Origin of the sequence: Pseudomonas sp. R25(2017) (assembly GCF_002112565.1) — a bacterium.
GTDB lineage: Bacteria > Pseudomonadota > Gammaproteobacteria > Pseudomonadales > Pseudomonadaceae > Aquipseudomonas > Aquipseudomonas ekonensis.
The window spans coordinates 1-112842 of sequence record NZ_NEHZ01000017.1 but is presented as its reverse complement, the minus strand read 5'-3'; the positions used below and the strand labels follow the sequence as shown (position 1 = coordinate 112842).

The 112842-nt window shown below is 64.9% G+C and carries 103 protein-coding genes, 2 tRNA genes, 1 rRNA gene, 1 other RNA gene, 3 pseudogenes and 1 riboswitch (1 of these 111 only partly in view); of the genes and pseudogenes, 53 read left to right on the top strand and 57 right to left on the bottom strand.

Translation table 11 applies throughout. From position 1 onward, the window contains the following. From murF to rsmI, 8 genes are all read right to left on the bottom strand, one after another. Positions 1–804, bottom strand: partial view of a UDP-N-acetylmuramoyl-tripeptide--D-alanyl-D-alanine ligase gene (gene murF, locus CAG31_RS21300; protein ID WP_085584843.1) — the 5' portion only. The gene continues 564 nt to the left of window position 1, outside the view; 804 of the gene's 1368 nt are visible here — the first part of the coding sequence; its start codon is at positions 802–804; the stop codon falls past the left edge of the window. Then, on the bottom strand, positions 797–2260 hold the full coding sequence (locus CAG31_RS21295) for a UDP-N-acetylmuramoyl-L-alanyl-D-glutamate--2,6-diaminopimelate ligase (protein ID WP_085584841.1): 1464 nt from the start codon (positions 2258–2260) through the stop codon (positions 797–799). Before CAG31_RS21295 ends, murF begins: the two co-directional genes overlap by 8 nt. Beyond that, positions 2260–3999: a penicillin-binding protein 2 gene (locus CAG31_RS21290; RefSeq protein ID WP_170929944.1), complete on the bottom strand. Its 1740-nt coding sequence runs from the start codon at positions 3997–3999 to the stop codon at positions 2260–2262. The genes CAG31_RS21295 and CAG31_RS21290 overlap by 1 nt, the downstream gene beginning before the upstream one ends. Beyond that, positions 3999–4292: a cell division protein FtsL gene (ftsL, locus tag CAG31_RS21285; protein WP_007956777.1), complete on the bottom strand. Its 294-nt coding sequence runs from the start codon at positions 4290–4292 to the stop codon at positions 3999–4001. Before ftsL ends, CAG31_RS21290 begins: the two co-directional genes overlap by 1 nt. Beyond that, positions 4289–5236 (bottom strand): 16S rRNA (cytosine(1402)-N(4))-methyltransferase RsmH, encoded by a 948-nt coding sequence (gene rsmH, locus CAG31_RS21280; RefSeq protein WP_085584837.1) that lies wholly within the window; start codon positions 5234–5236, stop codon positions 4289–4291. The genes ftsL and rsmH overlap by 4 nt, the downstream gene beginning before the upstream one ends. After that, positions 5233–5688, bottom strand: a complete 456-nt coding sequence (mraZ, locus tag CAG31_RS21275) for a division/cell wall cluster transcriptional repressor MraZ (protein ID WP_003205355.1) — start codon at positions 5686–5688, stop codon at positions 5233–5235. The genes rsmH and mraZ overlap by 4 nt, the downstream gene beginning before the upstream one ends. Before the next feature lie 403 nt (positions 5689–6091). Then, positions 6092–6445, bottom strand: an RNA gene (gene rnpB, locus CAG31_RS21270) — RNase P RNA component class A. Between the two features lie 73 nt (positions 6446–6518). After that, complete coding sequence (gene rsmI, locus CAG31_RS21265; protein ID WP_085584835.1) at positions 6519–7424, bottom strand: 16S rRNA (cytidine(1402)-2'-O)-methyltransferase; 906 nt, start codon at positions 7422–7424, stop codon at positions 6519–6521. Positions 7425–7602: 178 nt separating this feature from the next. Here rsmI and CAG31_RS21260 point away from each other — a divergent pair, with 178 nt between their 5' ends. The 4 genes from CAG31_RS21260 (at position 7603) to CAG31_RS21245 (ending at position 11049) form a co-directional block, all read left to right on the top strand. Then, positions 7603–9414: a penicillin-binding protein activator gene (locus CAG31_RS21260; RefSeq protein ID WP_085584833.1), complete on the top strand. Its 1812-nt coding sequence runs from the start codon at positions 7603–7605 to the stop codon at positions 9412–9414. Continuing rightward, complete coding sequence (locus CAG31_RS21255) at positions 9414–9776, top strand: YraN family protein (protein WP_085584830.1); 363 nt, start codon at positions 9414–9416, stop codon at positions 9774–9776. The genes CAG31_RS21260 and CAG31_RS21255 overlap by 1 nt, the downstream gene beginning before the upstream one ends. A gap of 104 nt (positions 9777–9880) precedes the next feature. Continuing rightward, complete coding sequence (locus tag CAG31_RS21250) at positions 9881–10474, top strand: phosphoheptose isomerase (protein ID WP_007928463.1); 594 nt, start codon at positions 9881–9883, stop codon at positions 10472–10474. Next, entirely contained in the window at positions 10471–11049 is a 579-nt protein-coding gene (locus CAG31_RS21245) for a BON domain-containing protein (RefSeq protein ID WP_085584828.1), read from the top strand. The genes CAG31_RS21250 and CAG31_RS21245 overlap by 4 nt, the downstream gene beginning before the upstream one ends. 80 nt (positions 11050–11129) lie before the next feature. Here CAG31_RS21245 and CAG31_RS21240 read toward each other — a convergent pair whose 3' ends face one another. From CAG31_RS21240 to rplM, 7 genes are all read right to left on the bottom strand, one after another. Then, entirely contained in the window at positions 11130–11543 is a 414-nt protein-coding gene (locus tag CAG31_RS21240) for a ClpXP protease specificity-enhancing factor (RefSeq protein ID WP_085584826.1), read from the bottom strand. Positions 11544–11559: 16 nt separating this feature from the next. Then, positions 11560–12177 (bottom strand): glutathione S-transferase N-terminal domain-containing protein, encoded by a 618-nt coding sequence (locus CAG31_RS21235; RefSeq protein WP_085584824.1) that lies wholly within the window; start codon positions 12175–12177, stop codon positions 11560–11562. Between the two features lie 148 nt (positions 12178–12325). Beyond that, on the bottom strand, positions 12326–13108 hold the full coding sequence (locus CAG31_RS21230) for a cytochrome c1 (protein WP_085584822.1): 783 nt from the start codon (positions 13106–13108) through the stop codon (positions 12326–12328). Next, a complete protein-coding gene (locus CAG31_RS21225) occupies positions 13108–14319 on the bottom strand; it encodes a cytochrome bc complex cytochrome b subunit (protein ID WP_085584820.1) in 1212 nt (403 codons plus the stop codon). Before CAG31_RS21225 ends, CAG31_RS21230 begins: the two co-directional genes overlap by 1 nt. Next, a complete protein-coding gene (gene petA, locus CAG31_RS21220; protein ID WP_085584818.1) occupies positions 14319–14912 on the bottom strand; it encodes a ubiquinol-cytochrome c reductase iron-sulfur subunit in 594 nt (197 codons plus the stop codon). Before petA ends, CAG31_RS21225 begins: the two co-directional genes overlap by 1 nt. A gap of 267 nt (positions 14913–15179) precedes the next feature. Then, entirely contained in the window at positions 15180–15572 is a 393-nt protein-coding gene (rpsI, locus tag CAG31_RS21215) for a 30S ribosomal protein S9 (RefSeq protein ID WP_085584816.1), read from the bottom strand. Between the two features lie 14 nt (positions 15573–15586). Continuing rightward, entirely contained in the window at positions 15587–16015 is a 429-nt protein-coding gene (rplM, locus tag CAG31_RS21210) for a 50S ribosomal protein L13 (protein ID WP_013789889.1), read from the bottom strand. A 244-nt stretch (positions 16016–16259) separates the two neighbouring features. Here rplM and CAG31_RS21205 point away from each other — a divergent pair, with 244 nt between their 5' ends. Continuing rightward, complete coding sequence (locus CAG31_RS21205) at positions 16260–17300, top strand: NADP(H)-dependent aldo-keto reductase (protein WP_085584814.1); 1041 nt, start codon at positions 16260–16262, stop codon at positions 17298–17300. Between the two features lie 186 nt (positions 17301–17486). Here the strand turns inward: CAG31_RS21205 and CAG31_RS21200 are convergent, their stop codons facing one another. After that, on the bottom strand, positions 17487–18623 hold the full coding sequence (locus CAG31_RS21200; protein ID WP_085584812.1) for an acyl-CoA dehydrogenase family protein: 1137 nt from the start codon (positions 18621–18623) through the stop codon (positions 17487–17489). Positions 18624–18870: 247 nt separating this feature from the next. On the opposite strand from CAG31_RS21200, the gene CAG31_RS21195 reads away from it, so the two are divergent. Then, positions 18871–19767: a GlxA family transcriptional regulator gene (locus CAG31_RS21195; protein ID WP_170929945.1), complete on the top strand. Its 897-nt coding sequence runs from the start codon at positions 18871–18873 to the stop codon at positions 19765–19767. Positions 19768–19945: 178 nt separating this feature from the next. Here CAG31_RS21195 and zapE read toward each other — a convergent pair whose 3' ends face one another. The 3 genes from zapE to CAG31_RS21180 form a co-directional block, all read right to left on the bottom strand. Then, a complete protein-coding gene (gene zapE / locus CAG31_RS21190) occupies positions 19946–21040 on the bottom strand; it encodes a cell division protein ZapE (RefSeq protein ID WP_085584808.1) in 1095 nt (364 codons plus the stop codon). A 90-nt stretch (positions 21041–21130) separates the two neighbouring features. Beyond that, positions 21131–22486, bottom strand: a complete 1356-nt coding sequence (locus tag CAG31_RS21185; RefSeq protein WP_085584806.1) for a tryptophan--tRNA ligase — start codon at positions 22484–22486, stop codon at positions 21131–21133. Positions 22487–22510: 24 nt separating this feature from the next. Further along, entirely contained in the window at positions 22511–23140 is a 630-nt protein-coding gene (locus tag CAG31_RS21180) for an alpha/beta hydrolase (RefSeq protein ID WP_085584938.1), read from the bottom strand. A 144-nt stretch (positions 23141–23284) separates the two neighbouring features. Here CAG31_RS21180 and CAG31_RS21175 point away from each other — a divergent pair, with 144 nt between their 5' ends. Further along, the gene (locus CAG31_RS21175) at positions 23285–23719 is read left to right on the top strand and encodes a YhcB family protein (RefSeq protein ID WP_085584803.1); all 435 of its coding nucleotides are present in this window, start codon (positions 23285–23287) and stop codon (positions 23717–23719) included. 248 nt (positions 23720–23967) lie between these two features. Here CAG31_RS21175 and CAG31_RS21170 read toward each other — a convergent pair whose 3' ends face one another. Both CAG31_RS21170 and CAG31_RS21165 read right to left on the bottom strand, forming a co-directional pair. Further along, positions 23968–24699, bottom strand: coding sequence for an OmpA family protein (locus CAG31_RS21170; protein ID WP_085584801.1), 732 nt, complete (start codon positions 24697–24699; stop codon positions 23968–23970). A gap of 113 nt (positions 24700–24812) precedes the next feature. After that, the gene (locus CAG31_RS21165) at positions 24813–25457 is read right to left on the bottom strand and encodes an MBL fold metallo-hydrolase (RefSeq protein ID WP_085584799.1); all 645 of its coding nucleotides are present in this window, start codon (positions 25455–25457) and stop codon (positions 24813–24815) included. Positions 25458–25681: 224 nt separating this feature from the next. Here CAG31_RS21165 and CAG31_RS21160 point away from each other — a divergent pair, with 224 nt between their 5' ends. Next, the gene (locus CAG31_RS21160) at positions 25682–29299 is read left to right on the top strand and encodes a M10 family metallopeptidase C-terminal domain-containing protein (RefSeq protein WP_085584797.1); all 3618 of its coding nucleotides are present in this window, start codon (positions 25682–25684) and stop codon (positions 29297–29299) included. An 80-nt stretch (positions 29300–29379) separates the two neighbouring features. On the opposite strand, the gene CAG31_RS21155 is transcribed toward CAG31_RS21160, so the two are convergent. From CAG31_RS21155 to CAG31_RS21135, 5 genes are all read right to left on the bottom strand, one after another. Then, a complete protein-coding gene (locus tag CAG31_RS21155; RefSeq protein ID WP_085584795.1) occupies positions 29380–32106 on the bottom strand; it encodes a LuxR C-terminal-related transcriptional regulator in 2727 nt (908 codons plus the stop codon). A gap of 188 nt (positions 32107–32294) precedes the next feature. Continuing rightward, complete coding sequence (locus CAG31_RS21150; protein ID WP_085584793.1) at positions 32295–33659, bottom strand: DUF1329 domain-containing protein; 1365 nt, start codon at positions 33657–33659, stop codon at positions 32295–32297. Between the two features lie 28 nt (positions 33660–33687). Next, a complete protein-coding gene (locus CAG31_RS21145) occupies positions 33688–35574 on the bottom strand; it encodes a DUF1302 domain-containing protein (protein ID WP_085584791.1) in 1887 nt (628 codons plus the stop codon). 339 nt (positions 35575–35913) lie between these two features. Further along, on the bottom strand, positions 35914–37596 hold the full coding sequence (locus CAG31_RS21140; protein WP_085584789.1) for a fatty acid--CoA ligase: 1683 nt from the start codon (positions 37594–37596) through the stop codon (positions 35914–35916). A gap of 145 nt (positions 37597–37741) precedes the next feature. After that, the gene (locus CAG31_RS21135; protein ID WP_085584787.1) at positions 37742–38926 is read right to left on the bottom strand and encodes an MFS transporter; all 1185 of its coding nucleotides are present in this window, start codon (positions 38924–38926) and stop codon (positions 37742–37744) included. Positions 38927–39010: 84 nt separating this feature from the next. Here CAG31_RS21135 and CAG31_RS21130 point away from each other — a divergent pair, with 84 nt between their 5' ends. Then, positions 39011–39784 (top strand): helix-turn-helix domain-containing protein, encoded by a 774-nt coding sequence (locus CAG31_RS21130; RefSeq protein WP_085584785.1) that lies wholly within the window; start codon positions 39011–39013, stop codon positions 39782–39784. Here CAG31_RS21130 and CAG31_RS21125 read toward each other — a convergent pair. After that, positions 39768–40397, bottom strand: coding sequence for a LysE family translocator (locus CAG31_RS21125; RefSeq protein ID WP_085584783.1), 630 nt, complete (start codon positions 40395–40397; stop codon positions 39768–39770). The two genes, CAG31_RS21130 and CAG31_RS21125, sit on opposite strands and share 17 nt — an antisense overlap. A gap of 142 nt (positions 40398–40539) precedes the next feature. Here CAG31_RS21125 and CAG31_RS21120 point away from each other — a divergent pair, with 142 nt between their 5' ends. From CAG31_RS21120 to CAG31_RS21110, 3 genes are all read left to right on the top strand, one after another. Continuing rightward, entirely contained in the window at positions 40540–41505 is a 966-nt protein-coding gene (locus CAG31_RS21120) for a 2-hydroxyacid dehydrogenase (protein ID WP_085584781.1), read from the top strand. Positions 41506–41538: 33 nt separating this feature from the next. After that, positions 41539–42537 carry a class I SAM-dependent methyltransferase gene (locus CAG31_RS21115; protein ID WP_085584779.1) on the top strand — a complete coding sequence of 333 codons (999 nt, stop codon included), beginning with the start codon at positions 41539–41541 and terminating at the stop codon, positions 42535–42537. Between the two features lie 40 nt (positions 42538–42577). Beyond that, positions 42578–42700, top strand: a riboswitch (yybP-ykoY riboswitch). Between the two features lie 88 nt (positions 42701–42788). Next, the gene (locus tag CAG31_RS21110; protein WP_085584777.1) at positions 42789–43373 is read left to right on the top strand and encodes a TMEM165/GDT1 family protein; all 585 of its coding nucleotides are present in this window, start codon (positions 42789–42791) and stop codon (positions 43371–43373) included. Between the two features lie 247 nt (positions 43374–43620). On the opposite strand, the gene CAG31_RS21105 is transcribed toward CAG31_RS21110, so the two are convergent. Then, on the bottom strand, positions 43621–44439 hold the full coding sequence (locus tag CAG31_RS21105) for a M48 family metallopeptidase (RefSeq protein ID WP_085584775.1): 819 nt from the start codon (positions 44437–44439) through the stop codon (positions 43621–43623). Between the two features lie 201 nt (positions 44440–44640). On the opposite strand from CAG31_RS21105, the pseudogene CAG31_RS29055 reads away from it, so the two are divergent. After that, positions 44641–45987 (top strand): annotated as a pseudogene (locus tag CAG31_RS29055) (HAMP domain-containing protein); the annotation flags it as partial. A 12-nt stretch (positions 45988–45999) separates the two neighbouring features. After that, positions 46000–46842, top strand: a complete 843-nt coding sequence (locus CAG31_RS29050; RefSeq protein WP_371856116.1) for a methyl-accepting chemotaxis protein — start codon at positions 46000–46002, stop codon at positions 46840–46842. Positions 46843–47186: 344 nt separating this feature from the next. Here CAG31_RS29050 and CAG31_RS21095 read toward each other — a convergent pair whose 3' ends face one another. The 3 genes from CAG31_RS21095 to CAG31_RS21085 are packed head-to-tail and all read right to left on the bottom strand — an operon-like array spanning position 47187 to position 48299. Then, positions 47187–47810 carry an SOS response-associated peptidase gene (locus CAG31_RS21095; protein ID WP_085584771.1) on the bottom strand — a complete coding sequence of 208 codons (624 nt, stop codon included), beginning with the start codon at positions 47808–47810 and terminating at the stop codon, positions 47187–47189. Positions 47811–47846: 36 nt separating this feature from the next. Next, entirely contained in the window at positions 47847–48107 is a 261-nt protein-coding gene (locus CAG31_RS21090) for a putative signal transducing protein (RefSeq protein WP_085584769.1), read from the bottom strand. Between the two features lie 9 nt (positions 48108–48116). After that, positions 48117–48299 carry a CPXCG motif-containing cysteine-rich protein gene (locus tag CAG31_RS21085; RefSeq protein WP_085584767.1) on the bottom strand — a complete coding sequence of 61 codons (183 nt, stop codon included), beginning with the start codon at positions 48297–48299 and terminating at the stop codon, positions 48117–48119. Positions 48300–48438: 139 nt separating this feature from the next. On the opposite strand from CAG31_RS21085, the gene CAG31_RS21080 reads away from it, so the two are divergent. Next, positions 48439–49605 (top strand): 1-acyl-sn-glycerol-3-phosphate acyltransferase, encoded by a 1167-nt coding sequence (locus tag CAG31_RS21080; protein ID WP_085584765.1) that lies wholly within the window; start codon positions 48439–48441, stop codon positions 49603–49605. A gap of 76 nt (positions 49606–49681) precedes the next feature. On the opposite strand, the gene CAG31_RS21075 is transcribed toward CAG31_RS21080, so the two are convergent. Next, positions 49682–49960 carry a hypothetical protein gene (locus tag CAG31_RS21075; RefSeq protein ID WP_085584763.1) on the bottom strand — a complete coding sequence of 93 codons (279 nt, stop codon included), beginning with the start codon at positions 49958–49960 and terminating at the stop codon, positions 49682–49684. Positions 49961–50154: 194 nt separating this feature from the next. Here CAG31_RS21075 and CAG31_RS21070 point away from each other — a divergent pair, with 194 nt between their 5' ends. Further along, entirely contained in the window at positions 50155–50361 is a 207-nt protein-coding gene (locus CAG31_RS21070; RefSeq protein ID WP_085584935.1) for a hypothetical protein, read from the top strand. Positions 50362–50613: 252 nt separating this feature from the next. On the opposite strand, the gene CAG31_RS21065 is transcribed toward CAG31_RS21070, so the two are convergent. Continuing rightward, entirely contained in the window at positions 50614–51198 is a 585-nt protein-coding gene (locus tag CAG31_RS21065) for a YajG family lipoprotein (RefSeq protein WP_085584761.1), read from the bottom strand. A 190-nt stretch (positions 51199–51388) separates the two neighbouring features. Here CAG31_RS21065 and CAG31_RS21060 point away from each other — a divergent pair, with 190 nt between their 5' ends. Together CAG31_RS21060 and mqo are read left to right on the top strand one after the other, a co-directional pair. Continuing rightward, positions 51389–51622: a hypothetical protein gene (locus CAG31_RS21060; protein ID WP_085584759.1), complete on the top strand. Its 234-nt coding sequence runs from the start codon at positions 51389–51391 to the stop codon at positions 51620–51622. 738 nt (positions 51623–52360) lie between these two features. Then, positions 52361–53869, top strand: coding sequence for a malate dehydrogenase (quinone) (gene mqo / locus CAG31_RS21055; protein WP_085584757.1), 1509 nt, complete (start codon positions 52361–52363; stop codon positions 53867–53869). Positions 53870–53938: 69 nt separating this feature from the next. On the opposite strand, the gene CAG31_RS21050 is transcribed toward mqo, so the two are convergent. The 3 genes from CAG31_RS21050 to CAG31_RS21040 all read right to left on the bottom strand — a co-directional run bounded on the left by CAG31_RS21050 (position 53939) and on the right by CAG31_RS21040 (position 55477). Continuing rightward, complete coding sequence (locus tag CAG31_RS21050; RefSeq protein WP_085584755.1) at positions 53939–54226, bottom strand: PA4642 family protein; 288 nt, start codon at positions 54224–54226, stop codon at positions 53939–53941. Positions 54227–54289: 63 nt separating this feature from the next. Next, positions 54290–54769: a hypothetical protein gene (locus tag CAG31_RS21045; protein WP_085584753.1), complete on the bottom strand. Its 480-nt coding sequence runs from the start codon at positions 54767–54769 to the stop codon at positions 54290–54292. Between the two features lie 150 nt (positions 54770–54919). Further along, the gene (locus CAG31_RS21040; protein WP_085584751.1) at positions 54920–55477 is read right to left on the bottom strand and encodes a hypoxanthine-guanine phosphoribosyltransferase; all 558 of its coding nucleotides are present in this window, start codon (positions 55475–55477) and stop codon (positions 54920–54922) included. 176 nt (positions 55478–55653) lie between these two features. Here CAG31_RS21040 and upp point away from each other — a divergent pair, with 176 nt between their 5' ends. Together upp and CAG31_RS21030 are read left to right on the top strand one after the other, a co-directional pair. After that, positions 55654–56292, top strand: a complete 639-nt coding sequence (gene upp / locus CAG31_RS21035) for a uracil phosphoribosyltransferase (RefSeq protein WP_085584749.1) — start codon at positions 55654–55656, stop codon at positions 56290–56292. A gap of 2 nt (positions 56293–56294) precedes the next feature. After that, positions 56295–57569 (top strand): uracil-xanthine permease family protein, encoded by a 1275-nt coding sequence (locus CAG31_RS21030; RefSeq protein ID WP_085584747.1) that lies wholly within the window; start codon positions 56295–56297, stop codon positions 57567–57569. A gap of 95 nt (positions 57570–57664) precedes the next feature. Here CAG31_RS21030 and hemH read toward each other — a convergent pair whose 3' ends face one another. Continuing rightward, positions 57665–58687, bottom strand: coding sequence for a ferrochelatase (gene hemH, locus CAG31_RS21025; RefSeq protein ID WP_085584745.1), 1023 nt, complete (start codon positions 58685–58687; stop codon positions 57665–57667). Between the two features lie 13 nt (positions 58688–58700). Further along, positions 58701–59603 (bottom strand): TIGR01777 family oxidoreductase, encoded by a 903-nt coding sequence (locus tag CAG31_RS21020; protein ID WP_085584743.1) that lies wholly within the window; start codon positions 59601–59603, stop codon positions 58701–58703. 197 nt (positions 59604–59800) lie between these two features. Between CAG31_RS21020 and CAG31_RS21015 the strand changes: the two genes are divergently transcribed. The 10 genes from CAG31_RS21015 to CAG31_RS20970 all read left to right on the top strand — a co-directional run bounded on the left by CAG31_RS21015 (position 59801) and on the right by CAG31_RS20970 (position 69320). Continuing rightward, positions 59801–60787 carry an NAD(P)/FAD-dependent oxidoreductase gene (locus CAG31_RS21015; protein WP_085584741.1) on the top strand — a complete coding sequence of 329 codons (987 nt, stop codon included), beginning with the start codon at positions 59801–59803 and terminating at the stop codon, positions 60785–60787. Between the two features lie 162 nt (positions 60788–60949). Continuing rightward, positions 60950–61909 (top strand): DUF523 and DUF1722 domain-containing protein, encoded by a 960-nt coding sequence (locus tag CAG31_RS21010; protein WP_085584739.1) that lies wholly within the window; start codon positions 60950–60952, stop codon positions 61907–61909. Next, the gene (locus CAG31_RS21005) at positions 61909–62850 is read left to right on the top strand and encodes a MerR family transcriptional regulator (RefSeq protein ID WP_085584737.1); all 942 of its coding nucleotides are present in this window, start codon (positions 61909–61911) and stop codon (positions 62848–62850) included. The genes CAG31_RS21010 and CAG31_RS21005 overlap by 1 nt, the downstream gene beginning before the upstream one ends. Positions 62851–62870: 20 nt before the next feature. Beyond that, complete coding sequence (gene phrB / locus CAG31_RS21000) at positions 62871–64316, top strand: deoxyribodipyrimidine photo-lyase (protein ID WP_085584933.1); 1446 nt, start codon at positions 62871–62873, stop codon at positions 64314–64316. Then, positions 64309–64731 (top strand): nuclear transport factor 2 family protein, encoded by a 423-nt coding sequence (locus CAG31_RS20995; RefSeq protein ID WP_085584735.1) that lies wholly within the window; start codon positions 64309–64311, stop codon positions 64729–64731. Before phrB ends, CAG31_RS20995 begins: the two co-directional genes overlap by 8 nt. Then, a complete protein-coding gene (locus CAG31_RS20990; protein ID WP_085584733.1) occupies positions 64728–65513 on the top strand; it encodes an SDR family oxidoreductase in 786 nt (261 codons plus the stop codon). Before CAG31_RS20995 ends, CAG31_RS20990 begins: the two co-directional genes overlap by 4 nt. Continuing rightward, the gene (locus CAG31_RS20985; RefSeq protein WP_085584731.1) at positions 65510–66757 is read left to right on the top strand and encodes an NAD(P)/FAD-dependent oxidoreductase; all 1248 of its coding nucleotides are present in this window, start codon (positions 65510–65512) and stop codon (positions 66755–66757) included. Before CAG31_RS20990 ends, CAG31_RS20985 begins: the two co-directional genes overlap by 4 nt. Then, positions 66754–67566, top strand: coding sequence for a DUF1365 domain-containing protein (locus CAG31_RS20980; RefSeq protein ID WP_085584729.1), 813 nt, complete (start codon positions 66754–66756; stop codon positions 67564–67566). The genes CAG31_RS20985 and CAG31_RS20980 overlap by 4 nt, the downstream gene beginning before the upstream one ends. Then, positions 67553–68824, top strand: a complete 1272-nt coding sequence (locus tag CAG31_RS20975) for a cyclopropane-fatty-acyl-phospholipid synthase family protein (RefSeq protein WP_085584727.1) — start codon at positions 67553–67555, stop codon at positions 68822–68824. The genes CAG31_RS20980 and CAG31_RS20975 overlap by 14 nt, the downstream gene beginning before the upstream one ends. Then, the gene (locus CAG31_RS20970) at positions 68817–69320 is read left to right on the top strand and encodes a DUF2878 domain-containing protein (protein ID WP_085584725.1); all 504 of its coding nucleotides are present in this window, start codon (positions 68817–68819) and stop codon (positions 69318–69320) included. The genes CAG31_RS20975 and CAG31_RS20970 overlap by 8 nt, the downstream gene beginning before the upstream one ends. A 21-nt stretch (positions 69321–69341) precedes the next feature. On the opposite strand, the gene CAG31_RS20965 is transcribed toward CAG31_RS20970, so the two are convergent. From CAG31_RS20965 to hemA, 6 genes are all read right to left on the bottom strand, one after another. Beyond that, a complete protein-coding gene (locus tag CAG31_RS20965; protein WP_085584723.1) occupies positions 69342–69860 on the bottom strand; it encodes an acyloxyacyl hydrolase in 519 nt (172 codons plus the stop codon). Between the two features lie 109 nt (positions 69861–69969). Further along, entirely contained in the window at positions 69970–70761 is a 792-nt protein-coding gene (gene murI, locus CAG31_RS20960; protein ID WP_085584721.1) for a glutamate racemase, read from the bottom strand. Then, positions 70754–71509, bottom strand: coding sequence for a molybdopterin-synthase adenylyltransferase MoeB (locus CAG31_RS20955; protein ID WP_085584719.1), 756 nt, complete (start codon positions 71507–71509; stop codon positions 70754–70756). Before CAG31_RS20955 ends, murI begins: the two co-directional genes overlap by 8 nt. Next, entirely contained in the window at positions 71503–72333 is an 831-nt protein-coding gene (gene prmC, locus CAG31_RS20950; protein WP_085584717.1) for a peptide chain release factor N(5)-glutamine methyltransferase, read from the bottom strand. Before prmC ends, CAG31_RS20955 begins: the two co-directional genes overlap by 7 nt. Then, positions 72334–73416, bottom strand: coding sequence for a peptide chain release factor 1 (prfA, locus tag CAG31_RS20945; RefSeq protein WP_085584715.1), 1083 nt, complete (start codon positions 73414–73416; stop codon positions 72334–72336). Beyond that, positions 73413–74699: a glutamyl-tRNA reductase gene (gene hemA, locus CAG31_RS20940; protein ID WP_085584713.1), complete on the bottom strand. Its 1287-nt coding sequence runs from the start codon at positions 74697–74699 to the stop codon at positions 73413–73415. The genes prfA and hemA overlap by 4 nt, the downstream gene beginning before the upstream one ends. 183 nt (positions 74700–74882) lie before the next feature. Here hemA and CAG31_RS20935 point away from each other — a divergent pair, with 183 nt between their 5' ends. The 8 genes from CAG31_RS20935 (at position 74883) to ychF (ending at position 81798) form a co-directional block, all read left to right on the top strand. Continuing rightward, the gene (locus tag CAG31_RS20935; protein WP_085584711.1) at positions 74883–76607 is read left to right on the top strand and encodes a tetratricopeptide repeat protein; all 1725 of its coding nucleotides are present in this window, start codon (positions 74883–74885) and stop codon (positions 76605–76607) included. Positions 76608–76610: 3 nt separating this feature from the next. After that, on the top strand, positions 76611–77228 hold the full coding sequence (lolB, locus tag CAG31_RS20930) for a lipoprotein insertase outer membrane protein LolB (RefSeq protein WP_085584709.1): 618 nt from the start codon (positions 76611–76613) through the stop codon (positions 77226–77228). A gap of 2 nt (positions 77229–77230) precedes the next feature. Next, positions 77231–78082 (top strand): 4-(cytidine 5'-diphospho)-2-C-methyl-D-erythritol kinase, encoded by an 852-nt coding sequence (ispE, locus tag CAG31_RS20925; protein ID WP_085584707.1) that lies wholly within the window; start codon positions 77231–77233, stop codon positions 78080–78082. A gap of 36 nt (positions 78083–78118) precedes the next feature. Next, positions 78119–78193 (top strand) — tRNA-Gln (locus CAG31_RS20920). Positions 78194–78240: 47 nt separating this feature from the next. Beyond that, complete coding sequence (locus CAG31_RS20915) at positions 78241–79182, top strand: ribose-phosphate pyrophosphokinase (RefSeq protein ID WP_003171603.1); 942 nt, start codon at positions 78241–78243, stop codon at positions 79180–79182. 142 nt (positions 79183–79324) lie between these two features. Then, the gene (locus CAG31_RS20910; RefSeq protein ID WP_085584705.1) at positions 79325–79921 is read left to right on the top strand and encodes a 50S ribosomal protein L25/general stress protein Ctc; all 597 of its coding nucleotides are present in this window, start codon (positions 79325–79327) and stop codon (positions 79919–79921) included. A 169-nt stretch (positions 79922–80090) separates the two neighbouring features. Beyond that, on the top strand, positions 80091–80675 hold the full coding sequence (gene pth, locus CAG31_RS20905) for an aminoacyl-tRNA hydrolase (RefSeq protein WP_085584703.1): 585 nt from the start codon (positions 80091–80093) through the stop codon (positions 80673–80675). A 22-nt stretch (positions 80676–80697) separates the two neighbouring features. Beyond that, positions 80698–81798, top strand: coding sequence for a redox-regulated ATPase YchF (ychF, locus tag CAG31_RS20900; RefSeq protein WP_085584701.1), 1101 nt, complete (start codon positions 80698–80700; stop codon positions 81796–81798). Positions 81799–82013: 215 nt separating this feature from the next. Here the strand turns inward: ychF and CAG31_RS20895 are convergent, their stop codons facing one another. Next, on the bottom strand, positions 82014–83228 hold the full coding sequence (locus CAG31_RS20895) for an MFS transporter (protein ID WP_085584699.1): 1215 nt from the start codon (positions 83226–83228) through the stop codon (positions 82014–82016). A gap of 332 nt (positions 83229–83560) precedes the next feature. Between CAG31_RS20895 and CAG31_RS20890 the strand changes: the two genes are divergently transcribed. The 4 genes from CAG31_RS20890 (at position 83561) to CAG31_RS20875 (ending at position 87534) form a co-directional block, all read left to right on the top strand. Next, positions 83561–85618, top strand: coding sequence for a methyl-accepting chemotaxis protein (locus tag CAG31_RS20890; RefSeq protein WP_085584697.1), 2058 nt, complete (start codon positions 83561–83563; stop codon positions 85616–85618). A gap of 114 nt (positions 85619–85732) precedes the next feature. Next, a tRNA-Met gene (locus CAG31_RS20885) sits at positions 85733–85809 on the top strand. 215 nt (positions 85810–86024) lie between these two features. Then, positions 86025–87275, top strand: coding sequence for an S-type pyocin domain-containing protein (locus tag CAG31_RS20880; protein WP_085584695.1), 1251 nt, complete (start codon positions 86025–86027; stop codon positions 87273–87275). Positions 87276–87282: 7 nt separating this feature from the next. After that, positions 87283–87534 carry a bacteriocin immunity protein gene (locus tag CAG31_RS20875; protein ID WP_085584693.1) on the top strand — a complete coding sequence of 84 codons (252 nt, stop codon included), beginning with the start codon at positions 87283–87285 and terminating at the stop codon, positions 87532–87534. Positions 87535–87638: 104 nt separating this feature from the next. Here the strand turns inward: CAG31_RS20875 and CAG31_RS20870 are convergent, their stop codons facing one another. Next, positions 87639–88739 (bottom strand): DUF2817 domain-containing protein, encoded by a 1101-nt coding sequence (locus CAG31_RS20870; protein WP_085584691.1) that lies wholly within the window; start codon positions 88737–88739, stop codon positions 87639–87641. A gap of 155 nt (positions 88740–88894) precedes the next feature. Between CAG31_RS20870 and ggt the strand changes: the two genes are divergently transcribed. From ggt to CAG31_RS20855, 3 genes are all read left to right on the top strand, one after another. Beyond that, the gene (ggt, locus tag CAG31_RS20865) at positions 88895–90727 is read left to right on the top strand and encodes a gamma-glutamyltransferase (RefSeq protein WP_085584689.1); all 1833 of its coding nucleotides are present in this window, start codon (positions 88895–88897) and stop codon (positions 90725–90727) included. Between the two features lie 57 nt (positions 90728–90784). Next, positions 90785–91597 carry a MerR family transcriptional regulator gene (locus tag CAG31_RS20860; RefSeq protein ID WP_085584687.1) on the top strand — a complete coding sequence of 271 codons (813 nt, stop codon included), beginning with the start codon at positions 90785–90787 and terminating at the stop codon, positions 91595–91597. Between the two features lie 229 nt (positions 91598–91826). Continuing rightward, entirely contained in the window at positions 91827–92351 is a 525-nt protein-coding gene (locus tag CAG31_RS20855; RefSeq protein ID WP_085584685.1) for a hypothetical protein, read from the top strand. Here CAG31_RS20855 and CAG31_RS20850 read toward each other — a convergent pair. The 4 genes and pseudogenes from CAG31_RS20850 to CAG31_RS20840 all read right to left on the bottom strand — a co-directional run bounded on the left by CAG31_RS20850 (position 92348) and on the right by CAG31_RS20840 (position 95844). Next, a complete protein-coding gene (locus CAG31_RS20850; RefSeq protein WP_085584683.1) occupies positions 92348–92947 on the bottom strand; it encodes a flavin reductase family protein in 600 nt (199 codons plus the stop codon). The genes CAG31_RS20855 and CAG31_RS20850 overlap by 4 nt on opposite strands. Positions 92948–93101: 154 nt before the next feature. Next, positions 93102–93533: pseudogene (locus CAG31_RS29045) on the bottom strand (methyl-accepting chemotaxis protein); the annotation flags it as partial. Positions 93534–93689: 156 nt separating this feature from the next. Next, a pseudogene (locus CAG31_RS29040) lies at positions 93690–94328 on the bottom strand (PAS domain-containing protein); the annotation flags it as partial. A 202-nt stretch (positions 94329–94530) separates the two neighbouring features. Continuing rightward, on the bottom strand, positions 94531–95844 hold the full coding sequence (locus CAG31_RS20840; protein ID WP_085584679.1) for an MFS transporter: 1314 nt from the start codon (positions 95842–95844) through the stop codon (positions 94531–94533). A gap of 311 nt (positions 95845–96155) precedes the next feature. Here CAG31_RS20840 and CAG31_RS20835 point away from each other — a divergent pair, with 311 nt between their 5' ends. The 4 genes from CAG31_RS20835 to CAG31_RS20820 all read left to right on the top strand — a co-directional run bounded on the left by CAG31_RS20835 (position 96156) and on the right by CAG31_RS20820 (position 101417). After that, positions 96156–97574: a short-chain fatty acid transporter gene (locus tag CAG31_RS20835; protein ID WP_085584677.1), complete on the top strand. Its 1419-nt coding sequence runs from the start codon at positions 96156–96158 to the stop codon at positions 97572–97574. A 157-nt stretch (positions 97575–97731) separates the two neighbouring features. Further along, positions 97732–99432, top strand: coding sequence for an acid phosphatase (acpA, locus tag CAG31_RS20830; protein ID WP_085584675.1), 1701 nt, complete (start codon positions 97732–97734; stop codon positions 99430–99432). Positions 99433–99548: 116 nt separating this feature from the next. Beyond that, the gene (locus CAG31_RS20825; protein WP_085584673.1) at positions 99549–100721 is read left to right on the top strand and encodes a hypothetical protein; all 1173 of its coding nucleotides are present in this window, start codon (positions 99549–99551) and stop codon (positions 100719–100721) included. 177 nt (positions 100722–100898) lie between these two features. Next, positions 100899–101417 carry an SET domain-containing protein gene (locus CAG31_RS20820; RefSeq protein WP_085584671.1) on the top strand — a complete coding sequence of 173 codons (519 nt, stop codon included), beginning with the start codon at positions 100899–100901 and terminating at the stop codon, positions 101415–101417. A gap of 8 nt (positions 101418–101425) precedes the next feature. Here CAG31_RS20820 and can read toward each other — a convergent pair whose 3' ends face one another. After that, positions 101426–102070 carry a carbonate dehydratase gene (gene can, locus CAG31_RS20815; protein ID WP_085584669.1) on the bottom strand — a complete coding sequence of 215 codons (645 nt, stop codon included), beginning with the start codon at positions 102068–102070 and terminating at the stop codon, positions 101426–101428. A gap of 147 nt (positions 102071–102217) precedes the next feature. On the opposite strand from can, the gene CAG31_RS20810 reads away from it, so the two are divergent. Then, positions 102218–102622, top strand: a complete 405-nt coding sequence (locus CAG31_RS20810; protein ID WP_085584667.1) for a serine kinase/phosphatase — start codon at positions 102218–102220, stop codon at positions 102620–102622. 31 nt (positions 102623–102653) lie between these two features. On the opposite strand, the gene rimI is transcribed toward CAG31_RS20810, so the two are convergent. Beyond that, positions 102654–103106 (bottom strand): ribosomal protein S18-alanine N-acetyltransferase, encoded by a 453-nt coding sequence (gene rimI / locus CAG31_RS20805; RefSeq protein WP_085584665.1) that lies wholly within the window; start codon positions 103104–103106, stop codon positions 102654–102656. After that, a complete protein-coding gene (locus CAG31_RS20800; protein ID WP_085584663.1) occupies positions 103099–103845 on the bottom strand; it encodes an energy transducer TonB in 747 nt (248 codons plus the stop codon). The genes rimI and CAG31_RS20800 overlap by 8 nt, the downstream gene beginning before the upstream one ends. A gap of 232 nt (positions 103846–104077) precedes the next feature. On the opposite strand from CAG31_RS20800, the gene mksB reads away from it, so the two are divergent. From mksB to mksF, 3 genes are read left to right on the top strand one after another with little or no spacing between them, the layout of a single operon-like run. Then, positions 104078–105373, top strand: coding sequence for an Mks condensin complex protein MksB (gene mksB, locus CAG31_RS20795; RefSeq protein WP_170930077.1), 1296 nt, complete (start codon positions 104078–104080; stop codon positions 105371–105373). Further along, positions 105363–106064: an Mks condensin complex protein MksE gene (mksE, locus tag CAG31_RS20790; protein WP_085584659.1), complete on the top strand. Its 702-nt coding sequence runs from the start codon at positions 105363–105365 to the stop codon at positions 106062–106064. Before mksB ends, mksE begins: the two co-directional genes overlap by 11 nt. Beyond that, on the top strand, positions 106061–108901 hold the full coding sequence (gene mksF / locus CAG31_RS20785; RefSeq protein WP_085584657.1) for an Mks condensin complex protein MksF: 2841 nt from the start codon (positions 106061–106063) through the stop codon (positions 108899–108901). The genes mksE and mksF overlap by 4 nt, the downstream gene beginning before the upstream one ends. Positions 108902–108998: 97 nt before the next feature. Here mksF and CAG31_RS20780 read toward each other — a convergent pair whose 3' ends face one another. The 4 genes from CAG31_RS20780 to rrf all read right to left on the bottom strand — a co-directional run bounded on the left by CAG31_RS20780 (position 108999) and on the right by rrf (position 112828). Continuing rightward, positions 108999–111302, bottom strand: a complete 2304-nt coding sequence (locus CAG31_RS20780; protein WP_085584655.1) for an intermembrane transport protein PqiB — start codon at positions 111300–111302, stop codon at positions 108999–109001. Further along, positions 111295–111918, bottom strand: a complete 624-nt coding sequence (locus CAG31_RS20775) for a paraquat-inducible protein A (RefSeq protein WP_085584653.1) — start codon at positions 111916–111918, stop codon at positions 111295–111297. The genes CAG31_RS20780 and CAG31_RS20775 overlap by 8 nt, the downstream gene beginning before the upstream one ends. Next, positions 111905–112564 carry a paraquat-inducible protein A gene (locus CAG31_RS20770; RefSeq protein ID WP_085584651.1) on the bottom strand — a complete coding sequence of 220 codons (660 nt, stop codon included), beginning with the start codon at positions 112562–112564 and terminating at the stop codon, positions 111905–111907. Before CAG31_RS20770 ends, CAG31_RS20775 begins: the two co-directional genes overlap by 14 nt. A 148-nt stretch (positions 112565–112712) precedes the next feature. Then, a 5S ribosomal RNA gene (rrf, locus tag CAG31_RS20765) occupies positions 112713–112828 on the bottom strand. Positions 112829–112842: the final 14 nt, after the last annotated feature.

Sequence of the window (112842 nt, the reverse complement as noted above, 5' to 3'; positions counted from 1 at the left end):
GTGCAGGGTGAACGCCGGGCAGCCGCGCGCGTCGGTGGCCAGGTCGCTGGCACGGAAATCCGCCTGCGGGTTGTTCAGGGCGAAGGTCAGCACCTTGCGCCCGCCCGCCCGGGCCTTCCAGATGCCGAAAGCCTTGTCGTCGAGGTTCAGCACCGCGGTGCCGTCGGCGGCCAGCCCTTCGATGATTTCGCCCTTGGCCTCGACGATCTTCTCCGGCCCGCCGAACTCGCCGACGTGGGCGGTGCCTGCGTTGTTGAGGATCGCCACATGGGGTTTGGTCAGGCCGACGGTATAGGCGATCTCACCCAGGCGCGATGCCCCCAGCTCGATCACCGCCGCGCTGTGTTCCGGCGCGAGTTCGAGCAGGGTCAGCGGGACGCCGAGGTCGTTGTTCAGGTTGCCGCGGGTCGCGTGCACCGAGCCACGGGTGCGCAGGATGCCCGCAAGCATCTCCTTGACCGTGGTCTTGCCGCTGGAGCCGGTCACGGCCGCCACCGGGTGGGTGAACGCGGCACGGTTGAGCGCACCCAACTGGCCCAGGGCCTGGCGGGTGTCCTTGACCAGCAGTTGCGGCAGCGTGCTGTCGGCGATCTCGCGCTCGACCAGCGCCGCGACCGCGCCTTTGGCGGCGACGTCGTTGAGGTAGTCGTGACCGTCGAAACGCGGGCCGGTCAGGGCGATGAACAGCTGGCCGGGCTTGATCGCGCGGCTGTCGATGCTGACGCCGTCGAAGCTCGCGTCGCCGGCGATCAGCCGTGCGTCGAGGGCGTTGGTCAGTTCGCTGAGTTTCAGGGCCTTAAGCATGGGCCACCTCCCACGCGGTCAGGGCATGATCGGCTTCCACCAGATCGGAAAAGGCATGCCGTTGGCCGTTGATTTCCTGATAGTCCTCATGGCCCTTGCCGGCCAGGACGATCACGTCGTCGGCCGAAGCGCCGGCGATCAATTGAGCGATGGCCTGGCCGCGGCCGGCCACGAAGGTGACGTTATCCACAGCCGCGAAACCGGCGCGGATGTCGTCGAAGATCTGCGCCGGGTCTTCCGTGCGCGGGTTGTCGTCGGTGACCAGCACGCGGTCGGCCAGACGCTCCACCACTTCGGCCATCAGCGGACGCTTGCCGCGGTCACGGTCGCCGCCGCAGCCGAACAGGCACAGCAGTTGGCCTTTGACGTGCGGGCGCAACGCGGTCAGAACCTTTTCCAGCGCATCCGGCGTGTGGGCGTAGTCGACCACCACCAGGGGCTGGTTGCCGCCGCCTAGGCGCTGCATGCGTCCGGCCGGGCCTTCAAGCTTCGGCAGCACCTTGAGGATTTCGTCCAGCGGGTAGTCGAGGCCGAGCAACGCGCCGACCGCCGCCAGCACGTTGCTCAGGTTGAAGCGGCCCAGCAGCGTGCTGCGCAGGTGATGTTCGCCCTGGGGCGTGACCAGCGTGGCGCGCACGCCGTGGTCGTCGAACTGCGCTTCGCGGCAATAGAGGTAGGCGCCGCTGTCGAGCAGGCTGTAGGTGATCAGCCGCGACTCGCGCTGTTCGGCGGCCAGTTGCCGGCCGAAGTCGTCGTCGAGGTTGACCACCCGGCATTTCAGGTCGTTCCAGGCGAACAGCCTGGCCTTGGCCGCCGCGTAGGCTTCCATGGTGCCGTGATAGTCGAGATGGTCGCGGGACAGGTTGGTCATCACCGCCACATCGAAGGCCAGCGCCGTGACCCGGCCCTGATCCAGGCCGTGGGACGACACTTCCATGGCCACGGCCTTGGCGCCGGCCTTTTTCAGGTCGCCCAGGGTCGCCTGCATGGCGATCGGGTTCGGCGTGGTGTGCAGGCCGCTCTGCAGCGCGCCGTAGAAACCGGAACCGAGGGTGCCGACGATGCCGCAGTGCTGGCCGAGCAGGTCCAGGGCCTGGGCCACCAGTTGGGTCACGCTGGTCTTGCCGTTGGTGCCGGTCACGCCGATCAGGTTCAGGTGATGGCTGGGCTCGCCGTAGAAGCGCCCGGCGATGTCCGACAGCTGCGCCGCCAGGCCCTTGACCGGAATCAGCGGCACATCGGTGATCGGCAGCACGGTGGCGCCCTGCACTTCATAGGCCACGGCGGCCGCGCCGCGCTCCAGCGCGTCGGCGATGTGGGCACGGCCGTCGAACTTGCCGCCCGGCACCGCGAGGAACAGGTCGCCGGCGCGCACGTTGCGGCTGTCCAGCGCCAGTTCACGGATCAGCAGATCGTGGCCGGCGTGGGGGAATATCTTGTTCAGACTCAGAGACATCAGCCGCGCCCTCCATTGGCTTTCAGCGGAACGGCCGGGGTGGCGTTGGCCTGTTGTGTGGTCGGCAGGTTGTCCGGGGTGACGTTCATCAGGCGCAGGGTGCCGGACATCACGCGGCTGAACACCGGCGCCGACACCAGACCGCCGAAGTAGCCGGCCTTGGTCGGTTCATCGATCACCACGACGATGGCGTAACGCGGATCGCTCATCGGGCCGAAGCCGGCGAACAACGAACGGTAGGAGTTTTCGGCGTAGCCCTTGGTGCCCACCGACGTCTTGCGCGCCGTACCGGACTTGCCGCCCACGTGGTACGCCGGCACCTGAGCACGGAACACGCCGCGCGGGGCCTCGATCACCTGCTGCAGCATGCCTTGCATGGTTTTCGCCACGGCCTCCGGCAGCACCTGGGTAGTCTGCGGGGCCTTGTCGGTCTTGATCAGGGTCAGCGGCGCGAGGCGGCCGTTGTTGGCCAGCGCCGAGAACGCGTGCACCAACTGGATCGCGGTGACGGACACGCCGTAGCCGTAGGACAGCGTCGCCGTTTCGGCCTTGCGCCAGTCCCGGTAGTTCGGCAGGTTGCCGACGCGCTCGCCGGGGAAGCCCAGGCCGGTGTCCTGGCCGAGGCCCAGCTTCTGCGCGAGGCGGAAAATGGTCTCGCCGCCGATGTCGAACGCGACCTTGCTCATGCCGACGTTACTGGAGTTGATCAGGATGCCGGTCATGTCCAGCACCGGGCCTTCGGTCTTGGACACGTCCTTGATGGTGTACTTGCCGATCTGCAGGCTGCCCGGATACACCTCGACGGTGTCGCTCGGTTTCCAGCGCCCGCTCTCGATGGCGGCGCTCATGGAGATGGCCTTCATGGTCGAACCCGGCTCGAACACGTCAATCATCGCCCGGTTGCGCATCATCGCCGGCTGCAGGTAGCGGCGGTTGTTCGGGTTGTAGGTCGGCTGGTTGACCATGGCCAGGATCTCGCCGGTCTTCACGTCCATGATCACCAGGCTGCCGGCCTTGGCACCGTTCTCGATGATCGCGTTGCGCAGTTCGCGGTTGGCCAGGTACTGCAGGCGCAGGTCAATCGACAACGCCAAGGGCTTGCCGGCCTTGGCGTTCTTGGTGACCTGGACATCCTTGATCAGCCGACCGCGCCGATCCTTGATGACCTGTCGTTTGCCCGGCACCCCGGCGAGCCATTCGTCGTAGGCGAGCTCGACGCCTTCGCGGCCGTGGTCGTCGATGTCGGTGAAGCCGACCATGTGCGCGGTGACTTCGCCGGCCGGGTAGAACCGGCGGAACTCTTCGATGCCGTAGACGCCCGGCACTTTCAGGTCGAGCACGGCCTGGCCCTGCTCGGGGGTCAGCCCGCGCACCAGATAGATGAATTCTTTGTTCGCCTGCGCCTCGAGGCGTTCGGCCAGGGCTTTGGGATCCTGGCCCAGCGCAGCCGCCAATGCCGGCCACTTCTCTTTGGCCAGTTGCATTTCCTTGGCGTTGGCCCACAGGGTGGTCACCGGCGTGCTCACGGCGAGCGGTTCGCCGTTGCGGTCGGTGATCAGGCCACGGTGCGCCGGAATCGGAATGTGACGCACGCTGCGCGCATCGCCCTGACCTTTGAGGAAGTCACGGTCGACCACCTGCAGGTCGATGATGCGCCAGCAGATCGCCGCGACCATGATGCCGAGCAGCCCCACCACCAGGCGGAACCGCCATGGGAAGAGTGCGCCTTCGAGCTTCATCATGGCGCCACCATCTTCACGTCAGCCGCGCCGGGGATGTGCATCTTCAGTTGTTCGGTGGCCAGCACTTCGATGCGGCTGTGGGCGGTCCAGGTGCTTTGTTCCAGGATCAGCCGACCCCACTCGGCCTGCGCCTTGTCGCGCACGCTCAGCTCGTTGTACAGGGTGTTGAGCAGCTGCCGGTTCCAGTGGGCGCTGTAGGACACGCCGATGGCCGACACGAGCACGCCGATGAACAGCAGCAGCATGAAGAAGCTGCCGCCCGGCAGGGGCTTGGCGAATAGCTTGCTCACCGCAGCTTCTCCGCCACACGCATGACCGCGCTGCGCGAGCGCGGGTTGGCCTTGAGCTCGGCGTCGGAGGCTGTCTGCGCCTTGCCATGGACCTTGATCTTGGGTTCGAACGCCACGTGCCGGACCGGCAGGTTGCGCGGCAGGTTGTCGGCCTCGCCCTTCACCAGCTTGCGCATGAACAGCTTGACGATGCGGTCTTCCAGCGAATGGAAACTGATGACCACCAGACGGCCGCCGACCTCCAGGCACTCGAGCGCGGCTTCAAGGCCTGCCTCCAGGTCGCCCAGTTCGTTGTTGACGTGGATGCGCAGGCCCTGGAACGCGCGGGTCGCCGGGTTCTTGCCCTTTTCCCAGGCCGGGTTGGCGACCTTGAGGACTTCGGCCAGATCGCCGGTGCGTTCGAACGGCGTGACATCGCGGCGCTCGACCACGGCACGGGCCATGCGACCGGAGAAACGCTCCTCGCCGTATTCCTTGAACACCCGGGCGATCTCTTCGACCGGTGCGGTGTTGACGAACTCCGCCGCACTGATGCCGCGGGACGGATCCATGCGCATGTCCAGCGGACCGTCGTTGAGGAAACTGAACCCGCGCTCCGGGTCGTCTAGCTGCGGCGAAGACACGCCCAGGTCGAGCAGGATGCCGCTGACCTTGCCGGACAGACCGCGCTCGGCCACTTCCGCGCCGAGCTCGGCAAAGCTGCGCTGCACAACGACAAAGCGGCCGTCTTCGGCCGCTAGCGTTTGCCCGGTGGCAATCGCCTGAGGATCCTTGTCGAATCCGAGGAGCCGCCCGTCAGGGCCCAGCTTGCTGAGGATCAGCCGGCTGTGCCCGCCGCGCCCGAACGTGCCATCCAGATAGCAGCCATCAGGACGTACGGCGAGAGCCTCGACGGCTTCGTCAAGCAGTACGGTGATGTGGTTGAAGCCGCTATCAATAGTCACAGGATCAGATCACGCAGTTCGTCGGGCATGGCGCCCGGTTGTTGTATGGCAGCGAGGTCGGCGGCGGAAACCGCGTTCCAGGCATCTTCGTCCCACAGTTGGAACTTGTTCAGTTGGCCCACCAGCATGGCGCGCTTGTCGAGCTTCGCGTATTCGCGCAGACGCGGCGGAACCAGGAAACGGCCGCTGCCGTCGAGTTCGAGGTCGACGGCGTTGCCGATCAGCAAACGTTGCAGGCGACGGTTCTCTTCGCGGAGCGAAGGAAGCGCGCGCAACTTGGTTTCAATAATTTCCCACTCATCGAGCGGGTAGACACACAGACACGGATCAACGGCGTCGATCGTGACGATCAACTGCCCGGAACTACGCGAAACGAGCTCGTCACGGTACCGACTCGGCATGGCGAGACGGCCCTTTGCATCGAGACTGATAGCGTTGGCTCCGCGAAACACGGCTGCGTTTCTCCAATTTTTAGCGTTTTGAGCTCAGAAAACCCACTTCATGCCACTTTCCGCCACTTGCGCACACTATAGGAATGCGCCCACCACACCGTCAAGGCGCGGATTAAAGGAAAACCCTTACAGAACGGAGATTTAGGAGCATAAAAGGAGGCACAACGAGAATCCGGCGGACACCTGCGACCAATAACCTGAAGCAGCACTGAAAGCTGCGCTCGAAAGTTAAAGTGATTTGTTAAGAGTAAGATCTTTTCGGTATTACAAAAGCGCTTCTGCTGTTGATTGAAGCAAGGTGGGAAATGGCTACTACGGCATCGGCCGCTGCCGGATCTCCGGCGCAGGCCTGCTGCTAATAAACAGCCCCGTCGCCTTTAATTCAAGCAGGGAAAGAAAAAAGGTGGAGAGTCGATCTGTAAGCCGGGTTCTGTCTTGAACAGTCATTCGTCTACGATGGCCATCACTGGACACCTTTAGCAACCTACCCGGTCCCAGCGCGGGCCACGCCTTGGGACCCTATTTGGTCTTGCTCCAAGTGGGGTTTACCTAGCCACGTACTGTTGCCAGTCGTGCGGTGCGCTCTTACCGCACCTTTTCACCCTTACCGGCGCCGAAGCGCTTAGGCGGTTGTTTTCTGTGGCACTTTCCGTAGGCTCGCGCCTCCCAGGCGTTACCTGGCACTTCGCCCTATGGAGCCCGGACTTTCCTCCCCCCCCTAATTCTCATAGGGGGCAGCGACTGTCCGATCGACTCTCCGCCGCGCAGGTTAACGGCAGAGCGCCCGAAGAACAAGCGCTAATGGCCATCAGAGCCGTCCGGGCGACAGGTTACGCGCCTTTTTGCCGATCCAGCGCCACCTGGTACAGCACGTTCTTGCGCTCGCCGGTGATTTGCGCCGCCAGGGCCGCCGCACGCTTGAGCGGCATTTCCTCAAGCAGCAGATCGAGGATGCGCAGGGCTTCGGCGCTGACCGCATCGTCCGACTCCGGCGCCGTCCAGCCGGCGACCACCACCACGCACTCGCCGCGCTGCTGGTTGCTGTCCGCCTCGACGAACGCGCGCAGCTCGGCCAGCGGCAAACCCTTGAGTGTCTCGAAGGTCTTGGTCAGCTCACGGGCCAGCAACGCCGGACGCTCGGCGCCGAACACCGCTTCCATGTCCTGCAGGCATTCGAGGATGCGGTGCGGCGCCTCATAGAAGATCAGCGTGCGGGGTTCTTCCTTGATGGCCTCCAGGCGCGCCTTGCGCCCCACCGCCTTGGCCGGCAGGAAGCCTTCGAAGATGAAGCGGTCGGACGGCAGGCCCGCCGCCGAGAGCGCGGCGATCAGCGCACAGGCGCCCGGCACCGGCACCACATTGATCCCGGCGGCCCGGGCCTGGCGCACCAGGTGATAGCCCGGGTCGGAGATCAGAGGCGTCCCGGCATCCGAGATCAGCGCCACGTTGTCGCCCGCCAGCAGGCGGGTGATGAAGCGGCTGCCTTCGTCGCGCTCGTTGTGCTCGTGGCAGGCCGCCAGCGGCGTGTTGATGCCGAAGTGCTGCATCAGACGCTGGGAGTGCCGGGTGTCCTCGGCGGCGATCAGCGCCACTTCGCGCAGGATCTTCAGCGCACGGGCACTGATGTCGTCCAGGTTGCCGATGGGCGTCGCCACCACATAAAGCGAGCCGGCAGCGGAATTCAAAGCACCTGGAGCAGTCAAAGCGCGCACCTCAAGATCGGTAAAAGCCGGCATTGTAGCGCGTCAGGCGACGGGCGACGTGCTTTGGATCGACAGGGCCCGTCGCCGGCCGGCGTGACGCCGCAACATTTGCTGCGGATAAATTAACGGTTTCGTACCGGCGACATCGCGCCCCGGCCAGCGCTTGGGTACAATTCCACGCTAATTTGATCGAGTATTCAGGAACACTTACATGATCGCTTGTCTGCGGCTGCTCACTGCCCTCTGCCTCGCTGCCTTGCTGGCGGCCTGCGCCAGCTCCCCTTCCTCCAGCCTTGGCGAACTTCCACGGACTCCGGACGCCAGCATCGAGCAACTGCTCGAACAGGCCGCCCAGAGCAAATCCCCGGACAAGGCCGCCCTGCTGCGCCTGAGCGCCGCGGACCTGGCCTATCGCCAAGGCAATGCCGGGCAGTCCGCGCAGATCCTGCAGCAAGTGCCGATGGAGCAGCTCAAGCCCGGCCAGCAGGTCTTCGCCGCCACCCTATCGGCGGAGCTGGCCATGACCCGCAACCAGCCGAAGGCCGCGCTGACCGCCCTGAGCCATCCGAGCCTGCAACGCCTGGGTGAACTTTCCGAGGCGCAGCAAGTGCGCACCGGCACCGTTCACGCCCGCGCCCTGGAGGCCGACGGCCAGACCCTGGCCGCCGCACGCGAGCGCATCTTCATCGCGCCGATGCTCGAAGGCGAAGCCGCCGCCAAGAACCACGAAGCGATCTGGACACTGGTCGCCTCGCTGCCGACCGACCAACTGCAGGCCAACGCCACCGACGACCTCGGCGGCTGGATGAGCCTGGCCCTGGCCGTCAAGACCGCCGGCACCCTGGAACAGCAACAGGCCGCCATCGACGCCTGGCGCTCGCAGCATCCCAAGCACCCGGCTGCCATCACCCTGCCGCTGCCGCTGACCAAGCTCAAGGAACTGGCCAGCCAGCCCCTGAGCAAGATCGCCCTGCTGCTGCCCCAGGACGGCCCGCTGGCCTCGGTCGGCAAAGCGCTGCGCGACGGCTTCATGGCCGCCCACTACCAGGCCCAGCAGGCCGGCCAGAAGCCGCCGACCATCGAGTTCTACGACAGCTCGCGCCTGACCAATCTCGATGAGTTCTACCGCAAGGCCCAGGCCGACGGCGTGCAACTGGTCGTCGGCCCGCTGGAGAAGCCGCTGGTCAAACAACTGAGCACCCGTCCGCAACTGCCGATCACCACCCTGGCCCTGAACTACAGCGAAGGCGACCAAGGCCCGGCGCAACTGTTCCAGTTCGGCCTGGCCGCTGAAGACGAAGCCCGCGAAGTGTCCCGCCGCGCCCGCGCCGACGGCCTGCACCGCGCAGCGATCATGGTGCCGCGCGGCGAATGGGGCGACCGCGTCCTGCGCGCGTTCAGCCAGGACTGGCAAGCCAACGGCGGCAGCATCGTCGCCACCGAGCGCGTCGACCAGCCGGTGCAACTGGCCCAGCAGATCGCCGACATGTTCCAGCTGCGCCAGAGCGAGGCCCGCGCCAAGAGCCTGCAGAACGCCGCCGGCACCAACGTCGCCGCGCAGCCGTCGCGCCGCCAGGACATCGAGTTCATCTTCCTGGCCGCCACCCCGCAGCAGGCCCAGCAGATCAAGCCGACCCTGAACTTCCAGTACGCCGGCGACGTGCCGGTCTACGCCACCTCCCACGTGTTCAGCGCCAGCGGCGACGTGAACCAGTACAACGACATGAACGGCATTCGCTTCTGCGAAACCCCATGGCTGCTGGACGCCAACGACCCGCTGCGCAAGCAGGTGACCGCGCAGTGGCCGCAGGCCGCCGGCAGCCTCGGCCGCCTGTATGCCATGGGCGTCGACGCCTACCGCCTGGCGCCGCGCCTGGGCCAGCTCAAGGCCATGCCGGACAGCCGCATCGAAGGCCAGTCGGGCAGCCTGGGCATGACCCAGAGCCAGCGCGTCGTGCGTCAGCTGCCATGGGCCGAGTTCGTCAGCGGCCAGGTCCAGCGCCTGCCGGACACCCCGCGCTGATGCCCGACAGGTCACGCCAGCAAAGCGGCAAGGATGCCGAGCGCCAAGCGCTCGATCATCTGCAGCACCAGGGTCTGCGCCTGCTGGCGCAGAACTGGATGTGCAAACGCGGCGAGCTTGATCTGGTCATGCTCGATGGCGATACAGTAGTATTCGTCGAAGTCCGCTACCGGAAGAACACCCAATGGGGCGGCGCACTCGACAGCGTCGATGAGCGCAAACGGCAAAAACTGATTTTCGCCGCGCAGTATTTTCTTCAGCGCGAACCGCGCTGGGCCAATTCTCCCTGCCGCTTCGACGTGGTGGCCATCGACAACCGTCCCGATCAACTGAACTGGCTGCAGAATGCGTTCGACAGTTGACCGCCGGCGGCGCCCCGGACATCGTCACCCAACTCTTTTTTGCTCTTTGCTTTGCGGGCAGCACATTCACGTGCCGGACAGCCGCGCCAATTAAGGTCACACAGATGGACATGCAATCCCGAATTCGCCAGCTCTTTCAAGCCAGCATCGACACCAAGCAACAGGCGATGGACGTACTTGCACCGCACATCGAGCAAGCCAGCCAGGTGATGGTCAACGCCCTGCTCAACGAAGGCAAAATGCTGTCTTGCGGCAACGGCGGCTCGGCCGGCGACGCCCAGCACTTCTCTTCGGAACTGCTCAACCGCTTCGAACGCGAGCGCCCGAGCCTGCCGGCCATCGCCCTGACCACCGACAGCTCGACGATCACCTCGATCGCCAACGACTACAGCTACAACGAGGTGTTCTCCAAGCAGATCCGCGCCCTCGGCCAGCCGGGCGACGTGCTGCTGGCGATTTCGACCAGCGGCAACTCGGCGAACATCATTCAGGCGATCCAGGCCGCACATGACCGCGAAATGATTGTCGTAGCATTGACCGGACGCGACGGCGGCGGCATGGCTTCCCTGCTGCTGCCCGAAGACGTCGAGATCCGCGTTCCGGCCAACGTCACCGCACGTATTCAAGAAGTCCACTTGCTGGCGATCCATTGCCTTTGCGATCTGATCGACAGCCAACTGTTCGGGAGTGAAGAATGACCCCTAATCGCCTCGGCCTCCTGGCCCTGACCCTGTGCCTCGGCATCAGCGGCTGCACCTCGGTGGTGAACGCCAGCCGTGAAGCCCCCATCGACGATGACCGCGGCACCCGCACCTTCGGCAGCAAGATCGACGATTCGCTGATCGAGACCAAGGTCGGCGTCAACGTGGCCAAGGCCGACGTCGGCCTGGACAAGGATTCGCACATCGTCGTCACCAGCTTCAACGGCGTGGTGCTGTTGGCCGGCCAGACGCCGCGCGCAGACCTCAAGGCCAAGGCCGAACAGGCAGCCGCCAACGTGCAGCGCGTGAAGACCGTGCACAACGAGCTGCAGGTGATCCAGCCCTCTTCCCTGCTCGCCCGCCAGAACGACGCCTGGCTGACCACCAAGATCAAGACCCAGATGCTCACCGACGCCAACATTCCGGGCTCGCGCATCAAGGTCGTGACCGAGAACGGCATCGTCTATCTGCTGGGGCTGCTGACCAAGCAGGAAGCCGCCCAGGCCACCAACCTGGTTCAGGGTGTTTCCGGCGTGCAGAAGATCGTGAAGCTGTTCGAGTACATCGACTGACGACCGTCAGGCACCAAAGCTCAAAGCCCCCGCTTCTGCGGGGCACAAAAAAAGGCGATCCGGTTGGATCGCCTTTTTTGTCACTTCACCACTTTCAGGCTTGGCCGGCCGCTCGGGCGCGGCGGTTCGCTGTCCGGCGGCGGCACATCGTCATCCGGCTCGATGTCCTCTTCGTCATCCATCGGCGACTCGAGGTCGAACACCATGCCCTGGCCGTTTTCCCGGGCATAGATGCCGAGGATCGCGCCGATCGGCACGTACAGGCTGTGCGGGACGCCACCGAAGCGGCCTTCGAAGGTCACGACGTCGTTGTCCATGTGCAGATGGCGAACGGCATTGGGCGAAATGTTCAGCACGATCTGCCCGTCGCTGGCGAAGCCCTGCGGCACCTGCACCGCCGGGTATTCGGCATTGACCAGCATGTGCGGGGTGCAGTCGTTGTCCACAATCCACTCGTAGAGCGCGCGGACCAGATAAGGTCGACTGGAATTCATAGCGGCTCCTTAAGCCTTAGCGCATGTCGCGTTCGACGCCAGACAGACTCGCCTGGAAAGCCTCACGCGCAAACTGGCGCTCCATGTAATCAAGCAACGGCTTGGCCGGCCGCGGCAGTTCGATGCCCATGACCGGCAAACGCCAGAGTATGGGCAATAGGCAGCAGTCCACCAGACTTTGTTCCTCACTGAGGAAGAACGGCTTGTCGGCGAACAGCGGCGACACGCCTGTCAGGCTTTCGCGCAGCTCCTTGCGCGCCACCACGCGGGCCGCCTCCTTGGAGCGCGGATCCAGGATCAGATCCACCTGACCGCACCAGTCGCGCTGGATGCGGTGCATCAGCAGACGGCTGTTGGCACGCGCCACCGGATAGACCGGCATCAACGGCGGGTGCGGGTAACGCTCATCCAGGTACTCCATCACCACAGTCGACTCCCACAACGCCAGGTCGCGGTCGACCAAGGTGGGCAGGCTGCCGTAAGGGTTTACCTCAATCAGTTTAGGCGGCTGGCGGCCAGCCTCCACGTAAATGATTTCGGCGCTGACACCCTTCTCGGCAAGCACGATGCGCACTCGGTGGGAATAGTGGTCGGCGGGGTCGGAGTAACAGGCCAACCGATTGGTCACGCCCATGGCGATCCTCCTCGCTTGTTGAATTGATCGGAACCGGAAAAGCACGCGCGCCCAGAGGGCGCCTCCCGCAAAGCCTGGCCAACCAGACCTTGCGTCACCGGAGGCGCCCCTGGGCGCGCGCGATCGACAGCAATGGTTTGAAGCGTTATCAGTGCACGTCTTTCCAGTATTCACGCTTGAGCAGGTAGGCGAACACAAAGAAGAACGCCAGGTACAGCAAGACGTAGGTACCGATGCGCTGATGCTGCAGCTTGACCGGGTTAGCCGAGTAAGCCAGGAAGGTTACCAGATTCTTCACCTTCTCATCGAACTGCTCTTCGTTCAGCGTGCCGGTCTTCGGCACGATGGTCAGCTGGTCGCAGGCTTCGTGGGTCAGCGGCGTGCCGGTCAACGGGTCGTATTGCTTCTTGCCGTCGTCGACGATCTGCACCTGTTTGCAGCCCACGACCTGGCGACCTTGCAGGCCGACCAGCACGTTAGGCATGCCGACGTTCGGGAAGACCTTGTTGTTCACGCCCCATGGACGCGCCGGGTCTTCGTAGAACGACTTCAGGTAACCGTAGAGCCAGTCGGTGCCGCGGACACGGGCCACCAGGGTCAGGTCCGGCGGCGCTGCGCCGAACCAGGTCTTGGCGTCGGCCGGCTGCATGCCGATGCTCATGTGGTCGCCGATCTTGGCGCCGGTGAACACCAGCTTCTCCAGCATCAGTTCGTGAGGGATGCCCAAGTCATCCGCCACACGCTCGTAACGCTGGAACTTGGCGCTGTGGCAGCCCATGCAATAGTTGGCGAAGGTGCGCGCGCCGTCCTGAAGGGCCGCTTTGTCGGAGACGTCGATGTCGACCTTTTCCAGCTCGGGGCCACCGTGTTCGGCCGCGAAGGACAGCACAGGCAATGCAGCAAGAATCAGAGCAACAAATAACTTTTTCATCAGCCAGTCACCCTTTCCGGAACCGGTTTGGTCTTCTCGAGCCTGGTGTAGAACGGCATCAGAATGAAGTAGGCGAAATACAGGAAGGTGCAGACCTGCGACAGCAACGTGCGGCCCGGCGTCGGCGCCAGAACCCCCAGGATGCCGAGGATCACGAAGGCGATGCAGAACACCACCAGCCAGATCTTGCTCAGCCAGCCTTTATAGCGCATCGACTTGACCGGGCTGCGGTCGAGCCACGGCAGGACGAACAGCACCGCGATGGCCGCGCCCATGGCGATGACGCCGAAGAGCTTGTCGGGAACCGCCCGCAGGATCGCGTAGAACGGCGTGAAGTACCAGACCGGGGCGATGTGCTCAGGCGTCTTGAACGGGTTGGCCTGCTCGAAGTTCGGTTTTTCGAGGAAGTAGCCGCCCATTTCCGGGAAGAAGAACACGATGAAGCAGAAGATGAACAGGAACACGACCACACCGACGATGTCCTTCACGGTGTAGTACGGGTGGAAGGCGATGCCGTCCAGCGGTACGCCGTTCTCGTCCTTGTGCTTCTTGATGTCCACGCCGTCCGGGTTGTTCGAGCCGACTTCGTGCAGCGCCAGGATGTGCAGCACCACCAGACCGAGGATGACGATCGGCAGGGCCACCACGTGCAGCGCGAAGAAGCGGTTCAGGGTGATGCCGGAGATCAGGTAGTCACCGCGGATCCATTGGGTCAGGTCGTTGCCGATGACCGGAATCGCACCGAACAGCGAGATGATCACCTGGGCGCCCCAGTAGGACATCTGGCCCCACGGCAACAGGTAGCCCATGAAGGCCTCGGCCATCAGCGCCAGATAGATCAGCATGCCGAACACCCACACCAGTTCGCGCGGCTTCTGGTACGAACCGTAGAGCAGGCCACGGAACATGTGCAGATAGACCACGATGAAGAACGCCGAAGCGCCGGTGGAGTGGAGCAGACGCAGGATCGAGCCGTACTCGACGTCGCGCATGATGTATTCGACGGAGGCGAACGCCTCTTCCGCCGACGGGGTGTAGCTCATGGTCAGCCAGACGCCGGTGACGATCTGGTTGACCAGCACGAGCAGCGCCAGGGAGCCGAAGAAGTAGAAGAAGTTGAAGTTTTTCGGAGCGTAATACTTGCTGAGATGGTCTTCCCACATCTTGGTGGCGGGGAAGCGCGCATCCACCCAATCCATGAACTTGCTCATCACGCGTTCTCCTTGTCGACGCCGATGACGATGACGTCGTCAGACTCATAGGAATGCGGGGGCACTGGCAGGTTCAAAGGCGCAGGTTGCGACTTGTAGACGCGGCCAGCCAGATCGTAGTGGGAACCGTGGCAAGGGCAGAAATAGCCGCCTACCCAGTCTTTGCCCAGATCCGCGGGCGCCACTTCGGGACGGAAGGTCGGGGAGCAACCCAAGTGCGTGCAGATACCGATCAGCAGCAGGATTTCCGGCTTGATCGACCGCACTTCCGGGTCGACATAAGTGGGTTGCGTGGAGTTTTTGGAGGTCGGATCGGAGAGCTGGCCCTCGATCTTCTTGAGATTCCCCAGGATTTCCTCGGTACGGCGGACAATGAACACCGGCTGGCCGCGCCACTCAGCAATCATCTGCTGGCCTGGCTCGATCTTGCTGACATTCACTTTCACCGGTGCACCGGCAGCTTTCGCTTTGGCACTGGGAAACCATGACCCCACGAACGGGACCGCAGCCCCCACCGCCCCTGCAGCACCCACCACGGATGTGGCTGCAACCAGGAAGCGACGCCGGCCTGCATTCACGCCGTCATTGCTCATTCAGTCCTCTCCCATCAGCTTTGTGGCCTGTTAAATCAGGCATCTACTAAATAAAACTATGTACTTATAAAAATTTTGCCGAATGGTAATGAAAACCCCCAATTCTGACAAGGTAATTACCCGGAGGGCTGGCCCTCAAGCCTTGTAGTATAGGGGGTCTACGGATGTGGCAAGTTGTCACAGCGCAATTCTTCAACAAATCGCAGGCATAAAAAAACGCCCGGTTCCATGAGGAAGCGGGCGTTCTTTTTGAACGTGGAAGCGGAATTAACGCTTCGAGTACTGCGGACGCTTACGCGCTTTACGCAGACCGACTTTCTTACGTTCAACTTCACGGGCGTCACGAGTGACGTAACCGGCTTTGCGCAGGGCGCTGCGCAGAGACTCGTCGTAGTCCATCAGGGCGCGGGTGATGCCGTGGCGGATTGCGCCAGCTTGACCACTCACACCACCGCCGATCACGGTGACGTACACGTCGAACTTCTCGACGGTTTCGGTCAGCTCCAGCGGCTGACGAACTACCATGCGGGCAGTTTCGCGGCCGAAGAAGGTGTCCAGCGAACGGTTGTTGATGGAGATGTTACCAGTGCCCGGACGCAGGAAAACGCGTGCGGTTGCGGTCTTGCGACGGCCAGTGCCGTAGTTTTGAGTCGCCGACATAATGAACTATTCCGTTAAATCTTCAGTTCTTGGGGCTGCTGAGCAGTATGAGGGTGAGCAGCGCCCGCATAGACTTTCAGCTTACGGTACATGTCGCGACCCAGCGGGTTCTTAGGCAGCATGCCTTTTACCGCGGTCTCGATCACGCGCTCAGGGGCCTTGGCGATCAGCTTTTCAAAGTTGATCGACTTGATGCCGCCCGGGAAACCGGAGTGGGAGTAGTACATTTTGTCGCTGGTTTTGGCGCCAGTCACACGAACCTGCTCGGCGTTGATCACGACGATGTAGTCGCCGGTGTCAACGTGAGGGGTGTACTCAGGCTTGTGCTTGCCACGCAGGCGGCTCGCGATTTCGGTGGCCAGACGACCCAGGGTCTGACCAGCAGCGTCGACGACAAACCAGTCGCGCTTTACTGTTTCCGGTTTAGCAGTAAAAGTTTTCATTCTTTATAGCCTCAGGGGCCGCCCGTAAATAAGACGGCGGATCTTACTGAATAGTGCGTACTTTGACAAGTCAAAGGCAGCCGGATACAGACGCTTTCGGGGGCTCGGGTCGGCGCGTCCGTTCAACGGCAAGATTCTTCGGCGGCGGCGCATCACTTCCACTGCAGAAAGAGGTCGGCAATTATCCAGATTGCGAAAAAAAATTCAACCTGCTTTTATGGCTCCTTTGCCCAAGGAGCACCCGATGGACTATCGCCAGCTAGGCCGCACCGACCTGAACGTGAGCGCAATCTGCCTCGGCACCATGACCTGGGGCGAGCAGAACACCGAAGCCGAAGCCTTCGCCCAGATCGAACGGGCCAAGTGCGCCGGGATCAATTTCATCGACACCGCCGAGATGTACCCGGTGCCGCCCAAGGCCGACACCTACGCCACCACCGAGTGCTACATCGGCAATTACTTCAAGACGCGCGGCGACCGCGCCGACTGGATCCTGGCGAGCAAGATCGCCGGCCCCGGCAACACCATCGACTACATCCGCGACAAGAACCTGCGCCACAACCGCCGGCACATCACCGAGGCGGTGAACGCCAGCCTCGAACGCCTGCAGACCGACTACATCGACCTCTACCAGCTGCACTGGCCGGAGCGCAGCACCAACTTCTTCGGCCAGCTCGGCTACAAGCACAAGACCGAAGCCAACCTCACGCCGCTGGAAGACACCCTGGAGGCGCTCGACGAACAGGTGCGCGCCGGCAAGATCCGCCACATCGGCCTGTCCAACGAAACCCCGTGGGGCACCATGCGTTTCCTGGCCCTGGCCGAAGCCCGGGGCTGGCCGCGCGCCGTGTCGATCCAGAACCCCTACAACCTGCTCAACCGCAGCTTCGAGGTGGGCCTGGCGGAAATCGCCATCCGCGAACAGTGCGGCCTGCTGGCCTATTCGCCGCTGGCGTTCGGCTTCCTGTCGGGCAAGTACGAAGGCGGCGCACGCCCGCCGAAGGGCCGCCTGAGCCTCTACAGCCGCTTCAGCCGCTATTTCAACCCGCAATCGGAAGCGGCCTGCAGCCGCTACGTGGCCCTGGCCCGCGAGCACGGGCTGGATCCGGCGCAGATGGCCCTTGCCTTCGTCAATCAGCAGCCGTTCGTCACCAGCAACATCATCGGCGCCACGACGCTGGAGCAACTGGACAGCAACATCGCCAGCTTCGACCTGAAGCTGTCCGACGAAGTGCTGGAAGGGATCGAGGCAATCCACAAGGACCATCCGAACCCGGCGCCTTGACCGGCAGATGAACCGCCATCGCGGGCAAACCCGCTCCCACAGGGAACTGCATTCCAATGCGGGAGCAACTGCCTTGTCCTGAACTGGCGCCATCGCCAGCAGGCTGGCTCCCACAGTGTTGCGGGCAACACCGACCACTGTGGGAGCGGGCTTGCCCGCGATGACGATCCGGCAGTCGCCTTACATTCAAAGCGAACGCGCAATGATCTCCTTCATGATTTCGTTGGTGCCGGCATAGATCCGCTGCACCCGCGCGTCCGCCCATGCCCGGGCCACCGGGTATTCCCACATGAAGCCGTAACCGCCATGCAGCTGCACGCACTCGTCGAGCACCTTGCATTGCAGGTCCGTGCCCCAGTACTTGGCCATCGCCGCCGTCGGCACGTCGAGCTTGCCCTGCAGGTGCAGTTCCAGGCAGCGGTCGACGAACACCCGGCCGATCTGGATCTCGGTGGCCATCTCGGCCAGCTTGAAGCGGGTGTTCTGAAAGTCGGCGATCGACTTGCCGAACGCCTTGCGGTCACGGGTGTAGTCCAGCGTCCATTGCAGCGCCGCCTCGGCCGACGCCAGCCCGCCGATGGCCACCGTCAGGCGTTCCTGCGGCAACTCCTGCATCAGGTAGGCGAACCCGGCGCCCGCCTGCCCCAGCAGGTTTTCCTTCGGCACGCGCACGTCCTGGAAGAACAGTTCGGAGGTGTCCTGGGCCTTCATGCCGACCTTCTCCAGGCGCTTGCCCTTGTCGAAGCCCGGCGTGCCGGCCTCCACCAGAAACAGGCTGGTGCCCTTGGCCCCGGCCTTCGGGTCGGTCTTGGCGACGACGATCACCAGATCCGCGAGATAGCCGTTGGTGATGAAGGTCTTCGAGCCGTTGATCACGTACTCGTCGCCGTCCAGCACCGCGGTGGTCTTGACCCCTTGCAGGTCGGAACCCGCCCCCGGCTCGGTCATGGCGATGGCGCTGACCATTTCGCCGGAGACCAGCTTCGGCAGGTATTTCTGCTTCAGCGCCTCGCTGCCGTAATGCAGGATGTAGGGCGCGACGATGTCCGAATGCAACGAGAACCCGATGCCGGTCAGCCCCAGCCGACCGACCTCTTCGATCACCACCGCACTGTAGAGGAAGTCCGCCCCCAGCCCGCCGTACGCCTCCGGCAGGTGCGAGCACAGCATCCCCGCCTCCCCCGCCTTGTTCCACAGATTGCGGTCGATGTAGCCTTGCTTCTCCCACTGTCCATGGAACGGCACGGCCTCTTTCTGGAGGAACGTACGCACGCTGTCGCGGAACAGTTCGTGCTCGGGACTGAACAGGGTTCTGGGGATCATGCGGCACCTTTTTCTTTATTGTTGAAAGGATCGAGCCTTCAGAGACTAAGCCCCGCTCCCGATACAGGACACTGGACACATCCGACAAAAAATAAGACGATCCAGCCGTCTGATGACCACTTTCCCTTATAAAAACAAAAGTTGAATTATGTCTAAGCAAGTCTCCACGCCCTTGCGGCGCGTCAGCATCCTGGCGATCGACCGGGTTTTCGCCTCCACCCTCATGCAAGCCAAGGACTTCTTCCACCTGGCCAGCCTGCGCTACGGCAAACAACTGGGCCACGGCCTGACGCCGGCGTTCGAAACCCGCCTGGTCAGCCCCGACGGCAAACCGGTGAACAGCTTCAGCGACGTGATCATGCCGGTGGACGGCGGCCTGGAGAACACCGACGTCATCATCCTCCCGGCGTTCTGGGACGACTTCGAGACCCTGTGCAAACGCTACCCGCAGGTGCTGCCGTGGCTGCGCGAACAGCACGCCCGCGGCGCGGTGCTCTGCGGCGAGGCGACCGGGGTGTTCTGGCTGGCGGAGGCCGGTTTGCTCAACGGCAAGGAAGCGACCACCTACTGGCGTTTCTTCAACGCGTTCGCCGAGCGGTTCCCGCAGGTCTACCTCAACCAGGACAAGCACCTGACCGACGCCGACAACCTGTACTGCGCCGGCGGCACCACCTCGGCCTGCGACCTCTACATCTACCTGATCGAGCGCTTCTGCGGCGCCAACGTGGCGCAGGCCGTGGCCCGGGACATCCTCTATGAAGTGCAGCGCAGCTACTCGCCGGGCCGCATCGGCTTCGGCGGCCAGAAGCTGCACCAGGACGTGATCATCCTGCAGATCCAGCACTGGCTCGAAGAGCATTTCGCCGACAAGTTCCGCTTCGAGGACGTGGCCCGCGAGCATGGCATGAGCATCCGCAACTTCATGCGCCGCTTTCAGACCGCCACCGGCGACAAGCCCCTGCATTACCTGCAGCGGCTGCGCATCGAGACCGCCAAGGGGCTGCTGTCCGGCAGCCGCAAGAGCATCAAGACCATCAGCTACGAAGTCGGCTACGACGACGCGAGTTTCTTCGCAAGGTTGTTCCGCCAGCACACCGAGCTGTCGCCGAACCAATACCGGCAGCAGTTCCAGCAGGCGGCCTGACCTCGCAGGTCAGCACAACATGTGGGAGCGGGCTTGCCCGCGAAGAGGGAGTGTCAGCGAAGAAACCATCGACTGACACGACGCCTTCGCGGGCAAGCCCGCTCCCACAGGGTACGCGGTGACTTCGAATACAAAAAAGGGCCTGCGATTGCAGGCCCTTTTCATGTTCCGGATCGCGTTACGGCTTGTGCGCCCGCGCGAGGAATTCGTGCGACTGCATCTCCAGCAGACGGCTCAGCGTGCGCTGGAACTCGAACGTCAGGCGCCCGCCGGTGTACAGGTCCTTCAGCTCCACCTCGGCGGAGATGATGAGCTTGACGTTGCGGTCGTAGAACTCGTCGACCATGTTGATGAAGCGGCGGGCGATGTCGTCGGTGGTGACGCTCATCTGCTCCACGCCGCTGAGCAGCACGGCATGGAAGATCTTGCCCAGTTCGATGTAGTCGTTCTGGCTGCGCGGGCCGTCGCACAGTTCGCGAAAGTCGAACCAGGCCACGTCGTCGCAGGTGCGCAGCGCACGGATTTCGCGGTTTTCGATGATCAGCACATCGTTTTCCACCGCGGCGGTGCATTCCGGGGTCAGCGCACGGAAGCTCTTGCGCAGGCTTTCGTGGGCGGCCTCGTCCAGCGGGTAGTGGAACAGTTCCGCCTGTTCGAGGTGGCGCAGGCGGTAGTCGACGCCGCTGTCGACGTTGACGATCTCGGTGTTCTGCTTGATCAGCGCGATGGCCGGCAGGAAGCGCGCGCGCTGCAGGCCGTCCTTGTACAGGCCGTCCGGCACGATGTTCGAGGTGGCGACCAGGGACACGCCGTTCTTGAACAGCTCTTCCATCAGGGTGCCGAGGATCATGGCGTCGGTGATGTCGGAGACGAAGAACTCATCGAAGCAGATCACTCGCGATTCGGCGGCGAAGCGCTTGGCGATGATGGTCAGCGGGTTCTTCTCGCCGCCCAGGGTCTTCATCTCTTCGTGCACGCGCTTCATGAAGCGGTGGAAGTGGGTGCGGGTCTTTTCCTTGAACGGCAGCGCCTCGAAGAAGGTGTCCACCAGGTACGTCTTGCCGCGGCCCACGCCGCCCCAGAAGTACAGCCCCTTGACCGGTGCCTGATCCTTCTTGCCGAACAGTTTGCCCAGCAGGCCCGGCTTGTTCTGCTCGGCGGCGATCAGATCGTCGTACAGCCGCTGCAGATGACGCACGGCGGTTTCCTGGGCGGCGTCATGGAAAAAGTCCGGACGTTTCAGATCAGCTTGATATCGTTCTAGGGGCGTCATAATTCGTTAGCAAGGCAACAAAAACGGGCCGACACTGTAGCGACGGCCCCGGGGAATGGCAATCGGCCCTTGGTCGGGCCGAACCGTTGTTTATTCCTGAACCGGCGTCAGCGCGATCCGCAGCGCCTCGACCGCCGCATCCCGCGCAGCGGCGTCGGCGAACGCCGGGCTGTCGCCGACGCACTCACCTTCCAGCCACACGCTGAACGCCAGGCCTTCGCTGCGCACATCCAGCGCCTGACCCGATTGCAGTTGCTTGGTCACCTGGCCCGCCGCCTTGCCGTCGGCGAAATTGCGCGACAGCAGCAGTTGCTCGCCGTCCGCTGCCAGCAGACGGAAGCGGAAGCTGCCGTCGTCCTCGCGAAAACTGACGAACCGTGCGGCTTTGGCGGCTTTCTTCTTGGTGGTCGCGGCCGCTTGCGCCTGATTGACGAACGAACGCAGGCCGACGGCCTCGCGCAGTTCGTTGAGGAACGGCGTGGCCACCGCACGGGCCTTTTTCGCGCCGTGCTGCAGGATGTCTTCCAGATCCGCCGGACGCTCGATCAACTGGTGATAGCGCTCGCGGGACTCGCCCAACTGGCCGTCGAGCAACTGGAACAGGCGGCTCTTCGCCTCACCCCAGCCCAACCCCTGCAGCAGGTCGCTGCGGAACTCGTCGGCCTGCGCCGGGGTGGCGAACGCCTGGAACAGGGTGAACAGGTGCGAGTTGTCCGGATCCTTCGCCTCGCCCGGCGCCCGGGAGTCGGTGACGATCCGCGAGATCGCATCCTTCATGTCCTTGGCGCTGGAGAACAGCGGGATGGTGTTGTCGTAGCTCTTGGACATCTTGCGGCCGTCGAGGCCCGGCAGCGTGGCGACACTTTCCTCGATCTGCGCCTCGGGCAGGGTGAAGAACTCCTTGCCCTGGCCGAACAGGTGGTTGAAGCGCTGGCCGATGTCACGGGCCATTTCGACGTGCTGGATCTGGTCGCGTCCGACCGGCACCTTGTGCGCGTTGAACATCAGGATGTCGGCGGCCATCAGCACCGGATAGCTGTACAGCCCCATGGTGACGCCGGCGTCCGGGTCTTCGCCGGCCTCGACGTTCTTGTCCACCGACGCCTTGTAGGCATGGGCGCGGTTGAGCAGGCCCTTGGCGGCGACGCAGGTCAGCAGCCAGGTCAGCTCGGGGATTTCCGGGATGTCGGACTGGCGATAGAACGTCACGCGGTCCACATCCAGGCCGCCGGCCAGCCAGGTCGCGGCGATCTCCAGGCGCGAACGCTGGATGCGCAGCGGGTCGTCGCACTTGATCAGGGCGTGATAGTCGGCCAGGAAGTAGAACGAATCGGCGTTCGTGTCACGGCTGGCGACGATCGCCGGGCGGATGGCGCCGGCATAGTTGCCCAGGTGCGGCGTGCCGGTGGTGGTGATGCCGGTGAGGATGCGGGTACGGTTCGTCATGGGTAATCGCTTGTCAGACTGCAATCAATTCGAGAGACGCGGCAGGATCAGATCCTTGAGATCGGTCAGCTTGCCATGAAAAAAGTGTCCGCATTCTGCCACTTTCAGCAGCTCATGGGGGCGCTGGAGTTTGCCGGACCATTCGTAGACCAGCTGCGGATCGATCACTTCGTCGGTTTCCGGCTGAATCACCGTCAGTTCGCCTTGATGCGGCAGCAGATCCTGCTCGCCCAGGCGCATCACCGCCGGCGCGACCATGAACAAGTGCTTGAGCGTCACGCCCTGGGCCTCAAGGCGCCCGCCGAGGCTGGCCGCCACGAACCCGCCGAAGGAAAAGCCGAACAGGGTCAGCGGCAGCTCCGGGTGCTTTTCCCGCAGCCAGGCGGCAGCGGCCCAGGCGTCGTCGACCTCGCCGCTGCCCATGTCGTGGCTGCCTTCGCTGGCGCCGACGCCACGGTAGTTGAAGCGCAGGGTGATCAGGCCGGCGTCGCGCGCGGTGCGCTGCAGGGTCGAGACGACCTTGTTGAGCATCGTGCCGCCCTGCACCGGGTTCGGGTGGCAGATCAGCGCGATGCCGCGCGGCTGTTCGTTGTCCAGGTACAGGGCTTCAAGTTGACCGACAGGGCCGGCAATCGCTACAGGGGTTTCACGCATCAGCAAGGAAGGAACTCCGTGACCTCGGATCGGGTCGACTCGTCTAGCAAATTGTCTGTGCCGATCTATTGCGAGTGAATCGCGGTATACAGCGCAGGTTCGAGCCGTTAACGTAAAGCAAAGCCGTTTATAGAGGAAGGACTCGTGGAACACTCGCTCTTAGTTTGGTTGTTGCCGACTCTTGCCCTGGTTGTGGGTGTAGCCATCGGTTTCCTGATCGCTCGCGTTGCGCCGAACGCCGCGCCGAGCCGCACGCAGCGTCAGCTGGATGACATCCAGGAACGTTTCGACAGTTATCAGAACGAAGTGGTGACCCACTTCAACAGCACCGCGAACCTGGTCAAGAAGCTGACCCAAAGCTACCAGGAAGTGCAGGATCACCTGGCCGAAGGCGCCAACCGCCTGGCCCTGGACGAACAGACCCGCCAACGCCTGCTGGCTTCGCTGCACGCCGAAGCGAGCCAGGCGCCACGGGAACGCCTGACCCCGCCACGGGACCAGGAGCCGCCGCGGGACTACGCGCCGAAGGCGCCGAACTCGCCGGGCATGCTCGACGAGCATTACGGTCTGAAGAAGTAAGCGGCCTCCGCTCCAAGCGAAAAGCCCCCGGACATGCGAGTGTCCGGGGGCTTTTTTGTGTCTGGCGTCTTCGGTGTCGGTCACGACCCCATCGCCAGCAGGCTGGCTCCCGCCGATGCAGCGCATACCTGTCGGACCGGCAACCGCACTCCCCTGAGGGAACCAGCCTGCTGGCGATGAGGCCATGGCCGGCCACACAAAAAAATGCCCGATCACCAGGATCGGGCATTTTTCATTCGGCCGTCGGGTTACGGATACTGCTGAACCGTGCCCGGCTGCTGCTGACCCCCGTACTGCTGACCCGGAATCGCCTTCAGGTTGACCTCGACCCGGCGGTTCTGCGCCCGGCCGTTGACGTCGCCATTGCTGGCGATCGGGTTGTCCGGGCCGGCGCCCCGGGCCGACAGGTTGGCGCCGCTGACGCCTTGCGACGTCAGGTAGGTCGCCACGCTCTGCGCACGGCGCTGGGACAGGTCCATGTTGTGCTGGCGGCTGCCGGTGCTGTCGGTGTAGCCGACGATCTCGATCTGGTTCTGGTTGAACTCCTTCAGGGAGCTGGCCAGGTTGTTGAGCGGCTGATAGAAGCTGGAGGCGATGTTCGCCGAATCGGTGGCGAAGGTGATGTTGCCCGGCATGATCAGCTTGATCTGATCGCCCTGGCGCTGCACCTCGACGCCGGTGTTGGCCATGCTGGCGCGCAGTTTCTTCTCTTGCTGGTCGGCGTAGTAGCCGTAACCGGCCGCCGAGGCGCCGACCACGGCGGCGCCGATCAGGGCACCCTTGCCGCGGTTGTTGTGGTCGATCGCCGCACCGGCCAGGGCGCCGGCCAGGGCACCGAGGCCGCCGTACTTGGCGGTCTTGCTCATGCCCTGGGAGCCGCCGTCGGCCTGGCCCTGGTTGTCGTACGGGTTGGGCGAGGCGCAGCCGGACAAAACGGCCACGGCGGTGGCGACAATGATCAAACGACGGGTGGTGAACATGGAGTGCTCCTACATTTGCATTCTGTTGTGCAGCGGCCATTGGCAAAAGACCCGTGCGGGCGTTGGATCATGGCAATGGGCAAAAATTCCGCCGTGCACTCATGACAAAATGTTTAGGCGCGCACGAAGGGGTTTTCACGCATCTCGTCGCCCAGCCGGGTGTCCGGGCCATGTCCCGCCACCACGGTGGCGTCTTCGTCCAGGGTGTACAGCCGCTGCTTGATCGATCGCACGATGGTCGCCTGATCGCCGCCCCACAAGTCCGTGCGTCCCACTCCGCGACGGAACAGCGTGTCGCCGGCAATCAACAGCTTAGCCTCGGAAAACCAGAAGCTCATGGAACCTGGCGTATGCCCCGGCGTGTGCAGCGCGACGCCGCAGCCGCAGGCCAGCTCTTCGTCGTCCTCGAGCCAGCGGTCCGGCGACGGCACCGGGGTGTACGGCACGCCGAACATCTGGCATTGCATCTCCAGGTTGTCCCACAGGAACTGGTCGTCCTTGTGCAGGTGCAGGGTGGCGCCGGTCTTTTCCTTCATCTGGCCGGACGCCAGGAAGTGATCGAGATGGGCATGGGTGTGGATGATGCTGACCACCTTCAGCCCCAAGGCGTCGAGGCGCGCCATGATCCGGTCCGGATTGCCGCCGGGGTCGACGACGATGGCCTTTTTCGTGATCGGATCGCCGATGATCGTGCAGTTGCATTGCAGCGGGCCGACAGGAAAGGTTTCGCGGATGAGTTGGGGCTTGATGGCGGTCATGGGAAGTCCTGTGTGTTCGTGGGCCTGCCGGGCGCGACGCACGGTCGGCAATGGCGCTCAGGATTCTACGCCACCGGCCGATAGAGAACCTCCGGTCAGATTTTTGGCGCCATGAATAAAAAAATAGTGGCCAATTGATGCCAGTCGCCCGGTTTCTAATGCAAAATTGCACTTTGTAGCGGCCACATTTTCAGGAAGGGCCGCAGCCTACTCAGGAAATCCGCATGCCCCGCCCTACTGGTTACACCGATGCTACGTTCGCCTCGCTGACTGGCGTCAAACCCGTCGACAGTCTCATTTCCGGCTACAAATGGGAAAGCACCAAGTGGTGGTCGCCAACAGCCGTAACCAGTCTGACGTACAGTTTCATTGTGCCGGGCACTTCCGTCTTCGCCCCCAACTACAGCCCCGACAACGAGCCCAAGGCCGCCTATGCGCTGACCGACGCGCAAAAGACGGCGGTGACCGCAGCGCTGGGCGCCTGGTCCGCCGTGGCCAACATCACGTTCCAATTGACGGGCGAATCGTCGACAAGCGTGGGCGACCTGCGCTTCGGCGGCTACACGCTGCTGGACAGCGGCTCCGCAGCTTGGGCCTACACGCCGTACGAAACCCCCAACGCCGGCGACGTCTGGATCGGCCCGAACACCAATGAGCCATCGCCCGACAAAGGCACCTACGATTTCATGACGTTCGTCCATGAGATCGGCCATGCGATCGGCCTCAAGCATTCGTTCGCCCCGTCGGTTTACAACAGCATCACGCTTGATCCGCAGCTCGATGACGCGGGCTTCACGATCATGAGCTACAACAACAACTATTCCTATCTGCCGACCACCCCCATGGTGCTCGACATTCTGGCGATCCAGAGCCTGTACGGCGCCAATACCCAATGGGCGACCGGCAACAACGTCTACTCCTGGGCACCGACGCAGTCCGTGTTCGAAACCATCTGGGACGCCGGCGGCATCGACACGATCGATGCCAGCAACCAATTGGCGGCCGTCAGCATCAACCTCAACGAAGGCCAGTACAGCAAGATCGGCAAGGCCTTCACCGATCAGGCGGGCAACACCTTCAACCAAGGGCTGGCCATTGCCTTCGGCGCGAAGATCGAAAACGCCACCGGCTCGGCATTCAACGACACCCTGACCGGCAATGCCCTGGACAACACCCTCAACGGCGGCGCCGGCGCGGACATCATGGAAGGCGGCGCCGGCAACGACAGCTATGTCGTCGACAACATCGGCGATGTGGTCATCGAGCAGGGCCCTTCGGCCAGCGACGTCGATTCGGTGTACTCCTACATCGACTACACCCTGGGCGCCAACCTTGAGAACCTCAACCTGGTCGGCAGCGCCCTCAACGCCACCGGCAACTCGCTGAACAACATCCTCCGGGGCACCGGCGGCAACAACGTGCTGGACGGCGGCGCCGGCGCCGACCTGATGATCGGCGGCCTGGGCAACGACATTTACATCGTCGACAACGTCGGCGACGTGGTCAGCGAGACCAGCACCCTGGCCAGCGAGATCGACACCGTCCGCGCCTCCGTGAACTACACCCTCAGCGCCAACGTCGAGAACCTCACCCTGACCGGCACCGGCAACATCTACGGCATCGGCAACGCGCTGAACAACGTCATCATCGGCAACGACGGCGACAACCAACTGGTCGGCGGCGCGGGCCTGGACACCCTGATCGGCGGCAAGGGCAACGACGCCTACGGTATCGACCAGGTCGGCGAGCTCGCCCTGGTCCAGGAACTGGCCAACGAAGGCACCGACCGCCTGGAGATCTCGTTCAACGCAAGCGCCCAGAGCACCATCGACCTGGGCCTGGCCAACCTGCAGAACGTCGAGAACGTCGCCCTCGTCGGCGCCGGCGACTTCTCCGTCTTCGGCAACGCCCAGAACAACACCCTGATCGGCAATACCGGCAACAACACCCTCAACGGCGGCGCCGGCGCGGACACCCTGATCGGCGGCGCCGGCAGCGACAGCTACGTCATCGACAACGTCGGCGACGTGATCATCGAGCAAGGTCCGTCGGCCACCGACGTCGATTCGGTGTACTCCTACATCGACTACACCCTGGGCGCCAACCTCGAGAACCTCAACCTGGTCGGCGGCGCCCTCAACGCCACCGGCAACGCCCTGAACAACGTCCTGCGGGGCAACGACAACGACAACCGCCTGATCGGCGGCGCCGGCCTGGACATCATGATCGGCGGCAAGGGCAACGACACCTACGGCCTCGACCAGGCCGGCGAGCTCGCCCTCGTCCAGGAACTGGCCAACGAAGGCACCGACCGCCTGGAGATCTCGTACAGCGCGACCGCCCAGAGCAGCACCGTCGACCTGGGCCTGGCCAACCTGCAGAACGTCGAGGACGTCACCCTCCTCGGCGCCGGCGACTTCACCGTCTACGGCAACGCCCTGAGCAACACCCTGATCGGCAACAGCGGCAACAACACCCTCAACGGCGGCGCCGGCGCGGACACCCTGATCGGCGGCGCCGGCAGCGACAGCTACGTCATCGACAACGTCGGCGACGTGATCATCGAGCAGGGCCCGTCGGCCAGCGACGTCGATTCGGTGTACTCCTACATCGACTACACCCTGGGCGCCAACCTCGAGAACCTCAACCTGGTCGGCAGCGCCCTCAACGCCACCGGCAACTCGCTGAACAACACCCTCAGGGGCACCGACGGCAACAACGTGCTGGACGGCGGCGCCGGCGCCGACATCATGATCGGCGGACTGGGCAACGACACCTACATCGTCGACAACGTCGGCGACGTGGTCAGCGAGACCAGCACCCTGGCCAGCGAGATCGACACCGTCCGCGCCTCCGTGAACTACACCCTCAGCGCCAACGTCGAGAACCTCACCCTGACCGGCACCGGCAACATCTACGGCATCGGCAACGAGCTGAACAACGTCATCATCGGCAACGACGGCGACAACCAGCTGGTCGGCGGCGCGGGCGTGGACACCCTGATCGGCGGCAAGGGCAACGACGCCTACGGTATCGACCAGGTCGGCGAGCTCGCCCTGGTCCAGGAACTGGCCAACGAAGGCACCGACCGCCTGGAGATCTCGTTCAACGCGACCGCCCAGAGCACCATCGACCTGAACCAGAGCAACCTGCAGAATTTCGAAGACGTCGCCATCATCGGCGCCGGCGACTTCTCCCTCTTCGGCAACGCCCAGAACAACACCCTGATCGGCAACGCCGGCAACAACACCCTCAACGGCGGCGCCGGCGCGGACACCCTGATCGGCGGCGCCGGCAGCGACAGCTACGTCATCGACAATGTCGGCGACGTGATCATCGAGCAGGGCCCCTCGACCACCGACGTCGATTCGGTGTACTCCTACATCGACTACACCCTGGGCGCCAACCTGGAGAACCTCAACCTGGTCGGCGCCGCCGTCAAGGCCACCGGCAACTCGCTGAACAACGTTCTGCGGGGCAACGCGGGCAACAACGTGCTGGACGGCGGTGCAGGCGCAGACACCCTGTTCGGCGATGCCGGGGCGGACACGTTCGTGTTCCGTGCCGTCAATGAAATGGGGATCGGCGCCAACCGAGACGTGATCAGCGACTTCAGCAGCCTGCAAGGCGACAAGATCGACCTGACCCAGTTCGATGCCAACCTGCTGCAGAGCGGCATGAACGGCTTCACGTTCATCGGCGCCAACGCCTTCACCGGCGCCGGTCAACTGCGCTTCGTCGATCACGTGCTGTCGGGCAACGTCAGCGGCAACGCCGGCGCCGATTTCGAGATCATGCTGGTCGGCGTCAACAGCTTCAGCGCCAACGATCTGGTGTCCTGATCGCCTCGCGGCTGTGACTGAACGAAAAACGCCCCGACCGGTTCGGGGCGTTTTTCATTGGGGGGACTGCGCTGGACCGCTCAGGCCAGCACACCCAACGCCTTGGCCCGCGCCACGGCCTGGGTGCGCCGCTCCACGCCCAGCTTGCTGTTGATGTGGCTGGCATGGGTCTTGACCGTGTGCAGCGAAATGAACAGCTGTTCGCTGATTTCCTGGTTCGAGCAACCTTGGGCGATCAGCCGCAGCACCGCCAACTCGCGGGAACTCAACAGCTCGGCCGCCGGAGCCTCCAACGCCGCACGCGCAGGGGCCGGCGGGAACAGCTCCAGCAATTGCCGGCCCAGCGGGCTTCCGGTCAGTTGGCTGCGCAACCAGTCCGGGTGCTCGTCGAACAGTTGTCCGAACGGCTGCAGCACACCGCCGGCGGCCGCTTCGAGGGCCTGGCTCAAGGCCTTGCGCGCTTCAGGCTCCCGCCCGCCGCCCAGCAGCACGGCGACCTTCTGCGTCAACGCCATCACGCTGAGCAGCTGCCGCCCGGTTTGCTGGCCGTTTTCCAGCAACACGTTCAGCCGGCCTTCGGCGAGCATCGGCTGCCCTTGAATCACATCCAGCAAGGCCTGCTGCAATTCGACATGCAACGGCAACTGCGGATGGAACTCCGGCGGCGCCGCGGCGCGTTCGCCTGTGTAGGTCTGCCCCAGGCGCGCCAGCCAGGCCTCGGCCAGGTCGGTGCGCCCCTGCGCCAGCCACAGTTCGCATTTGACCAGGGTGATCATCGCCAGGTAATAGATCGGCGGAACGTCCCAGATGTGCATCAGCCGCTCGGCTTCGGCCAACTCGGCGAAGGCCTTGGCGAATTCGCCGCCGCTGCCCTCCAGCCGGGCGATCACACAGTGGCCGATCAGCACGCTGATGTCGCGGCAGGCCCGCGCCTCGCTCAGGCCGGCCTGCAGCCGTGCCCGCGCCGCCCGGGGTTGCAGGCGCATGGCCAACAGAAAACCTTCGTACAGCGTCAGCCGGGCCCGCACGGCGTACAGGCGCTGCGTCGACAGCCCGCGCAGGCGCTCAAGCCCCTGGTGCACTTCATCGAGCGCCCGCAGGATTTCCCCCCGGGCCTGCAGCACCCGCGCCCGGTCATAGTGGGTCAGGGCCTCGAACAACGGATTGCCGACCCGCTGCGCCAGCTCCAGGGACTCGCGGTTCAGGCGCCGGGCCTGCCAGAGGTCGCCGTCGGCGATCGCCAGGTTGGACAGGGTCGAGAGGCACATCAGCCGTTGCCCGTAGCGCTTTTCAGGAAGGCTCTCCAACGCTTCGCTGCAGTATTGGCGTGTCAGCTCGCGCCGGCCGCGGCCCCGGGCGATGATCCCGCTCAACGCCAGCCATTGCGCCAGCATGGATTTCTGGGCGGTGGCCGACGGTGCCGGCAGGAAGCGGCTGAGGTGGCTGGCCAGTTCCTCGGCGGCATCGAGCTGGCAAGCCAGGCCCAAGGCCCAGCTGTACAGCACGATCAACCGCGGCGTGCTGATCAGCAGGCTGTCGGGCAGGTCCATCTTCCAGCGCAGCAGCATGCCGACGTTCTGCTCGGCCAGCAGTTGCTCCTCGGACAGGTTCTGCACCAGGTTCGCCGCCACGTCCAGGTGCCCGGCGCGCAGGGCCTGCTCCACCGCCTCGTCCAAGAGGCCCTGGGCGTTGAACCAGCGGCAGGCGCGCAGGTGCAAGGTGGCCGGCGGCACCATGGCATGGGCGGCAGGCCGGCTGCGCAACAGGTCGGAAAACAGGTGATGGTAACGGTACCAGTGGCCGTGCTCATCCAGCGGCACCAGGAACACCTGATGCGCCAGCAGGTAGCGCAGGATCTCGGCGCTGTCATGGGCTTCGCGCACGGCATCGCACAGCTCGCTGCAGAAGCGCTCCTGCGGCGCGGTGTCGAAGAGGAAAGCCTGCACGTCCGCCGGCAGGCAGTCGATCACCTCCTCCAGCAGGTAGTCGCGGATCAGCCCTTCCCCGCCGTTCAAGGCCTGCGGCAGCGCCGCTTCGTTGCCGGCCCCGGCCGCCGCCAGCAGCCAGAAACGCAAGCCGGCGACCCACCCTTCGCTGCGCTGGATCAGGTTCTCCACCGCCTCGCCGCGCAAGGCGCTGCTGTGGCGGTCGAGCAAGGCCAGCGCCTCGTCGCGGGTCAGGCGCAGATCCTGTTCGTTGAGTTCCAGCAGTTGCCGCGACAGGCGCAGGCGCGCCAGGTGCCAGTCCGGCCGCTGGCGGCTGGTGACCATGACCAGCAGGCCGTCGGGCAAATGGTTGAGGAAAAATTGCAGGCAACGGTCGAGCACCGGCCCCTGGGCAAGGTGGTAATCGTCGAGCACCAGCAGCAGCGGCGCCGAAGGATCGAGCTGCAGCGCCAGTTCGTCGAGCAGGCCGTCCAGCCACTCTTCGAAGGCGAACGGCTGATGACGCTGACGCATTTTCAGCAGCCCCAGCGCCCGGCTGCCCAACTGCGGGAAAAAGTCCTGCAGGCCTTCAAGCAGGCGTTCGAGGAAACGCCCCGGATCGCTGTCCCGCGGGCTCAGGCCCAGCCACAGGCTCTGCCAGTGCGCCGGCAGGCTCTGGCAGAACTCCACCGCCAGCGAACTCTTGCCGAAACCGGCCGGGGCGCTGACCAGCAACAGCCGCCCGCCGAGGCCGGCGCGCAGGCGCTCGCACAGGCGCGGGCGCAACACATGGCCGTCAGGCAGCGGCGGACGGAAGAAACGGCCGTCCAGTGCCGCGACGGCAACGCTTGCAGGACCCGGTAGCGGGGACAGATCAGTCATGGCCGGCTCTTGTTCGAATGGCTGTTGGCGGCGTGGCAGATGTCCGCAGACTAGCCGTAAACGAAGAGGGATTGAAGGCGGTTGCTACAAATGGCTACAAAAAGGCTACGGAAAAAGCCACAGGCAAAAAAAAACGCCCCGAACCGGTCGGGGCGTTTCCACGAGGATGCGGCCTCGTTTGCAGCGGTTTAGCGGATGCCGTCCTGACGCAGCGCGTTCGGCGTGAAGTCGGCGGTGGTGGCGGTGAAGCCGAAGTCATACGCCGACTTCTCTTCGTTCTTCATGCCCAGCGCCAGGTAGCGGCCGGACTGCAGGTCGTAGAGGGTCTCCAGGGTGTACCACGGCACCTGGACGTTGTAGTAGTTCTGCGAATGGGCCTCGGCCACGCGCCACAGCTGGTTGCGGCCGTCGTAGTGGTCGATCACCGCCGCCTGCCAGGTGTCTTCGTCGATGAAGAAGTCACGTTTGGCGTAGATGTGGCGCTGGCCTTCCTTCAGGGTCGCGACCACATGCCAGACGCGGCGCAGCTCGTAGCGGGCCAGATCCTGGTTGATGTGGCCGGCCTTGATGATGTCGGCGTACTTGAGCTTCGGATCGTCGAGCTTGTAGCTGTCGGAGGCGATGTACATCTCTTTCTTGCCTTCGAGCTTCCAGTCGTAGCGGTCCGGCGCACCGTTGTACATGTCCAGGTTGTCGGAGGTGCGCAGACCGTCCGCCGCGGTGCCCGGGCCGTCATAGGACACCTGCGGCGCCCGGCGCACGCGGCGCTGGCCGGCGTTGTAGACCCACGCCGAACGTGGTTCCTTCACCTGGTCGAGGGTCTCGTGCACCAGCAGCACGCCACCGGCCAGACGCGCCGGCGCGGTCACTTTCTGCTTGAAGTAGAACAGGATGTTGCCCGGGTTGGCCGGATCGTAGTCCTTCATCTTGTCGCGGAACACGAACTGGTCCTGGAAGTACACCAGGCTGAACGAGCCGTTGGCCTGCGGCGTGGCCTGGGTCACCAGACGGGTCACGCTGCCGCCGCGGTAGCGGGTGATGTGGTTCCAGATGACTTCCACGCCGCTCTTCGGAATCGGGAACGGCACGGCGGTGTCGAAGTTCTCCAGGCCGTTGCCGCCGGACACCAGGTTGGTGCTGGTGGCGTTCTTCTTGATCGCGGCGAACACGGCGTCCGGCACGGTGGCGCCGCGGTGGGACGGGTAGACCGGCATCTTGAAGGTGTCCGGGTAGCGCTTGAACATCGCGTACTGGCCCGGCGCGAGCTTGTCCTTGTACTGCTCGACGTTCTGCGCGGTGATGGTGAACAGCGGCTTCTCGCTGGCGTACGGGTCGGACAGGAACCCCTTGCTGTCGACGGTGCCGGCGTTCTTCGGCATCGGCTTCCAGGCCGGGATCGAACCGTCGGCGTTGCCGGCCATTTCGGCGCCCATCGGGGTCAGGCTCTTGCCCAGCTTGTCCGCTTCGGCGGCGGGCACCGCCGCCATGACGCCGGTCGCCAGCAGCGACAGGCCCAGAACACCGGCGTGGAACAGACTCTTTGTTATTTTCATAAATTCGTTCGTCCTGAAGATGCAGTGCTTAGAAGTTCACGCCGAAGCTGAGGGCCACGAAGTCGCGGTCATCCACGGTGGTGTACTTGCCGTCGAAGAAGTTGGTGTAGGCCAGGCTCGCGGTGTAGGTGTTCTGGTACTCGGCGTCGAGGCCCAGGCTGATGGCCTTGCGGCCTTCCTCGAAGTTGCCGCCAGGGCCTGGCGAGTAGCCGCTCACGTCGTGGGACCAGGCCACGTTCGGCTTGAGGTTCACGCCGGCGAACACGTCGTTGTATTCCCAGATCGCCCGGCCGCGGTAGCCCCACGAGGTCGAGGTGGTGAAGCCCTCGTTGGTGCAGTTGCGGCTGCGGTTGTTGGTCGGGGTGCCGGGGCCTGCGCCGTTGATGGTGCTGGTGTTGAGCGCCACGCAGGTGTCCACCGGACCGGTGAACGGCAGTTCGCCCGGGCCGTAGACCGGATCGCGGCCGTAGCGCACGTCCGAGGTGCTTTCCAGGCCGCCGACGTGGGTCACGCCCACTTCGCCCACCAGGGTCAGGCGGCTGGCGCCCATCACCTGATCGAAGAAGTGCGTCAGGGTGGTCTGGAACTGGGTGATTTCCTTGCGGCGGTAGCCGTGCAGGTCCTGGCCCGGAACGCCGTTGAGCAGCGAAGCGTTGGTCAGGGCGCCGCCCAGCGGCCGCACGCCGGCGAACAGGATGTCGGTGGAGTTCAGCTGCACCGGCGCGTTCGGCCGGTAGCTGATCTCGCCGCTCCACGCCGTGCCGGTGGGCAGGGTGGTGGAGAAGCTCAGCCCGTAGAGGCGGATGTCCTCAGGGTATTCGACGAAGTACTGCGAGTTGCCCGCCACCAGCAGCGGCCCGAGCGCGGCGAACGGCCCCGGCAGCCCGCGCGCGGTGTTGTACACCGACTGCGGCGCGCCGGTGGCGCTGAAGATCGGCGCACGGCTGTGGTAGTTCATGAAGTAGGCGCCGAATTCGGTGTCCAGCGGCTCGAACATGTACTTCAGGGACGCGCCCCACTGGCCGCCGTCACGGGCGTCCCGGTCGCCGCCGCGGCGCACCAGCACGCCTTCCTCGTTGACGTCGACGCCGTTGGCCGCCAATGGCCCCAGGGCGATGGCCGGGATCTGCGAACGCTTGTTCAGCACGCGCAGGTTGTTGTCGCAGCCGTCGGCGATGATGTCCGGCTGGGAGAAGAAGGTGCCGCAGTTGTCGACGACGGTCTGGTCCCATTCGATCTGGTAGAAGGCATCGGCCGACAGGTTGTCGGTCAGACTCTGGGACACGTAGAACATGTTGACCGGGATCAGGCCTTCCTTGATCTCGGCGCCCGGACGGCGGAACGCGGAGACGTCGATCGGGTTGATCGAGTTGATGCCGCCGCCGATGAAGGTGCTTTCGCCCCAGCTCACCACCTGCTTGCCCAGGCGCACGGAGCCCGGCTGATCGGCGATCGAGTAGTTGTGGTAGACGAAGGCGTCGAGGATCTGGCCGCCGGCGGACTTGGCGCCTTCCTTGCGGTTGTTGTCGCTGATGTCCTTGAACTCGCGGCTTTCGTCCTTGAGCTCGAAGTCGTACCAGTACTTGCCCCGGACGAACACGCCGGTGTCGCCGTATTTCAGTTCCAGGTCATGGATGCCCTTGAAGATCTTGGAGAAGGTCTCGCCGCTCTTGAAGTTGGCGTGGCCGTCGTCGGAGGTCTGGGAGAGGCCGTGGCCGCCGTTGTTGACGCCGATGAGGTTCTTGTTCGGCTGCTGGGTCGACCAGCTGGCCCCGATCGACAGGGAGGAGTCGAACTGGCCTTCGATTTCACCGACGTTGAAGCTGACGCCGAATGCAGGCCCGGCGAGCGTGGAGGCGAGACTGACGGCCAGAGGCAGTTTAGCCCGGCGCCAGAACTGGTTAGCTGAATTCATCGACGCTACTCCATGTGCATTATTGTTATGGCAGTGAGTACTTTTAAAAACGCCTGAAGGACCGGACGCCAGGGCTGCCCGAATTCGCTTCAAATTGCATCGCCCCAAATGTGTGCGCGTGTGCCCCGTTCTTAAAAATCCTTGAGCGGACTATAGCCAGCAGGGGGTATCGCTTGATCCCTCTAAAGTGTGATTTGCAGCTGCCGGCCACTCTGGAACAGTCCTTTCGCCAGGCCGACCCATGTCGGCACGGCAAGGATGGCTGAAAATTCGGATTTCACAAGCCAAGCGCTTGCTTGGGGGTGTCTGGCGCGCCGTTTGCGGCGCGCCAGGGGACGCTCAGAGCGTGGAGAGGAAGGCGCTGTTGTTGGTCTGCCACTCGGTGATGTCGAGGCGGATGCGCTTCTTGTCGAGCTTGCCGACGCTGGTCTTGGGAATTTCGGTAACAAGGGCGATCTGGCTCGGGATCGCCCATTTGCTCAGGTGCCCCAGCTCGACGAACGGCTTGAGGTGCTCCTTGAGCTCCCGCGCCCCGATCTCATGCCCCTCGCGGACCACCAGCAGGGCAAACGGCCGCTCGCCCCACTGCGGATCGGGAATGCCCACCACCGCTACTTCGCGTACCGCGACGTGACGGCTGATCAGGTCTTCGAGGTCCAGCGAGGAGATCCATTCGCCGCCGGTCTTGATCACGTCCTTGATGCGGTCGCGGATGTCGATCACGCCCATGCCGTCCAGCGTGGCGACGTCACCGGTGTGCAGCCAGCCGCCGGCCCACAGCTCGGCGCCCTTCTGCGGCTCGTTGAAGTAGCCCTCGGTCAGCCACGGCGCACGCAGCACCAGCTCGCCCTGGGTCTCGCCGTCCGCCGGGAGGAAGTTGCCTTCGGCGTCGACGATGGCCGCCTCCACCAGGGGTCCCGGCACCCCGGCCTTGATCCGGTAGGTGGTGCGCTCGTCTTCGCTGCCGGCCATCAGTTCGTCGTTCAGGTGCGCGCAGGACACCAGCGGCCCGGTCTCCGACATGCCGTAGGCGGCGGTCAGCTGAATGCCGCGGGCCTTGGCGGTCTCATACAGGGAACGGTTGAGCGCGCTGCCGCCGATGACGATTTTCCAGCCGCCGAAATCGGTGCCCTGGGCGCCCTTGGCGTTGAGCACCATCTGCAGGATGGTCGGCACGCAGTGGGAGAAGGTGACCTTTTCCTTGCGCCACAGCTCGACCAGGAACTCCGGATCGTAGCGCCCCGGATAGACCTGCTTGAGCCCGAGCATGGTCGCCACGTACGGCAGGCCCCAGGCATGCACGTGGAACATCGGCGTGATCGGCATGTACACGTCGTTGGTGCCCAGCAGCCGCACGCTGTCGATGGCGCCCATGATGGTCGACACGCCCATGGTGTGCAGCACCAGTTGCCGGTGGGTGAAGTACACGCCCTTCGGGTTGCCGGTGGTGCCGGTGGTGTAGAAGGTGGTGGCCACCGAGTTCTCGTCGAAATCCTGGAAGTCGTAGCGCGGGCTGGCGGCGGCCAGCAGTTGCTCGTACTCGCCGACAAGGTTGGGCAGGTCGGCGGTCTTCTCCGGCAGATCCGTCAGCAGCAGGGTCTTCTCCACCGTGGTCAGGTGCGGCGCGATGGCCCGGTACAGGCCGGTGAACTCACTGTTGACCAGCACGAAGCGGTCCTCGGCGTGGTTCATCGTGTAGAGGATCTGCTCCGGCGACAGGCGCACGTTGATGGTGTGGATCACCGCGCCGATCATCGGGATGGCGAACATGCATTCCAGGTAGCGATGGCTGTCCCAGTCCATCACCGCCACGGTGTCGCCGGCCTTCACGCCCGCCGCCGTCAGCACGTTGGCCAGCCGCGCGACCCGTTCGATCAGGGTCGGGTAGCTGTAGCGCAGCTGGTCGCGGTAGACAATCTCGCGGGTCTTCTCGTAACGGGCGCCGGACATCAGCAGCCGTTTGATCAGCAGCGGGTACTGGTACGCCCCTTCGGCGGGCGGGATGACGCGGGTCTGCAACATAGGAATCCCTTTTCTGACGGCACGGTGTTGGCATTAGAGCTCTACTCTAGAACCGTTGCGTGACAGTCAAATCAGCCAAAGGAATGATTTGCAGAGCGGCGCAAATGCTAGCTTTGCGCCAGCATTTGCGATGGTTCGAACCGGCTCAAGCCATTTGTCCGACAGCCTCTTCCGAAGGCGTGCGTGGGAAAACCGCTGCGGCAAGGAAGGTCAAGGCGCCAAAACCGGCGAGAATCAAGTAAAGGCCCGCGAAGCCATGGCGCGGTTCGACATAGGCGATCAGCGGGATCGCCGTCGCGCTGGCGCCGAACGACAGGCAGTAGCGCAGGGCGAACACCCGGGCCTGCCAGTGCGGCGCGACGAAGTTGGCCACCATCGAATCGTTCACCGTGACCTGACCGAACACCACGAACATGAACGCCGCACCGACGGCGATCACCGCCCAGCCATCGACCCAGGCCAAGGCCAGCAACAACGGTGCCTGGCACAGGGTCAACACCACGAACGGCCATTTCAGGCTGATCCGGTGCAGCACCCGGCCGATGCTCAACTGCGCCACCGCGCCGAAGGCGTAGGCCAGGCTGACCACCACCCCGAGGGTCTGCGGCGAGGCGGCCCATTCATGCAAGCGCTCCTGGAACAGCTTCGGGTAGGTCATGGTGGTGGCGTTGAACACCACTCCGCCGGTGGCCGTGGCCAGCGCCAGCACGCCGAACACCATCGCCATGGAGATGCGCTGGCCCGCGGCGCCCTTGAGCGCAGCGTGGGCACGCACCGGAATCGGTTCGTCACGCACATGGAGGGCAAACCCGATGCCCAGGGCGATGGCCACCGCACCTGGCACCAGGAACGCCGCACGCCAGCCGAACTGCGCCACCAGCAACCCGGTGACCAGCGCCGAGAACGCCACCCCCAGGTTGCCCCACATGCCGTTGATGCCGATCTCGCGACCGCGGTTCTGCGCATAGGCCACCAGCATCGCCGTGCCCACCGGGTGGTAGATCGCGGCGAAGACACCGGTCAGGGTCAGGCCTGCCACCAGCATCGCGGGGCTTGCGCTCAGGCCGGTGAACATCGCCGAGGCGCCGATGCCGAAAAAGAACACCAGCATCATGTGGCGCCGGCTCCAGCGGTCACCGAGCCACCCGGCCGGCAGCGAGCAGGCGCCGAAGGCGATGAAGCCGCCCAGCGACAGGCCGATCAGCGCGGCGTAGTCGAGCCCGAAGGCTTGGGTCATGCCGAGCACGGCGGCGGGGAAGATCAGCATGAACATGTGATCGATCACATGGGCTGCGTTGATGTAGCGGATGACGGTGGCGGATCGGTTCATGGCGGCACGCTTGATGTTGTTGTGAGCGGCTATGCTAAGTTGGCGAAAAAGCGCAGACCTGCCAATCAAGTCATCGAACCAGACATGTTGATCAGCCATTTCGAACACGGCCCGGTGAGCGCCTACCCCCGGGACTACCTGGACGGCGCCCACCAGCCCTTGCACCTGCACCGCGAGGCGCAGCTGCTGTATGCGGTGCGCGGGGTGATGCGGGTGGTCACGGCCCAAGGCGCCTGGGTGCTGCCGCCGACCCGTGCGGTGTGGATCCCGCCCGAGGTCGCGCACGAGATCTTCATGTCCGGCGACGTGCAGATGCGTTCGCTGTTCATCGCCCCGGAGCTGTCGCCGGCCAGCCTCCAGCAGTGCTGTGTGCTGGCGGTCACGCCGTTGCTGCGCGAACTGATCCTGCGCGCCGTGCAGGGCCCGCCCCACGCGGACAATCCGCTGATCCAGCAACTGATGCTGCAGGAGCTCGCCGGCCTGGAGAACCTGCCGCTGCACATTCCGATGCCCTCCGACCGGCGCCTGCAAGGCATCTGCCTGGCGCTGCTGCAGACCCCCGACCACCCCAACACCCTGGAGGACTGGGCGCAGCAGGCCGGGGCCAGTTCACGGACGCTGGCGCGCCTGTTCCAGCAGCAGCTGAAGATGAGTTTCAACGCCTGGCGCCAGCAACTGCGCCTGATGGAAGCCCTGCCCCGCCTGCTCGCCGGGGACAGCGTGCAGCGCGTGGCGCAGGATCTGGGTTACGGCAGCGCGCGGGCGTTCAGCGCGATGTTCCGCCGTTTGCTCGGGGACAATCCCCGGGAGTACCTCAACGCCCTCAACCAGCTCGGGTCGATCAGTGCATCTCGGTGAAGGCCAGCTTCACGCCGATGGCGATCAGCACCGCGCCCATGGTGCGGTCGAACCAGTGGCCCATGCGGGCGAAACCGGCGCGCACGCGCTGCTGGCTGAACAGCAGCGCCACCAGGCAGAACCAGGTCGCGGTGGCCGCCGCCAAGTAAATGCCGTAACCGGCCTGCACCGCCAGCGGCGTGTGCGGGTTGATCACCACGGTGAACAGCGACAGGAAAAACAGCGTGGCCTTGGGGTTCAGCCCGTTGGTCACGAAGCCTGAGGTGAACGCGCCGCGGGCGGTGCGCTCGCCGGCCTCCTTGTGCAGATCATCGGTGACGGCCGGCGCCGGCTGCGCGCGCAAGGCCTTGTAGCCGATGTACAGCAGGTACGCGGCGGCGGCCCACTTCAGGGCGTTGAACAGCACGATCGACTGCGACACGATCAGGCCGATGCCCAGCAGCGAGTAGCCCACGTGCAGGAAAATCGCCGTGCCCACGCCCAGCGCCGTCCAGGTGCCGGCGCGCCGGCCGTGGGTCACGCTCTCGCGCACCACCACGGCGAAATCCGGGCCGGGGCTGGCCACGGCCAGCAGGTGGATCAGTGCAACGGTCAAGAACTCGGTCCAGTACATGGGGACTCCTTTGGGTCGAATCGGGCGGATCCGCAGAGCAGAGCCCCCAGCGGGGCGGGCTTCAGCCGTTGCGTATCAATTTGTTTCATCTGGTAGGCTCGGCAGATTACGCCTTCCGTTCACCGCACAAAAGGTACAGTTGATGACGAACGCCCGCCGCGCCGTATTCCTCGATCACCCTTCCCTGGATCTGGGCGATCTCGACCTGAACCCTTTGCGCGAGTGCTTCAGCGACCTGCAACTGTTCGCCCAGACCCTGCCGGAGCAGATCGCCGAACGCCTGCACGGCGCCACCGTGGCGATCACCAACAAGATCGTCATCGACGCGGCCGCCATGGCGGCCAACCCCGACCTGAAGCTGATCCTGATCACCGCCACCGGCACCAACAACGTCGACCTGGCCGCCGCAAAGGCCCGCGGCATCACCGTGTGCAACTGCCAGGCCTACGGCACGCCGTCGGTGGCGCAGCACACGATCATGCTGCTGCTCAACCTCGCCACCCGTTTGGGTGACTACCGAAAAGCCGTCGGCGAAGGCCGCTGGCAACAGGCCAAACAGTTCTGCCTGCTGGACTACCCGATCGTCGAGCTGGAAGGCAAGACCCTGGGCCTGCTCGGGCACGGCGAACTGGGCGGCGCGGTGGCCCGCCTGGCCGAAGCGTTCGGCATGCGCGTGCTGTCGGGGCAGATTCCGGGACGGCCGCCGCGGCCGGACCGCGTGCCGCTGGCTGAACTGCTGCCCCAGGTCGACGCCCTCACCCTGCACTGCCCGCTCAACGAACACACCCGCCACTTCATCGGTGCCCGGGAACTGGCGTCGATGAAACCCGGCGCGTTCGTGGTCAACACCGCCCGCGGCGGCCTGATCGACGAGCAGGCGCTGGCCGACGCCCTGCGCAGCGGCCACCTCGGCGGCGCCGCCACCGACGTGCTGAGCACCGAGCCGCCGGTCAACGGCAACCCGCTGCTGGCCGCCGACATTCCGCGCCTGATCGTCACCCCGCACAACGCCTGGGGCAGCCGCGAGGCGCGGCAGCGCATCGTCGGGCAACTGACCGAAAACGCCCACGCGTTCTTCAGCGGTGAGGCGCTGCGGGTCGTCAATTGATAGACTGCGGCACTTTTTTACCAAGGAGCAGTTATGGATCCGCGCAGTGAAGTACTGCTTCGTCAGGCCGAGTTATTCCAAGGGTCGGTGCTGCTGGCCGGGTTGCCCGCCGACGATCTGCTCGGGCGCCTGCCCGACGCGTTCGGCTGGTGCTGGCATGCCGGCGATCAGGCCATGCTGGAGGCGCGCTTCGCCGGGCGCAGCCACTTCGGCGTGAACGTCCCCGAGCGCGGGTTCGACAGCGCGGTGGTGTTCCTGCCCAAGGCCAAGGACCTGACCGACTACCTGCTCAACGCCGTGGCCGCGCGCCTGGCCGGGCGCGAGGTGTACCTGGTGGGGGAGAAACGCGGCGGCATCGAAGGCGCAGCCAAGCAGCTCAATCCGTTCGGCAAGCCGCGCAAGCTCGACAGCGCCCGCCATTGCCAGCTCTGGCAGGTGACGGTGGCCGACGCGCCGGCGGCCAAACCGCTGGAAAGCCTGGCCCAGACCTATGAACTGCCGCTGGCCGAAGGGCCGCTCAAGGTGATCAGCCTGCCGGGCGTGTTCAGCCACGGCCGGCTGGACCGCGGCAGCGCCCTGCTGCTGGAGCACCTGGACAAACTGCCCAGCGGCCATCTGCTGGACTTCGGCTGCGGTGCCGGCGTGCTGGGGGCTGCGGTCAAGCGTCGCTACCCGGACACCCAGGTGACCTTGCTGGACGTCGACGCCTTCGCCGCCGCCAGCAGCCGTCTGACCTTGGCGGCCAACAGTCTGGAAGGCGACGTGCTGACCGGCGACGGCATCGATGCCGCCCCGCTGGGCCTGAACGCGATCCTGACCAATCCGCCGTTCCACACCGGGGTGCACACCGACTACCAGGCAACGGAAAACCTGCTGCGAAAAGCAGCCCAACATCTGAAAAATGGTGGCGAACTGCGGTTGGTGGCCAATAGTTTCCTCAAGTACCAACCGTTGATCGAGGAGCATCTGGGCGCCTGTTCGGTGAGGGCCGAAGGCCAGGGGTTCCGGATCTACAGCGCCAAGCGCGGCTGAAAATTTGTACTTGCCCAATCGGATTTGCCTAGGCAGAATCCGCTCCGTCCTAGGGGAGTAGTCTCCCACGAGCGCCTAGCTCGTCCGGCATACGTCAACACACTTGATCCGCAGATCATGGCGTATGCGACCCCAGCGTCCGCACCAGACGGACCGCAGGGTTTGACAAGACCTATGACACGCACACCTTACCCGGGGCGGGAAGGCTGTACGTGTCATAGCCGTGTCGACCCGCCCCTTAGGAAATCCTGATGCTGGACTCGCTGCTCGTTCCCACCGCCATCGTTGCCCTCGCCGAAATCGGCGACAAGACGCAACTGCTCGCGCTCATTCTCGCCGCACGCTTTCGCAAACCCTGGCCGATCATCGCCGGCATCGTCGCCGCGACCCTGGCCAACCATGCGGCCGCCGGTGCGGTCGGCGCCTGGTTCGGCAGTTTCTTCTCCGACTCCGTCCTGCACTGGATCCTCGCGGCCAGCTTCGCCGCCACGGCCCTGTGGACCTTGGTGCCGGACAAGATGGACGACGACGAGGCCAGCACGGCCCGCAAGTTCGGGCCGTTCCTGACCACGCTGATCGCGTTCTTCCTGGCTGAAATCGGTGACAAGACCCAGATCGCCACGGTGATGCTGGCGGCGCAGTACCCGGAGCTGTGGCTGGTGATCATCGGCACCACCGCAGGCATGCTGATCGCCAACGTGCCGGTGGTGCTGGCGGGGAACTTCGCGGCGGAGAAACTGCCGCTGACGCTGATCCGTCGCCTGGCGGCTTCGGCCTTCATGATTCTGGCGATCGTCGCGGTGTACAAGGCGATGCAGAGCAGCGGCTGGGTCTGACGCGGCAAGCCTGCGATGTCGCGTTATCGTTCATCGCGGGCAAGCCCGCTCCCACAGGATTCTGCGGTGACCACAGCCCCAGCATTCACCCGAGATCCCTTGTGGGAGCCAGCCTGCTGGCGATGGCGTCAGTCCGGGCACCACAGGCCCAAGACAAGACAGGTGCCCCCCACGGGAATCTGCGCTGAACCGTCCTTGTGGGAGCGGGCTTGCCCGCGAAGGGGCCACCAGCCGCGCAGGGTGTCCATCAGGACTTCGGCGCTTTCTCGTACAACGGCATCACCTTCGGAATCGCCGCCTGCAACGAGGCGATCCGGCTGGACGAGGCCGGGTGCGTGCTCATGAACTCCGGCGGTGCGCCTTCCGAGGCCTTGCTCATCTTGTTCCACAGGGTGATCGCGGCGTTCGGGTTGTAGCCGGCCCGGGCGGCGAGTTCGAGGCCGATCAGGTCGGCTTCGTTTTCGTTGGCGCGGCTGTTGGGCAGGGTCATGCCGTAGTTGGCCACCGTGTCGGCGAGGGCCAGGCTGTCCTGACCCAGGCCGAGCAGCGCACCGGCCCCCTGCTTGGCCATTTCGATGCCGTAGGCCTTGGACATCGCCTCACGGCCGTGCTCGCGCAAGGCGTGTGCGATCTCATGACCCATGACCGCGGCGATCTCGTCGTCGGTCAGCTTCAGGCTGTCGATCAGCCCGGTGTAGAAAATGATCTTGCCGCCGGGGCCGCAGTTGGCGTTGAGCTCATCGCTCTTGATCAGGTTGACCTCCCACTTCCACTGCGCAGCGTCCGGACGGAAGTTCGGCGCCTGCGCAATCAGCCGGTTCGCGATGGCCTGAACGCGTTTCGCGTCGTTGCTGGTCTTGTCCAGCACGCCCTTGCCGGACGCCTCGCCCACCGTCTTCTGATAGGACTGGGCATACATCTGGTCGACTTCCTGCGAGGACAGCATGCTGAACATGTACTGCTTGCGTTCCACACCCACGGCGCCGCCGCTGGTGGTGTTGACCGACTGGCAACCGGCCAGCGACAGCGCTGCGCCCAGCGCACCTGCAACCCAAATCTTGTTCATTCAAAAGCTCCCTGGAAACCTGCGCGTATCCTAGGCGGGTAACGGTAGCCGCGCCAGATCCAACAGACGTGTTGCACGTACTTTCAGAAAGCCTCCGCGCCCCTGTAGGAAAAAATTCATACCCGCCGCAATGCCTTCCGCCACTGCGTCGCGCACCGATCCATTTGCGACATCCTTCCTTTATTCCGGCGCAATCCGCTCATGGCTCCGTGCCCGCTGCCGATACATCAGCGCAGACGTCTTCCTGCGTGCGGAGCTCCCATGAAATTCAAGTCGATCCAGTTTTCCGTGGCGGCCCTGGCCGGCGCCATCGTTCTCAGCGTGGTGGCCGCGCTGGTGCTGTATGCGCTGTTCTCCGGCGCCCGGACGCAAGACATGGTGCAGGAACGCACCCAGGCCCAGTTCGAGCAGGTCATTGAACAGCGTCTGACGTCCCTGGCGCAGACCCAGGTCAGCCAGATCCAGCGCGAGCTCGAAGCGCCGCTGCTGATCGCCGGCGGGCTGGTGCGGGTCAACGCCCTGCTCGGCACGCCGGGCGCCGACGGCCAGCCCCGGCTGACCGTCAGCCGCGAGCAGCTGATCAGCCTGATCAAGGAAAACGTCGAGAAGAACCCGAAAATCCTCGGCACCTACATCGGCTGGGAAAAGAACGCCCTGGACCACAACGACGCCGCCTACGTCGGCACCCAGGTGGTGGGCATCGACGCCACCAACGGGCGCTTCCTGCCGTGGTGGTTCCGCAATGACGACGGCACCCTGGGCCTGGACAAACTGGTGGATGTGGACGACCAGAAAGTCCTGTCCACCGGCGTGCGCGCCAGCGAGTACTACCTGTGCTCGAAGGAAACCAAGAAGTCCTGCGTGATCGACCCGGCGCCGTACAAGGTCGGCGACAAGGTCGTGATGCTCGCCTCGTTCATCGAGCCGATCATGCTCAACGGCGCGTTCCAGGGCATCGTCGGCGCCGACCTGTCGGTGAACTTCATCCAGGAGATGCTCCTGGCCGCCAACCAGAAACTGTACGCCGGCGCCGGGCAGATGGCCCTGATCGGCGGCAATGGCCGGATCGTGGCGTACACCAAGGACCCGAGCAAGTTCGGCGAGAAGGTCAGCGACATCCTCGACAGCCAGCAGATCGCCAACATGGCCAATCTCAAGCGCGGCGAAGTCACCTACACCGTCAGCAAGGAACAAGGCCGGATCGAGCTGTACCTGCCGTTCGGCATCGGCCAGACCGACGCGCGCTGGACCTTGATGCTGCAATTGCCGCTGAACGCGGTGATGGCCGACCTGCAGAAACTCCAGGGCGACCTCGACGCCCAGCGCAAGTCCGACACTTTCGGCATGGCCATGGTCGGACTGATCATCGCCGGCCTCGGCCTGCTGGTGATCTGGCTGGTGGGCCACGGCATCGCCCGTCCGCTCAAGCAGATGGTGACCATGCTCGACGACATCGCCCAGGGCGAAGGCGACCTGACCCGCCGCCTGAGCAGCGACCGCAGCGATGAGCTCGGCTCGATCGCCAAAGGCTTCAACACGTTCCTGGCCAAGTTGCAGGCGATGATCACCCAAGTGGTGACGTCGGTGCAGAGCGTCAGCGATTCGTCCGAGCACACCGCCGACATCGCCATCCGCACCAACATCGGCGTGCAGAAGCAGATGGCCGAGATCGACCAGGTGGCCACCGCCGTGCAGGAGATGACCGCCACCGCCCAGGACGTGGCGCGCAACGCGACCCAGGCCGCGCAGGCGGCCAGCCATGCCGACCAGGCCGCGAGCCAAGGCATGCAGATCGTCAGCGACACGTCGAAGTCGATCGGCGTGCTGGCCGTGGAGATCGGCAAGGCCGTGGAAGTGGTGCAGGCACTGGCCAAGGACAGCGAGAACATCAACGCGATCCTCATCGCCATCCGCGCCATCGCCGAGCAGACCAACCTGCTGGCCCTGAACGCGGCCATCGAAGCGGCCCGCGCCGGCGAGCAGGGCCGCGGTTTCGCGGTGGTGGCCGACGAGGTGCGCAACCTGGCGCAGAAGACCCAGCAGGCCACCGAAGAAATCCAGAGCATGATCCAGCAGTTGCAGCAGGGCACCCGCGAAGTGGTGCGGGTCATGGAGGACAGCCAGAGCCGCACCGACGAAAGCGTGCAGCACGCGGCCAAGGCCGCCGAAGCGCTGGAGACCATCACCCAGGCGGTGTCGGTGATCAACGACATGAACACCCAGATCGCCAGCGCCGCCGAGGAACAGAGCGCGGTGGCCGACGACATCAACCGCAACGTGATCAACATCGGCCAGGTGGCCAACGAAGTCGCGGGCGGCGCCGACGAATCGAGTTCGGCCAGCGCCGACCTGACCAAACTTGCGGAGCAGCAGCGCCGGCTGATCAATCAGTTCAAGGTCTGACCGGCGGGAAGGCCCTGCGGGCCTTATCGCGAGCAGGCTCGCTCCCACAGGGGGACGGTGGTGAAAAACTGTGGGAGGCAGCCTGACGCATAGATGCCGAATGGGCCGGCCTCATCGCGGGCAAGCCCGCTCCCACAGGGTTTTGCAGTGACCGCAGTTCTGCCTGCCCACCAGATCCTTGCTGGCGATGGCGGTGGATCAGGCACAGGTGATGTCGAGTGAGCCGACCTCATCGCTTGCAGGCTCGCTCCCGCAGGGTTCGGTGAGAACCACAGATTCCGCAGGCACCCGCGATCCCCTGTGGGAGCCAGCCTGCTGGCGATGGTGGAGGTTCGGGTTCCGCGTCAGGCCGGGGTCAGGCACTCCGGGCCGTTGAGTTTGGGATCGTTGACCAGGTTGGCCAGCACCCGCTCGCGCAGCGCCACGGGCTCGCCGGCCAGCAGCGCGTGCAAGGCATGCAGCGGCGTTTGCGGATCCAGCCATGCCGCCTGCCCCGCTTCATCCAGGATCAGCGGCCGGCGCTGGCTCATGGCCGGCTGGGTGATGACCGCCGTGCTCAGCCACACCTGCTCCTGCACCGGGTAGGCTTCCCAGATCGCCGCGAAGAACAGCGAAGCGCCCTCCCCCGGCGTCAGCCAGTACGGCCGCTTGCGCGCGCTGCCGCGCCATTCGTAGAAACCGTTGGCCGGCAGCAGGCAACGGCGCTGGCGCAGGGCCTCGCGGAACATCGGTTGCTCGGCGACGGTCTCGGCCCGGGCATGGGCCGGGGTGCGGGACAGGTCGGTCAGCCACGGCGGCGTCAGGCCCCAGCGGGCACGGGCCAGCGTGCGCTGACCGTCGGCTTCGGCGCGCAGCATCAGCACCGAATCGTTGGGGGAAATGTTCCACTGCGCCTGCTGATCGGCCGGGAAACCGGGCAGGGCCGCAAAATCACGGTTCCAGCGGAACAGGGCATAACGTCCACACATGGGGCAACACGGCTCGCAAATAAATCGAACGCCAGCCTAACAGACCAGCGTACCGGGGTAGCTGTCCGGTTCATCGCCGGGCAGCGGCAGCGCGGCATTGTACGCCCGGATCAGTTCGCTGGCGTACTCGGCCTGATCATTGTCGACCGACAGCCCGAGCAGGCCGAAGACCGGCAGCTCGCCCGCCCCGCCGAGCAGGTCGCGGCCCACCAGGTGCGCCTCGATGCCCTCGCTTTCGAGCATGCCCTTGAGCATCTCGCCTTCCATCAGGTTTTCCGGCTCGTAGATCCGCTGCATGCGCGCCCCTCAGTCGTTTTCGCCGTACACGTCGAGCAACCACTCCTCGCCGTGCACCTGCAACACGAACCGGATCGGCTTGCAGCACACCTGGCAGTCTTCGATGTATTCCTGGTCGCCGCCGGACAGGTCCACGGTGGTCTCGACCTCTTCCCCGCAGTACGGGCAATCATAACTTGCGGCTTCCAGCATCGCGGTCTCCCGAGTGACTTGTGCGTATAATCGCCGGTCTGTTTGCAGGGCCTTTTTTGTCTGGCTACCTTTTCAGACCGTGCCCCGTTGGTTTTCGATCAACACCTTTACTTACCCTAGCCGTTTCCAACAAGAGAGCATGATGGGCGAATTCGATGCCATCCGACCTTACGACGACAGCGAAGTACCTGCGGTACTGGCGCGGCTGCTCGGCGACAAGGCGTTTCTAGATATCCTCACCCACTTCCGCTTCCCGCGTTTCGCCGGTGCCTTGGGCTGGATGCTCAAGCCCCTCATCGCCCATCGGCTGCGCCGTGAGTTCGCCGGCGTGACCTCGGTGGCCACCCTGCAGGACAAGGTCGAGTTCTACGTCGACCACACCATCGAGCGGGCCACCGACGGCGTGACCTACACCGGCGTCGAGCAGTTCAAGTCCGGCAGCGCCTACCTGTTCATCGCCAACCACCGCGACATCGTGATGGACCCGGCCTTCGTCAACTACGCCGTGTACCACGCCGGCCTGCCGACCCCGCGCATCGCGATCGGCGACAACCTGCTGCAAAAGCCCTTCGTCAGCGACCTGATGCGCCTGAACAAGAGCTTCATCGTGCACCGTTCGATCACCGGGCGCCGGGAAAAGATGGCGGCGTACCAGCTGCTGTCGGCGTACATCAACCATTCGATCCGCAACGATTGCGCCTCGATCTGGATCGCCCAGGCCGAGGGCCGGGCCAAGGACGGCGACGACCGCACCGAGTCGGCCATCCTCAAGATGTTCCACATGAGCCGCAAGGACGAGCCGTTCGGCGAGGTCATCCAGTCGCTGAACCTGACCCCGGTGTCGATCAGCTACGAATACGACCCGTGCGACCAGGCCAAGGCCCGCGAGCTGTACATCCGCGCCACCACCGGCACCTACAGCAAGGCGCCGGGCGAAGACGACGTGAGCATCGCCAAGGGCATCACCGGCTACAAGGGCCGGGTGCACGTGAACTTCGCCGCGCCGATCACGGCGTTCTACGAAGACACCAAGCAGCTGGCGGTGGAGATGGACCGGCAGATCCTCGGCGGCTACCGCCTGTTCCCGGTGCATTACCTGGCGTACGCGCAGTGGGCGGACGCCGATCCGCAGCTGCAGGTGCCCAAGGCCGCCGACGTGTTCGGCGTCGATGAGCTGGCCAAGGCGCGGGAAGAGTGGCAGCGCCGGCTGGACGCCTGCCCCGAGGAGCACCGTCCGTACCTGGTGCTGCAATATGCGACGCCGGTGCGCAATCAGTACCGGGTCAAGGCGGGGTTGCCGCTGTAGGCAGACACAGCAACGGCGCCCTCGGGCGCCGTTCTTCGTGATGGGGCGGGTTCACCCCACGGGGCCTGCACGGCCTTCAGACGCGGGTGCTGATCCAGGACACCAGCAGCGCAAGGCCCAGGCAAGCGAAGCCGAAACGGTAGAAGAACCGGTTCATGCGCAGGGTCGCCCAGTCGAGCACCGGCTCCTGGTCCGGCTGGATCCGGCGCTGGGCGGCGATGTTCGCCAGCGCGCGCTGCTCACGGCGGCGGGTCGCGTGCAGCAGCCAGCTGCCCGGGAAGGCGAACGCCAGCGCCAGCAGGTTGATCAACTTGGCGGGATGGGCGGTGAACAACGTCATCAAGTGCAGCGACATCTTTGAGCCTCGAACTGAACCGGTATGGCGAACGCCAGACCGACGACCGCGGCGCGGATTCTAGCGCAACCCTCCCCTGCGTCCCCACCCTTTGCGACAAACAACGGCGCAATCGACCGATGGTTGCCCTGTGTCACGACTTCGTCATTTGCATCGGCCACCATGCGCGCCTCGAAACCGACACGGAACGCAGCATGCTTCACGCCGAAAACCAGGACCGCCTCTACCTCATCACCCCGACCGACGAACAGCAGGCCCTCGTCGGCAGCCTGGCGTTCAACGTGCAGGACCGCCGCTGGCTGGTGTATTGCGCCCTCGGCGGCCATCAGCACGCCGATCTGCCGGAAACCGACCTGCTGACGGGCGTCAGCGTGCTGGACTTCTACTCCCAGGCCGCCTGACGCCCGGCCGCCGTCGAAGCCATCGCCAGCAGGCTGGCTCCCACAATGACCGCGTCGCGTATACGACCGTCGACCGGCTCCTAACCTGTGGGAGCCAGCCTGCTGGCGATGGCGGACTGACATTCAATACGCATGCCGCCTGACACACCCTCATCACGAACAGGCTCCCTGGAGGGGGCAGCGTCCGGCGGCGGACATGAAAAAGCCCGGGGCCATCGCTGGCACCGGGCTTTTGCGCATCAGGCGAACCGCTTACTCGGCGAGGATCTGGCCGATGCTCGGATCCTTGAACAGACGGGTCAAGGCGTCGCTCAGCACGTCGCTGACCAGTTTGGTGTTGGTTTCCTGGTTCGGCGCCATGCCGAAGCGCTGATCCAGCGAGGCGCCGTAGCGGCCGCTGTAGCGGCGGTTGCCGCTCTGCACGTCGGAGCGGAAGGTCGCGCCGATGGTGGCCTCGGTCACGTACATGCCTTCCTTCGGCGACTGGTACTTGAGCTCGGTCAGGGTCACGGTCAGCTGCGGCGCGTTCATGGCGCCGTTGGACGGGGTGAAGCCCAGCAGACGCACGGCCGCCTCGGCCTGGGCCTGCAGCTTGGGCAGGATCTGTTCGCGCTGCACGGTGATGGCGCTGGTCTCAGGGTACAGGCCCCCGCGGGTGCCCAGGGTCGGCGACGGACGGCCGTCCACCACGCGCACCACCACCGGCTGGCCGCGGCCGACCGGTGCCAGTTGGCTGGTCAGCTTCGGTTCCGGGCTCAGCTGTTGCGGGCTGTGGGCGCAGCCGGCCAGGGTCAAACCGGTCACTGTGATCAAACCGAACAACAGGCGTTGCAACATGCTCTTCTCTCCAGAATCAGGCACAGACAGGCCGGCAGTATAGCGGTGGGCCACTGCGGCTCACCAGCACGGAATCTCAGACAGGCCCGGCCCTGGGCGGTTCCTGTCACAGATTGTTCACCGCCCCTACACGATGACGTCATGGCCTGGCGGCAACCTTCGCAGCACGTACTCCAAAAGGTATTTCGCCATGCGCCATCTGATCTCGCTCTTCGCGCCGCGCCCCCTGCACCGCAGCTTCGCCCTGCTCGACCGCAACGGCCATTGCCAGGCGTTCAAGCAATGCAGCCTGCAACCGATGGGCGAAGGCTGGGTGGAAATCGAGGAAATTCGCCTCAACTGGCTGCACAAGCCGCTGCCGGCCAGCGCCCGCGTCGAAGCGTCGCGGCCGCGCGCACGGGCGCAAGCGGTTTTCGGCATCTGACCGGATGCCTAATAAAAGTCATCAAACACGAGCAAATCCCCGCATTTCTTCGATACAATCTCCCCCCGATTATAAGGTCGTCTCCTGATCGGGCCCCGCAACAGCGTCAATGCCCAGGCATTGGCATCCGAAACCGCCCACAGAGAGCCGCCCACACAGATCGAGTGAAGCCGGCGCGCTTGCTGTTTCCCAGGCAAAAACCCGCTTTTCGCGAATCTGCAGAGCTGTCATGACGCTCGGTCACTGAGTTGTTTGCCCGTGTTGCCCGCCCCGTGTTCACCGGCGGCCATCCATCCGGGCACGGTGCCCGGCCGGGGCAGCCCTTTTTGAGGTTCACGTCTTCAAAAGAGCGTGAAAAAAACGGGTTTTCACAACTTCACAAGAGTGTGGCGAGCAAATGAATAGTTTTGCGTCTGAACATGCACCATTAGCGTCTACAACAGCCCAACGACACAGGACCGCGTACGCCTCGAACACCGGAGCCTGATGCCTGTCCGCTACGGATTTGGTTGCACGAACGGATGACTCGACCATAAGTCGAATTGCCAGCCGCGCGCCGAAATGAGTTCATGGAGCTCATGAGGCCGGGCCGTCTGCATCCGTCGAAGTTGCGAAAAATTGCGAAGATTCGGACATGGCGATCCTGGCCATGGGTTACCTGGGGCGCCACTGACCTGCCCCGGAACACCTGGCAGCCATGCCGACAATTTGGTGCTGCAGATTTTGGAGACGCGTTAAATGGCGCATAACGAAGCAGTCGACGTAGTTCTGGTAGGGGCCGGCATCATGAGCGCCACCCTTGCGGTGCTGCTCAAGGAGCTCGACCCGGCGATCAAGCTGGAAGTCGTCGAGCTGATGGATTCCGGAGCCGCGGAGAGTTCCAACCCGTGGAACAACGCGGGCACCGGCCACGCCGGCCTGTGCGAGCTGAACTACACGCCGCAGGCTGCCGACGGCACCGTCGACATCAAGAAGGCCGTGCACATCAACACCCAGTTCGAGGTGTCGAAGCAGTTCTGGTCCTACCTGACCCGCAAGGGCACGTTCGGCTCGTGCAAATCGTTCATCAGCCCGGTGCCGCACCTGAGCTATGTCGAAGGCGACAAAGGCGTGTCGTTCCTCAAGGAACGCTTCAAGGTGCTGAGCAAGCACCACGCGTTCGCCGATATGGAATACACCGAAGACAAGGCCAAGATGGCCGAGTGGATGCCGCTGATGATGCCGGGCCGCCCGGCCGATCAGGTGCTGGCCGCCACCCGCGTGCTCAATGGCACCGACGTCAACTTCGGCGCCCTCACCAATCAGTTGCTCAAGCACCTGACCAGCGCACCCGATGCCCAGGTCAAGTACTGCAAGCGCGTGACCGGCCTCAAGCGCAACGGCAACGGCTGGACCGTCAGCATCAAGGACGTCAACAGCGGCAACAGCCGTGAAGTCGACGCCAAGTTCGTGTTCCTCGGCGCCGGCGGCGCGGCCCTGCCGCTGCTGCAGGCTTCGGGCATCGAAGAGAGCAAAGGCTTCGGCGGCTTCCCGATCAGCGGCCAGTGGCTGCGCTGCGACAACCCGGAAGTGGTCAAGCACCACCAGGCCAAGGTCTACAGCCAGGCCGCCGTGGGTTCGCCGCCGATGTCCGTGCCGCACCTGGACACCCGCGTGGTCGACGGCAAGAAATCCCTGCTGTTCGGGCCGTACGCCGGCTTCACCACCAAGTTCCTCAAGCACGGTTCGTTCATGGACCTGCCGATGTCGGTGCGCGCCGGCAACATCGGCCCGATGTTGGCCGTGGCGAAGAACAACATGGACCTGACCAAGTACCTGGTCAGCGAAGTGATGCAGTCGATGGAGCAGCGCCTGGAGTCCCTGCGCCGCTTCTACCCGCAGGCGAAAGCCGAGGACTGGCGCCTGGAAGTGGCCGGCCAGCGGGTGCAGATCATCAAGAAAGACCCGAAAAAGGGCGGCATCCTGCAGTTCGGCACCGAACTGGTGGCGGCGAAGGACGGTTCTCTGGCCGCCCTGCTCGGCGCTTCGCCAGGCGCCTCCGTGACCGTGTCGATCATGCTCGAGCTGATCGAGAAATGCTTCCCGGGCAAGGCCAAGGGCGAGTGGGCCGCCAAACTGGCGGAAATCTTCCCGGCCCGTGAAAAGGCGCTGGAAACCGATGCTGCGCTGTACCGCAAGATCAACACGCAGAACAACATCGCCCTGGAGCTGGTCGAGGAAAGCAGCGAGACCCCAAGCTTCGCTTGATCGCGCCCATGAAAAACGCCCCGCACTCAGTGAGTGCGGGGCGTTTTTTTATGCCTGTGGCGAGGGCGGTCAGCCGCGGGCCTTCTCGATCAGCTCGATGTACTCCGGCGCGTTGCGCTGATCGCGGACCAGCTCGACGAAGGTCTTGCCCTGCTCGTCCTTGCCGTCCAGATCCAGGCCGGCGGCCAGGAAAAACGTCAGGAAGCGCTCGAAGTCGTCGATGCGCAGACCGCGATAGGCCTTGATCAGTTTGTGCAGCGACGGCGAGGTGGCATCGGCCGGCTCGAAGTCCAGGAACAGTTTGATCTGCTCATCGCCGATCTCGTCACCAATCACTTGCTTCTTATCTTTACGCATTGCCGACTCCAGCTCGCGGACATTTCACGGGGCGGGCAGTTTACCCCCGCGCAGGCTCGGCGCTCAACGCGAGCGCACGGCCCCGGTGTGCAAATCGGCCCAGATGTGGCCGTTGGCGTAGCTGAGGAACTGGACATACACCGTGTCGTTGCGCAGCAGGTCGATCACCACCCGGTACTGGGCCAGCGGGTAGAACAGCGTGAGGGTCTTGGCCTTGTCGTCATACGCCGGTTTTTTCAGGCTTTTGCTTTCGCCGTCGAAATTGACCAGCACCTGCGTGACCGTCGCGCCCTTGTTCAAGGACTTGCCCTTGAGGCGGATCATCAGCGACGAGGTGACCGGGATCGGCTGCTGGTTGGACTGACGCTGGGCCCCCACCACCACCGAATAGTCGGTGACCTGCAGCAATTGCTGCTGCTCGGGTTCGGCGTCGCGCAGGGTCAGGTCGTCCGGCGGCAAGAACTGGCTGTGCAGGGGCGCGGCGGCCAGGGGCAGGCTGAGGGTCAGGAACAAGGCGGCGCAGCTGCGGATCAAGAGGCTCATGACAGGCTCCGGGGGCGGGGCCGAGCACTCTAGCATGGGCTTGCGGGGGGATCAGCAGGTGCCTTCACTGACGCCATCGCCAGCAGGCTGGCTCCCACAGGGATGTGGGAACGGGCTTGCCCGCTCCCACAGGGTAAGGCTGCGGCGGGATTACATGCCTTTGACGGCGAAGATCCCGTTGGCGTTGCGCCAGTAGCCCTTGTAGTCCATGCCGTAGCCGAAGATGTAGCGGTCGACGCAGGGCAGGCCCACGAAGTCGGCCTTCAGGTCAGGCCGCGCCTTGCGGTCGTGATCCTTGTCGATCAGCACGGCAGTGTGCACCTGAAGGGCGCCGGCGTGCTTGCAGAAGTCGATGATCGCGCCCAGGGTGTGGCCCTCGTCGAGGATGTCGTCGATGATCAGCACGTCGCGGTCGATGAACGAGACTTCCGGCTTGGCCTTCCAGAACAGGTCGCCGCCGGTGGTTTCGTTGCGGTAGCGGGTCGCGTGAAGGTAGGACGACTCCAGCGGGAACTGCAGGTGGGTCAGCAGCTTGCCGGAGAAGATCAGGCCGCCGTTCATCACACAGAACACCACCGGATTGCGGTCTGCCAGTTGCTCGTTGATTTGCGCACCGACGCGGGCGATGGCCGCCTCGACTTCAGCTTCGGTGTACAGGCAGTCAGCCTCTCGCATGATTTGACGGATATGCTCGAGATCAGCGGACATGGCGCTCTCCAGGGGGACTTTATAGGGGGGGCTAGTTTGGAAAAGCGGGCAAAGGTACGCATCCCGAACGGCCGAATCAAGCTTTTGTGGACTAACGTACTGTATGTCCTATAGGACATCACTCTCGGATAGATTAATCTAGGCCGGTTTTTTTGCCCGCCGCCGGAGCCTTTCCCATGCCCATCCTCGAGATCCGCCATCCGCTGATCCGCCACAAGCTCGGCCTCATGCGCCGCGCCGACATCAGCACCAAGAATTTCCGCGAGCTCGCTCAGGAAGTCGGCGCCCTGTTGACCTATGAAGCCACCAAAGACCTGCCCCTGGAGACCTATGACATCCCAGGCTGGTGCGGCACCGTGTCGGTCGAGAAGATCGCCGGCAAGAAGATCACCGTCGTGCCGATCCTGCGCGCCGGCATCGGCATGCTCGAAGGCGTACTGAGCCTGATCCCGGGCGCCAAGGTCAGCGCCGTGGGCGTGGCCCGCAACGAAGAGACGCTGCAGGCCCACACCTACCTTGAGAAACTCGTCCCGGAGATCGACGAGCGCCTGGCGATGATCATCGACCCGATGCTCGCCACCGGCAGCTCCATGGTCGCCACCATCGACCTGCTGAAGAAAGCAGGCTGCAAGGACATCCGCGCCATGGTGCTGGTGGCTGCGCCCGAAGGCATCGCCGCAGTCGAGCAGGCTCACCCGGACGTGACCATCTATACCGCTTCCATCGACCAGAAACTGAACGAACACGGTTACATCATCCCAGGGCTTGGCGATGCCGGTGACAAGATCTTCGGCACCAAGCAGAAGGACGCGTGACCATGCAGGACGAGTTCAACGATCCGCTCTGGCGCCAGGTGCTGTCCGGCGCGCAGATGCTGTTCGTGGCCTTCGGCGCCCTGGTGCTGATGCCGCTGATCACCGGGCTTGACCCGAACGTGGCGCTGTTCACCGCAGGCCTCGGCACCATCCTCTTCCAAATCGTCACCGGGCGTCAGGTGCCGGTGTTCCTGGCCTCGAGCTTCGCCTTCATCACCCCGATCATTCTCGCCAAGGGCCAGTTCGGCCTGGCCGCGACCATGGGCGGCGTGATGGCGGCCGGTTTCGTCTACACCTTCCTCGGCCTGGCCGTGAAGATCAAGGGCACCGGGTTCATCGACCGCCTGCTGCCGCCGGTGGTGATCGGCCCCGTGATCATCTCCATCGGCCTGGCCATGGCGCCTATCGCCGCGAACATGGCGATGGGCAAGGCCGGCGACGGCTCCGAACTGATCCACTACCAGACCGCAATGATGATCTCGATGCCGGCACTGCTGACCACGCTGATCGTGGCGGTGTTCGGCAAAGGCATTTTCCGCCTGGTGCCGATCATCTCCGGCGTGCTGGTGGGCTTTGCGCTGTCGTTCTGGTTCGGCGTGGTCGACACCGCGAAGATCGCCGCGGCCCCGTGGTTCGCCCTGCCGAACTTCACCGCACCGGAGTTCAACTGGCAGGCGATCCTGTTCATCGTCCCGGTGGCCCTGGCCCCGGCCATCGAGCACATCGGCGGCGTGATCGCGGTGGGCAGCGTGACCGGCCGCGACTACCTGAAGAAGCCGGGCCTGCACCGCACCCTGTTCGGTGACGGCATCGCCACCACGGCGGCCGGCCTGTTCGGCGGCCCGCCCAACACCACCTACGCCGAAGTCACTGGCGCGGTGATGCTGACCAAGAACTACAACCCGAAAATCATGACCTGGGCGGCGATCTTCGCCATCAGCCTGGCGTTCATCGGCAAGTTCGGCGCGTTGCTGCAGAGCATTCCGGTGCCGGTGATGGGCGGGATCCTGTGCCTGCTGTTCGGCTCGATCGCGGCGGTGGGGATGAACACCCTGATCCGCCACAAGATCGACCTGGGCGAGGCGCGCAACCTGGTGATCGTGTCCGTGACCCTGGTGTTCGGCATCGGCGGCGTACTGATCGGCACCGGCAACGGCCCGGACGACTTCGGCCTCAAAGGCATCGCGCTGTGCGCGGTGGTGGCGATTGCGCTGAACCTGATCCTGCCGGGCAACGACAGCTGGAAGCACAAGAAGGCGGATGAGCCGCTGCTCTAAGGCTTCGGCCTGAAAGAAAACCATCGCCAGCAGGCGGGCTCCCACAGCAGGTGTTCAGTGAACCTCTGTCGAAGCCAGCCTGCTGGCGATGTCGTTTAAAGCGCCAGCGGCGCCCGTTCGCAGAGGGTCGCCAGCGCCTTCGCCCACTGTTCCTCGTCATTGAGGCACGGCACCAGCACCAACTCTTCCCCGCCCGCCTCAAGGAACTGCTCCTTGCCGCGGTCGCCGATCTCCTCCAGCGTTTCGATGCAATCGGCCACGAACGCCGGGCACATCACCAGCACCTTCTTCACGCCGTTCTTGGCCAACTCGTCCAGCCGCGCTTCGGTGTAGGGTTCGATCCACTTCGCGCGCCCCAGCCGCGACTGGAACGAGACCGACCACTTGCCGTCCGGGATGCCCATGCGCTTGGCGAACTCGGCCGCGGTGCGCAGGCACTGGCCGCGGTAACAGGTGGCGACCACCTCCGGCGGCGCCCCGGCGCAGCAGTCGCCGCCGCCTTCGAAACGGTGGCCCGGGTTGAGCTTCTTCAGGTGCCGTTCCGGCAAGCCATGGAAACTCAGCAGCAAGTGGTCGTAATCCTGCTGCAGGTGCGGCCGGGCACTGGCCACCAGCGCGTCGAGGTATTCCGGCTGATCGTAGAACGGCTGCAGCACCGACAACTGCACGTCGAGGCGCTTCTCGCGCAGCACGCGTCGGGCCTCTTCGATCACCGTGGTGGTGGTGCTGTCGGCGAACTGCGGATACAGCGGCGCCAATGTGATGCGCTTGTGCCCCGCGGCCACCAGCCTGACCAGCGCCGACTCGATGGACGGCTCGCCGTAACGCATCGCCAGCTCCACCGGACCATGGGTCCACTGCTGGGTCATCTGCTGCTGCAGGCGGCGGCTGAGCACCACCAGCGGCGAGCCTTCGTCCCACCAGATCGAGGCATAGGCGTGGGCCGACTGCTCGGGGCGCTTGACCAGGATCAGCGACACCAGCAGACGCCGCACCGGCCAAGGCAAGTCGATCACGTAGGGATCCATCAGAAACTGATTGAGGTAGCGGCGCACGTCGGCCACCGAGGTGGAGGCCGGCGAACCCAGGTTGACCAGAAGCAAGGCGTGATCGGTCATGCAACATCCTATTTCAGAGGCGGCGGGCGATATCGTCCAGGGCCGCGCGTAAATCCGTGAACCGGAAAGTGAATCCTGCTTCCAGCAAGCGTGCCGGCATGGCTTTCTGGCCGCCGAGCAGCAGTTGCGACAGCTCGCCGAGCCCGACCTTCAGCGCCAGGGCCGGCATCGGCATGAACGCCGGGCGGTGCAGCGCTTGGCCCAAGGTCTTGGCGAACTCGCGGTTGCGCACCGGTTTCGGCGCGCAGGCATTATAAGGACCGTTGGCCCCGTTGAGGTGCAGAAGAAAATCAATCAGGGCGATTTGATCGTCGACATGAATCCACGGCATCCACTGCCGGCCGTTGCCCAGCGGCCCGCCCAGCCCGAGCCTGAACGGCAGCAGCAGGCGCGACAAAAAGCCGCCCTCGGCCGACAGCACCAGCCCCGTGCGCACCAGCACCACCCGGATGCCCAGGCCCTCGGCCCGTTGCGCGGTCTCTTCCCAGGCGACGCACAACTGACTGGCGAAATCATCGATCACCGGCGAAGCGGTTTCGTTCAGTTCCCGCTCGCCGCCGTCGCCGTACCAGCCCACCGCCGAGCCCGAAATCAGCAGCGACGGTTTCTGCGCACGGGTCTCAAGCCAAGCCAGCAAGGATTCGGTCAGCGTGATGCGGCTGCTCCACAGCAAGGCCTTGCGCCGGTGCGTCCAGGGCCGGTCGGCAATGGGCGCGCCAGCGAGGTTGACGATGGCGTCCAGCGGGCCGTCATCCAGGTCCTGCAACCGCGCAATGCCACGCACCTGTGCACCGCAAAGCTTGGCGACCTGTTCCGGGCGGCGGCTCCATACGGTCAACCGATGTCCCTGCTGCAGCCAGTGCCGACAGAGCTGCCGCCCGATCAAACCAGTACCGCCGGTCAGCAATATGTGCATGACATCTTCCTCGCGTGGCGTTTATCCCGGATCACTAGTCTATTTTTATAGGCAGGGATCTTTTCTATCGGGCGGGCTCTATTGTTTAACAATAGGCCAAGCTGTCAGAACGAAATCGCTGGAAGTTATACCAGAAAACAAAATTGTACAGCTTTCAATCACGGCGTAGTCTGTACAGAAAGGTAAACGAGGCCCCTATGACTGTACCTATCGCAATCATCGGCACCGGCATCGCCGGACTCTCCGCCGCCCAGGCCCTGACCGATGCCGGGCACAGCGTTCAGCTGTTCGACAAGAGCCGCGGCAGCGGCGGGCGCATGTCGAGCAAGCGCAGCGACGCCGGCGCGCTGGACATGGGGGCCCAATACTTCACCGCCCGCGACCGGCGCTTCGTCACCGAAGTGCAGCGCTGGCAGAGCAACGGCTGGGTCGCCGAATGGGCGCCGCAGCTCTACACCTTCCACGGCGGGCAACTGAACCTGTCGCCGGACGAGCAGACCCGCTGGGTCGGCACGCCGCGCATGAGCGCCATCACCCGCGGCCTGCTCGAAGGCCTGGAGGTGCATTTCGCCTGCCGCATCACCGAGGTCTACCGCGGCGAAGAACACTGGCACCTGCAGGATGCCGAAGGCTTCACCCACGGGCCGTTCAGCCATGTGGTGATCGCCACGCCAGCCCCGCAGGCCACGGCGCTGCTGGCCGCCGCGCCGAAACTCGCCGGGGCCGCCGCCGGGGTGAAGATGGAACCGACCTGGGCCGTGGCCCTGGCCTTCGAGACACCGCTGGACACCCCCATCGAAGGCTGCTTCGTCCAGGACAGCGCCCTCGACTGGCTGGCGCGCAACCGCAGCAAGCCGGGACGCGACACCACCCTCGACACCTGGGTGCTGCACGCCAGCAGCGCCTGGAGCCGCCAGCACATCGACCTGCCGAAGGAAGCGGTGATCGAACACCTGCACGGCGCGTTCGCCGAACTGCTGCACAGCGCCATGCCCGCCCCGGCCTTCAGCCTCGCCCACCGCTGGCTGTATGCCCGCCCGGCGAGCAGCCATGAATGGGGCACCCTGGCCGATGCCGACCTGGGCCTGTACGCCTGCGGCGACTGGTGCCTGTCCGGACGCGTCGAAGGCGCCTGGCTCAGCGGCCAGGAAGCGGCACGCAGGCTGCACGCGCATTTGCAGTAAGCCGATCTGCCCGCAACCGCGGGCAGGCTCGCTCCCGTCGGGCTGCCCTTCTCGCCCAAAAATCTATACAAACTGTTTGACTTGTACACCTTTGAATCTATGCTGAAGGCAATGTTGTACAGAATTTGAAATCTGTACAGGACTTCGATTCAAGGTGTCGCCATGCCCGACCATTGCCCCTCCCCCCCGAAAATCGCCGTCAGCGCCTGCCTGATGGGCGCCGAAGTGCGCTACAACGGCGGGCACAAGGCCTCGCGGCTGTGCACCGACACCCTCAGCGATTACTTCGAGTTCGTGCCGCTGTGCCCGGAAGTGGCGATCGGCCTGGGCACGCCCCGGCAGCCGATCCGGCTGGTGGGCGATCCGGATCACCCGCAAGCCCTCGGCACCGTCGACCGCCGGCTCGACGTCACCCGGGACCTGGCCGATTACGGACGGGCCATGGCCGACGGGCTGGATGACATCTGCGGCTACATCTTCATGCAGCAGTCTCCGTCCTGCGGGCTGGAGCGGGTCAAGGTCTACCACGACAACGGCGCGCCGGTCGGCGGCGGACGCGGGATCTACGCCCAGGCCTTCTGCGCCGGGCGCCCGGACTTGCCGGTGGAGGAAGCCGGACGCCTGAACGACCCGGTGCTGCGGGAAAACTTCATCACCCGGGTGTTCGCCTACCGCGACTGGCAGACCGTGACCGCACAGGGCCTGAGCCGCCGGGCCCTCACCGAATTCCACTCGCGCTACAAATACCTGCTGATGGCCCACAGCCCTGTCCACTACAAGGCGCTCGGCCATCTGCTGGGCAGCATGGGCCACAGCGATCCGGCCACGGTCGCCCCGCACTATTTCAGCGAACTGATGGCCGCCCTGAAGAAATGCGCCACGCGCGGCACCCACAGCAATGTGCTGCAGCACATCAGCGGCTACCTGAAGCAGGCGATCAGCGCGGCGGACAAACAGGAAATGCAGCAGGTCATCGGCCAGTACCGCCACGGCATCGTGCCGCTGGTGGTGCCGCTGACGCTGCTCAAGCACCACTTCCGGCGCCATCCGGATCCCTACATCGCGCAGCAGGTGTACCTGCAGCCGCACCCCGAAAACCTCAGCCTGCGAAACGCCATTTGATGAACGCCACACCCGACACCAGCGCCCGGGAAGACCTGGGCGCGGATTTCAAGAAAGCCCTGGACGACGGCTGGCTGCCGATCCGCGAGGTGGCGCGCCAGACCGGGGTCAACGCCGTCACCCTGCGCGCCTGGGAGCGCCGCTACGGCCTGGTGGTGCCCCAGCGCACTCCCAAGGGGCACCGTCTGTACTCGGCCGAGCACGTGCAGCGCATCCGGGCGATCCTCACCTGGCTCGACCGCGGGGTCGCGGTCAGCCAGGTCAAACCGCTGCTCGACACCCCGCAGGCGTTCAACGAAACGGCGACCAGCGATTGGCAGCCGCAGTTGCAGAACCTGTTGACCGCCGTCACGCAATTGAACGAACGCAGCCTCGATGACGGTTTCAACCAGGCCATGGCCCTGTACCCGCCGCGCACCCTGTGCGACCAACTGCTGATGCCGCTGCTGGCGGCGCTCGAACAACGCTGGCAGGGCCAGTTCGGCAGCGAGATGGAGCGGGTGTTCTTTTATTCCTGGCTGCGCAGCAAATTCGGCGCGCGCATCTACCATAACAATCGCCAGTTGCGCACGGCGCCGCTGCTGCTGGTCAATCAGTCGGACCTGGCGCTGGAGCCGCGCCTGTGGCTCTGCGCCTGGCTGATCAGCGGCAGCGACTGCCCGGTTCAGGTGTTCGACTGGCCGTTGCCGCCGGCAGAGCTGGCGATGGCGGCCGAACAGCTGCATGCGCGGGGCGTCCTGCTGTATTCCAGCAAGGCCCTGAACCTGGCCCAGTTGCCGAAACTGTTGAGCGGCGTCGGCTGCCCGACAATGATCGCCGGAGCGACGGTGCGCATCCACCACGCCGAGCTGTCCGGCCAAGCTTGCGAACACACTGAGTTGTCCCTGGCCGAAGATCCCTTGTCGGCCCACCAGGGGCTCCTTCAGTGCGGATTGATCTGATGAGGTTGGAACAAGGCACCATGCAATTGATCTGGCTGCGCAGCGACCTGCGCCGACACGACAACACCGCCCTCGCCGCAGCCGCCGGCCGGGGCCCGACCGTGGCCGTGTACCTGTTGAGCCCCGAGCAATGGCAGATCCATGACGATGCCGCCTGCAAGGTCGATTTCTGGCTGCGCAACCTGCATGAATTGAGCGCGGCCCTGGGCGAGCTGAACATTCCCCTGCTGATCCGCACCGCACCTCGCTGGGATCACGTGCCCGAGGTGCTGCTCGACCTGTGCCGGCAGTTGCGGATCGAGGCCGTGCACGTAAACGAAGAGTACGGCCTCCACGAAAGCCGCCGGGACACCGCCGTCGCCCGTGCCCTGCACGCCGAAGGCATTACGTTCACCAGCCACCTCGACCAATTGCTGTTCAGGCCCGGCAGTGTGCTGACCAAAACCGGTGGCTACTTTCAGGTGTTCAGCCAGTTCCGCAAGGTCTGCCACGAGCGCTTGCACCGTTCGATGCCGTCGTTGGTGAGAGCGCCGGGCAAGCAGGCGCCGCTGGAGATCGAAAGCGATCCGGTGCCCGAAGCCGTCGCAGGGTTTGCGCCCCCCAGCCCATCCCTGCGCGCCCTCTGGCCGGCCGGCGAGGCCGAAGCCCAGCGGCGCCTCGACACCTTTGCCGACGCGCAGATCGACTATTACCAGAGCGAACGCGACTTCCCCGCCAAGCCGGGCACCAGCCAGCTGTCCGCTTACCTCGCCGCCGGCGTCCTGTCGCCGCGCCAATGCCTGCACGCCGCGCTGCAAAGCAACCAGGGCGAATTTGAAAGCGGTAAGGCCGGCGCCGTCACCTGGATCAACGAGCTGCTTTGGCGCGAGTTCTACAAGCACATCCTGGTGGGCTACCCACGGGTCTCCCGCCATCGCGCCTTCCGCCCGGAAACCGAAGCCCTGCCGTGGCGCGATGCGCCAGAGGACCTGGCGGCCTGGCAGGAGGCGCGCACGGGCCTGCCGATCATCGACGCGGCCATGCGCCAATTGCTGGAGACCGGCTGGATGCACAACCGCCTGCGCATGGTGGTGGCGATGTTCCTGACCAAGAACCTGCTGATCGACTGGCGCGAGGGCGAGCGCTTCTTCATGCGCCACCTCATCGACGGCGACCTGGCGGCGAACAACGGCGGCTGGCAGTGGAGCGCCTCGACCGGCACCGATGCGGCGCCCTACTTCCGCATTTTCAATCCGCTGAGCCAGTCGGAGAAATTCGACGGCGAAGGCGTGTTCATCAAGCACTGGCTGCCGCAACTGGCCGGGCTGAACAAAAAGGACGTGCACAACCCGGCGGCCCTCGGCGGCCTGTTCGGCGTGGCGGACTACCCGGCGCCGATCGTCAACCTGGGCACCTCACGGGAACGGGCGTTGGCGGCCTTCAAGAACCTGCCGTCCCGTTCGTCTACAGGAGAGGGCCATGAGTGAGTTCCTGCGCCGCTTCGCCCATCGGTTCGCCGAACTGGACAAGGACAACCTGCACCGCCTCGGCGAGCTGTACAGTGACGACATCCATTTCACCGATCCGCTGCACGAAGTGCAGGGACTGGCGCAATTGCGTGAATTGTTCGGCGAAATGTATGCCAATGTCAGCGAACTGCGCTTCGACTTTCACGGCTTCGACCAGATCGGCGACTGCGAGGGCTATCTGCGCTGGGTCATGACCTACCGCCATCCGCGCCTGGCCCGCGGGCGGCCGATCCGGGTCGGCGGCTGCTCGCACTTGCTCTGGCGCGACAAGGTTTACCGCCACCGGGACTATTTCGATGCCGGGGCGCTACTTTATGAACATCTACCCGTATTGGGCCGGGCGATCGCCTGGCTGAAAAGGAGAATGGGATGAATCGTCGCACGCTTCAGCGGCGGTATTGGCTGACCGGTGCCAGCAGCGGCATCGGTGCGGCATTGGCCGAGGAGATTCTTAAGACCGGGGCGCATGTGGCGGTCAGCGCCCGCCAGACCGCACCGCTCAAGGTGTTGGCGCAACGCTATCCGGGCCAGGTGCTGGTGGTGCCGGGCGATCTGACGAACAGCCAGACCGTGCGGGAAATCGGCGAGCGGATCGCCGGAGAATGGGGCTCGCTGGACACGGTGATCCTCAACGCCGGCACCTGCGAATACGTCGATGCCCATCAGTTCGACGCCTCGATCGTCGAACACGTGGTGCGCACCAACCTGCTCGCCACCAGTTACTGCATCGAAGCCGCCCTGCCCCTGCTGCGCAAGGGCAGGGCGCCGCACCTGGTCGGCATGGCCAGCTCGGTCACCTACCTGCCGCTGCCCAGGGCGGAGGCCTATGGCGCCTCGAAGGCCGGCCTGCGCTACCTGTTCGAATCGCTGCGCATCGACCTGGCGGACGAAGGCATCGAAGTCACTGTCGTCAGCCCGGGCTTCGTCGATACGCCCCTGACTGCACAAAACGACTTTCCGATGCCGTTGAGCTGGCCGGCGGACAAGGCCGCCCGGCACATCTTCGCCAGCCTGCGGAACCGCCCGCTGGAGATCGCGTTCCCGGCGCTGTTCATGGCGGCGCTGTGGCCGCTGTCGAAGCTGCCGGCGCGGGCGCAACTGGCGATCGGCAAGCGCATGGTGCGCAGCACGCCGCCGCTCAAGGACGCCACGTGAACATCGCCGTCGTCGGCAGCGGCATCGCGGGCCTGACCTGCGCTTACCTGCTTGCGCGACGGCACGACGTCACCCTGTTCGAGGCCGCCGACCGCATCGGCGGCCACACGCACACGGCCCAGGTGACGGTCGGAGGGCGCGAGTACGCGGTGGACACCGGCTTCATCGTGTTCAACGACAGGACGTACCCGAACTTCATGCACATCCTCGGGCAACTGGGGGTGCGCTTCCGGCCCACCGAAATGAGCTTTTCGGTGACCGACCCGGACACCGGCCTCGAATACAACGGCAACAACCTCGACAGCCTGTTCGCCCAGCGCCGCAACCTCCTGTCGCCGGGGTTCTGGGGCATGCTGCGCGACATCCTGCGCTTCAACCGGTGCGCCCGGCGCGACCTGGCCGAACGACGGATCGCCGCCGACACCACCCTGGACGACTACCTGAAGGCCGGCGGCTACGGCGAACGCTTCATCCTGCATTACATCGTGCCGATGGGGGCGGCGATCTGGTCGATGCCCATGGCCGGGATGCTCAGGTTTCCGTTGCGGTTCTTCGTGCGGTTCTTCGAGAACCACGGCTTGTTGTCCGTCAGCGACCGCCCGCAATGGCAGGTGATCGAAGGCGGCTCAAGCGCCTACCTTGCACCGCTGAGCGCTGCGTTCCGGGACAGGATCCGCCTGGGCTGCCCGGTCGAGCGGGTGGTCCGCGACGGGCGCGGCGTCGATATCCACAGCCCCGCCGGCCGCGAACGCTTCGACAAAGTGGTGCTGGCCTGCCACAGCGACCAGGCGCTGAGCCTGCTCGACCGCCCCAGTTCCGCCGAACAGGCAGTGCTCGGCGCCCTGCCCTACGCCGACAACGAAGTGGTGCTGCACACCGACATCCGACTGCTGCCCACCCGCAAACGGGCCCGGGCCAGCTGGAACGTGCGCCTGGGCGGCGCCGGCGATGCCTTGCCGGCGGTCACCTACGACATGAACATCCTGCAGGGCATCCAGAGCGACACCACGTTTTGCGTCAGCCTCAACCAGAGTGCCGGCATCACGCCCGCCAGCATCCTCGGCCGCTACCTCTATGCGCATCCGCAGTTCAGCCTGGCGGCGGTGGCGGCCCAGGCACGCTGGACCGAACTCGATGGCCGGCAACACACCCACTACTGCGGCGCCTACTGGGCCAACGGCTTTCATGAAGACGGCGTGGCCAGTGCCTTGCGGGTGGCGGCCGCGTTCGGGGAACGGCTGTGAACAGCGCCCTGTACAGCGGCTGGATCACGCACCGGCGGTTCGCCCCCTGCCGCCATGCGTTCCGCTACCGGATCGGCTTGCTGTACTTGGATCTGACCGAGCAAGAGACCGTGCTCGGGCTCTCGCCGCTGGCGGGGCGCAGCCGTTTCGCCCCGTTCTCGTTCCGCGAGCGCGATTACCTCAAGGCGTTTTCCCAGCCCGGCGAACGCCTGAGCGACGCCGTGCGCCGCCAGGTCGGCCTCGCCATCGGCCATGAGCCTCAAGGCGCGATCCACTTGCTGACCCAGCCCCGAAGCTTCGGCCTGGCGTTCAACCCGGTGAGTTTCTTCTATTGCCACGAACCCTGCGGCCGGTTGGCGGCGATTCTCTGTGAGGTCAGCAATACGCCGTGGCGCGAGCGCTACCACTACGTGCTGCCGGCCCGGTCGGACGACCCGCCGGACAGTCACCGGCATTTCACGGTGGCCAAGGCGTTCCATGTGTCGCCGTTCCTGCCGCCGGACCTTGAGTACCGCATGAGCTTCAGCCCCGTCGGCGAGGCCCTCGGTGTGCACATGGCCGACTGGCAGGACGGCCGCAAGCTGTTCGACGCCACCCTCGACCTGCACCGCGAAACGCTCGACCGCCACAGCCTGCACCGCCACCTGCGGCGGTTCCCGTGGATGACCGGCAAGACCGCCGTGACGATCTACTGGCAGGCCCTGCGCCTGCTGCTCAAGCGTGCGCCGCTGTTCACCCATCACGCCGCCGACGGTCATATGCGCACGGCCACCCTCCCTGCCGAGGAACACCGCCATGAAGTCCCCTAGCGTTTCGGCCAGGGCCGGCCTGCTCTGCGTCCATGGGCTGAGCGGTTCCCTGCTGCGCCGAGGCGTGCTGCGCCAGCTGGCGCGGATCAGGCACGGGCAACTGGTGCTGGTCGAGGACGGTCGTCACCAGACTTTCGGCGCCGCCGGCAGCGGGCCGACCGGCGAGATCCACGTGCACGATGCAGCGGTCTGGGGCATGGTCGCGGCCAACGGCTCGATCGGTTCCGGCGAGGCCTACATTCAAGGTTACTGGAGCTCGCCCGACCTGACGGCCGTGGTGAGGGTGTTCGTCAGCAACCTCGACGTGCTCGACGGCATGGAGCGCGGAATGGCGCTGCTCGGACGCCCGTTCATCCGCACCCTGCACTGGCTCAACCGCAACACGCACAAGGGATCGCAAAGGAACATCGCCGCCCACTACGACCTGGGCAACGACCTGTTCGAGCAATTCCTCGATCCGACCATGATGTATTCGGCGGCGCAGTTCCTGCACCCCGACGACAGCCTGGAACAGGCGCAACTGAACAAGCTGGAGCGGATCTGCCAGAAGCTCGCGCTCACGCCCGGCGACCATCTGCTGGAGATCGGCACCGGCTGGGGCAGCATGGCGCTGTATGCCGCGCAGCGCTACGGCTGCCGGGTGACCACCACGACGCTGTCCAAGGCGCAGTACGCGTTCACCGCCGCGCGCATCGAACGCCTTGGCCTGCAGGATCAGGTGACCTTGCTGCTCAAGGACTACCGCGACCTCACAGGGCAGTACGACAAGCTGGTGTCGATCGAGATGATCGAGGCGGTCGGCCACCGGTTTCTGCCGACTTACTTCAAGCAGTGCGCGCACCTGCTCAAAAGCAACGGCCTGATGCTGCTGCAGGCGATCACCATCCGCGAACAGCGCTACGAGCAGGCCAGGCGCGGGGTGGATTTCATCCAGCGCTACATCTTTCCCGGCGGCGCCCTGCCCTGCGTGCAGAAGATGCTCGAGATCGTCAGCCGCGACACCGACATGAACCTGCTGCACATGGAAGACTTCGGCCTGCACTACGCCCGCACGCTGCGCCTGTGGCACGAGAACTTCCGCCGCGCCCGGGGGCCTCTGGCCGAACTGGGCTACGACGACGGCTTTCTGCGGATGTGGGAGTTCTACCTGTGCTACTGCGAGGGCGGCTTCCTGGAGCGCACCATCGGCACCGCCCAGTTGCTGCTGGCCAAACCGGCGGCCATGCCGGCGCCGCTGTTGGGACGCTTCGATGCCTGAACGCCTGGCCAACGCCGTCCTGTTCCAGATCGGCTGGCTGGCCTGCGTGCTCGGCGGCAACAGCCTGTGGCTGCTGCTGGCGCTGGCGGTGCTGGTGATCCACCTGCGCTGGATCAGCAGCTGGGCGGCGGAAGGCCGGCTGATCCTCTGCGTGGTGATCGTCGGCACCGCCGTGGACAGCGTGCTGCGGGGATCGGGGGTGTTCGAGTTCCCGGATCCGTCGCCGCTGATCCCGCTGTGGCTGATGCTGCTGTGGGCGCTGCTGGGCACCACGCTGCGCCATTGCCTGCGATGGAGCGCCCGGCCGTGGTGGCGGGCGAGCCTGCTCGGCGCGGCGGGCGGTGCGTTGTCGTATGGCGCCGGCGGGCAACTGTCCGGCGTAGGGTTCGCCTATGGGCAATGGCCGACCCTGATCGGCATCGGCCTGCTGTGGGCGCTGCTGTTCCCGCTGCTGCACGGAATGGCCCGGCGCCTTGACGGCGCCGGCGCCCCCTGATCGGCTGCTGTGCTCGGGAACCTACAGCGGCATCGTGTAATGCAGCGAGTAGCTCTCTACCCCGTCGTTGCTGCTGGCAAGGCCGGCGTTGGAGTAGTGCGTCGCGCGGATCCCGACCTCATGCCCGCCGTTGAAGCGCAGGCCGAAACCGAAGCGATCCTCGAACTGGAAGGCGCCGCCGATGTTGTTGTCCTCGTACTTGGTGTTGGAGAACACCGCGACGCCGATCCCCGCCTCGACATACGGCTTGACCGACTGGCCGGCAAACTCATAGACGAACACCGGCGAGAACGACAGGCTGTTGTTGCTGGAGGTCTTGTCGCCTTCCCAATAGGTGTAGGCGCCGCTCCAGTAGCCGGTCAGGCGACCGACATCGCTCTGCAGCCAACTCTTGTCCCAGTCGAAGTTCATGCCCAGGCGATAGGTCATGGTCGAATCGCTGGTCGCCCCGACCCCGAACTCGACGCCGGCGGCTTGTGCGGTAAAACTGTGCCCCATCAGTGCAGCCGCAATCGCGGCCAAGCAGAATAGTCGCTTCACTTGAAACATCCTTTTCCGAACGGTCGTATGGTTGTTATGTGACTCAACGCTATAGAAGTCCGCGCTTAAACTGAAGTTCAGCTTATTTTTCGGTTATTACACAAATTTCTTACAAACCCAAGCTTTGCACATCGTCAGACGTTTGCCCCAGCAATGGCAGGACTGTTCTGAAGGCCTGCGGATCGCCGCTGGTCCAGAACCGCGCCGGCCGGCTCGGCCCCTCGGCGAGCGCGCCGCGTTCGGCCAACAGCCGCTGGAGTTGCCGGGCCACGGCGGCGCCGGTGTCGATGAGGCTGATGTCCGCGGGGAGCAAGGTCGCGAGCATCGGCTTGAGGAACGGATAATGGGTGCAGCCGAGGATGATCGTATCGCAGCCGGCGGCCAGCAGTGGCTCGACGTAGCCGTGCAGCATCCGGCGCAGCGCGTCGCTGTGCAGGTCGCCGCCTTCGATCAGCTCCACCAGGCCCGGGCAGGGCTGGGTGATGACCTTCACGTCCGTGGCGAAGCGGTCGAGCAGTGCGGCGAACTTGGCGCTGGCCAGGGTGCCGGTGGTGGCCAGCACACCGACCACGCCGCTGCGGGTGGCGGCGGCGGCCGGCTTGACGGCGGGCTCCATGCCGACGATCGGCCAGTCGGGGAAGTCCCGCCGCAGGTCGGCCACGGCGGCCACGGTGGCGGTGTTGCAGGCGAGCACCAACGCCTTGGCGCCCTGCTCGCGGAAGAAGGCGGCCATCAGGGCGCAACGCTGACGGATGAATTCCGGGGTTTTCTCGCCGTAGGGAATGTGGCCGCAATCGGCGAAGTACAGGATCGATTCGCCGGGCAGCAGACGCTGGATCTCCGCCAGCACCGACAAGCCGCCGACGCCGGAGTCGAACACCGCGACCGGGGCCTCACGCATGCGGCGCACCGCACACGCTGCAGCCCGGATCGCGCTTGACCCGCAGCTCACGGAACCGCGAACCCAGCGCATCGATCAACAGCAGCCGCCCCACCAGCGGTTCGCCGAACCCCGCCAGCAGCTTCATGGCCTCCAGCGCCTGAAGGCTGCCGACCAGGCCCACCAGCGGCCCGACCACGCCGGCCTCGCTGCAGGTCAGTTCGGCTTCGCTGCCGTGCCCGTAGAGGCAGTGGTAGCAGGGGCTTTCGGCCCGGCGCGGGTCGAACACCGACAGCTGCCCTTCGAGGCGGATCGCCGCGCCGCTGACCAGCGGCTTGCGGGCCGCCACGCAAGCGGCGTTGACCGCCTCTCGGGTGGAGAAGTTGTCGGAGCAGTCGAGCACCAGATCCACCGCCGCCACCGCTGCGGCGAGGGAATCCTCGTCCAGGGCCTGGCGGTGCGGCACGAGGCGGATCTCGGGGTTGATCGCCCCCAGCCGCTTGAGCGCCGAGTCGACCTTGGTCATGCCGACGCTGTCGGTGTCGTGGATGATCTGGCGTTGCAGGTTGGTCAGGTCGACCGTGTCGAAGTCCGCCAGGTGCAGCTCGCCGACACCCGCCGCCGCCAGATACAGGGCCACCGGCGCGCCGAGCCCGCCGAGGCCGACGATCAATGCCCGGCTGTCCTTGAGCCGCAGCTGGCCGTCGATGTCGACGTGCTGCAGCAGGATCTGCCGGCTGTAGCGCAACAATTCCTGATCATTCAGCACGGCAGGCGCCCCAGGCTGATCCGTTGGTGGCCGCCCAGGTCGGTGCGGCTGTGGACGTCTTCGAAACCGCGGGTCAGCAGCAGGTCGCGCACGGCCTCGGCCTGATCATAGCCGTGCTCGAGCATCAGCCAGCCACCGGCCTCCAGATGCTGCGGCGCCTGGGCGACGATCAGGCGCAGGTCGTCGAGCCCGTCGGCGCCGGCCACCAGCGCGCTGGCCGGCTCGAAGCGCACATCGCCTTCGGCCAGGTGCGGGTCGGCGGCGCGGATGTACGGCGGGTTGCTGATGATCAGCCCGAAGCGCTGGCCTTGCAGCGAACTGAACCAATGGCTGCTCAGCACCTTGGCGTTGCTCAGGTTCAGGCGCTGGCGGTTGCGCTCGGCCAGGGCCACGGCCTCCGGCACGCGGTCCACGGCGGTGACCTGCCAGGCCGGGCGCTCGCTGGCCAGGGCCAGGGCGATGGCGCCGGTGCCGGTGCCGAGGTCGAGGACGCTGGCCGGGGTCGCCGGCAGCAATTCGAGGGCGGCCTCCACCAGCAGCTCGGTGTCCGGGCGCGGGATCAGGGTGTGCGGCGCCACTTCCAGGTCGAGTTTCCAGAACCCTTGCTGACCGAGGATGTAGGCCACCGGCTCGCCGCTGCGGCGGCGTTGCAGGTATTCGGTGAACACCAGCACCACCTCGCTCGGCACGATGCGCTCGGGCCAGGTGTGCAGGAAACTGCGCGGCTTGCCCAGGGCGGCGGCCAGCAGCAGCTCGGCGTCCAGGCGCGCAGTGGGCGAGTCGGGCAGTTCGGCGGCGCGCAGCAGGCTGGCGATGATGGTCATTTATTCACCTATCGCTGCGAGCTGGTCAGCCTGGTATTCGGCCAACAGCGGTTCGATCACCGCTTCGACGCCGCCGGCGAGGATCTCGTCGAGGGAATACAGGGTCAGGTTGACGCGGTGGTCGGTGACCCGGCCCTGGGCGAAGTTGTAGGTGCGGATGCGCTCGGAACGGTCGCCGGAGCCCACCAGCAGCTTGCGCTCGCTGGCGATGGCGCTGGCGGCGGCGGCGGTCTGCTGGTCGTTGAGCTTGGCCGACAGCCAGGCCATCGCCCGCGCGCGGTTCTTGTGCTGGGAGCGTTCTTCCTGGCATTCGACCACAATGCCGGTCGGCAAGTGGGTGATGCGGATCGCCGAGTCGGTCTTGTTCACGTGCTGACCGCCGGCCCCGGAGGAACGGTAGGTGTCCACGCGCAGATCCGCCGGGTTGATCTCGATCGCTTCCTGCTCGTCCGGCTCCGGCAGCACCGCCACGGTGCAGGCCGAGGTGTGGATGCGGCCCTGGGATTCGGTGGCCGGCACACGCTGCACACGGTGGGCGCCGGACTCGAACTTCAGCTTGCCGTAGACGTTGTCGCCTTCGACCCGGGCAATAACTTCTTTGTAGCCGCCGTGCTCGCCCTCGTTCTCCGAGAGGATCTCCACGCGCCAGCCGCGCTTCTCGGCATAGCGCGAGTACATGCGGAACAGGTCGCCGGAGAAGATCGCCGCTTCGTCGCCGCCGGTGCCGGCACGGATCTCCAGGAACACGTTGCGTCCGTCGTTCGGATCCTTGGGCAGCAGCATGCGCTGCAGGTCGGCCTCAAGAACCACCAGTCGCTCCTTGGCTTCGCGGACTTCTTCCACGGCCATTTCGCGCAGGTCCGGGTCGCTGTCCTTGAGCAGCGCCTGGGCGCCTTCGAGGTCGCCTTGCACGCTGAGCAGCTTCTTGTAGGCCTCGACGACCGGCTCGACTTCCGCGTATTCCTTCGAACAGGTGCGGAACTTGGCCTGATCGGAAATGACTTCGGCGTCGCCCAGCAGCGCCGTCAGTTCCTCGAAACGTTCCTGGAGAGTCTCCAGCTTATTGAGCAGTGACGCTTTCATTGCGGTTTTTTATCCGAAAAGCTATCCGGTGAGCCCTCAAGGGCAAAGAGTTCCTGGGCCATGGCCAGCGCATCGACGCGGCCTTCGGCAGAAAGCTTTTTCAACTGCACGCTCGGCGCGTGCAGGAGTTTGTTGGTCAGGCCCCGGGCCAGCTGGCCCAGCACGTCTTCGGCGTTGCCGCCGTTGGCCAGCGAGCGCAAGGCCTTCTGCAGCTCTTCGTCGCGCAGGCGCTCGCTCTGTTGACGATAGGCCTTGAGCACGTCGACCGCCGCCAGTTCGCGCAGGCGCGCCATGAAATCGTCGGCGCCGACCGAGACCATCTCCTCGGCGGCCTGGGCAGCGCCCTGGCGGCTCTTGAGGTTCTCGGCGACCACTTCGTGCAGGTCGTCGACGCTGTAGAGATAGACGTCGTCCAGCTCGCCCACTTCCGGCTCGATGTCCCGGGGCACGGCGATGTCGACCATGAAGATCGGCTTGTGCTTGCGCTGCTTCAGCGCGCTTTCCACCGCGCCCTTGCCCAGGATCGGCAACTGGCTGGCGGTGGAACTGATGACGATGTCGCTGCGCACCAGCTCCGCCGGGATGTCCGACAGCAGCACCGCGTGGGCGCCGAACTGCTCGGCCAGCAGGCTGGCGCGCTCCAGGGTGCGGTTGGCCACGACGATGCGCTTGACCCCCAGCTCGTGCAGGTGGCGGGCGACCAGGGTGATGGTCTCGCCGGCGCCGATCAGCAAGGCCTGGCTGCGCTGCAGGTCGCTGAAGATCTGCTTGGCCAGGCTGACGGCGGCAAAGGCCACGGACACCGGGTTCTCACCGATGGCGGTGTCGGTGCGCACCTGCTTGGCGGCATTGAACGTCGCCTGGAACAGGCGCCCCAGCAGCGGGCCGATGGTGCCGGCCTCGCGGGCCACGGCGTAGGCCGACTTCATCTGGCCCAGGATCTGCGGCTCGCCCAGCACCAGCGAATCGAGCCCGGAGGCGACGCGCATCATGTGACGAACGGCCGCATCGTCTTCGTGCACATAGGCGCTGGCGCGCAGCTCGTCGAAGCTCAATTGGTGGTATTCGGCCAACCAGCGCAGCACGATCTCCGCCGACAGGTGATCCTGTTCTATATAGAGTTCGCTGCGGTTGCAGGTGGAGAGGATCGCCGCTTCGCGGCTGTCGGTGAGCCGGCAGAGCTGCTGCAGGGCCTCGACCAGCTGCTCAGGGGTAAAGGCCACGCGCTCGCGGACGTCTACTGAAGCAGTCTTGTGGTTGATACCGAGTGCGAGGAAGGCCATTCAAGGTCGCTGATGGTGACGTGAAGCCGGCAATTGTCCTACTTCGAAAGATCCAGAACAACTACCGCCGACTATTGTCTCCATTGCCGGCCCCTATAATGGCCACAATCGAGACTCGGTTATGTTTGGCCGAAGGCTTGTGTCATGATGATCCGACCGCAGGTTAGTCGCCACTTCCCCCATATGAATAGATCTTCCGCGTTGTTCCTCGCTATTGCCTTCCTCAGCGGCTGCCAGTCCCTGGCCCCCGTTTCGACGGACGGCACCCCGCCGGTCGAAGACACGGCCCCGGCGCCCGAAAAGGCCAAGGTCTACAGCTCGTTCAGCGAGGAAACCGTCTTCAGCCTGTTGAGCGCCGAACTCGCCGGCCAGCGCAACCGGTTCGACATCGCCCTGGACAACTACGTGACCCAGGCCATCAACACCCAGGATCCGGGCGTCTCCGAGCGGGCGTTCCGCATCGCCGAGTACCTGGGCGCGGACCAGCCGGCCCTCGACACCGCCCTGATCTGGGCGAAGAACGCCCCGGACGACCTTGAGGCGCAGCGTGCCGCCGCCGTGCAGCTGGCGCGGGCCGGGCGCTATGACGACTCGATGGTCTACATGGAGAAAGTCCTGCAGGGCAAGGGCGACACCCATTTCGATTTCCTGGCGCTGTCGGCCGCCGACACCGACCAGGAAACCCGCAACGGCCTGATGAAAAGCTTCGACCGGCTGCTGCAGCGTCACCCGCACAACAACCAGCTGATCTTCGGCAAGGCCTTGCTGCTGCAGCAGGACGGCGACAACAAAGGCGCGCTGACCCTGCTGGAGGACAATCCGCCGGAGGACGGCGAAATCGCCCCGATCCTGCTGCGCGCGCGTCTGCTGCAAGGCATGAACCGCGGCGACGAGGCCCTGCCGCTGTTGCAGAAGAGCATCCGCAAATACCCGGACGACAAGCGCCTGCGCCTGACCTACGCGCGGATGCTGGTCGAGCAGGACCGGATGGACGACGCCAAGGCCGAGTTCTCCTCCCTCGTGCAGCAATACCCCGAAGACGACGAACTGCGCTATTCACTGGCGCTGGTGTGCCTGGAGGCCAAGGCCTGGGAAGAGGCCAAGGGCTACCTGGAAGACCTGATCGCCCGGGAAAGCCATGTCGATTCGGCGCACCTGAACCTGGGCCGCATCGCCGAGGAACGCAACGACCCGCAAGGCGCCCTGATCGAGTACGCCCAGGTCGGCCCGGGCAACGACTACCTGCCGGCGCAGCTGCGCCAGGCCGACATCCTGATGAACAACGGCAAGACCGCCGAAGCCCTGAGCAAACTGGCCGTCCAGCGCGACGAACAGCCGGACTACGCGATCCAGCTGTACCTGATCGAGGCCGAGACCCTGTCCGCCAACAACCAGGGCGACAAGGCCTGGAAAACCCTGCAGCAAGCCCTGCAGCAGTATCCGGACGACCTCAATCTGCTTTACACCCGCGCCATGCAGGCGGAAAAGCGCAATGACCTGGCGCAGATGGAAAAGGACCTGCGCCTGATCATCAAGCGCGACCCGGACAACGCCATGGCGCTCAACGCCCTGGGCTACACCCTGTCCGACCGCACCACCCGCTACGCCGAAGCCAAGACCCTGATCGAACAGGCGCACCAGCTCAACCCGGAAGACCCGGCGGTGCTCGACAGCCTCGGCTGGGTCAACTTCCGCCTGGGCAACCTCGACGAAGCCGAGCGCTACCTGCGCCAGGCGCTGGAGCGTTTCCCCGACCACGAAGTGGCCGCGCACCTGGGCGAGGTGCTGTGGACCAAGGGCAACCAGCGCGAAGCCAAGCAGATCTGGGGCAAGTTCCTCAAGGATCAGCCCGACAGCACCATCCTGCGCAGCACCATCAAGCGCCTGACCGGATCCGAGACCCTATAACCCATGTTTTTGCGCCACCTCATCGTTTTCAGCTTCATCGCCCTGCTCGCCGGTTGCGCAGGCTTCGGCGCCCGTGAATCGGTCGAAGGCCACGGCAACCCGGCCCAATGGCGCGAGCACAAGCAGCAACTGACCGGGCTCGACGGCTGGCAGATCGACGGCAAGATCGGCATCCGCGCGCCGAAGGACTCCGGCAGCGGCACGCTGTTCTGGCTGCAGCGCCAGGACTACTATGACATCCGCCTGTCCGGCCCGCTGGGCCGCGGCGCGGCGCGCCTGACCGGGCGGCCGGGCAAGGTTTCGCTGGAGGTCGCCAACCAGGGCCGCTACGACGCACAGTCGCCGGAAGCCCTGCTCGAAGAGCAACTGGGCTGGAAACTGCCGGTGTCGAACCTGGCTTGGTGGGTGCGCGGCCTGCCGGCGCCGGACAGCAAGAGCCGCCTGACCCTCGACGCCGACAGCCGCCTGGCCAGCCTGGATCAGGACGGCTGGCAGGTCGAGTACCTGAGCTATGCCGAACAGAACGGTTTCTGGCTGCCGGAGCGGATCAAGCTGCACGGCACCGATCTGGACGTGACCCTGGTCATCAAGACCTGGCAACCGCGCAAGCTGGGGCTGTGAACATGAGCGCACCTCGCCTGACCCTGCCGTCGCCGGCCAAGCTCAATCTGATGCTGCACATTCTCGGCCGCCGCGACGACGGCTACCACGAACTGCAGACGATCTTTCAGTTCCTCGACTACGGCGACGAGATCACCTTCGCCGTGCGCGACGACGGCGTGATCCGCCTGCACACCGAATTCGACGGCGTGCCCCACGACAGCAACCTGATCGTGCGCGCGGCGAAGAAACTCCAGGAGCAGTCCGGCTGCACGCTGGGCATCGACATCTGGATCGACAAGATCCTGCCGATGGGCGGCGGCATCGGCGGCGGCAGCTCGAACGCGGCCACCACCCTGCTGGGCCTCAACCATCTCTGGCAGTTGGGCTGGGACGAAGACCGCCTGGCCGGCCTCGGCCTGTCGCTGGGCGCCGACGTCCCGGTGTTCGTGCGCGGCCATGCCGCCTTCGCCGAAGGCGTGGGCGAAAAACTGACCCCGGTCGAACCCGCAGAACCCTGGTACGTCGTGCTGGTTCCGCAAGTCTCTGTAAGTACGGCAGAAATTTTTTCCGATCCGTTGTTGACACGTAACACACCGCCCATTAAAGTGCGCCCCGTTCCCGAGGGAAACAGTCGAAATGACTGCTTGCCGGTGGTTGCAAGGCGTTATCCAGAAGTACGTAACGCATTGAATTTGCTAGGTAATTTCACCGAAGCAAAACTCACCGGAACTGGAAGTTGTGTGTTTGGGGGCTTCCCAAGCAAAGCTGAAGCTGATAAAGTCTCGGCCCTTCTGACAGAGACCCTTACAGGGTTTGTAGCCAAAGGCAGCAACGTTTCGATGTTGCATCGCAAGCTACAGAGCCTGCTCTAACGGAACCAAGTGCACGGCACTTGCAGCAACAGATACAGGGGCGTCGCCAAGCGGTAAGGCAGCAGGTTTTGATCCTGCCATGCGTTGGTTCGAATCCAGCCGCCCCTGCCATTTTCCTATACTCATCCAGGTATACCCTCAGCCTTCAGGTACTGCGCGTGTCCAAGATGATGGTCTTTACGGGGAACGCTAACCCCGATCTGGCTCGGCGTGTCGTACGTCAGCTGCATATCCCTCTCGGTGACATTTCTGTCGGTAAGTTTTCCGACGGCGAAATCACTGCCGAGATCAATGAAAACGTTCGCGGTAAAGACGTCTTCATTATTCAGCCGACTTGCGCTCCGACCAACGATAACCTGATGGAACTGGTAGTGATGGCTGATGCCTTCCGCCGCTCCTCGGCTACTCGTATCACTGCTGTTATCCCTTACTTTGGTTATGCCCGTCAGGATCGCCGTCCGCGTTCCGCACGTGTGGCCATCAGCGCGAAAGTCGTCGCTGACATGCTCACCGTCGTCGGCATCGACCGTGTGCTCACGGTTGACCTGCACGCTGACCAGATCCAGGGTTTCTTCGATATTCCGGTAGATAACATCTACGGCTCCCCGGTTCTGGTGGATGACATCGAAGACCAGCGCTTCGAGAACCTGATGATCGTGTCCCCGGACATTGGCGGCGTCGTGCGTGCACGGGCCGTTGCCAAATCCTTGGGCGTGGATCTCGGGATCATCGACAAACGCCGTGAAAAAGCCAATCACTCCGAAGTGATGCACATCATCGGCGATGTCGAAGGTCGCACCTGCATCCTGGTCGATGACATGGTCGATACCGCCGGCACCCTGTGCCATGCGGCCAAGGCCCTGAAAGAGCACGGCGCAGCCAAGGTCTTCGCCTACTGCACACACCCTGTGCTGTCGGGCCGGGCCATCGAGAACATCGAGAATTCCGTGCTGGACGAGCTGGTGGTGACCAACACCATCCCGCTGTCCGCTGCAGCACAAGCCTGTGCGCGTATCCGTCAACTGGATATCGCACCGGTGGTTGCCGAAGCGGTTCGCCGCATCAGCAATGAAGAATCGATCAGCGCGATGTTCCGTTAAGGGCCCTGCCCTTCTCGAAATGTCCTGTTGACGAAAAGCGCCCCGCCCCGGCATTCCTGTCCGGGGCGGGGCTTTTTTGCCCATACCGTGTTTGGCGCTGGTCGCAAACGCCACTCGGTGATGGCTATTTTGGAGATATGAAATGACTGATTTCACCCTGAACGCACAAGCGCGTACTGACCTGGGGAAAGGTGCGAGCCGCCGCCTGCGTCACGCCGCCAACATCCCGGCCGTTGTCTACGGTGGCAACAAGGACGCTCAGTCCCTGACCATCCTGGCCAAGGAAATCACCAAGCTGTTCGAAAACGAAGCTGCCTTCAGCCACGTGATCGAGCTGAACGTCGACGGTACCAAGCAGAACGTCATCGTCAAGGCCCTGCAGCGTCACCCAGCCAAGCAGTTCATCATGCACGCTGACTTCGTGCGCGTTGTTGCCGGCCAGAAACTGACCGCCAAAGTACCGGTTCACTTCATCAACGAAGAAGCCGCAGTCAAGAAAGGCGGCGAGATCTCCCACGTCGTGGCTGAAATCGAAGTTTCGTGCGAAGCCAAAGACCTGCCTGAGTTCATCGAAGTTGACCTGGCCAAGGCCGAAGTCGGCACCATCATCCACCTGTCCGACATCAAGGCCATCAAAGGCGTTGAGTTCGTGGCACTGGCTCATGGCAACGACCTGGCTGTCGCCAACGTTCACGCTCCACGTGTTGCTCCAGAAGCTGCAGAAGGCGCAGCAGAGTAATTTCACTCTGCTTGCCGGAGCGGGCGGAACATCGCGGACTTAAGCGTAGCGAGAAAGCGGGCGAGAACGCGGAGTTTACATCCCAGGTAAATGCGCATCTTTCGTCCGTTTTCGCCGCATGCACGAGCTGCGGCGATGACATCCACCACTCCATAGAAGGGCCCCTATCGTGACTGCCATCAAACTGATCGTCGGCCTGGGTAATCCAGGCGCCGAATACGAACAGACCCGGCATAACGCAGGGGCCCTTTTTGTTGAGCGCATCGCCCACGCACAAGGCGTCAGCCTCGTGGCCGACCGCAAGTATTTCGGCCTGACCGCACGCTATTCGCATCAAGGTCAGGACGTTCGTCTGCTGATTCCCACCACCTACATGAACCGCAGCGGCCAGGCCGTGGCGGCACTCGCCGGTTTCTTCCGCATCAAGCCCGAAGAGATCCTGGTGGCACACGACGAACTCGACCTGCCTCCGGGCGTCGCCAAGCTCAAGCAGGGCGGCGGCCATGGCGGTCACAACGGGTTGCGCGACATCATTGCGCAACTGGGCAATCAGAACACGTTCCATCGCCTGCGGCTCGGCATCGGCCACCCGGGCGTGGCCAGCATGGTGTCGAATTTCGTCCTGGGTCGTGCGCCGCGCGCCGAACAGGAAAAGCTCGACGCCAGCATCGACTTCGCCCTCGGCGTGCTGCCGGATATCCTCGCCGGAGAATGGAACCGCGCGATGAAAAACCTGCACAGCCAGAAGGCCTGACTCTTATCCGAGGGGAAACACCATGGGATTCAATTGCGGCATCGTCGGCCTGCCTAACGTCGGCAAGTCCACCCTGTTCAACGCCCTGACCAAGTCCGGGATCGCGGCCGAGAACTTCCCCTTCTGCACCATCGAGCCGAACAGCGGCATCGTGCCGATGCCGGATCCGCGCCTGAACGCGCTGGCGGAAATCGTCAATCCGAAGCGCATCCTGCCGACCACCATGGAATTCGTCGATATCGCAGGCCTGGTGGCCGGCGCATCGAAAGGTGAAGGCCTGGGCAACAAGTTCCTGGCCAACATCCGCGAGACCGACGCCATCGCCCACGTGGTGCGCTGCTTCGAAGACGAGAACGTGATCCACGTCTCCAACAGCGTCGATCCGAAACGCGACATCGAGATCATCGACCTGGAACTGATCTTCGCCGACCTCGACAGCTGCGAGAAGCAACTGCAGAAGGTCGCCCGCAACGCCAAGGGCGGTGACAAGGACGCCGTGGCGCAGAAAGCCCTGCTGGAACAGCTGATCCCGCACTTCACCGAAGGCAAGCCTGCGCGCAGCCTGATGAAGAACATGAGCGCCGAGGAAAAGGCGATCATCAAGGGCTTCCACCTGCTGACCACCAAACCGGTCATGTACATCGCCAACGTCGCTGAAGACGGCTTCGAGAACAACCCGCACCTGGACGTGGTCAAGGCCATCGCCGAAGAAGAAGGCGCCGTGGTGGTTCCGGTGTGCAACAAGATCGAGGCGGAAATCGCCGAGCTGGACGACGGCGAAGAGAAGGACATGTTCCTCGAGGCCCTGGGCCTGGAAGAGCCTGGCCTGAACCGCGTGATCCGCGCCGGCTACGAAATGCTGCACCTGCAGACCTACTTCACCGCCGGTGTCGAAGAAGTCCGCGCCTGGACCGTACGCGTGGGCGCCACCGCGCCGCAGGCCGCCGGCGTGATCCACACCGACTTCGAGAAAGGCTTCATCCGCGCCGAAGTCATCGCCTACAACGACTTCATCCAGTACAAGGGCGAAGCCGGCACCAAGGAAGCCGGCAAATGGCGCCTGGAAGGCAAGGACTACATCGTCAAAGACGGCGACGTGATGCACTTCCGCTTCAACGTGTAACACACAGCGCCCATGAAAAAGCCGCGTTCGATACGCGGCTTTTTTGTGCCTGTCACTCGCCAAGGAACCCTGTGGGAACTGGCTTGCCAGCGATGGCGGCAGGTCAGGCGACAGAGATGCCAGCAGTGCCGGCCCTATCGCTGGCAAGCCAGCTCCCACAGGATCGGTGGCGGCCGCCCACTCTGCCGACACCCGCGATTCCTGCTGGCCCGGAATCAGGCCTTCTTCGTGCGCGGCAGGAAGATCGCCAGCACCCCGAGCAACGGCAGGAACGAGCACAGCAGGTACACCTGCTCGATGCCGTAGAGGTCCGCCAGGTGCCCCAGCAGCGCCGCGCCGATCCCGCCGAAACCGAACATCAGCCCGAAGAACACCCCAGCGATCATCCCGACGTTGCCCGGCACCAGCTCCTGGGCGTACACCACGATCGCCGAGAACGCCGAGGCGAGGATGAAGCCGATCACCACGCTCAAGACGCTGGTCCAGAACAGGTCGACATGGGGCATCAGCAAGGTGAACGGCGCCACGCCGAGGATCGAGAACCAGATCACGGCCTTGCGCCCGATCTTGTCGCCGATGGGGCCGCCGAAGAACGTTCCCGCCGCCACCGCGCCGAGAAACAGGAACAGATGCAGCTGTGAGCTGGCCACCGACAGGTCGAACTTCTCGATCAGGTAGAAGGTGAAGTAACTGGTCAGGCTCGCCATGTAGAAATACTTGGAGAACACCAAAAGCCCGAGCACCACCAGCGCACCGGTCACCCTGCCCTTCGACAATCCGTGCGTCGCCGCCTGGCCGGCCTTGAGCTTGAACAGGTTCAGGTGATCGGCGTACCAGCGGCTGATGCGGTACAGCACGAACAGCGCAAACATGGCGAACAGCCCGAACCACGCCACGTTGCCTTGGCCAAAGGGAATGATGATCGCAGCCGCCAGCAACGGACCGAATGCCGAACCTGCGTTGCCGCCGACCTGAAAAGTGGACTGCGCCAATCCGAAGCGCCCGCCCGAGGCCAGCCGTGCGATACGAGAGGCTTCAGGGTGAAAGGTCGAAGAGCCGATGCCGATCAGCGCCGCCGCCAGCAGGATCAACGGGAAGCTGCCGACCATCGACATCATCACGATGCCGACCAGCGTGCACACGGAACCGGCCGGCAGCAGCCACGGTTTCGGATGGCGGTCGGTGTGGTAACCGACCCACGGCTGCAGCAGCGAGGCGGTCAACTGGAAGGTCAGGGTGATCAGGCCGACCTGAGTGAAGCTCAAGCCGTAGTTGGCCTTGAGCATCGGGTAGATCGACGGCAACACCGACTGGATCAGGTCATTGATCAAATGCGCCAGCGCCACGGCGCCGATGATGCGCATCACCAGTGGGCTGCTTTGGGGAGACGCCGGCGCCGAAGCGGCGGGCTGGACGTTGCTGATGGCCATGGGAATTTCCGGACAGCGGATGGGTGCACGCAGGCAGGTGCGCCAATGTGCCATTTTTCGGTGCGCAAGCGCCATCCCCTTAGCCAGCTAACGAACTAATCGTTCATCGCCGCAACGGTGATAGCTCAACGCCATGGTCTGAATCTTGCCTTGTCTGTCCCCTTGAACGCGGCCCCTTACAAAGGGGACCGAGAATGGGAAGTTTCGCTACAGAGCCGGCCCACAGAGCGGGCGAGAGTGAACTTTCGAGGCCTTTTAGCAGGGCACCGGTCGAGGTCGCGACGACCGCGACGCACGCCGATGGTGCGCGGTGTCCAGAGGAGTCATGGGGCATGCAGGCTTTTTTATCGCCGGGGATCGGTTTGCTGGGGCGCTTTGGTTTCGCCCGCAAATTCCAGCTGTTGTTTCTGCTGTTCATCCTGCCGCTGGCCGGCAGCCTGTTGATGATCGGCCAGGACTACCGCGACAGGCTCAACCTCATCGCCGGCGAACGGGCCGGCGTCCGCCAGTTGCTGGCCCTCGACGCGCTGGACAACCTGCTCACCGCCCAACGCGACCGCGCCGCCCGCTGGCGCGCCACGGAAACCAACCGCCAGCCGACGCCCGCCACCCTCGCTGCGATGGCCGCGTTCGATGGCGTGCAGCCTGCCGTCGCACAGGCCACCACCGAGCTGGGCAATGCCTTGCAGGCTGAAGGCGCCGGCGGCGAAACCCTGGCCCGCTATCAGGCCCTGCAGACCGCGCTGGGCGGCCTGGACTCGAAAAGCCTGGGCAGCGTCGGCTGGTGGCCGGACGGCTACGACCGCTTCACCAACGCCCTCAGCGCCCTTCAGGCCTTGCGGGAACAGATCGCCATGGACAACCGCCTGACCCTGGCGCCGTGGCTGGAGACTTACCTGCTGACGCAGATTTCCACCCAGCATGCGCCGGACCTGATCGAACGGGTCGGGCGCCTGGCGGCGGTCGGGCAGGCCTCGGTGGTGTCCGGTCAGTTCACCCTGCAGAGCCGCTTGCAGTTGCGTGACCTGCGCAGCCGCATCGGCGACGCCCGCGAGCAACTGGTGAAGACCGCCAGCCTGCTGGAGGCGCGTCTGCCGAGCGACCTGCAAGGATGGGCCGCGCAGTACCACGACAGCCTCAAGCAGCTCGACACCGGCCTCAAGGTGCTGGACGACGGCGTGTTCGGCGGCAGCATCAACCTCAAGCCGGACGACTTCGAACGCAGCCTCGACGCCCTGCTCGGCAACCTGGCGACGCTGCGCCAGCAATCGCTGGTCTCGCTGGACGGGCGGCTGGACGACTACCACGGCTCGGCCATCCGCCAGTTCATCGTCGTGGCGGCGGTGTTCGGCTGCCTGTTGCTGCTGGCGCTGTACCTGTTCCTCTGCCTGCAGGCCTCGATCCGCCGCAGCGCCAGCGGCATCACCCTGCTCGCCGAAGCCCTGCGCGACGGCAACCTGAGCCTGCAAGTGGCGGTGCAGGGCCGCGACGAACTGGCGTCGATCAGTACCGCGCTCAACGTCGCGGTGGTGCAGCTGCGCGGCAGCCTGCTGGGGGTCGATCACGAGACCGCGCAGTTGAGCCAGGCCGTGCGCAGCCTCAACGACCACTCCAGCGGCGCCTTGAGCGAAGTCGAGGCGCAGCAATCGCAGATCAGCCAGATCGCCGCAGCGGCCACCCAACTGGCCGCCACCTCCCAGGGCGTGGCGCAGAGCTGCGAGCAGGCGTCCGGCAGTGCCCAGCACACCCGGCGCATCGCCGCCGACAGCAGCCGCGACAGCCAGCGCACCACCGCCAGCATCCAGCAGCTCAATCAGCGGCTGAACGAAACGGCGGCGGCGCTGGGCCGGGTCAGCGAACAGGGGCAGCAGATTCAGTTGGTGGTCGACACCATCCGCGGCGTGGCCGAACAGACCAACCTGCTGGCGCTCAACGCCGCCATCGAGGCGGCCCGCGCCGGCGAGCAGGGCCGCGGCTTCGCCGTGGTGGCCGACGAGGTGCGCAGCCTGTCGCAGCGCACGCAGTCGTCCACGGCGCAAATCGCGGGGACGGTCGACAGCCTGCGCACCACTGTCGACGAAGCGGTGAGCCTGATGGAAGCCGCCTGCGGCCAGGCGCAATCGGACGCCCAGGCGGTCACCGGCCTGGGCGAACGCCTGGGCGAGATCGCCAGCGCCGTGCAGAGCGTCACCGACACCCTGGCGCAGATCGCCACGGCGGTCGACGAACAGGCAAGCACCGCCGATGAGGTCAGCGGCAACATCCAGCAGGTCGATCAGGCGGCGCTGCGCCTGCTCGAAGGGGCGCGGGCGGTGAATCTGGCGGCCGACACCCTGAGCGAAGGCAGCCGTGCGCTGAGCGCCAACACCGCGAGATTTCAGCTGCGCTGACCCCTCCTCCCCCCGTTTTTCGGGCCTGGCGGGTTAAGCGGTTGAAAATAAGAAGAAATATTTTGAATTCGCGCTTGACGCATCTGCATTACGGGTGAATAATGCGCGCCACTTGGCTACATAGCTCAGTTGGTTAGAGCATAGCATTCATAATGCTGGGGTCCGGGGTTCAAGTCCCTGTGTAGCCACCAAGTACTAAAAACGGCTTACCGAAAGGTAGGCCGTTTTTTTATGCCCCGAGAAAAGCCGCAGTCCAGGAAAGCACTGTAGGGAAACCAGCACCCTCCTGGTACGAACTGGATTTTTCGTGAAATCAGGCGCCTGAAACGCTCCCCGTCGGTTTGCCCGCCTCCCCCATTGACCGACAAGCTCCCTTGGCTCGATTCAAGCCATACAGGGAGTTGCCGTGGCTCGATTCAAACCTCTCTTCGATGATGAATGGCTTCGCAAACGTCGCAATGATGTTTACTCATGGGCCACATGGAGCCCGCCACCGCCGCCTGAGCCGGTGTACATCGAAAAGGATGAATGGCCGACGCCCAAGTCCCCTGAAGATCAGGTGTTCGCCAAATCCTGCACGGCGAACAACTGGTGCCGTACGGATGTCGGCACGGCAGCGGAACCCTCCTCCAACTTCGGCAAGGTCATGGTGGCGGGCGCCATGCTCTTTCCGTCCGCCAGCAGCGCGGTAGCAACGGCACTCGGCGCTGATCTGGCATTGGGGCGCATGGCAGGCGGCGGCATCTTGCAGCAGCGCCTCAACTGGGCGGTACGCGGTGCAGGCGGCCCGGCGAGTGTGTTCATCCTCGGAATGCTCCCGGCCAGGATGGGCGACGGCACTCTTCATACCGATGAACAGTTGCGCCGCATGACCCGCGCCACTACCCGCGTGCGTTTCCAGTTCCGGCGCGATGCCGAAGGCGTCATGCAGGTCTACGGCATCCATACCGGCGCCTCGGGCGATGACTCGGTGCGCACCGTCAAGGTCGAGTGGAACAGCGACAAGACAGCGATGGAGGCCAGTCTCAACGGCATCACGATATTGTGGACGCCGCAGCGCGGGCCCCTGGGGTCATTGCCGCCGCTGATCTATCCGGAACACGCGGAGCAACTGGGTACAATCCTCGTTCACCCGATTCCCGAGAACACCGACAGCCAGATAGAAGGCCTGCCCGGTGAAGACATCACCGCTGAGGATTGCATCCTGGTGTTTCCGGCGGAGACCGGACTCAAATCGCTGTACGTGGTGTATTCGAAGCCGGCCAGGCTGATGCCGGGCACCGTGACGGGGATTGGTGAGGATGTGCCGGGAATGTGGCTTGCGGGCGCGGGGACGGGGATCGGCGCGCCGGTTCCGACACGGATTGCGGATAAACTCAGGGGACGGGAGTTTTCGAGTTTCGATGCATTTCGCAAGGCATTTTGGCAAGCCGTTAGGGATGATCCGGATCTCTTCAATCAGTTCAACAAAGATGCCCAGGATCGCTTGATGTCAGGCAATGCCCCCGCAGTTCGAAACAGAGAGGCTGTAGGTATACGAGGAGTGTTTGAGTTACATCATCTCGAACGGGTCGCAGATGGCGGCGCTGTCTATGACGTAGACAACCTTCGAGTCAACACCCCCAGGAATCACATCAATCAACACAGAATCCAATGAGCATGTCATGACAAACATATCTGACTACACCGAAGCTGAATTCATTGGTTTCATCGAAAGGATACGAGCCACAAACAAACGCGGCTCAGATGCGGAACTGGGCGAGTTGCTGGCGCAATTCAGAACGCTTACCGAACACCCGGAAGGCACCGACCTCATTTTTTACCCGGAACCTGGAGAGGACAGTTCTGCCGAAGGTATTGCGCAGACAGTGAAGCACTGGCGTCAGGCGAACAGTTTGCCGGGCTTCAAGCAATAAACACCTGGCCGACCCGACTCACCTACATCCTGCACCGTTCTCCCTCTCCGAACGGCCTATCGAAAGGCAGGCCGTTTTTCATGCCCCGAGAAAAGTGCCGGGCATCACTCGCCCAGCGCCGCCAACCCCTTCGCCCAGATCTGCCGGGTGCGCAATCCCACCATCGCCCGCCAGTCCGGATCCGCCGGGTAGAACTGCTCCAGCAGGTTGAGCTTGATCTTGCGCCCCTGCGCACTGAGCGGATCGCCGTGCAGGTGCAGCCAGTGGTCGTCGCGCAGATGCCGGTGCACCTGCGCCCCCGGATAGGTGCCGCACTCGATCACGAACGGCATCATGCGCACACCCGGCAGCGCATCGAGCAGCGCCTGGGAGGTGTAGCCGGTGGCCGTCGCCGCGACGCCGGTTTCGCTCAGGGTATCGGCGCCGGTGTGCAGGGTGTACAGCCACGGACCGTAAACCGATTGAGCCTGGGCCAGCGCAGGGTAAGGGCCTTGGGTGATGGTCAGCAGCATCGGGTGGCCGTACTCGCCCGCGCCGGTGTGCAGGTCGAAACACATCACGGTTTCGGCACCCGCCAGGTGCTGCTGGACGATGCGGTGCAACGTACGGTTCGACCAGGCCGGTTCCCGCCCGCCATAGAACAATCCGTCGGGGTGGCTGTGCTGGCCGCCCTCGACGATCGACATCACCGCCGGCCAGCCGTGTTCGGCGATCTGCGCGTCAAGCAGGGCATCGGCCCGCTGCCGCTCAGGGCCGTCGAGCTGCGTGCAGGCATAGATCCCGTGCAGCGCCGCATAGGCCCGGTTGTCCGGCAACGGCCGGGAGAAGTCCAGGTGGTTGCGGTTGAGGTCGATGTTGTCCTCGTTGACCCTGCGCAGCCACGCCGTGCCCCACGGGTTGATCAGGTGCACCATCACCACGGCGACGTCCCTGGGCAACTGGTCGGGTGTGAACTGCTTCAGCCAGTCGATCTGGCAGTCGGAGCCGTAGTAGCCCTCCACCCCGTGCGTGCCGCTGATGGCCACCAGACGCCGTTTGGACTGGGGATCGCCCAGCACCGCGACATCGGTGCTCAACGGCTCGCCGAACGGCCCGTTGAGCGGATGCGCGTACGAGAAGAGGGTCGCCCCGGCGATGTTCGCGGCGGCGAGAAAGCGTTCACGCTGAAGGCGGTAGCCGGTGTGGGTGGCAAATGCGTTGTCCATGGAGGCCTCTTGTAGGTTTTCTGGCGTCTCGTGTGCCTTCGACCCTACAGAAAATCCACCGGGGCTTGAAGGAGAAAGTACCCGGCGGTTTGCGTCCCGTACGGTCGGCCGATACAGTCCGTCAGTCTTTTCACCCCACGGACGGAGAAGCCCGCGTGTTTCCAGCCCTGCCCCTGAGCCGTTTTCGCCTGCCTGCCCTGAGCCTGATCGTCAGCGCCCTCACCCTCGCCGCCTGCAACGCCCCGCCCGCCTCGACGTTGCCGCAGGCACCGGAAGCCGCCTCCGGCTACCGCACCGGCCTGCAGGCCAGCCACGCCAGCCGGCACATGGCGGCCGCCGCCAACCCGCTGGCCGCCGAAGCCGGCCGGGAGATGCTGCGTCAAGGCGGTTCGGCCATCGACGCGGCAATCGCGATGCAGGCGGTGCTGACGTTGGTCGAGCCGCAATCCTCGGGCATCGGCGGCGGTGCGATGATCGTGCTGTGGGACGGCAAGCAGGTGCGCACCTACGACGGGCGTGAAACCGCGCCGGCCGGCGCCACCGAGAAGCTGTTCCTGCAAGCGGACGGCAAACCGATGCCGTTCCCCCAGGCGCAGATCGGCGGGCGCTCGGTCGGCACGCCCGGGGTGATGCGGGCGCTGGAGCTGGCGCACCGGCAGCACGGTCGCCTGCCGTGGGCGACGCTCTTCGAACCGGCGATCAAGCTGGCCGAGGACGGCTTCGCCCTGTCCCCCCGACTGCATTCGCTGCTGGCGTCTGACCCGGCGATCGGCCAGTCGCCGGACATGGCCAGGTACTTCCTCAACGCCGACGGCAGCGTCAAGGCCGTCGGCACACGCCTGCGCAATCCCGAACTGGCCGCCGTGCTCAAGCGCATCGCCCACGAAGGCGCCGACGCCCTGTACAAGGGCCCGATCGCCGAAGAGATCGTCGCCAAGGTCCAGGGCCACGCCAACCCCGGCAGCCTGTCGCTGAACGACCTCGCCCGCTATCAGGCCAAGGAGCGCGCGCCGCTGTGCACCGACTACAAGCGCTGGCAGGTCTGCGGCATGCCGCCGCCGTCCTCGGGCGGGATTGCCGTGGCGCAGATCCTCGGCACCTTGCAGGCCCTCGAGACCCGCGACCCGCGCCTGGCGCTGACGCCGCTCAAGCCCCGCAAGACCGACCTGCCCGCAGGCATTGAGCCTGCGCCTGAAGCCGTGCACCTGATCGCCGAGGCCGAACGCCTGGCCTACGCCGACCGTGCGCAATACGTGGCCGACACCGACTTTGTGCCGGTGCCGGTCAAGGGCCTGGTGGATCCGGGCTACCTGGCCACACGTGCCGGCCTGATCGGTGAGCGCAGCATGGGCAGCGCCCGGCCAGGCAACCCGCCAGGGGTACAGGTGGCCTATGCGCCGGACCGTTCGCCGCTGCGCATCTCCACCTCGCAAGTGGTGGCGGTGGATGACTTCGGCGGTGCGATCTCCATGACCACCACCATCGAGGCCGCCTTCGGCTCGCACCTGATGGTCCAAGGCTTCTTGCTGAACAACCAGATGACCGACTTCTCGTTCATCCCCGAGGAGAACGGGCAGAAAGTCGCCAACCGCGTCGAGCCCGGCAAGCGCCCGCGCTCGTCGATGGCGCCGACCCTGATCTTCGACCGCGCCAGCGGCGGGTTCGTCGCCACGGTCGGCTCCCCGGGCGGCTCGCAGATCATCGAGTACGTGGCCAAGACCACCGTCGGCCTGCTCGACTGGAACCTCGACGCCCAAGACGCCATCAGCCTGCCCAACTTCGGCAGCCGCAACGGGCCCACCGAACTGGAGCAAGGCCAGTTCAGCCCGGCCCTGATCCAGGCGCTCAAGGCCCAGGGGCACGCGGTGAACGAGATCGACATGACCAGCGGCACCCAGGCCATCGTGCGGGTCAAGGATACGCAAGGAAAGGTCTCTTTCGAGGGCGGGGCGGATCCGCGCCGTGAAGGCGAGGCGTTGGGGGATTGAGCTTGCCCTTGGGGCAGGCTTTAGCGTGAGTCCCGAGCAGCCAAACAGGAGAGATTCATGCTGACCATCGGACAAATGGCCCGCTGCCACGGGCTCACCACCAAGACCCTGCGCCACTACGACAGCATCGGGCTGTTCAGCCCGGCGCTCACCGGGCGCGACAACGGCTACCGCTACTATCGCCCGGAGCAGATCGTCATCCTCGGCCGGATCCTCTGGCTCAAGGGCCTTGGCCTGGCGCTGGAGGACATCCGCTCGCTGGCCGCAGGCGGCGGGCTCGACAGCGTCGGCGCGATGCGCGAGACCCTCGAAGCCCACGCCCGGCACTTGCGCGCGGAACTGCAGCGCGGCGAAAACGTGCTGGGCCAGCTGACTCGCTACCTCGCACAGCCGGATCGCGGACTGCCGGCCCTGCAGGCGCCCGAACGGGTCGCCTACCCCGCGCTGCGGATCATGGGCATGAGCTGGCAGCAAGGAGAGGACGGTTCGATCGCGCAAATGTGGGATCGCTTTGAACCCAGGGAGCCCGAGATCGACCGCCTGCGCGAGCCGGTAGGCACCTTCGGCGTGTGCGAGCCTTTGGCGGACGGTCAGTGGCGGTACGTCGCCGGGCTTCCGGTGGGCAGCAAGGCCAGTCTGCCCGATGGCATGGTGGAACTGCACATTCCCGCCCGCCCGTACGCCCGCGTCGAGCACCACGGTCCGGTGACCACGCTGCCGGAGACCTTCCGTGCGGCCTACAGCGAATGGCTGCCCGCCGCCGGCATGGCCCCGGCCGAAGGCATCGAGTTCGAATACTGCGGCGAGCGCTTCTTCGGCCCGATGGATCCGCGCAGCGTGGTCGAGCTGTACATTCCGCTGAAGGACTGAGGTTCCCTCACGGCGACTGCTGCGCAGTCGAGCGGGAGCGGTTCGCTCCCGCCAGCCCCGGACATGACGGCAACGGGTCCGGGAAAAGAACCGGTCAAGGGCCGTTTCCGGCGCTCTGCTCACACCACGTGGAGAAATGCCCTGCAACATCCGAAGAAGCGTCAGACATCCGACCTGAAGCCGTTGATTTAAGGTGTTACATCTTCAACTGCACAAGGCACGGCATTCCATGAGCAACCGCTGGCAGAGCAATTCATACGCGGATTTCGGAAGGTTTCTGCGGCGTTTCAGAACCGAGCTGATCGTCGGTTTCCTGCTGGGGACGGTGCCGCTGCTGATGCACTCGACCCGTCCCTCGGAGCTGCATGCCATGCTCCAGGCCCTGCTGGCCAGCACCCCGGTGATCGACCACGCCGTGTGCCTGCTGCTGATCTACAGCTTGGTGTGCCTGCACAAGAAACTGTACCGGCTCAAGACAGACCGCATGCGGGAGCGCTTCGAGTCGATCTACCAGGTGACCGCCGAGGTCGGCACCAGCTTCCTCACGCTGCTGCGCACCGGACTGGGGGCCATCGTCGGCTTCCTGATCATCGCACCGTTCATCGAAGTGGAGCCCGTGGCCCTCAAGCAGTGGCTGGCCAACGCCGTGCTGGGCATCATGACCCTGGTGCTGTCGGCCTGGGTGTCACTGCTGCACGACTTTCTGCTGCCGCAGCCGAGCCGTGCCCACGTGAAGAACCATATCCGCCTTTAGGCCTTGAGCGCCTTGCCGTCCACCGGGTCGCCGATCTTCAGGAAGTGCCCGCCGGCCACATGGTGCAGCGTGCGCAAACCGTCCTGACCGTCGAAGTGCCAGCGGCCGTCGCTGAACACGCGTTCGTCCGCCTGGGCGGCGATCACCTCGGCGAGAAACAGGTCGTACCGGTCATGGTTGTGCGGCTCCGGCAGCAGCCGGCATTCCAGCCAGGCCACGCAGCCGTCGAGCATCGGCGCCTGCACCTGTTCGCCTTCGAACGTCTGCAAGCCAAAGGCCTGGAACTTGTCCCGGCCCTGGGCCTGGCTGATCTCAAGCCCGGAGGTCGAACCGACGGTCTGCACGACGTCGGCCTGAAGCGCACAAGGGACGTTGAGCACGAAGGTGCCGCTGGCTTCCAGCAGTTGCCGCGTCCAGGTGGACTTGTCGAGCACCACCGCCACCTTCGGCGGTTCGAAGTCCAGCGGCATGGCCCAGGCGGCGGCCATGATGTTGCGCTGGCCGTCGTGGGCGGCGCTGACCAGCACGGTCGGGCCGTGGTTGAGCAGGCGGTAGGCTTTGTTCAGGGGAACCGGGCGGCGGTGGGAAACGCTCATGGGCATCTGCTCCGGGAAAAGGAACCGATTGTAGCCTCAGCCCCAATGACTGTGGGAGCGAGCCTGCGTGCGAGGGCGCCCCGTCAGTCACCTGGAACGTGAGTGATCGGACGCCATCGCGAGCAAGCTCGCTCCCACAGGGAGAAGCCTTGAATCAGTTGGACAGCTGGTTGGCGAACTGGCCGACCGCGTTCACCACCTTCTGCGCACCGTCCTGGATCTCGACGATCACGGTGCCCGCCTCCGCCGCCAGCGCCAGGCCCTGTTCGGCCTGGAGCTTGCCGTCGGTCATCAAGGCCACGGCGTTGCGCGCCATGTCTTGGTTCTGGCGCACCACGCCGACGATCTCTTCGGTGGCCTGGCTGGTGCGCGAGGCCAGTTGCCGCACTTCGTCGGCCACCACCGCAAAGCCCCGCCCCTGCTCGCCGGCGCGGGCCGCTTCGATGGCAGCGTTGAGCGCCAGCAGGTTGGTCTGTTCGGCGATGCCGCTGATGGTCTTGACGATGGTGCCGATCACCAGCGACTGCTCGTTCAGCGCCTCGATGCCTTCGCCGGCGGTCTGCATGTGCCGTGACAGGTCGCGCATCACATTGACCGCTTCGGTCACCACCGCGGTGCCGCGCTGGGCGGTGCTGTCGGTCTGCAGCGAGGTGCTGTAAGCGATGTTGGCGGCTTCGGCGACCGCCTGCTCCTGGTTGACCTGATCGGTGATCACCGTGGCGAACTTCACCACTTTGTAGAGCTTGTCGTTGGCGTCGACCACCGGGTTGTAGGAAGCCTCCAGCCACACGGTGCGGCCATGGCTGTCCACCCGCTTGAAGCGGCCGGCCACGAACTCGCCGTTGTTCAGGCGGCGCCAGAAGTTCTGGTAGTCGGCGCTGCCGGCTTCCATCGGGTCGCAGAACATGCGGTGATGCTTGCCCTGGATCTGCGCCAGGCTGTAGCCCATGCCATTGAGGAAGCGGTCGTTGGCGCTCAGCACGTTGCCGTTGAGGTCGAACTCGATCACGGCGGTCGAACGCACCAGCGCCCCGATCAGGTTCTCGTGCTCGCGCGAGGCCTCGATGGTGCGGGTCAGGTCGCTGGAGTAGATCGCGAAATACTTGATCCGCCCGTCCGAGGAGCGGATCGGCTGCGAAATGGAACGCAACCAGGCCTCTTCGCCATTGCCGCGCAGCAGGCGCACGGCCCCGGCGAAGTGTTCGCCGCGGGTCAGCGCGGCGCGGAAACGGTGGTGGAACTCATCGGACTTCACATGGGCCGGCACGATGTCTTCCAGGGCACGACCGATCAGGTCGTGGCTCCGGTAGCCCATCTCGTTGAGGAAATTCTGGTTGGCGGACTGGATGCGTCCGTCGGGCTCAAGGGTCAGCACCAGCATCTCGCTTTCCAGACTCTCTTTCACTTGCAGAAGGCTGGAGAGTTCTTCGCGAAGAGCCGCGAGCTCTTGCTTCAGGCGTGTATTGAACATGGGAAAGCACCGATGGGTAGAAAGCGGGTATGCCACCTAACCATCGGCCTCGGGATTCTTTTCTGAAGTGCGCTTGAGGGCTGTCCTACAAAAATAGTTCGGCCCCCGCCACTCAGGCGGTTCCCGCCACCCGGCACTGTCCCGGATGCGGCATCCGCGAGCCGAAATACGCCGCGCCGGCCAGGCCCGCCAGGCCCATCACGGCGCAGAAGATCACGCAGACCCACGGGCTCCACGGCATCAGCCCGACCAGCAGCAGCGGCGTCACGCTGGCCCAGGCCGCGTAGGCGATGTTGTAGGTGAAGGAGATCCCCGACACCCGGATCCGCGCCGGAAACAGGCCGACCATCACCGACGGCACCGCCCCCACCACGCCGCAGGCGAGCCCGGCCACGGCATAGGCGAGGCCGATCCAGCCGCCCCCGCCGATCAGGCAGGCGTACAGCACGCCGATGCCCAGCGGCAGCAGCAGGCTGTAGAGCATGACCGTGCGCCAGGCGCCGATGCGGTCGACCAGTTTGCCGGCGATCACGCAGCCGATGTTCAGGAACACGATGCCCAGCGCGCTCAAGGCGAAGGTGCGGCTGGCGGTCATGCCGAAGGTCTTCTGCATCATGGTCGGGGTGATGACCACGAACACCACCACCGCCGACGTCAGCACGCAGGTCAGCAGCATGGCCGGCAGCATCGCCAGGCGGTGCTCGCGCAGCACCGTGCGCAGCGGCAGTTCGACCCGCGCTTCGCGCTGCGCCTCCATCGCCATGAACACCGGCGTCTCGCTGAGCCAGCGGCGCAGCCACACACCGATCACGCCGAACACGCCGCCGAGCAGGAACGGGTAGCGCCAGGCGTAGTCGAGTACTTCCGCCGGGGTGAACATCTGCGCCAGGAAGGTCGCGGTCAGCGCGCCGATCAGGTAACCGAAGGTCAGGCCGGCCTGCAGAAAGCCCAGGGCATAGCCACGGTGGCCCGGCGGCGCGTGCTCGGCGACGAACACCCAGGCGCTCGGCACCTCGCCGCCCACCGCCGCCCCTTGCAGGATGCGCAGCGCCAGCAGGAGCAGCGGCGCGAAGTAGCCGATCTGCGCGTACGTCGGCATCAGCCCGATCAGCAGGCACGGCAGCGCCATCATCAGGATGCTCAGGCTGAAGACCTTCTTGCGCCCCAGGCGGTCGGCGAAATGCGCCATCAGGATCCCGCCCAGCGGCCGCGCCAGATACCCGGTGACGAAGATCCCGAAGCTTTGCAGCAGGCGCAGCCATTCGGGCATTTCCGGCGGGAAGAACAGCTGGCTGAGGGTCAGGGCGAAGAACACGAAAATGATGAAGTCGTAGATCTCCAGCGCCCCGCCCAACGCCGCAAGACCTAAGGTCTTGTAGTCGGAACGGCTGAAAGGGGCCGGTCGGGCAAGCGGGGCGGCAGTCATGGCAGAGGCTCGGGCAGCGGCAAAAACCGGGGCGCCCATGGTCTACGCAAACGGGCCGGGGGACAACCCGTTAGACCATAGTCCCGGTTTTGCAAAACCTGCTCACGGAAAGGCCGGCGCCTGATTTACTGTTGGGGCCTGTCCGCACACACCACGCCAGACACACCGTGGCAGCGGGCTTGCCCCCGAAGAGGCCGTTGCGTCCGGCACCGATGCCGACCGGCCTGACGCCTTCGCGGACAAGCCCGCTGCCACAGGGGGCGCGGCGCTTCTGACGGATCACAATAAACATAAGAATCCGAGGTATTCCCGTGGCCGTTGACATCGAAGATAGCCGCTCCGCCCGTTTTGCCCTGCGCTGCTCCAACTTTGCCGAACGCTGGTTTCCCGATTCCTGGGTGTTCGCCGCGCTCGCCGTGATCATCGTGGCCCTGGCCACCCTGGCCATGGGCGCCAAGCCCACCGACGCCGCCATGGCGTTCGGCGACGGGTTCTGGAGCCTGATCCCGTTCACCATGCAGATGGCCTTCGTGGTGATCGGCGGCTATGTGGTCGCCAGCTCGCCGCCCGCCGTGAAACTGATCGACCGCCTGGCGCGGCTGCCCAAGAACGGCCGTTCGGCCGTGGCCTGGGTCGCGCTGATCTCGATGGTCGCCTCGCTGCTCAACTGGGGCCTGTCGTTGGTGTTCGGCGGCTTGCTGGTGCGCGCCCTCGCCCGGCGCAGCGACCTGAAGATGGACTACCGCGCCGCCGGCGCCGCGGCCTACCTGGGCCTCGGCGCGGTATGGGCGCTGGGCCTGTCCTCGTCGGCCGCGCAACTGCAGGCCAACCCCGGCAGCCTGCCGCCGTCGATCCTGTCGATCACCGGGGTGATCCCGTTCACCCAGACCATCTTCCTCTGGCAGTCCGGCGTGATGCTGCTGGCGCTGATCGTGGTGTCGATCATCATCGCCTACGCCACCGCCCCCGGCCCGAACTCCGCCCGCGACGCCCAGGCCTGCGGCATCGACCCGAGCTTCAACCTGCCGCCGCTGCAACCGCGCACCCGCCCCGGCGAGTGGCTGGAACACAGCCCGCTGCTGATCATCGTGCTGGTGCTGCTGGCGGCCGGGTGGCTGTTCCACGAGTTCTCGACCAAGCCTGCGATCACCGCGATCTCCGGGCTGAACACCTACAACTTCCTGTTCATCATGCTCGGCGCGCTGCTGCACTGGCGTCCGCGCAGTTTCCTCGACGCGGTCGCCCGCGCCGTGCCGACCACCACCGGAGTGCTGATCCAGTTCCCGCTGTACGGCTCCATCGCCGCGCTGATGACCACGGTCAAGGGCGCCGACGCCCAGACCCTGGCCCACCACATCTCGACGTTCTTCGTCAGCATCGCCTCCCACGACACCTATGCGCTGCTGATGGGCGTGTACTCGGCGATTCTCGGCTTCTTCATCCCGTCCGGCGGCGGCAAGTGGATCATCGAGGCGCCGTACGTGATGCAGGTGGCCAACGACCTCAAGTACCACTTGGGCTGGGCGGTGCAGATCTACAACGCCGCCGAGGCCCTGCCGAACCTGATCAACCCGTTCTACATGCTGCCGTTGCTGGGCGTGCTGGGGCTGAAGGCGCGGGACTTGATCGGCTTCTCGTTCGTGCAGTTGCTGGTGCACACGCCGTTGGTGCTGGCGTTGCTGTGGGCACTGGGGACGACGCTGGCCTACCTGCCGCCGGTGATGCCGTAACCGCCTCGGCTGGCGGATACGGGCCTGACGGGCGCGCGGACACGCCGCGCTCCCGCTGCGACGGGCCTGGCCTTGCGGACGTCACCCAACCGTCACATTCCCTTGCTAGCGTCCGCCAGAAATATACTGAAACAATTAAGCAGACACAGGCTTCTAGATGAACGACGACACAAACGACAGCGCCCCGCCCTCCCCCGACCATGACCTTCCTGCCGACACCAGTCGACGCCGTTTCCTCGGCGGTGTGGCGGTGCTCGGCGCCGGCGCGACGCTGGCGGCCTGCGGCAACCGCGGCGACGGACCGGACAAGCCGGACGAACGTCCGCTGTCGGCGGCCGAACTGGACAAGGCCCTGCAAACCCACGTGAAGACCGTGGTGGTGATCTACGCCGAGAACCGCAGCTTCAACAACCTGTTCGGCGACTTCCCGGGCGTCGAGCGACCGCTGTCGGCCCTCAAGCCCGCCGACTACCAGCAGCGCGACCGCGACGGCAGCCTGCTGCCGGCCCTGCCTCCCGCCTGGGGCGGCATCCTGCAGACCGGCCCGCAGACCCTGGACGGCGTGACGTACCCCACCGCCGTGCAGTTTCAGGAAAACCTGCCCAACGCACCGTTCGCCCTCAAAGGGCCGAACGCCGAAGACTTGCCGCTGGGCCTGGTGACCCGCGACCTGTGGCACGTGTTCTACCAGAACCAGATGCAGATCAACGGCGGCAAGAACGACGGCTTCGTGGCCTGGGCCGACTCCGGCGGCCTGACCATGGGCCACTACGCACAGAGCCGCTATTCCCTGCGCCTGTGGGACGTCGCCCGGGAGTTCGTGCTGTGCGACAACTTCTTCCAGGGCGCTTTCGGCGGCTCCTTCCTCAATCACCAGTACCTGATCAGCGCCACCGTGCCTTTCTATCCGCACGCGGCCGAGTCGGTGGCCAAAGGTCAGATCGCGTCCCTGCAGAGCGACGACCCCGCCGACCCGCGCCTCAAGCCGCTGGAGCAATCCCCGGCCAGCGCCATGACCGGCCCGCCGCAGTTCGGCCCGAGCGCGCTGACGCCGGACGGCTATGCGGTGAACACCCTGGCGCCACCGTACTGGCCCACCTGGATCCGCGACCCGGAGCGGCCGGCCTATTCCAAGCCGGACCTGCCCAACGTCCTGGTGCCCCAGACCCACGAACACATCGGCGACAAGCTCTCCAAGCGCAACATCGACTGGGCCTGGTACGCCGGCGCCTGGCAAGCGACGCTGGATCAGTTCAAGGACTCGGGCGGCATCCCCAAGATCCCGAACTTCCAGTACCACCACCAGCCGTTCAACTACTTCCGCCAGCAGGGGCCCGAGAACCCCGAAGAGCGCGCCCGGCGCCTGCGTGACGCGGGCCTGGGCGACGAGTCGGGCAGCAACCGCTTCTTCGCCGACGCCGAGGCCGGCAAGCTGCCAGCCGTCAGCTTCTACAAGCCCCAGGGCAACCTGAACATGCATGCCGGCTACGCCGACGTGGCCTCCGGCGACCGCCACATCGCCAGGGCCTTGAAGGTGCTGCAGGAAAGCCCGCAATGGAAAAACATGGTGGTGATCGTCACGGTCGACGAGAACGGCGGCTGGTGGGACCACGTCGCGCCGCCCAAGGGCGACCGCTGGGGCCCCGGTTCCCGGGTGCCGGCGCTGGTGGTGTCGCCGTTCGCCCGCAAGGGCACGGTGGACCATACGGTGTACGACACCGCCTCGATCCTGCGCCTGATCACCCGGGTGTTCCGGCTGGAGAAGCTCGACGGGCTCAGGCAACGCGACGAGGCCATGGCCGCCCGGGGCCAGAAACCGCTGGGCGACCTGACCGCCGCCCTGCGTTTTCCGGTCTGAGGACAGCGCCTGCGGGCGTGCAAAAAAACTCCGTGCGGGCGCTTCTCTGCGCCGTACGGCTGATCCAATATGGCACGCATCCCATCTCCGGGACCCACGCTGAAAAGGATCTGAGCATGTTCAAACTCGCAGGACTCACTCTCGCCGCGCTGACCCTCAGCGCGGCGGCCCACGCCGATGTCGACCTGAAGCTGGGCAGCACCGAACGCGTCACCCGCCTCTTCGCCTACCCCAACAACTGCAGCGTGATCTGCTTCCGCAACTGGACGCTGGAACAGACCGTGTCGCACTACCTGACCCAGAGCGTGCAGCGCGACGGGTACGCCAACGCCAAGGTGCTGGTGAAGACCGACAACGATCAGCTCTACGCCGAGATCAGCGGCGTGCCGCAGGGCTACGACAAGCCGCTGTCCGCCCTGCTGGACGCCGGCGACCTGGCCTACACCGGCGCCAGCAAGCTCAACGCCGACGGCAAGTGGGCGTACAGCTGGTATCTGTTCCTGCCGCTGGGCATGGCCCTGGAGAACCGCAAGAGCGTCGAGCTGCTGCACTTCCCGCCGGACTATTCGCTGACCCAGGCCCAGGACTACCTGCGCTCCAACACCACCGACCGCTGGGCGGCGCTTCTGACCGACAACGGCATCCCCGCCGACCAGACCCCGGCCTACCAGACCATCGTCGACATCGCCCCGATCGCCGCGCCGGCCAGCGCCGGCAAGGATCTGGAAGGCGTCTACGACTACTTCAAGGACTACCAGACCACCATGGTCAAGCAGGTCAGCGTCAGCGCCAACGGCGCCGCGTTGCCGATGGTGGCCTTCGGCGCGCCGGTGCGTAACTGGATCAAGCAGCAGTACGGCCAGACCGTGAACGTGCTGGGCCTGGCGACCATCAGCCCGAGCGACGGCGTGAAGGTGCCGGTGCTGGGCTCCAACCACCCGAGCTACATCTGGTACGCGGCGGATCCGGAAACCTACACCGGCGACGACGCCCAGGCCAAGGCCGACGCGGCCGGCCTGAAGGTGATGGGCCAGGACCTGAGCGCCGCCTGCTGGCAGGCGGGCATGGGCAGCAAGCCGGGCAGCGATCCGAAGACCCTGCTCGACAGTTGCACCCAGACCTGGCAAGTCACGCAGAAGGTCAAGACCTGCGAGCTGTTCTACACCTCGATCCGCAACCTCACCCCGGAGCAGGCGGCGGCCAAGTGCACCACCGCGCCGGTCAAGACGCAGCTCAAGGCCCTGAAGGAACCGCTGCCGGCCACCGCCCAACCCGCCCCGCACCTGTAAGGCACGCTCGACGCCCCTTGTGTCAGCCAGGGCTGACGCAAGGATGCGTCCATTTCGCCTGTCAGATCTGACAGTAGACCTGCCGGGCCGCTCGCGAGAACATTGAGCCAATCAGCGAAACAGTACCGACAGGACGTCGGTTTTGAGGAATCAACACGACCATCGACAGGGACAGTTATGAACCGTTGCGTCGTCCAACGACCCGTGCCGCGCGACACGGAAGGCATCTATCCGTTCGCGGGGCTGCCGGTCCGCCTAGGCTTTCCCTCCCGGCACGACTTCGAGATCGTCCACGATCCCCAAGGCCTGCCCTCGGCCGTCGTGGCGCGCAAGGGATTCCTGCGCATCAGCCGCATGTGCCGGATCTCGGGGCAACTGCTGCCCTACCGCTGCCGGCAGACCCGGCAGTTGCTGCCGGACGTGCATCTGTATGACCCGAGATTCTGCGGGTTGATCGGACATGCCTGCGACCCGAACGTGTTCCTGGACATGAGCGAACTGTGGCTGTGGGCGCTCAGGGACATCGCGCCGGGCGAGCGGCTCACGGTCGATCTGGCCGCCACCGAAAGCAAGGTGCTGCACCAGTTCGCCTGCGGCTGCGGCGCCCCGCGCTGCCGCGGCTGGATCACCGGGTTCGACGAACCGCCGAACCCGCAAGGCCAGCGCTTCCTGCAGGACTGGAGGCGCCGGCGCTGATCACGCCGTCACGGCGCCCCGACCGGACGCAGGCGGTATTGCGGCGGCAGTTGCTCGAAACCGCTGATGGTGGTGTTCAGGCTTTTCCAGCGACCGTCCTTGATGCCGTAGATGCAGCCGTGCACCGACAGGCTCTGGCCGCGGTGCCAGGCGTTCTGCACGATGCTGGTGTGGGCGACGTTGGCCACCTGCTGGATCACGTTGAGTTCGCACAGGCGGTCGACCTGCTCTTCCTCGGTCGCAAGCTTAGCGATCTCTTCGCGCTTCTCGTAGTACAGGTCGCGGATCGAACGCAGCCAGCCGTCGATCAGGCCGAACTGGCGATCCTGCATCGAGGCCCGCACACCGCCGCAGCCGTAGTGGCCGGTCACCAGGATGTGCTTGACCTTGAGCACGTCCACCGCGTACTGGATCACCGACAGGCAGTTGAGGTCGGTGTGCAGCACCACGTTGGCGACGTTGCGGTGCACGAACAGATCGCCCGGCAGCATGCCGACGATCTCGTTGGCCGGCACCCGTGCGTCGGAGCAGCCGATCCACAGATACTCCGGCGTCTGCTGGCGGGCCAGCTTGGCGAAGAAATCCGGGTCTTCCTTGGTGATCGCGTCAGCCCAACGCTCGTTGTTATCAATCAGGTCTTGTAAGTCATGCATGCTGTAAGGCCTCAAGAAAGATGCGTGGGTGTGACAGTCGACCGCCGGTCGGGGTCACGGATGCGCGGCAAGTGTTTTCATCGGAATTTCTCGGGTGCCCGGTGAGTCCACCCAGATAAGGCCCACAGCATAGTACGAGGAATTGCCATGAACGACTCACGACGCCCCTTCGACGCAGCGCAGCCGGCGCCGATCGATGATACCCAAGACCGCATGGGGTCGGTGCACGAGCTGGATTTCGACGACGAACAGCCGGACGCCAAGATCGGCGACGAACTGCCGCCCCGGGAGCGCGAACAGCTGATGCCCCGCCAGCGGGTGCGTGAAGCGGGCATGACCGGTGCTTCCGTCGGCGACCATCAGCCCACCGACGATGACCTGAGCCCGGAGACCCTGATCCGCGAAGACGGCGCCAGGGATGCCCATGAGGCCGGTCGGGACGATCCGGCGGACTGGGACTTGAGCATCGTCGACAGCCGGGACATCGGCGCCGGCGACGGGCCGGACGAGGCGGAACTGGCCAGGCGCGACCCGCTGGACCGCAAGCGCTGAGACCGTGCAGGCCTTGTGCGGCCAGAGGGGATCAGTCGACCAGCGTGCAGACCATCACCACGGCGTCCTCGCGTCCGCCCACCGCCGGGTAGTAGTCCCGGCGCCGGCCGACCTCGTTGAAGCCGTAGCGCTCGTACAGGCGAAACGCCGCGGTGTTGCTGTCGCGCACCTCCAGGAAACACTCCCGCGCCTCGGCCGCGTAGGCTCGGGACATCAGGTGCTCCAGCAGTTTGAGCCCCAGGCCGCGGCCCTGGTTCTCGGGCTTGACCGTGATGTTCAGCAGGTGCGCCTCGTCCAGGATGATCTGGACGACGCCGTGACCGACCTGCTGCTGGCCTTCGAACATCAGCCAGATCTGGTACTTGCCCAGACCGTCGAGAAAGATCCCGCGGGTCCACGGGTGGCTGTACGCCGCGTATTCGATCTTCAGCACAGCGTCCAGGTCCGCCTCGGTCATCGGGCGGAACGATACAGCGTCACTCATTCGATTCTTTCCAGCGCGCCATCAGCCGGCGCATGGCTTGCCACACGGCGCCCTTGCGCTGCGGCTCTTCCATCAACAGTTCCAGGCCCGGCAACGCCCAGGCCGGGCCGAGCCCTTCGATCTGCAGTTCGCGGTTGAACGCCTCGGCGTCCGCCTCGCCGGCAAACCGCACCGCCGGCAGACCGATCAGCCACACAAACGCACACGGCGCTTCTTCCATGCGCACCGACAGGAACCCCTGGACGAAATCCCGGGCCGCCTCCGGCCCCTGATCCATCGAACTGCGCACCAGCAGCGGCCAGCGCACCGGCTCGCCGACGATCTGCGGGGCGTCCGGCAGGCCGGCGGCGCGCAGCATGTCCTTGAGCAGCAGGTAGGCCGGATCCCGGGACTGGAACGGCTCGCCGGTGGGCAGCTCGACCAGCAGGAAGCACCGCCCGGCCCGCAGCAGCTGCAGGGCGAAACGCGGCGGCGGCACCGGTGCGGGGCGCACGACCGGCGCCGCCTCCTCGGCGTCCTCCACCGGTTTGGCGGCAGGACGGCCGGCGGCCGGCGTCGGGCGCGGCACTTCGATCTTCACCCGCTCGGCCGCACGCGGGGCCGATTGCGCCGGGGCCGAGGCCGCAGCGGCCGGCAGATCCGGCACGACGGCCTCGGGTTCAGGCGTCTCCAGCAACTCGGGCCGCGACGGCGCGGCAAAGGGCAATTCGGTGCGCGGCAGCCAATTGACCACCTGCATGGCGTTCAGATAGGCGCGGCGGCGGGACTCGATAAGCAAGGGTCGGCCACTTGTGGATAACTTAAAGTGCGCTGATTCTACCGCCCTTCGCTCAAGATCGCTTGCTGTTGATCGATAGCCTTGACCGGTGTCCGTTCACCAAAGAATGCGACAGCCCGTCCCGAGAATGAATCGCACCGCGCGCGATGCAGTACAATCGCGGCTTTTATCCGCCAACCAGCCGGCCATTCCGATGATCGAACCCAAGCGCGTCTTGCGCGCCCTCGCTGAACACTGGGCACTTCTGGAGCCACTGTGCGAGCACTTCGACCAAGGCACCCTGAGCCTCAACGAACTGCGCACGCAACTGGCCGCCCAGCAACTGGAAAGCACGCCGCAGGACATCACCCACCTGCTCGACGTGTGGATCCGCCTCGACATTCTGGTGCCCGTGGCCAAAAGCCCGAACCGTTTCGAGCTCAACGCGCAGATCCACGACTTCCTCGCCTACCTGCGCCGTGAACACCGCCTGGGCCTGTGCCTGGAGATCGAAGCCTACCTGCGCCACCTCGAACGCCTGGCCGGCTACATCCAGGACGCCTTCGAGATCCGCGACGGCAACGACCTCGCCCGTCAGCTGCGCCTGCTCGACATGCGCGTGCGCGACGTCCTGAAGAAGCTCGACAACGACGAGCAGGCCCTGGTGGCCGTGGCCGAACGGGCCAAGACCAGCGACCGGCAGATCCCGCTGCGCCAGCGCTACGCCGAAGTGCTGGCGACCTGGGACGAGTACGTCGAGCCGATGATCGACCTGGTCAACGCCGACGGCGCCTTCGAACAGGGCGTGCGCAAGGTCGAGACCGTGCTGCTCAAGATGCTCAGCGAACAGCAGCGCCTGGGCCACCTGGTCGACGACGACATGCTGCTGCGCACCCACGCGCGCATCCTCGAAATGCAGACCAGCGCCCAGCTCACCCTGCGCCACGCCCGGGAACTGCTGCTGCCGCTGCGCGAAGAGGCCCGCCGGCACAACGCCGTGACCCGCGGCGCCGCCCTCGCCCTGGCGGCGATCCGGCGCAAGGGCCTCGACGCCGTACCGCAGGCGGCGATGCCGCTGTTCACCCGTCCGCAGAGCACGTTCCTGGGCAGCGCCAGCCAGGTCGAGGCCTACGTGTATGCCCTCGCCCGCTTCGAGCCGAAACCGGCGCGCTTCCCCAAGGCCCACAAGACCGCCAAGGGCGGCGACGCCCCGCGGGCGCCGCGCACCGTGCGCGAAATGGTCGACCGCTGCGAAGAAGCCCTGCCGATGCCGGATCTGATGAACTGGCTGCTGGAGCAGGAACCGGACGGCGCCACCGACGAACTGCTCTACTGGTTCTCGCGCCTGTCGCGGGAGAAACGCTTCAAGCGCGAGCGTCTGGAGCGCCGCGAATACCACACTCACGAGCACCGGGTCAGCCTGCGCTCCTTCGCCCTGCTCTCGGCCCGCGACACCGCCGCCGAGGATGCTGCGAGCCCCCTCTCTGCAGGTACTTCTCATGCATCTTGATCTATCCGAACTGTCCCAACTCGCGCCGATCTTCCGCGAACTGTTCAAGGGCTACCACGTCAGCCGCCGCGATCCGGAACTGTACGCGCAATTGTCCAACTTCCAGGACCAGTACCGCACGCTGTTCAAGGCCCTGGGCTTCGAACTGGTCTGCGACACCCGCGGCTTCTACTACTTCGTGCCGGACATGGCCGCCGCCGCGGTGAACAAGACCGCCCAGCGCCTGGCGCTGTTCACCTTCATCCTCGTCGAGCACCTGGCCGACCAGGGCCGCGACCCGATCGCCGTGCTCGACGGCGGCAGCCTCGGCCGCGAGGAACTGCCGTCGCTGCTGGAAAAGTACCGCGACCTGTTCATCCAGGCCGAAGTGCAGACCCAGGACGAACTCGAAGAGAAGATCATGCGCCGCATGACCCAGCTCGGCTTCGCCAGCGAAGAGAACGGCGTGTACCGCTTCCTGCCGCCGATGCACCGTTTCCTCGACGTGTGCCTGTCGGTGCAGCAGGACCGCGACCTGGCGGCCAGCGTCCACAGCGTCCTGCCGCTGCCGGCGCCGGTGCTGATCGACGCCGCGGCCGAAGCGAAGTTTCTGGCCACCGACGACCCGCTTGACCTGTCCGAATTCGAGGACGAAAGCGAAGAAGACGCACTGGCCCGGGCCATTGCCGAAGAACAGGAGTATGGCGAATGAGCCAGGAACGCTACGGCATCCGCCGCTTTGCCCTTTTGAACACCGCCGGCTACAGCCTGGGCCTGTTCCCGCTGGAAGAGCCGCTGTCGGTCTACGGCGCGAACAACCTCGGCAAGTCCGCCTCGATCAACGCCTTGCAGTTCCCGATCCTGGCGCGCATGTCGGACATGAGCTTCGGCAAGTACAGCCTGGAGCAGTCGCGGCGCTTCTACTTCGCCTCGGACACCAGCTACATCCTCGTCGAAGTCAACCTGCCCCACGGCCCCCACGTGATCGGCGTGGCCGGGCGCGGCCCGGGCGGCGGCTTCGGCCACCAGTTCTTCGCCTACGCCGGCAAGCTCGACCTGGCCCACTACCAGAAAGACGACACCTGCCTGCGCCAGAAGGAGCTGTTCAGCAACCTTGAGCGCGAAGGCCTCAAAGCCTACGAGCTCAAGCCCGACGAACTGCGTCGCCTGCTGGTCGGCGGCCATACGTCGATCCCGCTCGACCTGACCCTGATCCCGCTGCGCTCCACCAACGAGCAAAGCCTGAAGACCTTCCGCGCCCTGTTCATCAACCTGCTGCACATGCGCGAAATCACCGCAGCCAAGCTCAAGCAACTGTTCCTCGACGCGTTCGAGCACAGCCTGCGCTCCGGCAGCGTCGACTACATCGCCGCCTGCGAAGAAGCCTTCCGCGATGTGCGCCGCATGGAACAGGACTACAACTCGCTGGTGGCCGCCGGCCCGCTGGTCGAGGCCCTGGCCAACGGCGTCAAGCAGCGCGACGTGTTGCGCGGCAAGCTGCATCGCCTGTCGCCGCTGCTCGACTCGCTGCTCGGCACCTGGTCGGACTACGCCAACGCGCGCAAGGAAGAGCTGACGATCCAGGCCGAACACTACCGCCGCGAGCAGGACGACCTGCAGAACGACCAGCGCGGCGGCACCCAGGAACTGATGCGCCTGGAGCGGGAAATCACCGGCATCCAGCGCTGGCTCGGTGAGCTGTCGGTGCTCAAGCACCGCTTTGCGTTGGTCGACGACGTCAAGGTGCTGGAGCAGCAGCTGCTGGCCGCCAAGGACGCCCACGACGAACTGGCCGGCGCCCTGGCGCAGTCCCGTCAGTTCAGCGCCGAAGATCTGGAAGAGCGCCTGCGCGATCTGGAGAAGCGCCTGAAGTCGGTGAAGCAGCAACTCGACCACGCCGACAACAACAGCTACGCCCGCCTGCGCGAAGAGTTCTCCCAGCAGGACGTCGAACGCCTGATGCGCCTGTTCAACAGTGCGCTGTTCAGCCTGCCGCTGGGCGAACACGGCATCGCGCTGGACGACGCCGGAGAATGGGTCAAGTCCGTGGAACTGATCCTCGACGGCTTCAAGGGCGAGCGCTTCGAGGTGCCGGGCCTGTCCATCGACATCTCGCACATCGAGCCGCCGGCCCTCCAGGCCCTGGCCGACCGCGCCGCGCTGCGCGACCAGAAGGAGCGTCTGGAAAAAGAGCTCAAGCAACTCAAGACCCAGCAGGCCGTGGCCGCCGACCGCGCCGCGAGCAAGACCCAGACCGAAGCGCTGTACCAGCAGGTGCTGGACGCGCAGAAGGCGCTGGAAGACTTCCGCCGCACCCAGACCCTGAGCGCCGAGGAAGGCGACAAGCTTGAGCAACTGGCGCAGATGGAAGCCGCCCAGGACGAGCTCAAGCGCTCCAGCGACGCGTTCACCGAACGCGTCCAGCAGCTGTCGGCCAAGCTGCAACTGGTCGGCCGGCAGATCGCCGACATGGAAGCCAAGCAACGCACCCTCGACGACGCCCTGCGCCGCCGTCAGTTGCTGCCGGCGGATCTGCCGTTCGGCACGCCGTTCATGGATCCGGTCGACGATTCGATGGACAACCTGCTGCCGCTGCTCAACGACTACCAGGACAGCTGGCAGGGCCTGCTGCGCTGCGACGGCCAGATCGAAGCGCTGTACGCCCAGGTGCGCCTCAAGGGCGTGGCCAAGTTCGACAGCGAAGACGACATGGAGCGCCGCCTGCAGCTGCTGATCAACGCCTACGCGCACCGCACCGACGAAGCCCTCACCCTGGGCAAGGCGCGGCGCGCGGCGGTCACCGACATCGCCCGTACCCTGCGCAACATCCGCAGCGACTACGACAGCCTCGAACACCAGTTGGCGCTGTTCAACCGCGAGATCAACAAGCGTCAGGTGTCCAACCTGCAAAGCTTCCGCATCGTGCTGGCACCGAACAAGGAAGCGCTCAAGCACATCGACCAGATCATCCACAGCGCCGGCCAGTACGAGGAAGGCGAGACCCTGTCGGTGTTCGACCTGAGCCAGAGCGCCGAGCAGGACAACAAGAACGAAGAGGCCAAGGAATACCTGGCGCGGCTGGTGGCGGCCAACCACAACCAGCTCGGCCTCAAGGACTTGTTCGAACTGGCGTTCGAGATCACCAAGGTCAACGGCCAGCCGGTGATCCACACCGACATCGACGGTGCGGCGTCCAACGGCACCACCATGACCATCAAGGCGCTGACCAACATGTACCTGTTGCTGCACTTGATGGACCGCGACCTGGCCGGCCGCGTGCGTCTGCCGTACTACCTCGACGAGGCGGCGGACATCGACGAGAAGAACCAGGCCGCGCTGCTGGAGACCAGCCTGCAGCTGGGCTTCGTGCCGATCCTGGCGAGCGTGAAGCCGCAGGTCTGCGCCAGTGTCGCCATCGACCTGGAAGGCGGCAGCGGCCCGGCGGGGATCTACATCGACGAGGCGGACTGGAAGTACATCCGCCGTCACGACGTGGTGAAGGCCACCCTCAACGCGCAAGCCGACGAGCCGGAGCTGGACGCGGTCTGATCCGCGTGGGCTGAAGGCAAAACAAAGGGCCGCGATCCAATGGATCGCGGCCCTTTTTCTTGGCCTGGGATTTTCAGTGCCGGCGCCTACGCATAGGTCACTTGCCGAGCGGAATCTTCGGCGCCCAGGTCAGCCACTCGTCCTCGAACTTGTCGAACAGCGGGAACGTCTGCTCCGCACGGGCCGGGCTGCCCATCCGCTCGCCGTCCGGCGTGGCGAAGGCGATGCCGCCCTGGATCAGGGTCTCCAGCGACTCGGTGCGCACCGTCACGCCCTTGAACAGACCGTAATCGAAGCCCAGGCCGCTGGTGTTCCAGAACCGCGTGCCGCTGCGCACCAACGGCGCGTACTTCGGTTCGATCAGGATGTGCACCAGCACCCGGTCCGCCGTCTGCCCCAGCTCGTAACCGGTGACTTTGCCCACCGTGATTTCGCGGTAGGTCACCGGCACGCCAGGCTTGAGCGAGCCCCGGCGGGCGGCGCTCAGCACCAGGCTCAGCCCCGGCTCCTGTTTCGCCGCTTCCGGCGGGCTGGCCAGCGCCACGAAGTTCTTCTGCGGCCCGAGGCTCTTCGCCGCCGGCTGCACTTCCAGGTATTGGCCGGTGACCAGGGTCTCCAGGTTGGAGGTCTTGATCAGCCCCAGCTCCGGCTTGACCACCCAGAACTGACTGCCGACCCGGGCGATGCGCTCCGGCACTTCGGTGATGCGGGCAGTCAGGATCACCGACTGCAGGTCGTCCGTCAGGTCGACGCTCTCGACCTTGCCGACATCCAACCCCTTGAAGCGGATCGGCGTGCCGCTGCGTAACCCGTCGGCGCGGTCGACCTTGATCGTCACCACCTCGCCTTTCTGGTTCGCCTCGTCATGGTTGGCGAACAGACGGAAACGCGGAATGCGCTTCTGCAGCGGTGCCTTGGCCTGCGGCGTCTCGAATGCGATGCCGCCGGCCATCAGGCTCTGCAGGGATTCGCTCTTGACCTGGATGCCGCTGGTCAAGCCGCCCGTCAGCGTGACGCCGCTGGCGTTCCAGAAACGGGTGGAGGCGTTGACCAGGTTTTCGTATTCCTTCTCGATGTGCACGCCGATGACCAATTGCTTCTTGGTCTTGGAGAACTGATAGCTCTGCACCGAACCGACCTTGACTTGCTTGTAGAGCACCGGGCTGCCGACCTCCAGCGAGCCCAGGTTGTCGGTGAACAGCACCAGGTGCAGGCCCGGCGCCCGCAGGTCGAGCGGCGGCGCCTTCGGCCGGGCCTCGAACTCGCGCTGCGGCGCCGCACCCTTGTCGCCCGGGCGCACAGCGATGTAGTTGCCTTTAACCAACGCTTCCAGGCCGGTGATGCCGGCCAGGGAAATCGACGGTTTGACCACCCAGAACTGAGTGCCGGCCACCAGATAGTCCTCGGCCAGCGGGTCGAGGGTCAGTTCAGCGGTGGCGGTGGACAGGTCAGGATCGATCTTCAGCGCCTTGAGATTGCCGACCTGGATGCCCTTGTACATCACCGGCGTACGGCCGGCCTGCAAACCTTCGTAGTCGCTGAGCTTGACCTTCACCCGGATCCCGGCGGCCGCAGCGTCGAAGTCCTCGTAGAGGCGGAACGGCAGGCTCGGGTCGGTGGGTGGGCTGTCCTTGCGGTTCTCCGGGGTGGCGAACGCGATGCCGCCGGCGACGATGCTGGCCAGGGATTCGCTGCGCACCTTCACGCCTGACAGGTTGGCGTCGATGCTGATGCCGCTGGCGTTCCAGAACCGCGTGTGCTTGCGCACCAGTTTGGCGTAGGCCGGTTCGATGAACACTTTGAGCTCGACGGTGTTCTGGTCTTCGGACAGCAGGTAGCTTTTGATCTGGCCGACCTTGATCTGCTTGTAGAACACCGGGCTGCCACGGTCCAGCGAGCCAAGGCGATCCGCCTTGATGGTCAAGTGCAGGCCCGGCTGGGAATCGGACAGCGGCGGCTCTTCGGCCAGGGCCGTGAACTTGCGGGTCGGCTCGCCTTCTCCCGGGCTGATGGCCACGTAGTTGCCAGACACCAGGGTCTCGAGGCCGGTGATGCCGGCCAGGCTCACGCTCGGCTTGACCAGCCAGAAACGGGTGCTGGTCTTGAGGTACTGTCCGACATCCTTGTTCATCTCGATCGTGGCGATCACGCCTTTGGAGTTGCCTTCGTCGTCGAGCTTTAGGGCCTTCACCTTGCCGACCGTCATGCCTTTGTAAAACACTTCGGTCTTGTTGGCCTGAATGCCCTCGCCGCTTTCGAAGCGCACCTGAATCTCGATGCCGGTCTCGTTGTAGGCACGCCAGCCGAGCCAACCGCCGATGATCAGGGCGATCAGGGGCAGCACCCAAATGGCGGACCAGTTCGAGGCCGGTCGGGTTTTCGCTACAGGCAAATCAGTCATGGTCGGCATCCGACTCCGTGTTGTCCCAAATCAGTCGGGGATCGAAAGTGACAGCGGCGAGCATCGTCAGGATCACCACACTGGCGAAGGCGACGGCGCCGAGATTGGCTTCGACGCTGGCGAGCCGGCCGAAGTTGACGACCGCCACCAGGATGGCGATCACGAAAATGTCGAGCATCGACCAGCGGCCGATGAACTCGATGAAGCGGTACATCCAGATCCGCTGACGTGCGGACAACGGCTGGTGCCGCTGCACGGAAAACAGCAGCAGGGCGATGCCCACCAGCTTGAACGTCGGCACCAGGATGCTGGCGATGAACACCACCGCCGCGATCGGGATCATCCCGTGCTGCACCAGTTGGATCACGCCGGACATGATCGTGGCGGGCTCGCCTTGGCCCAACGCGCTGACGGTCATGATCGGCAACACGTTGGCCGGGATGTAGATGATGGCGGCCGTGATCAACAACGCCCAAGTACGCACGAGGCTGTTCGGACGCCGGGCGTGGACCTGCGCTCCGCAACGCGTGCACGTCTGCTCATCGGTGCCGGCCTCCTGCCTGTTCAGTTCATGGCATTCGGCACAGATCAGAATGCCTGCATCAATCGCCCGCATGGGCATCCTCTCCTGATAACGCCTGCCAGATTTGATGCGGTGACATCACCACCTCCAGCCAGACCTGAACCAACAGCAAACCGATGAAGCACATCAGGCCGAGACCGACGGTGATCGCCGCCATGTCCGCCAACTTGACGATCGCCACCAGCACGCCCATGAGGTACACCTCCAGCATTCCCCAGTCCCGCATGTGGTGATAGATCCGATAGAGCAGCAGGCCATAACTGCGTCCGACATTGAAGCGGATCGTCAGCAGCACCATCAATTGGCACAACAGCTTGAGCAGCGGAATCGCCATGCTGCACAGGAACACGACGATCGAGACGCCGCGCATGTCGGTGTCGAAAAGACCGACGACGCCGCTCCAGACCGTGTCCTGCGATGATTGCCCGAGTACATTGAGCTGCATGATGGGCAGAAAGTTCGCCGGCACATAAAGCAATAGCGCCGCCACAACCAGGGCGAGGCTGCGCTGCACCACGTTGTGGCGATGGGCGTACAGTTCGTAGCCGCAGCGAGGGCAAAGGGCTTTCTCGCCATGGGCAAGTTTCGGCTTGCGCATCAGCAAGTCGCACTCATGGCAGGCCACCAAGTCATCCAGCGGTAAATCTGACAGCCCGGGGGCGTCAACCGAATCAGACATAAGGGCACTGGCTCCGAAAAAGAGGGGTCTATTTTAGTGTTCTTATTCGAAAATAACTGTGCAAATTTGTTCTGCGTACGCTAACAAAACTTTCCTGCGGGCAAAACAAAACCCCAACCGCTTTCGCAGTTGGGGTTTCGGAATTTAATCTTGACGATGACCTACTCTCACATGGGGAAACCCCACACTACCATCGGCGATGCATCGTTTCACTTCTGAGTTCGGGATGGGATCAGGTGGTTCCAACGCTCTATGGTCGTCAAGAAATTCTGTGTGCC

What these genes read in the sequence shown, in the direction of transcription:
- CAG31_RS21295 (WP_085584841.1), bottom strand. Translation starts at nt 2,260, where the DNA reads ATGTCTCTGAGTCTGAACAAGATATTCCCCCACGCCGGCCACGATCTG.
- CAG31_RS21290 (WP_170929944.1), bottom strand. Translation starts at nt 3,999, where the DNA reads ATGAAGCTCGAAGGCGCACTCTTCCCATGGCGGTTCCGCCTGGTGGTG.
- rsmI (WP_085584835.1), bottom strand. Translation starts at nt 7,424, where the DNA reads ATGCCGGCTTTTACCGATCTTGAGGTGCGCGCTTTGACTGCTCCAGGT.
- CAG31_RS21260 (WP_085584833.1), top strand. Translation starts at nt 7,603, where the DNA reads ATGATCGCTTGTCTGCGGCTGCTCACTGCCCTCTGCCTCGCTGCCTTG.
- CAG31_RS21255 (WP_085584830.1), top strand. Translation starts at nt 9,414, where the DNA reads ATGCCCGACAGGTCACGCCAGCAAAGCGGCAAGGATGCCGAGCGCCAA.
- CAG31_RS21250 (WP_007928463.1), top strand. Translation starts at nt 9,881, where the DNA reads ATGGACATGCAATCCCGAATTCGCCAGCTCTTTCAAGCCAGCATCGAC.
- CAG31_RS21245 (WP_085584828.1), top strand. Translation starts at nt 10,471, where the DNA reads ATGACCCCTAATCGCCTCGGCCTCCTGGCCCTGACCCTGTGCCTCGGC.
- CAG31_RS21240 (WP_085584826.1), bottom strand. Translation starts at nt 11,543, where the DNA reads ATGAATTCCAGTCGACCTTATCTGGTCCGCGCGCTCTACGAGTGGATT.
- CAG31_RS21235 (WP_085584824.1), bottom strand. Translation starts at nt 12,177, where the DNA reads ATGGGCGTGACCAATCGGTTGGCCTGTTACTCCGACCCCGCCGACCAC.
- CAG31_RS21230 (WP_085584822.1), bottom strand. Translation starts at nt 13,108, where the DNA reads ATGAAAAAGTTATTTGTTGCTCTGATTCTTGCTGCATTGCCTGTGCTG.
- CAG31_RS21225 (WP_085584820.1), bottom strand. Translation starts at nt 14,319, where the DNA reads ATGAGCAAGTTCATGGATTGGGTGGATGCGCGCTTCCCCGCCACCAAG.
- petA (WP_085584818.1), bottom strand. Translation starts at nt 14,912, where the DNA reads ATGAGCAATGACGGCGTGAATGCAGGCCGGCGTCGCTTCCTGGTTGCA.
- rpsI (WP_085584816.1), bottom strand. Translation starts at nt 15,572, where the DNA reads ATGTCGGCGACTCAAAACTACGGCACTGGCCGTCGCAAGACCGCAACC.
- rplM (WP_013789889.1), bottom strand. Translation starts at nt 16,015, where the DNA reads ATGAAAACTTTTACTGCTAAACCGGAAACAGTAAAGCGCGACTGGTTT.
- CAG31_RS21205 (WP_085584814.1), top strand. Translation starts at nt 16,260, where the DNA reads ATGGACTATCGCCAGCTAGGCCGCACCGACCTGAACGTGAGCGCAATC.
- CAG31_RS21200 (WP_085584812.1), bottom strand. Translation starts at nt 18,623, where the DNA reads ATGATCCCCAGAACCCTGTTCAGTCCCGAGCACGAACTGTTCCGCGAC.
- zapE (WP_085584808.1), bottom strand. Translation starts at nt 21,040, where the DNA reads ATGACGCCCCTAGAACGATATCAAGCTGATCTGAAACGTCCGGACTTT.
- CAG31_RS21185 (WP_085584806.1), bottom strand. Translation starts at nt 22,486, where the DNA reads ATGACGAACCGTACCCGCATCCTCACCGGCATCACCACCACCGGCACG.
- CAG31_RS21180 (WP_085584938.1), bottom strand. Translation starts at nt 23,140, where the DNA reads ATGCGTGAAACCCCTGTAGCGATTGCCGGCCCTGTCGGTCAACTTGAA.
- CAG31_RS21170 (WP_085584801.1), bottom strand. Translation starts at nt 24,699, where the DNA reads ATGTTCACCACCCGTCGTTTGATCATTGTCGCCACCGCCGTGGCCGTT.
- CAG31_RS21165 (WP_085584799.1), bottom strand. Translation starts at nt 25,457, where the DNA reads ATGACCGCCATCAAGCCCCAACTCATCCGCGAAACCTTTCCTGTCGGC.
- CAG31_RS21160 (WP_085584797.1), top strand. Translation starts at nt 25,682, where the DNA reads ATGCCCCGCCCTACTGGTTACACCGATGCTACGTTCGCCTCGCTGACT.
- CAG31_RS21155 (WP_085584795.1), bottom strand. Translation starts at nt 32,106, where the DNA reads ATGACTGATCTGTCCCCGCTACCGGGTCCTGCAAGCGTTGCCGTCGCG.
- CAG31_RS21150 (WP_085584793.1), bottom strand. Translation starts at nt 33,659, where the DNA reads ATGAAAATAACAAAGAGTCTGTTCCACGCCGGTGTTCTGGGCCTGTCG.
- CAG31_RS21145 (WP_085584791.1), bottom strand. Translation starts at nt 35,574, where the DNA reads ATGAATTCAGCTAACCAGTTCTGGCGCCGGGCTAAACTGCCTCTGGCC.
- CAG31_RS21140 (WP_085584789.1), bottom strand. Translation starts at nt 37,596, where the DNA reads ATGTTGCAGACCCGCGTCATCCCGCCCGCCGAAGGGGCGTACCAGTAC.
- CAG31_RS21135 (WP_085584787.1), bottom strand. Translation starts at nt 38,926, where the DNA reads ATGAACCGATCCGCCACCGTCATCCGCTACATCAACGCAGCCCATGTG.
- CAG31_RS21130 (WP_085584785.1), top strand. Translation starts at nt 39,011, where the DNA reads ATGTTGATCAGCCATTTCGAACACGGCCCGGTGAGCGCCTACCCCCGG.
- CAG31_RS21125 (WP_085584783.1), bottom strand. Translation starts at nt 40,397, where the DNA reads ATGTACTGGACCGAGTTCTTGACCGTTGCACTGATCCACCTGCTGGCC.
- CAG31_RS21120 (WP_085584781.1), top strand. Translation starts at nt 40,540, where the DNA reads ATGACGAACGCCCGCCGCGCCGTATTCCTCGATCACCCTTCCCTGGAT.
- CAG31_RS21115 (WP_085584779.1), top strand. Translation starts at nt 41,539, where the DNA reads ATGGATCCGCGCAGTGAAGTACTGCTTCGTCAGGCCGAGTTATTCCAA.
- CAG31_RS21110 (WP_085584777.1), top strand. Translation starts at nt 42,789, where the DNA reads ATGCTGGACTCGCTGCTCGTTCCCACCGCCATCGTTGCCCTCGCCGAA.
- CAG31_RS21105 (WP_085584775.1), bottom strand. Translation starts at nt 44,439, where the DNA reads ATGAACAAGATTTGGGTTGCAGGTGCGCTGGGCGCAGCGCTGTCGCTG.
- CAG31_RS29050 (WP_371856116.1), top strand. Translation starts at nt 46,000, where the DNA reads ATGATCACCCAAGTGGTGACGTCGGTGCAGAGCGTCAGCGATTCGTCC.
- CAG31_RS21095 (WP_085584771.1), bottom strand. Translation starts at nt 47,810, where the DNA reads ATGTGTGGACGTTATGCCCTGTTCCGCTGGAACCGTGATTTTGCGGCC.
- CAG31_RS21090 (WP_085584769.1), bottom strand. Translation starts at nt 48,107, where the DNA reads ATGCAGCGGATCTACGAGCCGGAAAACCTGATGGAAGGCGAGATGCTC.
- CAG31_RS21085 (WP_085584767.1), bottom strand. Translation starts at nt 48,299, where the DNA reads ATGCTGGAAGCCGCAAGTTATGATTGCCCGTACTGCGGGGAAGAGGTC.
- CAG31_RS21080 (WP_085584765.1), top strand. Translation starts at nt 48,439, where the DNA reads ATGATGGGCGAATTCGATGCCATCCGACCTTACGACGACAGCGAAGTA.
- CAG31_RS21075 (WP_085584763.1), bottom strand. Translation starts at nt 49,960, where the DNA reads ATGTCGCTGCACTTGATGACGTTGTTCACCGCCCATCCCGCCAAGTTG.
- CAG31_RS21070 (WP_085584935.1), top strand. Translation starts at nt 50,155, where the DNA reads ATGCTTCACGCCGAAAACCAGGACCGCCTCTACCTCATCACCCCGACC.
- CAG31_RS21065 (WP_085584761.1), bottom strand. Translation starts at nt 51,198, where the DNA reads ATGTTGCAACGCCTGTTGTTCGGTTTGATCACAGTGACCGGTTTGACC.
- CAG31_RS21060 (WP_085584759.1), top strand. Translation starts at nt 51,389, where the DNA reads ATGCGCCATCTGATCTCGCTCTTCGCGCCGCGCCCCCTGCACCGCAGC.
- mqo (WP_085584757.1), top strand. Translation starts at nt 52,361, where the DNA reads ATGGCGCATAACGAAGCAGTCGACGTAGTTCTGGTAGGGGCCGGCATC.
- CAG31_RS21050 (WP_085584755.1), bottom strand. Translation starts at nt 54,226, where the DNA reads ATGCGTAAAGATAAGAAGCAAGTGATTGGTGACGAGATCGGCGATGAG.
- CAG31_RS21045 (WP_085584753.1), bottom strand. Translation starts at nt 54,769, where the DNA reads ATGAGCCTCTTGATCCGCAGCTGCGCCGCCTTGTTCCTGACCCTCAGC.
- CAG31_RS21040 (WP_085584751.1), bottom strand. Translation starts at nt 55,477, where the DNA reads ATGTCCGCTGATCTCGAGCATATCCGTCAAATCATGCGAGAGGCTGAC.
- upp (WP_085584749.1), top strand. Translation starts at nt 55,654, where the DNA reads ATGCCCATCCTCGAGATCCGCCATCCGCTGATCCGCCACAAGCTCGGC.
- CAG31_RS21030 (WP_085584747.1), top strand. Translation starts at nt 56,295, where the DNA reads ATGCAGGACGAGTTCAACGATCCGCTCTGGCGCCAGGTGCTGTCCGGC.
- hemH (WP_085584745.1), bottom strand. Translation starts at nt 58,687, where the DNA reads ATGACCGATCACGCCTTGCTTCTGGTCAACCTGGGTTCGCCGGCCTCC.
- CAG31_RS21020 (WP_085584743.1), bottom strand. Translation starts at nt 59,603, where the DNA reads ATGCACATATTGCTGACCGGCGGTACTGGTTTGATCGGGCGGCAGCTC.
- CAG31_RS21015 (WP_085584741.1), top strand. Translation starts at nt 59,801, where the DNA reads ATGACTGTACCTATCGCAATCATCGGCACCGGCATCGCCGGACTCTCC.
- CAG31_RS21010 (WP_085584739.1), top strand. Translation starts at nt 60,950, where the DNA reads ATGCCCGACCATTGCCCCTCCCCCCCGAAAATCGCCGTCAGCGCCTGC.
- CAG31_RS21005 (WP_085584737.1), top strand. Translation starts at nt 61,909, where the DNA reads ATGAACGCCACACCCGACACCAGCGCCCGGGAAGACCTGGGCGCGGAT.
- phrB (WP_085584933.1), top strand. Translation starts at nt 62,871, where the DNA reads ATGCAATTGATCTGGCTGCGCAGCGACCTGCGCCGACACGACAACACC.
- CAG31_RS20995 (WP_085584735.1), top strand. Translation starts at nt 64,309, where the DNA reads ATGAGTGAGTTCCTGCGCCGCTTCGCCCATCGGTTCGCCGAACTGGAC.
- CAG31_RS20990 (WP_085584733.1), top strand. Translation starts at nt 64,728, where the DNA reads ATGAATCGTCGCACGCTTCAGCGGCGGTATTGGCTGACCGGTGCCAGC.
- CAG31_RS20975 (WP_085584727.1), top strand. Translation starts at nt 67,553, where the DNA reads ATGAAGTCCCCTAGCGTTTCGGCCAGGGCCGGCCTGCTCTGCGTCCAT.
- CAG31_RS20970 (WP_085584725.1), top strand. Translation starts at nt 68,817, where the DNA reads ATGCCTGAACGCCTGGCCAACGCCGTCCTGTTCCAGATCGGCTGGCTG.
- murI (WP_085584721.1), bottom strand. Translation starts at nt 70,761, where the DNA reads ATGCGTGAGGCCCCGGTCGCGGTGTTCGACTCCGGCGTCGGCGGCTTG.
- prmC (WP_085584717.1), bottom strand. Translation starts at nt 72,333, where the DNA reads ATGACCATCATCGCCAGCCTGCTGCGCGCCGCCGAACTGCCCGACTCG.
- prfA (WP_085584715.1), bottom strand. Translation starts at nt 73,416, where the DNA reads ATGAAAGCGTCACTGCTCAATAAGCTGGAGACTCTCCAGGAACGTTTC.
- hemA (WP_085584713.1), bottom strand. Translation starts at nt 74,699, where the DNA reads ATGGCCTTCCTCGCACTCGGTATCAACCACAAGACTGCTTCAGTAGAC.
- CAG31_RS20935 (WP_085584711.1), top strand. Translation starts at nt 74,883, where the DNA reads ATGAATAGATCTTCCGCGTTGTTCCTCGCTATTGCCTTCCTCAGCGGC.
- lolB (WP_085584709.1), top strand. Translation starts at nt 76,611, where the DNA reads ATGTTTTTGCGCCACCTCATCGTTTTCAGCTTCATCGCCCTGCTCGCC.
- ispE (WP_085584707.1), top strand. Translation starts at nt 77,231, where the DNA reads ATGAGCGCACCTCGCCTGACCCTGCCGTCGCCGGCCAAGCTCAATCTG.
- CAG31_RS20910 (WP_085584705.1), top strand. Translation starts at nt 79,325, where the DNA reads ATGACTGATTTCACCCTGAACGCACAAGCGCGTACTGACCTGGGGAAA.
- ychF (WP_085584701.1), top strand. Translation starts at nt 80,698, where the DNA reads ATGGGATTCAATTGCGGCATCGTCGGCCTGCCTAACGTCGGCAAGTCC.
- CAG31_RS20895 (WP_085584699.1), bottom strand. Translation starts at nt 83,228, where the DNA reads ATGGCCATCAGCAACGTCCAGCCCGCCGCTTCGGCGCCGGCGTCTCCC.
- CAG31_RS20890 (WP_085584697.1), top strand. Translation starts at nt 83,561, where the DNA reads ATGCAGGCTTTTTTATCGCCGGGGATCGGTTTGCTGGGGCGCTTTGGT.
- CAG31_RS20875 (WP_085584693.1), top strand. Translation starts at nt 87,283, where the DNA reads ATGACAAACATATCTGACTACACCGAAGCTGAATTCATTGGTTTCATC.
- CAG31_RS20870 (WP_085584691.1), bottom strand. Translation starts at nt 88,739, where the DNA reads ATGGACAACGCATTTGCCACCCACACCGGCTACCGCCTTCAGCGTGAA.
- CAG31_RS20860 (WP_085584687.1), top strand. Translation starts at nt 90,785, where the DNA reads ATGCTGACCATCGGACAAATGGCCCGCTGCCACGGGCTCACCACCAAG.
- CAG31_RS20855 (WP_085584685.1), top strand. Translation starts at nt 91,827, where the DNA reads ATGAGCAACCGCTGGCAGAGCAATTCATACGCGGATTTCGGAAGGTTT.
- CAG31_RS20850 (WP_085584683.1), bottom strand. Translation starts at nt 92,947, where the DNA reads ATGAGCGTTTCCCACCGCCGCCCGGTTCCCCTGAACAAAGCCTACCGC.
- CAG31_RS20840 (WP_085584679.1), bottom strand. Translation starts at nt 95,844, where the DNA reads ATGACTGCCGCCCCGCTTGCCCGACCGGCCCCTTTCAGCCGTTCCGAC.
- acpA (WP_085584675.1), top strand. Translation starts at nt 97,732, where the DNA reads ATGAACGACGACACAAACGACAGCGCCCCGCCCTCCCCCGACCATGAC.
- CAG31_RS20825 (WP_085584673.1), top strand. Translation starts at nt 99,549, where the DNA reads ATGTTCAAACTCGCAGGACTCACTCTCGCCGCGCTGACCCTCAGCGCG.
- CAG31_RS20820 (WP_085584671.1), top strand. Translation starts at nt 100,899, where the DNA reads ATGAACCGTTGCGTCGTCCAACGACCCGTGCCGCGCGACACGGAAGGC.
- can (WP_085584669.1), bottom strand. Translation starts at nt 102,070, where the DNA reads ATGCATGACTTACAAGACCTGATTGATAACAACGAGCGTTGGGCTGAC.
- CAG31_RS20810 (WP_085584667.1), top strand. Translation starts at nt 102,218, where the DNA reads ATGAACGACTCACGACGCCCCTTCGACGCAGCGCAGCCGGCGCCGATC.
- rimI (WP_085584665.1), bottom strand. Translation starts at nt 103,106, where the DNA reads ATGAGTGACGCTGTATCGTTCCGCCCGATGACCGAGGCGGACCTGGAC.
- CAG31_RS20800 (WP_085584663.1), bottom strand. Translation starts at nt 103,845, where the DNA reads ATGCAGGTGGTCAATTGGCTGCCGCGCACCGAATTGCCCTTTGCCGCG.
- mksB (WP_170930077.1), top strand. Translation starts at nt 104,078, where the DNA reads ATGATCGAACCCAAGCGCGTCTTGCGCGCCCTCGCTGAACACTGGGCA.
- mksE (WP_085584659.1), top strand. Translation starts at nt 105,363, where the DNA reads ATGCATCTTGATCTATCCGAACTGTCCCAACTCGCGCCGATCTTCCGC.
- mksF (WP_085584657.1), top strand. Translation starts at nt 106,061, where the DNA reads ATGAGCCAGGAACGCTACGGCATCCGCCGCTTTGCCCTTTTGAACACC.
- CAG31_RS20780 (WP_085584655.1), bottom strand. Translation starts at nt 111,302, where the DNA reads ATGACTGATTTGCCTGTAGCGAAAACCCGACCGGCCTCGAACTGGTCC.
- CAG31_RS20775 (WP_085584653.1), bottom strand. Translation starts at nt 111,918, where the DNA reads ATGCGGGCGATTGATGCAGGCATTCTGATCTGTGCCGAATGCCATGAA.
- CAG31_RS20770 (WP_085584651.1), bottom strand. Translation starts at nt 112,564, where the DNA reads ATGTCTGATTCGGTTGACGCCCCCGGGCTGTCAGATTTACCGCTGGAT.